Annotated in this window: 90 protein-coding genes and 5 tRNA genes (2 of these 95 only partly in view); 43 read left to right on the forward strand and 52 right to left on the reverse strand. The window is 61.4% G+C overall.

The features are described from left to right. On the forward strand, positions 1-1,694 hold the 3' portion of the coding sequence (locus H618_RS0109440) for an EAL domain-containing protein (RefSeq protein WP_028694842.1). 763 nt of this gene lie to the left of the window's left edge; only the last 1,694 of its 2,457 coding nucleotides appear in the window; its start codon lies off the left edge, out of view; it ends in the stop codon at positions 1,692-1,694. 40 nt (positions 1,695-1,734) lie between these two features. Continuing rightward, positions 1,735-2,523 carry an iron-containing redox enzyme family protein gene (locus H618_RS0109445; RefSeq protein WP_028694843.1) on the forward strand — a complete coding sequence of 263 codons (789 nt, stop codon included), beginning with the start codon at positions 1,735-1,737 and terminating at the stop codon, positions 2,521-2,523. Positions 2,524-2,536: 13 nt separating this feature from the next. On the opposite strand, the gene H618_RS0109450 is transcribed toward H618_RS0109445, so the two are convergent. Beyond that, complete coding sequence (locus H618_RS0109450; protein WP_028694844.1) at positions 2,537-3,394, reverse strand: DUF6279 family lipoprotein; 858 nt, start codon at positions 3,392-3,394, stop codon at positions 2,537-2,539. A 133-nt stretch (positions 3,395-3,527) separates the two neighbouring features. Here H618_RS0109450 and H618_RS0109455 point away from each other — a divergent pair, with 133 nt between their 5' ends. Then, positions 3,528-4,364: a CvfB family protein gene (locus H618_RS0109455; RefSeq protein WP_028694845.1), complete on the forward strand. Its 837-nt coding sequence runs from the start codon at positions 3,528-3,530 to the stop codon at positions 4,362-4,364. On the opposite strand, the gene H618_RS0109460 is transcribed toward H618_RS0109455, so the two are convergent. After that, on the reverse strand, positions 4,365-4,745 hold the full coding sequence (locus tag H618_RS0109460) for a hypothetical protein (RefSeq protein ID WP_028694846.1): 381 nt from the start codon (positions 4,743-4,745) through the stop codon (positions 4,365-4,367). Between the two features lie 195 nt (positions 4,746-4,940). Between H618_RS0109460 and H618_RS22410 the strand changes: the two genes are divergently transcribed. After that, positions 4,941-5,117, forward strand: coding sequence for a CsbD family protein (locus H618_RS22410; RefSeq protein ID WP_081673746.1), 177 nt, complete (start codon positions 4,941-4,943; stop codon positions 5,115-5,117). A gap of 177 nt (positions 5,118-5,294) precedes the next feature. Next, entirely contained in the window at positions 5,295-6,293 is a 999-nt protein-coding gene (locus tag H618_RS21505) for a YihY/virulence factor BrkB family protein (RefSeq protein ID WP_245586764.1), read from the forward strand. 27 nt (positions 6,294-6,320) lie between these two features. Here H618_RS21505 and H618_RS0109475 read toward each other — a convergent pair whose 3' ends face one another. Both H618_RS0109475 and H618_RS0109480 read right to left on the reverse strand, forming a co-directional pair. After that, positions 6,321-6,734: a GNAT family N-acetyltransferase gene (locus H618_RS0109475; RefSeq protein WP_028694847.1), complete on the reverse strand. Its 414-nt coding sequence runs from the start codon at positions 6,732-6,734 to the stop codon at positions 6,321-6,323. Between the two features lie 35 nt (positions 6,735-6,769). Further along, on the reverse strand, positions 6,770-7,081 hold the full coding sequence (locus H618_RS0109480; RefSeq protein WP_028694848.1) for an Mpo1-like protein: 312 nt from the start codon (positions 7,079-7,081) through the stop codon (positions 6,770-6,772). A gap of 126 nt (positions 7,082-7,207) precedes the next feature. Here H618_RS0109480 and H618_RS0109485 point away from each other — a divergent pair, with 126 nt between their 5' ends. Further along, the gene (locus tag H618_RS0109485; protein WP_028694849.1) at positions 7,208-8,248 is read left to right on the forward strand and encodes an AraC family transcriptional regulator; all 1,041 of its coding nucleotides are present in this window, start codon (positions 7,208-7,210) and stop codon (positions 8,246-8,248) included. On the opposite strand, the gene H618_RS0109490 is transcribed toward H618_RS0109485, so the two are convergent. Next, entirely contained in the window at positions 8,205-9,659 is a 1,455-nt protein-coding gene (locus tag H618_RS0109490; RefSeq protein ID WP_028694850.1) for a TrkH family potassium uptake protein, read from the reverse strand. The two genes, H618_RS0109485 and H618_RS0109490, sit on opposite strands and share 44 nt — an antisense overlap. A gap of 132 nt (positions 9,660-9,791) precedes the next feature. Between H618_RS0109490 and H618_RS0109495 the strand changes: the two genes are divergently transcribed. Next, positions 9,792-10,349, forward strand: a complete 558-nt coding sequence (locus tag H618_RS0109495; RefSeq protein ID WP_028694851.1) for a nitroreductase family protein — start codon at positions 9,792-9,794, stop codon at positions 10,347-10,349. Between the two features lie 148 nt (positions 10,350-10,497). Here the strand turns inward: H618_RS0109495 and H618_RS0109500 are convergent, their stop codons facing one another. The 5 genes from H618_RS0109500 to H618_RS0109520 all read right to left on the reverse strand — a co-directional run bounded on the left by H618_RS0109500 (position 10,498) and on the right by H618_RS0109520 (position 14,081). Further along, on the reverse strand, positions 10,498-11,823 hold the full coding sequence (locus H618_RS0109500; protein WP_028694852.1) for a sensor histidine kinase: 1,326 nt from the start codon (positions 11,821-11,823) through the stop codon (positions 10,498-10,500). A gap of 66 nt (positions 11,824-11,889) precedes the next feature. Continuing rightward, entirely contained in the window at positions 11,890-12,306 is a 417-nt protein-coding gene (locus H618_RS0109505) for a Spy/CpxP family protein refolding chaperone (RefSeq protein WP_028694853.1), read from the reverse strand. A gap of 129 nt (positions 12,307-12,435) precedes the next feature. Next, positions 12,436-13,113, reverse strand: a complete 678-nt coding sequence (locus H618_RS0109510) for a response regulator transcription factor (RefSeq protein ID WP_028694854.1) — start codon at positions 13,111-13,113, stop codon at positions 12,436-12,438. 70 nt (positions 13,114-13,183) lie between these two features. Continuing rightward, positions 13,184-13,483 (reverse strand): YciI family protein, encoded by a 300-nt coding sequence (locus H618_RS0109515; RefSeq protein WP_028694855.1) that lies wholly within the window; start codon positions 13,481-13,483, stop codon positions 13,184-13,186. A 1-nt stretch (position 13,484) separates the two neighbouring features. After that, positions 13,485-14,081 carry a septation protein A gene (locus tag H618_RS0109520; RefSeq protein ID WP_028694856.1) on the reverse strand — a complete coding sequence of 199 codons (597 nt, stop codon included), beginning with the start codon at positions 14,079-14,081 and terminating at the stop codon, positions 13,485-13,487. A 67-nt stretch (positions 14,082-14,148) separates the two neighbouring features. Here H618_RS0109520 and H618_RS0109525 point away from each other — a divergent pair, with 67 nt between their 5' ends. From H618_RS0109525 to H618_RS0109550, 6 genes are all read left to right on the forward strand, one after another. Further along, on the forward strand, positions 14,149-15,006 hold the full coding sequence (locus H618_RS0109525) for a PHP domain-containing protein (protein WP_028694857.1): 858 nt from the start codon (positions 14,149-14,151) through the stop codon (positions 15,004-15,006). A gap of 16 nt (positions 15,007-15,022) precedes the next feature. Beyond that, positions 15,023-15,652 carry an L-threonylcarbamoyladenylate synthase gene (locus H618_RS0109530; protein ID WP_033727612.1) on the forward strand — a complete coding sequence of 210 codons (630 nt, stop codon included), beginning with the start codon at positions 15,023-15,025 and terminating at the stop codon, positions 15,650-15,652. A gap of 119 nt (positions 15,653-15,771) precedes the next feature. Further along, positions 15,772-16,506, forward strand: coding sequence for a segregation and condensation protein A (locus H618_RS0109535; protein ID WP_161628446.1), 735 nt, complete (start codon positions 15,772-15,774; stop codon positions 16,504-16,506). Continuing rightward, positions 16,493-17,269 carry an SMC-Scp complex subunit ScpB gene (gene scpB, locus H618_RS0109540; RefSeq protein WP_028694860.1) on the forward strand — a complete coding sequence of 259 codons (777 nt, stop codon included), beginning with the start codon at positions 16,493-16,495 and terminating at the stop codon, positions 17,267-17,269. Before H618_RS0109535 ends, scpB begins: the two co-directional genes overlap by 14 nt. Positions 17,270-18,307: 1,038 nt before the next feature. Beyond that, the gene (rluB, locus tag H618_RS0109545; RefSeq protein ID WP_028694861.1) at positions 18,308-19,366 is read left to right on the forward strand and encodes a 23S rRNA pseudouridine(2605) synthase RluB; all 1,059 of its coding nucleotides are present in this window, start codon (positions 18,308-18,310) and stop codon (positions 19,364-19,366) included. A gap of 445 nt (positions 19,367-19,811) precedes the next feature. Then, positions 19,812-21,230 carry an amino acid permease gene (locus H618_RS0109550; protein WP_028694862.1) on the forward strand — a complete coding sequence of 473 codons (1,419 nt, stop codon included), beginning with the start codon at positions 19,812-19,814 and terminating at the stop codon, positions 21,228-21,230. Between the two features lie 57 nt (positions 21,231-21,287). Here H618_RS0109550 and H618_RS0109555 read toward each other — a convergent pair whose 3' ends face one another. After that, on the reverse strand, positions 21,288-22,172 hold the full coding sequence (locus H618_RS0109555; protein WP_028694863.1) for a LysR substrate-binding domain-containing protein: 885 nt from the start codon (positions 22,170-22,172) through the stop codon (positions 21,288-21,290). 185 nt (positions 22,173-22,357) lie between these two features. On the opposite strand from H618_RS0109555, the gene ydiJ reads away from it, so the two are divergent. Further along, positions 22,358-25,384: a D-2-hydroxyglutarate dehydrogenase YdiJ gene (gene ydiJ / locus H618_RS0109560; protein WP_028694864.1), complete on the forward strand. Its 3,027-nt coding sequence runs from the start codon at positions 22,358-22,360 to the stop codon at positions 25,382-25,384. Positions 25,385-25,428: 44 nt separating this feature from the next. On the opposite strand, the gene H618_RS0109565 is transcribed toward ydiJ, so the two are convergent. The 9 genes from H618_RS0109565 to tkt all read right to left on the reverse strand — a co-directional run bounded on the left by H618_RS0109565 (position 25,429) and on the right by tkt (position 38,132). Further along, entirely contained in the window at positions 25,429-26,472 is a 1,044-nt protein-coding gene (locus H618_RS0109565) for a phytanoyl-CoA dioxygenase family protein (protein WP_028694865.1), read from the reverse strand. A gap of 3 nt (positions 26,473-26,475) precedes the next feature. Further along, positions 26,476-28,584, reverse strand: coding sequence for a capsular polysaccharide biosynthesis protein (locus H618_RS0109570; RefSeq protein WP_028694866.1), 2,109 nt, complete (start codon positions 28,582-28,584; stop codon positions 26,476-26,478). Next, positions 28,581-29,177, reverse strand: a complete 597-nt coding sequence (locus tag H618_RS0109575) for a GNAT family N-acetyltransferase (RefSeq protein WP_028694867.1) — start codon at positions 29,175-29,177, stop codon at positions 28,581-28,583. Before H618_RS0109575 ends, H618_RS0109570 begins: the two co-directional genes overlap by 4 nt. Before the next feature lie 4 nt (positions 29,178-29,181). After that, on the reverse strand, positions 29,182-30,690 hold the full coding sequence (locus H618_RS0109580) for an LTA synthase family protein (protein ID WP_028694868.1): 1,509 nt from the start codon (positions 30,688-30,690) through the stop codon (positions 29,182-29,184). Positions 30,691-30,697: 7 nt separating this feature from the next. After that, entirely contained in the window at positions 30,698-31,474 is a 777-nt protein-coding gene (locus tag H618_RS0109585) for an SDR family NAD(P)-dependent oxidoreductase (RefSeq protein WP_028694869.1), read from the reverse strand. After that, positions 31,471-32,787 (reverse strand): capsule biosynthesis protein, encoded by a 1,317-nt coding sequence (locus H618_RS0109590; RefSeq protein WP_028694870.1) that lies wholly within the window; start codon positions 32,785-32,787, stop codon positions 31,471-31,473. Before H618_RS0109590 ends, H618_RS0109585 begins: the two co-directional genes overlap by 4 nt. Next, positions 32,727-34,748: a capsular polysaccharide biosynthesis protein gene (locus H618_RS0109595; RefSeq protein WP_028694871.1), complete on the reverse strand. Its 2,022-nt coding sequence runs from the start codon at positions 34,746-34,748 to the stop codon at positions 32,727-32,729. Before H618_RS0109595 ends, H618_RS0109590 begins: the two co-directional genes overlap by 61 nt. A gap of 183 nt (positions 34,749-34,931) precedes the next feature. After that, complete coding sequence (locus H618_RS0109600) at positions 34,932-35,972, reverse strand: phosphotransferase family protein (protein WP_028694872.1); 1,041 nt, start codon at positions 35,970-35,972, stop codon at positions 34,932-34,934. 162 nt (positions 35,973-36,134) lie between these two features. After that, positions 36,135-38,132, reverse strand: a complete 1,998-nt coding sequence (gene tkt, locus H618_RS0109605) for a transketolase (RefSeq protein WP_028694873.1) — start codon at positions 38,130-38,132, stop codon at positions 36,135-36,137. Positions 38,133-38,551: 419 nt separating this feature from the next. Here tkt and H618_RS0109610 point away from each other — a divergent pair, with 419 nt between their 5' ends. Next, the gene (locus tag H618_RS0109610; RefSeq protein WP_028694874.1) at positions 38,552-39,484 is read left to right on the forward strand and encodes a KpsF/GutQ family sugar-phosphate isomerase; all 933 of its coding nucleotides are present in this window, start codon (positions 38,552-38,554) and stop codon (positions 39,482-39,484) included. A 119-nt stretch (positions 39,485-39,603) separates the two neighbouring features. On the opposite strand, the gene H618_RS0109615 is transcribed toward H618_RS0109610, so the two are convergent. The 6 genes from H618_RS0109615 to kdsA all read right to left on the reverse strand — a co-directional run bounded on the left by H618_RS0109615 (position 39,604) and on the right by kdsA (position 45,715). Beyond that, positions 39,604-40,323, reverse strand: a complete 720-nt coding sequence (locus tag H618_RS0109615) for a glycosyltransferase family 2 protein (protein ID WP_028694875.1) — start codon at positions 40,321-40,323, stop codon at positions 39,604-39,606. Then, positions 40,320-41,897, reverse strand: coding sequence for an aminoglycoside phosphotransferase family protein (locus tag H618_RS0109620; RefSeq protein ID WP_028694876.1), 1,578 nt, complete (start codon positions 41,895-41,897; stop codon positions 40,320-40,322). Before H618_RS0109620 ends, H618_RS0109615 begins: the two co-directional genes overlap by 4 nt. Continuing rightward, entirely contained in the window at positions 41,897-42,265 is a 369-nt protein-coding gene (locus H618_RS0109625) for an HAD-IIIC family phosphatase (RefSeq protein ID WP_028694877.1), read from the reverse strand. The genes H618_RS0109620 and H618_RS0109625 overlap by 1 nt, the downstream gene beginning before the upstream one ends. Before the next feature lie 31 nt (positions 42,266-42,296). Beyond that, the gene (locus H618_RS0109630) at positions 42,297-43,058 is read right to left on the reverse strand and encodes a hypothetical protein (RefSeq protein ID WP_028694878.1); all 762 of its coding nucleotides are present in this window, start codon (positions 43,056-43,058) and stop codon (positions 42,297-42,299) included. A gap of 502 nt (positions 43,059-43,560) precedes the next feature. Continuing rightward, on the reverse strand, positions 43,561-44,847 hold the full coding sequence (kdsB, locus tag H618_RS22415) for a 3-deoxy-manno-octulosonate cytidylyltransferase (RefSeq protein ID WP_081673747.1): 1,287 nt from the start codon (positions 44,845-44,847) through the stop codon (positions 43,561-43,563). Between the two features lie 25 nt (positions 44,848-44,872). Then, a complete protein-coding gene (kdsA, locus tag H618_RS0109645) occupies positions 44,873-45,715 on the reverse strand; it encodes a 3-deoxy-8-phosphooctulonate synthase (protein WP_028694879.1) in 843 nt (280 codons plus the stop codon). A gap of 184 nt (positions 45,716-45,899) precedes the next feature. Between kdsA and H618_RS21515 the strand changes: the two genes are divergently transcribed. Next, complete coding sequence (locus H618_RS21515; protein WP_050577270.1) at positions 45,900-47,021, forward strand: right-handed parallel beta-helix repeat-containing protein; 1,122 nt, start codon at positions 45,900-45,902, stop codon at positions 47,019-47,021. 190 nt (positions 47,022-47,211) lie between these two features. Here the strand turns inward: H618_RS21515 and H618_RS21520 are convergent, their stop codons facing one another. The 7 genes from H618_RS21520 to H618_RS22420 form a co-directional block, all read right to left on the reverse strand. Then, positions 47,212-47,793, reverse strand: coding sequence for an acyltransferase (locus tag H618_RS21520; protein WP_050577271.1), 582 nt, complete (start codon positions 47,791-47,793; stop codon positions 47,212-47,214). 54 nt (positions 47,794-47,847) lie between these two features. Beyond that, positions 47,848-51,483: a capsular polysaccharide export protein, LipB/KpsS family gene (locus H618_RS22095; RefSeq protein ID WP_161628445.1), complete on the reverse strand. Its 3,636-nt coding sequence runs from the start codon at positions 51,481-51,483 to the stop codon at positions 47,848-47,850. Between the two features lie 89 nt (positions 51,484-51,572). Beyond that, a complete protein-coding gene (locus tag H618_RS0109665; RefSeq protein WP_028694880.1) occupies positions 51,573-52,643 on the reverse strand; it encodes a polysaccharide biosynthesis/export family protein in 1,071 nt (356 codons plus the stop codon). Positions 52,644-52,653: 10 nt separating this feature from the next. Continuing rightward, complete coding sequence (locus H618_RS0109670; RefSeq protein ID WP_028694881.1) at positions 52,654-53,760, reverse strand: KpsE/RkpR family capsule polysaccharide export protein; 1,107 nt, start codon at positions 53,758-53,760, stop codon at positions 52,654-52,656. A gap of 49 nt (positions 53,761-53,809) precedes the next feature. Further along, complete coding sequence (locus tag H618_RS0109675) at positions 53,810-54,463, reverse strand: ABC transporter ATP-binding protein (RefSeq protein ID WP_028694882.1); 654 nt, start codon at positions 54,461-54,463, stop codon at positions 53,810-53,812. A gap of 10 nt (positions 54,464-54,473) precedes the next feature. Then, entirely contained in the window at positions 54,474-55,265 is a 792-nt protein-coding gene (locus H618_RS0109680; protein WP_081673749.1) for an ABC transporter permease, read from the reverse strand. A 629-nt stretch (positions 55,266-55,894) separates the two neighbouring features. Then, positions 55,895-56,707, reverse strand: coding sequence for a CatB-related O-acetyltransferase (locus tag H618_RS22420; protein WP_081673750.1), 813 nt, complete (start codon positions 56,705-56,707; stop codon positions 55,895-55,897). Positions 56,708-57,316: 609 nt separating this feature from the next. Here H618_RS22420 and H618_RS22100 point away from each other — a divergent pair. Next, positions 57,317-60,742, forward strand: a complete 3,426-nt coding sequence (locus tag H618_RS22100) for a capsular polysaccharide export protein, LipB/KpsS family (RefSeq protein WP_050577273.1) — start codon at positions 57,317-57,319, stop codon at positions 60,740-60,742. Between the two features lie 333 nt (positions 60,743-61,075). Here H618_RS22100 and H618_RS0109690 read toward each other — a convergent pair whose 3' ends face one another. Beyond that, complete coding sequence (locus tag H618_RS0109690; RefSeq protein ID WP_028694884.1) at positions 61,076-63,943, reverse strand: tail fiber domain-containing protein; 2,868 nt, start codon at positions 63,941-63,943, stop codon at positions 61,076-61,078. Between the two features lie 958 nt (positions 63,944-64,901). On the opposite strand from H618_RS0109690, the gene H618_RS0109695 reads away from it, so the two are divergent. Further along, the gene (locus tag H618_RS0109695) at positions 64,902-65,288 is read left to right on the forward strand and encodes a ComEA family DNA-binding protein (protein ID WP_028694885.1); all 387 of its coding nucleotides are present in this window, start codon (positions 64,902-64,904) and stop codon (positions 65,286-65,288) included. Positions 65,289-65,356: 68 nt separating this feature from the next. On the opposite strand, the gene H618_RS22425 is transcribed toward H618_RS0109695, so the two are convergent. Further along, positions 65,357-65,524 carry a DUF2897 family protein gene (locus tag H618_RS22425; protein ID WP_081673751.1) on the reverse strand — a complete coding sequence of 56 codons (168 nt, stop codon included), beginning with the start codon at positions 65,522-65,524 and terminating at the stop codon, positions 65,357-65,359. A gap of 168 nt (positions 65,525-65,692) precedes the next feature. On the opposite strand from H618_RS22425, the gene pyrF reads away from it, so the two are divergent. Beyond that, positions 65,693-66,394 carry an orotidine-5'-phosphate decarboxylase gene (gene pyrF / locus H618_RS0109705; protein ID WP_028694886.1) on the forward strand — a complete coding sequence of 234 codons (702 nt, stop codon included), beginning with the start codon at positions 65,693-65,695 and terminating at the stop codon, positions 66,392-66,394. 49 nt (positions 66,395-66,443) lie between these two features. Here pyrF and H618_RS0109710 read toward each other — a convergent pair whose 3' ends face one another. The 3 genes from H618_RS0109710 to H618_RS0109720 all read right to left on the reverse strand — a co-directional run bounded on the left by H618_RS0109710 (position 66,444) and on the right by H618_RS0109720 (position 68,561). After that, positions 66,444-67,445: an NADP-dependent oxidoreductase gene (locus tag H618_RS0109710; protein WP_028694887.1), complete on the reverse strand. Its 1,002-nt coding sequence runs from the start codon at positions 67,443-67,445 to the stop codon at positions 66,444-66,446. Positions 67,446-67,599: 154 nt separating this feature from the next. Further along, on the reverse strand, positions 67,600-67,965 hold the full coding sequence (locus H618_RS0109715; RefSeq protein WP_028694888.1) for a YbaN family protein: 366 nt from the start codon (positions 67,963-67,965) through the stop codon (positions 67,600-67,602). An 8-nt stretch (positions 67,966-67,973) separates the two neighbouring features. Beyond that, positions 67,974-68,561 (reverse strand): UPF0149 family protein, encoded by a 588-nt coding sequence (locus H618_RS0109720; protein WP_028694889.1) that lies wholly within the window; start codon positions 68,559-68,561, stop codon positions 67,974-67,976. 250 nt (positions 68,562-68,811) lie between these two features. Between H618_RS0109720 and recQ the strand changes: the two genes are divergently transcribed. From recQ to H618_RS0109740, 4 genes are all read left to right on the forward strand, one after another. Further along, positions 68,812-70,947 carry a DNA helicase RecQ gene (gene recQ / locus H618_RS0109725; protein ID WP_028694890.1) on the forward strand — a complete coding sequence of 712 codons (2,136 nt, stop codon included), beginning with the start codon at positions 68,812-68,814 and terminating at the stop codon, positions 70,945-70,947. A gap of 109 nt (positions 70,948-71,056) precedes the next feature. Continuing rightward, on the forward strand, positions 71,057-71,494 hold the full coding sequence (locus H618_RS0109730) for a MarR family transcriptional regulator (protein ID WP_028694891.1): 438 nt from the start codon (positions 71,057-71,059) through the stop codon (positions 71,492-71,494). A 47-nt stretch (positions 71,495-71,541) separates the two neighbouring features. Further along, positions 71,542-71,823, forward strand: a complete 282-nt coding sequence (locus H618_RS0109735; RefSeq protein ID WP_028694892.1) for an Rdx family protein — start codon at positions 71,542-71,544, stop codon at positions 71,821-71,823. Positions 71,824-71,930: 107 nt separating this feature from the next. Then, positions 71,931-72,746 (forward strand): UDP-2,3-diacylglucosamine diphosphatase, encoded by an 816-nt coding sequence (locus tag H618_RS0109740; RefSeq protein WP_028694893.1) that lies wholly within the window; start codon positions 71,931-71,933, stop codon positions 72,744-72,746. Positions 72,747-72,748: 2 nt separating this feature from the next. On the opposite strand, the gene H618_RS0109745 is transcribed toward H618_RS0109740, so the two are convergent. From H618_RS0109745 to H618_RS0109755, 3 genes are read right to left on the reverse strand one after another with little or no spacing between them, the layout of a single operon-like run. Then, the gene (locus H618_RS0109745; RefSeq protein ID WP_028694894.1) at positions 72,749-73,936 is read right to left on the reverse strand and encodes an MFS transporter; all 1,188 of its coding nucleotides are present in this window, start codon (positions 73,934-73,936) and stop codon (positions 72,749-72,751) included. A 60-nt stretch (positions 73,937-73,996) separates the two neighbouring features. After that, positions 73,997-74,467 carry a GreA/GreB family elongation factor gene (locus H618_RS0109750; RefSeq protein ID WP_028694895.1) on the reverse strand — a complete coding sequence of 157 codons (471 nt, stop codon included), beginning with the start codon at positions 74,465-74,467 and terminating at the stop codon, positions 73,997-73,999. Positions 74,468-74,469: 2 nt separating this feature from the next. Beyond that, positions 74,470-74,856 (reverse strand): hypothetical protein, encoded by a 387-nt coding sequence (locus H618_RS0109755; protein WP_028694896.1) that lies wholly within the window; start codon positions 74,854-74,856, stop codon positions 74,470-74,472. A 126-nt stretch (positions 74,857-74,982) separates the two neighbouring features. Between H618_RS0109755 and earP the strand changes: the two genes are divergently transcribed. Both earP and efp read left to right on the forward strand, forming a co-directional pair. After that, positions 74,983-76,116, forward strand: a complete 1,134-nt coding sequence (gene earP / locus H618_RS0109760) for an elongation factor P maturation arginine rhamnosyltransferase EarP (protein ID WP_028694897.1) — start codon at positions 74,983-74,985, stop codon at positions 76,114-76,116. A gap of 48 nt (positions 76,117-76,164) precedes the next feature. Continuing rightward, positions 76,165-76,734, forward strand: a complete 570-nt coding sequence (gene efp, locus H618_RS0109765; RefSeq protein ID WP_028694898.1) for an elongation factor P — start codon at positions 76,165-76,167, stop codon at positions 76,732-76,734. Between the two features lie 55 nt (positions 76,735-76,789). Here the strand turns inward: efp and H618_RS0109770 are convergent, their stop codons facing one another. Continuing rightward, positions 76,790-77,245, reverse strand: coding sequence for a MarR family winged helix-turn-helix transcriptional regulator (locus H618_RS0109770; RefSeq protein ID WP_028694899.1), 456 nt, complete (start codon positions 77,243-77,245; stop codon positions 76,790-76,792). Between the two features lie 358 nt (positions 77,246-77,603). Between H618_RS0109770 and H618_RS0109775 the strand changes: the two genes are divergently transcribed. Next, positions 77,604-78,353 carry a sulfite exporter TauE/SafE family protein gene (locus H618_RS0109775; protein ID WP_028694900.1) on the forward strand — a complete coding sequence of 250 codons (750 nt, stop codon included), beginning with the start codon at positions 77,604-77,606 and terminating at the stop codon, positions 78,351-78,353. Positions 78,354-78,394: 41 nt separating this feature from the next. On the opposite strand, the gene H618_RS0109780 is transcribed toward H618_RS0109775, so the two are convergent. After that, positions 78,395-79,741: a class II 3-deoxy-7-phosphoheptulonate synthase gene (locus H618_RS0109780; RefSeq protein WP_028694901.1), complete on the reverse strand. Its 1,347-nt coding sequence runs from the start codon at positions 79,739-79,741 to the stop codon at positions 78,395-78,397. 120 nt (positions 79,742-79,861) lie between these two features. Between H618_RS0109780 and H618_RS0109785 the strand changes: the two genes are divergently transcribed. Both H618_RS0109785 and H618_RS0109790 read left to right on the forward strand, forming a co-directional pair. Further along, complete coding sequence (locus H618_RS0109785) at positions 79,862-80,617, forward strand: spermidine synthase (protein WP_028694902.1); 756 nt, start codon at positions 79,862-79,864, stop codon at positions 80,615-80,617. Positions 80,618-80,938: 321 nt separating this feature from the next. Beyond that, positions 80,939-82,612: a DEAD/DEAH box helicase gene (locus H618_RS0109790; protein WP_028694903.1), complete on the forward strand. Its 1,674-nt coding sequence runs from the start codon at positions 80,939-80,941 to the stop codon at positions 82,610-82,612. A gap of 69 nt (positions 82,613-82,681) precedes the next feature. Here H618_RS0109790 and H618_RS0109795 read toward each other — a convergent pair whose 3' ends face one another. Beyond that, positions 82,682-83,449: a DODA-type extradiol aromatic ring-opening family dioxygenase gene (locus H618_RS0109795; RefSeq protein WP_028694904.1), complete on the reverse strand. Its 768-nt coding sequence runs from the start codon at positions 83,447-83,449 to the stop codon at positions 82,682-82,684. Between the two features lie 102 nt (positions 83,450-83,551). Between H618_RS0109795 and H618_RS0109800 the strand changes: the two genes are divergently transcribed. Then, entirely contained in the window at positions 83,552-84,202 is a 651-nt protein-coding gene (locus H618_RS0109800) for a thiopurine S-methyltransferase (RefSeq protein WP_028694905.1), read from the forward strand. A 57-nt stretch (positions 84,203-84,259) separates the two neighbouring features. Here H618_RS0109800 and htpX read toward each other — a convergent pair whose 3' ends face one another. Next, the gene (gene htpX, locus H618_RS0109805; RefSeq protein ID WP_028694906.1) at positions 84,260-85,147 is read right to left on the reverse strand and encodes a protease HtpX; all 888 of its coding nucleotides are present in this window, start codon (positions 85,145-85,147) and stop codon (positions 84,260-84,262) included. Between the two features lie 244 nt (positions 85,148-85,391). Further along, complete coding sequence (locus H618_RS0109810; protein WP_028694907.1) at positions 85,392-86,603, reverse strand: pyridoxal phosphate-dependent aminotransferase; 1,212 nt, start codon at positions 86,601-86,603, stop codon at positions 85,392-85,394. A 161-nt stretch (positions 86,604-86,764) separates the two neighbouring features. On the opposite strand from H618_RS0109810, the gene msrB reads away from it, so the two are divergent. Beyond that, positions 86,765-87,172 carry a peptide-methionine (R)-S-oxide reductase MsrB gene (gene msrB / locus H618_RS0109815; protein WP_028694908.1) on the forward strand — a complete coding sequence of 136 codons (408 nt, stop codon included), beginning with the start codon at positions 86,765-86,767 and terminating at the stop codon, positions 87,170-87,172. Further along, a complete protein-coding gene (locus H618_RS0109820) occupies positions 87,165-87,653 on the forward strand; it encodes a glutathione peroxidase (RefSeq protein ID WP_028694909.1) in 489 nt (162 codons plus the stop codon). Before msrB ends, H618_RS0109820 begins: the two co-directional genes overlap by 8 nt. Here H618_RS0109820 and H618_RS0109825 read toward each other — a convergent pair. After that, positions 87,643-89,943 carry a hybrid sensor histidine kinase/response regulator gene (locus H618_RS0109825; protein ID WP_050577274.1) on the reverse strand — a complete coding sequence of 767 codons (2,301 nt, stop codon included), beginning with the start codon at positions 89,941-89,943 and terminating at the stop codon, positions 87,643-87,645. The genes H618_RS0109820 and H618_RS0109825 overlap by 11 nt on opposite strands. Before the next feature lie 161 nt (positions 89,944-90,104). Between H618_RS0109825 and H618_RS0109830 the strand changes: the two genes are divergently transcribed. Further along, positions 90,105-90,995 (forward strand): ATP-binding protein, encoded by an 891-nt coding sequence (locus H618_RS0109830; RefSeq protein WP_028694911.1) that lies wholly within the window; start codon positions 90,105-90,107, stop codon positions 90,993-90,995. Next, the gene (locus H618_RS0109835; RefSeq protein WP_028694912.1) at positions 90,992-91,474 is read left to right on the forward strand and encodes a GAF domain-containing protein; all 483 of its coding nucleotides are present in this window, start codon (positions 90,992-90,994) and stop codon (positions 91,472-91,474) included. Before H618_RS0109830 ends, H618_RS0109835 begins: the two co-directional genes overlap by 4 nt. A gap of 40 nt (positions 91,475-91,514) precedes the next feature. Here the strand turns inward: H618_RS0109835 and H618_RS0109840 are convergent, their stop codons facing one another. Further along, positions 91,515-92,282 (reverse strand): hypothetical protein, encoded by a 768-nt coding sequence (locus tag H618_RS0109840; protein WP_028694913.1) that lies wholly within the window; start codon positions 92,280-92,282, stop codon positions 91,515-91,517. A 268-nt stretch (positions 92,283-92,550) separates the two neighbouring features. On the opposite strand from H618_RS0109840, the gene H618_RS0109845 reads away from it, so the two are divergent. The 5 genes from H618_RS0109845 to H618_RS0109865 all read left to right on the forward strand — a co-directional run bounded on the left by H618_RS0109845 (position 92,551) and on the right by H618_RS0109865 (position 93,124). Next, positions 92,551-92,626: transfer RNA gene (locus H618_RS0109845), tRNA-Glu, on the forward strand. 2 nt (positions 92,627-92,628) lie between these two features. Then, positions 92,629-92,704 (forward strand) — tRNA-Gly (locus H618_RS0109850). Positions 92,705-92,809: 105 nt separating this feature from the next. Beyond that, positions 92,810-92,885 (forward strand) — tRNA-Glu (locus H618_RS0109855). A gap of 2 nt (positions 92,886-92,887) precedes the next feature. Continuing rightward, positions 92,888-92,963: transfer RNA gene (locus H618_RS0109860), tRNA-Gly, on the forward strand. An 85-nt stretch (positions 92,964-93,048) separates the two neighbouring features. After that, a tRNA-Gly gene (locus H618_RS0109865) sits at positions 93,049-93,124 on the forward strand. A 111-nt stretch (positions 93,125-93,235) separates the two neighbouring features. On the opposite strand, the gene H618_RS0109870 is transcribed toward H618_RS0109865, so the two are convergent. From H618_RS0109870 to H618_RS0109885, 4 genes are all read right to left on the reverse strand, one after another. Next, positions 93,236-94,279, reverse strand: a complete 1,044-nt coding sequence (locus H618_RS0109870; RefSeq protein WP_169338833.1) for a fimbrial protein — start codon at positions 94,277-94,279, stop codon at positions 93,236-93,238. A gap of 38 nt (positions 94,280-94,317) precedes the next feature. After that, entirely contained in the window at positions 94,318-96,894 is a 2,577-nt protein-coding gene (locus H618_RS21535) for a fimbria/pilus outer membrane usher protein (RefSeq protein ID WP_050577275.1), read from the reverse strand. 264 nt (positions 96,895-97,158) lie between these two features. After that, complete coding sequence (locus H618_RS21540) at positions 97,159-102,321, reverse strand: RHS repeat-associated core domain-containing protein (protein ID WP_081673752.1); 5,163 nt, start codon at positions 102,319-102,321, stop codon at positions 97,159-97,161. Positions 102,322-102,360: 39 nt separating this feature from the next. Continuing rightward, on the reverse strand, positions 102,361-102,774 hold the full coding sequence (locus H618_RS0109885) for a hypothetical protein (RefSeq protein WP_028694915.1): 414 nt from the start codon (positions 102,772-102,774) through the stop codon (positions 102,361-102,363). 352 nt (positions 102,775-103,126) lie between these two features. Between H618_RS0109885 and H618_RS0109890 the strand changes: the two genes are divergently transcribed. From H618_RS0109890 to H618_RS0109910, 5 genes are all read left to right on the forward strand, one after another. Beyond that, complete coding sequence (locus H618_RS0109890) at positions 103,127-104,920, forward strand: hypothetical protein (RefSeq protein ID WP_028694916.1); 1,794 nt, start codon at positions 103,127-103,129, stop codon at positions 104,918-104,920. Between the two features lie 118 nt (positions 104,921-105,038). After that, the gene (locus H618_RS0109895; protein ID WP_028694917.1) at positions 105,039-107,465 is read left to right on the forward strand and encodes a hypothetical protein; all 2,427 of its coding nucleotides are present in this window, start codon (positions 105,039-105,041) and stop codon (positions 107,463-107,465) included. 38 nt (positions 107,466-107,503) lie between these two features. Beyond that, on the forward strand, positions 107,504-110,296 hold the full coding sequence (locus tag H618_RS0109900) for a hypothetical protein (RefSeq protein WP_154660642.1): 2,793 nt from the start codon (positions 107,504-107,506) through the stop codon (positions 110,294-110,296). Between the two features lie 64 nt (positions 110,297-110,360). After that, on the forward strand, positions 110,361-114,134 hold the full coding sequence (locus H618_RS21545; RefSeq protein ID WP_050577278.1) for an RHS repeat domain-containing protein: 3,774 nt from the start codon (positions 110,361-110,363) through the stop codon (positions 114,132-114,134). 205 nt (positions 114,135-114,339) lie between these two features. Then, positions 114,340-115,343: the 5' portion of a hypothetical protein gene (locus H618_RS0109910; protein WP_028694919.1), read on the forward strand. 994 nt of this gene lie beyond the right edge of the window; only the first 1,004 of its 1,998 coding nucleotides appear in the window; its start codon is at positions 114,340-114,342; its stop codon lies beyond the right edge, outside the window.

Here is a 115,343-nt window from a genome sequence, read left to right on the forward strand (position 1 = left end):
GTGATGCGGTGATCACCACCGATGTCGAGGGCGGGATCGCCTACATGAATCCGGCAGCCGAACAGCTCACCCATTGGCAGGCCGAACAGGCCCAGGGCCTGCCCCTGGCCGCGTTGTTCAGCCTGCTCGACGAAAGCGCTGCACACGATGGCCGCAGTCTGGTCGAGCAAGTGCTCAGCGGTAGCCTGCTGGCAGGCGGCGAACATGCACGGCTGGTGCAGCGGCTCGATGGCAGCAGCGTGTCGGTGAACCTGGTCGGCTCGCCGATCATCGCCGACGGGCAGGTCAGCGGTATCGTGCTGGTGCTGCATGACATGACCCAGGAGCGCCAGTACATCGCCAACCTTTCGTGGCAGGCCACCCATGACGCCCTCACCGGGCTGGCCAACCGCCGCGAGTTCGAATACCGCCTGGAGCAGATCCTCAACGCCCAGGCGCGGCTAAGCGGGCGCCACTCGCTGATGTTCCTCGACCTCGATCAGTTCAAGCTGGTCAACGACACCAGTGGCCACGCAGCCGGCGATGAGCTGCTGCGGCATATCTGCGCGGTGCTGCAGGCCGGGCTGCGCGAGGGCGACACTCTGGCCCGGCTGGGCGGCGACGAGTTCGGTGTGTTGCTGGAGAACTGCCCGCCCGAGCAGGCCGAGCGCATCGCCGAACAGCTGCGCCAGGCCGTACAGAGCCTGCAGTTCGTGTGGAAGGGCAGGGCCTTTCAGACCACCATCAGTATTGGCCTGGTGCACATCACGGCGCTGCCCGGCACCCTGGAAGCCTCGCTGCGCGCCGCCGACATGGCGTGCTACATGGCCAAGGAAAAGGGCCGCAACCGCGTGCATGTGTACCACGCCGACGACACCGAGCTGTCGCTGCGTTTCGGCGAGATGGCCTGGATCCAGCGCCTGCACGTGGCGCTGGAAGAAAACCGTTTCACTCTCTACGCCCAGGAAATCGCCCCGCTCAAGGCCGACGATGGGCCGGGCCACATCGAGATCCTTCTGCGCCTGCGCGATGAAAGCGGGCGCATGATCCTGCCCGACAGCTTCATTCCAGCCGCCGAGCGCTACGGGTTGATCACCGCCCTCGACCGCTGGGTGGTGCTCAACGTGTTCAAGGTCATCCAGCAATGCATGCACACCTCCCCCAAACAAGCGCTGGCGATGTGTGCGATCAACCTGTCGGGTTCGAGCATTGGCGATGAGCAGTTCCTCGACTACTTGCAGCAGTTGTTCGCCAAATACCGCGTGCCGCCGCAGATGATCTGCTTCGAGATCACCGAAACCACGGCCATCACCAACCTGGGCAGCGCGATTCGCTTCATCAATGACCTCAAGGGGCTTGGCTGCCGCTTTTCCCTGGACGACTTCTGCGCCGGCATGTCGTCGTTCGCCTACCTCAAGCACTTGCCGGTGGATTTCCTCAAGATCGATGGCAGCTTCGTCAAGGACATGCTTGATGATCCGATCAACCGGGCTATGGTGGAGGTGATCAACCACATCGGCCATGTCATGGGCAAACGCACCATCGCCGAATTCGTCGAAACACCGCTGATCGAGCAGGCCTTGCAGGATATCGGCGTGGATTATGCACAAGGTTATGTGATCGAACGGCCGCAGGCGTTCACCTGCGACACTCTGCAGCGTCAGCGCAAGACCGCCAGCCCGGCGATCCAACGTGCCCCCGGCACTTTGCGTTGAACTGCGTATACCTATGCCTCTGGCAACCAAGGAGCTGAAAGTGATCGACGGATTCGTTCGGGTTGGGCCATTGATGGACCCCACCAGTTATCCAGTCTGGGCCCAGCAGATGCTTGAAGACTGCCGGGAAAGCAAACGCCGGGTGGTCGAGCACGAGTTCTACCGACGCTTGCGCGATGGCAGCCTGCGCGCCAGCACGGTGCGCCAGTTCCTCATCGGCGGCTGGCCGGTGGTCGAGCAGTTCTCCCTGTACATGGCGCACAACCTGGGCAAGACCCGCTACGCTCGCCACCCCGGTGAAGACCTGGCGCGGCGCTGGCTGATGCGCAACATTCGCGTCGAACTCAACCATGCCGACTACTGGGTGAACTGGTGCCAGGCCCACGGGGTACATCTGCACGACTTGCAGGAACAGGACGTGCCGCCGCAGCTGCATGCGCTCAACGACTGGTGCTGGCGAGTCTGCACCACCGAGTCGCTGGCCGTGGCCATGGCCGCCACCAACTACGCCATCGAGGGTGCCACGGGTGAGTGGTCGGCAGTGGTCTGCGCCGAGGGCGTGTATGCCGAAGGCTTCCCGGAAGAGCAACGCAAGCGCGCCATGAAGTGGCTGAAGATGCACGCCCAGTACGACGATGCGCACCCGTGGGAAGCGCTGGAAATCATCTGCACCCTGGTTGGCGAGCAACCCTCGCAGGCGCTGCGCACGGAACTGCGCAAGGCCATCTGCAAAAGCTACGACTGCATGTTCCAGTTCCTTGAATGCTGCATGCAGCTTGAACAGCAGCACTCGGGGCGGGCACGGCCGGCGGCGCTGGCCGCCGGTTGAGGCGCCGCGGCGCTCAGGACTTCAGGCATTTGAGTTGGCTGAAGTCCTGGCGCACCTGGCCCAGTTTGTTCTGCAGCTGCTGACGCTGGGCCGGGGTGCTTTGCTGCACCAGGTCGACGATCAGGCTGCGCGCCTCGCGTTCGGTGTTCTCGAAGGCGGCCTGGTACTGCGGTGTCCACAGGCTTTCCTTGTGTTGCAGCAGCTGCGCGACGCGCGCCGGGAAATCAGCCTGCTGGCGGTCCTGCACGGCCCGTAGCAGTTGCTGCTGCCAGTGTTCACGGTTGGCGATCCATTGGCTGTTCTGGTCACCCAGGGCCTGCGACCATTGCGTCACCCGCGCCCGCTGCGCCGGGCTGAGCGGCCCCAGCCACGGTTTCAGGCGCTTTTGCATGCGTTGTGCGCGGCTGCTCACCTGTTCGGCCAGCGGCGTATCGACGTATTCGGCCTGGCGTTCGCGGATGTCATTGGCAAACGCCACCCGCATCTCTTCGACCTGGCTGTCGCTCATGCCTGTCAGCAGCTCGACCGCCGAGGGCGTCACCGCTTCGCTGAGGCGAGCGATAGCCTCACGCGCTTCGTCGCTGCGCTGACGCAGGTTCGATTCGGTGACTTGATCGTCGGCGACCATTTGCTGCAGTTGGTCGAGCCACTGCAGATACCCCGGCAGTTGCGTCTGGCAGTGCCAGGCCAGGTGCTGCTTGAGCCGTTCGTCGAACCAGCGCTTCTGCTCGCGGTTCATGTTCAGGTAGCTGTCGAGCGACCACGGCACCAGCACGTCGAGGTTGCGGTAGGCCAGGTCAATGCGCGTGCAGGCGCTGCACAGCAGCAACAGCAGCAGCGATACCAGCAGCGTGCGCAGGCGTTCAGGCATGGGGGCGATCCTTGCAATGGCTGACAGGGTGGTAGAGGCGTCGCTCGCTCGCAGGTTCCGTGCAAGGGCCGATTGGCAGCAGCCACGGGTTGCGGTGCTAGAATGAGCGCCTTGTCTCGAGGATCAGCGAAAAATGGCTCTGCTTGGCCGCTTCAACAGCTTGCAAATCGTTAAACATACTGACTTTGGCCTGTACCTGGATGGCGGCGCGGACGGCGAGATCCTCCTGCCCCGGCGCTACATTCCCAAGGACACCCCCACGGAGGAGGAAGACTGGCTCAACGTTTTCCTCTACCTGGACAGCGAAGACAAGCTGATCGCCACCACCGAAAGACCCAAGGTGCAGGTGGGCGAGTTCGCCAGCCTCAAGGTCAAGGACATCAACGGCGCAGGGATCTTCCTCGACTGGGGCCTGCCCAAGGACCTGCTCATGCCGTATTCGGAAGAGTCGCGGCCGCTGAAAATCGGCGAGTATTGCGTGGTGCATGCCTACCTCGACAAGCGCACCCGGCGCATCACCGCCACCGCCCGCCTGGACCGCTACCTCGATCTCACCCCGGCCAATTACCAGGTCGGCCAGGCCGTCGAGCTGCTGGTGGCCGGGGAAACCCCGATGGGTTTCAAAGCCATCATCAACAATCGTCATTGGGGCCTGATCCACAAGAACGAGGTGTTCAAGTTCCTCCGCTCGGGCATGCGCGAGCAGGGCTATATCAAGGAACTGCGCGGTGACGGCAAGATCGCCCTGAGCCTGCAACCGGTCGGTCAGGCGCTGGCCGACGGTTTGCAGGCGCAGATCATGGCGCGCCTCGAGGCCGCAGGCGGCATGCTCGAGGTCTGCGACAAGAGCGACCCGCAGGTGATCAGCCAGCTGTTCAACGTCAGCAAGGGCAATTTCAAGAAAGCCATCGGCGCGTTGTTCAAGCAGGGCCTGATCGTCATCCATGACGATCGCATCGAGAAGGCCTGATCAGTCCTGCACGAAACCGCTGAAGTCCAGTTGCTCGCCACCCGGACGGGTGTCGCGCAACCGTGAATCGCGGTCGGCGCTCAGCGCCAGGCTGATGGTCGAGCGCCGCTTGCCCGGTTTGCGCACTTCCAGTTGCTCGAGGTGCGCACGCAGGTAGTTGATCGGCACCTTGATGTGCTGCAGCGTGTCGTCTTCGGGGGAGTGCAGCAGCAGGTTGACCCAGTCAGGCTGGCCTTTGCGCAACAGCGCCACCGGCACTTCGAACCACCAGAGGTTGCGTTTGCCGTCGAGAATGGCGAACAGGGTGTTGTCGCGGGTCAGCACCGGGCGGGTCAGCTCGGCATTGCGGCGTTCGATGGCAGCGGGTTTATCGAGTTTCATGCATGTTCCTGCGGGTTGACGCTTCAAAGAGCCGGCATTGTGCGGGGCTGGCTCTGGCCCGGCAAGCGCCGCTGCAACGGCCTGAAACAACCGCTCGCGCAGTGGGGCAAAAAAACATGAAACCTTTGCAAACGCGGCCAAGTCCACTGATTGTCGACACGGTGAGCGTGTCTTTTAATGTTCAGGAGATCTGCCATGAGCGGTACTGGTGACAAAATCAAAGGCACGGCGAATGAAGTTGCGGGCAAAGTCAAACAAGGCGTCGGCAAGGCTGTCGACAGCGACAAGATGCAAGTCGAAGGCGCTGCCCAGGAAACCAAGGGCAAGGCGCAGAAAGTCGTCGGCGACGTCAAGGACGCCGTGAAGAAGTAAGCGTCGTAGTCTTCACTGAACAAGGGCCGCATTGCGGCCCTTGTTCGTATCTGGCATAAGCCGGCGTCGCATTGAGCTGAGCACTTATAGCCTGCGCGCTGTCTATTGCCCTGTTACCTATTATCAGGCCATCCGGTGGGTCTGCCCCATGATGATCAAGCGACGAAAGGAGACGCTATGATTTTCCCCGTCCTGCAAGGCCTGCCCCTGCACCGCGTGCTGATCCGCACGGTCAATGAATTTCTTGACGACGAAATGCCAACCTACGCCTCGGCGTTGGCGTACCAGATGTTGTTCTCGCTGTTCCCGTTCCTGCTGTTCCTGATCGCCCTGATCGGTTTCCTGCACCTGCCGGACTTCTTCTCCTGGCTGCGCCTGCAAACCGAACTGGTGCTGCCGCCGCAGGCGCTGGAGTCGATCAATCCGGTCATCGACCAGTTGCAGCAATCGAAAGGTGGGCTGGTGTCGGTGGGTATCGTCATTGCCCTGTGGACGGCGTCTGCCGGCGTGCGGCTGATGATGAGCGCGATGAACGCCGCCTACGATGTGCCCGAAGGCCGGCCGATCTGGAAGCGTATTCCGCTGTCGATCCTCTACACCATAGGGATTGCCGGCATGCTTCTGGCCGCAGCGGCGCTGATGGTGCTGGGCCCGCAGGTGATGGAGTGGATCGCCGCGCAGATCGGCATTCAGGAGTTCATCGTGGTGCTGTGGACGATCCTGCGCTGGCCAGTGATCATCCTGCTGATGATGGTCGCGGTGGCGTTGATGTACTACGTCATGCCCGATGTGAAACAGAAGTTTCGCTTCATCACCCCAGGCTCGGTGCTGGCCGTAGTGGTGTGGATCATCGCCTCGCTGGGCTTTGCCTACTACGTCAAGACCTTCGCCGACTACAACGCCATGTACGGCAGCATCGGTGCGATCATCGTGTTGTTGCTGTACTTCTACATCTCCTCTGCCGTGCTGCTGCTGGGCGCGGAAATGAACGCGGTGATCGAGCACATGTCGGCCGAGGGCAAAGACCCGGGCGAGAAGGAGTTCGACGAAGGCAAGGATGCCGAGCACGTCACCGTGCTGGGCCATACGCGCAAGGTCGATGACGAGGTCGACGCCCAGGACAAGGTCGAAGCGCAGGCCCCTGCGCAAGCCCAACCGCCCCGTCCTGCGCATTGAGCTGAGCCAGGGGAGTGACCGCGCCGCTCACGCCCCTGGGTGATGCAGCGCTACCAGTGCCTTGCTGCGCTGGTAGCGCTGCAGACGGCTGTTCAGCGCTTCGGGCAGCGTGCCGGCCATGGCGAAACCCAGCCCTTCATAGAATCCCTGCAAATCTGGATCACAGAACAGCCAGGTTGGCCCCTGGCTGTGCGCCTGTGCAGCGCCGATCAGCGCCCGCGCGATGCCTTGGCCGCGCCGGGCCGGGTCGACGAACAGCCCGGTCAGCCAGTGGCCCTCGGCCAGCGCTGCCAAGCTGAGCCCGGCAATGATCTGCGGACCCCGTGCGACCCATAACTGCGCCTCACCCGACGGGCGCATGGCCGAGCCGTGGGCGCGATAGAACTGCTGCAGCAGACGCCGATGCGCTTGCGCGAGCGGCTCATAGCGGTAGTGGGCCATTGCGGGAGAAGCGGAGAAACTCATTAAACCGATGACTACAGGCTGACTTTGCCGCGCAGGATATCGCGAAACATCGCAAAGTCCGCTATCAGGCTATAGAAGGGATAAGTGAAGGTGGCCGGTCGGTTCTTTTCGAAGAACAAGTGCCCGACCCAGGCGAAGCCATAACCGGCCACGGGTACGGCCAGCAGTACTCGCCAGTTGCCGCTGCCAATGCCATAGGCGAGCAGGGCGATGACCAGCGTGGTGCCGACGAAGTGCAAGCGCCGGCACGTTCTGTCGCGGTGTTCATCGAGGTAATAGGGGTAGAACTCTTTGAAACTCCGAAAACGCGTGGCAGTGCCCATCGGTGCACTCCTGGTCCATGCGGCAAGCGCCGCGAATGCAGTCTAGAGTCATTGTTCAAAGGGGCCAGTGACAATAAGCGCCAATTGAGTATCCTTTGCAATCATCGCAACCGCGGCCAGTCGTTTATGAGTGAAAGAACCACATCGGCCAGTTGGGCCTCGGGTATCGTCAAGGCACTGGAATTGGAAGGGTTGGACTGTCCGGCCATGTTTCGCAGGTTGGGCCTGGATTTCGCCGCCCTCGATGACCCCGATGCGCGTTTTCCGCAGGATGACATGACCCGCTTGTGGCAGTTGGCGGTGGAGTTGTCAGGCAACACCGCCATTGGCCTGAACATGGCCCGGGTGGTGCGCCCGGCCTCGTTTCACGTGGTGGGCTATGCGCTGATGTCCAGCCGCACCCTGGCCGAGGGCTTCGAGCGACTGGTGCGTTACCAGCGCATCATCGCCGAAAGCTCCGACCTCACCTTTACCCTGGGTACACAAGGTTATGCCCTGAGGCTGACTGTGCATGGCGACCACCTGATCCCTACCCGGCACAGTGCCGAAGCCTCGCTGGCCTGTGCCCTGGCCTTGTGTCGCTGGCTCAGCGGGCGGCCGATCGAGCCGCGCCAGGTGCTGGTGCAAGGGCCGCAACCCAAGGACATCGAGCCGTACAAGGCGGCGTTCCACGCGCCGCTGGTCTTCGGCGCCGCACACGATGCGCTGATCTTCGACCCCGTCGACATGGAACTGCCGTTGCCCACGGCCAACGAGGCCATGGCGCTGCTGCACGACCGCTTCGCCGGCGAGTACCTGGCGCGTTTTTCCGGCAGCCGTGTCACTCACCGGGTGCGCCAGGTGCTGTGCCGCATCCTGCCCCAGGGCGAACCGAAACGCGAAACCCTGGCCCAGGCCCTGCATCTGTCTCAGCGCACCTTGCAACGGCGCTTGCAGGAGGAGGGCACCAGTTTCCAGGCGCTGCTCGACGACACCCGCCGCGAGCTGGCCGAGCAGTACCTTGCTCAGCCCGGTACCACCTTGCTGGAAACCGCCTACCTGCTTGGCTTCGCCGACCCGAGCAATTTCTACCGGGCGTTCCGCCGCTGGTTCGACGTCACCCCCAGTGAATACCGCGCGCGGGTCAGTGACGCCAGAACGCCGGCATGCACAACACCAGCACGGTGATGATTTCCAGGCGGCCCAGCAGCATGCCGCCTGCCAGAATCCATTTCGCCGCATCCGGCAGGCTGGCGTAGTTGCCGGCCGGGCCGATCACCTCGCCAAGCCCTGGCCCCACGCCGGACACCGTGCCTGCCGCACCGGTCAGTGCAGTCATCCAGTCGACGCCGAGCAGCGACAGCAGCAGGGCGATGACGCAGATGGTGATGGCGAAGAAGAACGAGAAGGTCAGAATCGAGCGAACGATTTCTTCGTCCAAACGGTGGCCGTTGTACTTCTGCTTGATCACCGCGCGCGGGTGAATCAGCTGGTTGAGGTTGGCCTTGAGCAGAATGTAGGCGACCTGGAAGCGGAAGATCTTGATGCCACCTGCGGTCGAGCCTGAACAGCCGCCGATGAAACCCAGATAGAAGAACAGCATCAGCGAGAAGTTGCCCCACAGGCTGTAGTCGCCCAGGGCAAAGCCGGTGGTGGTGACCACCGAGGTGACGTTCAGCGCCACGTGGCGCAGGGCGTCGAGCCAGTGCAGGTCGGTGGTGGCCCAGTACCAGGTGCCGAGCACCACCCAGGTCGCCACCAGCAGGCCGAGCAAACCCTGCACCTGCTGATCGCGCAGCAGCGCCCCGCGATTGCCGCGCAAGGTCGCCACGTACAGGGTGAAGGGCAGGCTGCCGCAGATCATCACCACCACCGCCACCCAGTGCACCGCGGGGATGTCCCATTTGGCCAGGGACAGGTCGGATGTGGAGAAGCCGCCGGTAGAGATCGCCGACATCGCATGGTTGATGCCATCGAACAGGCTCATGCCGGCCCACCAGAAGGCCAGGCTGCCAAGCACGGTGATGCCGACGTACACCAGCACGATCGACTTGGCGACCATGTGCGAGCGCGGCATGACCTTTTCCGAGCGGTCCGACGATTCGGTCTGGAACAGGCGCATGCCGCCGATACGCAGCAGCGGCAGGATCGCCACGGCCATGGCGATGAAGCCGATGCCGCCCAGCCAGTGCAGCATCGAGCGCCACATAAGGATGCCCGGCGACAGGTGGTCGAGGCCGCTGAGCACCGTGGCGCCAGTGGCGGTGATGCCGGACATGCTTTCGAAGAAGGCGTTGGTGTAGCTGATGTGCTGGGTCAGCAGGAACGGCAGCGCAGCGAAGATGCACACCACCACCCAGCTGCTGACCGTCAGCAGGTACATGTCGCGCGGGCGCAGATGCACGTCTTCGGGCCTGCCCGGAAGCACCAGGGCCAGGCCCGCGCCGAGGGTGATCAGGCTCGACCAGAGGAACGAGGGCAGGTCTTCGGTGCGCTCGAACATCACCAGCGTGGCCATCGGCACGGTCATGCTGACTGCAAGGGTGATGAGGAAAATGCCGATGATGAAACCGAGGATGCGCAGGGTCGGCAACGCCATGTGATGTGCTCTGACTGGACGCGGAAAAGGGCGCCATTCTACCTGCGGGTGGATCGAAGTAAACGGCGCCGCTGCAGGCGGGCGGCGCATGGTGCAGAATGCCCACACCTTTATCAGCCAGGAGGGTAGCCCGTGGAGGCTCTCGACGCTTTGCTCAACCGTGTGTCCGTGGCACGCCTGACCGACCCCGCCCCCAACGACGCCCAGCGCGAAGCGCTGTACCAGGCCGCACTGCGCGCGCCGGACCACGGCCAACTGCGGCCCTGGCGCTTTCTGAGCATCGAGGGCAAGGCCCGCGACGCCCTCGGCGCGTTGTTCGCCGAGGCCTTGCAGGTCAAGGGTGAAGAGCACCCGGCCAAGCTCGAAAAAGCCCGCGCCATGCCGCTGCGCGCGCCGCTGCTGGTGGTGGTGATCGCCACCTTGCACGAGCACCCCAAGGTACCGGCCTCCGAGCAGCGTCTGGCCGCCGGCTGCGCCGCCCACGGCATGCTCATCGCTGCCCACGCCCAGGGTATCGGCGCGGTCTGGCGCACCGGCGAGCTGGCCTTCGACGAACACGTCAATCAGGGCTTGGGCCTGGCCGCCAACGAAGAAGTCATCGGCTACCTGTACCTCGGCACCCCAGTCAACGAACCACGCCAGGCGCCGGTGCTCGATACGGCCGATTTCGTTCAGGTGTGGGGCGAGTGAGGGGGCAGTCGACCGCGCGCTCACTCCTACAACACCTGGACTGCCCCTCAAAACTTGGATAGGTGTCCAATTCTCGTGAGGCAGTCCACATCCCCGTAGGAGCGACGTTAGTCGCGATGGCCGGCAACGCCGGCCCAACCTAGCGCGCCTACACCGGCACCAGCGGCAACTCCAACCGCGCTTCGAAGCCGCCATTGGGGTGGTTGCGCAAATGCAGGTGGCCGCCGTGGCGCTCCACTGCGCGGCGGGCGATGGCCAGGCCCAGGCCATGGCCTGAGGCTTGTTGCCCTGGGGCGCGGAAGAACGGCTCGCCCAGGCGCGGCAAATGCTCTTCGGCCACCCCGGGGCCATGGTCGCGCACGCTGACGATGATCCGCCCTTGCTCGCCGGTGGCGTGCACCTCGACCGGCTGCCCGGGCGGGTTGAAGCGCACCGCGTTGCGCAGCAGGTTGTCCAGCGCCCGCTCGACCAGCACCGGCCAGCCTTGCAGGGTCAGGCCTGGCTCGGCCTGCAGGCGAATGTCCGGCTCATCGCCGCTGAGCAGGGCATCCTTGCGCACACTGCCGAGCAACGCGTTGAGGTCGACCGGCTCGGCGTGGGGCTGTTCGGCATCGACCCGCGCCAGCTCGAGAATTTCGCTGATCAGGTCTTCCAGGCGGTCGCACTCGCGGGCCAGGCGCGGCCACAGCGCCTGGCGCTGTTCGGCGTCGGCCCGCTCGGCCAGCGCCAGGGCGATGCGCAGGCGCGCCAAGGGTGAGCGCAGCTCGTGGGACACGTCACGCAGCAACTGCCGCTGGCTGGCGATCATGCTCTGTAAGCGCGCGCCCATCTTGTTGAAGTCGTTGGCCAGCACGCCGAACTCGTCGCGCCGGCCGGCCAGCCGCGCCAGGCTGGTCTGCTGGTAGCTGGTCTGGCCGAGGTCGTGTACGGCGCCACGCAGGCGGCTCAATGGACGGGTGATCGACAGCGTCACCAGCAGGCTGAACAAGGTCAGCACCACCAGCGCGATACCCAGCGCGCTCAGCGGCCAGAGCAGGCTGTCGCGGTGCCAGGCATCGAGTTCGGGGTGTGGGATGCGGTAGATCAGCAGGTAGGTTTCGTTGCTGGTCGGGCTTGTGTATTCCTGAGTCAGTCGCCGCCACGGCAGGCGCCGGTCGTCGTTGTGCTGACGCGCCTCGAAGTCGGCGGCGCGGCGCGGGAAGGTGCCCGGCACCACGGCTTCGCCGCTGTCATTGAGCACCTGCACGTCGACCTTGTAGCGCTGTTTGCGACGCTCCAGAAAACGCTGCGCGGCGTTGATGCCGTCGCGCTCGTAGCGTTCGGTCCACTCACTGGCCAGCCCGCTCAGGCCTGGATGGCGACTGAGAATCCAGGCGTCCTGGTTGAGCATGTGGCCAAGCAGCAGCGACAGCCCGGCGACCAGGGCGATGGCCAGCCAGAAACTGGCAAGAATGCGCCAGAACAGGGATCGCAAGACGGGCTACCTCCAGTCAACGAAAAAAGCCCGACCCCCTAGAGGGTCGGGCGTGGGGCTGACAGCTTACTGGGCCTTCTTGGCTTTTTCAGCTTTCCAGGTCTGGAACTCTTGCCATTCGGCGGCGCGTGCTGCGCGCTCCTTTTGCATCTCATCGAAGCGCTTTTGCTGCTCAGGCTTGAGCAGGCCGCGGATTTCGCTGTCGGTCTTGTCGTGACGGGCCTTGATCTCGTCGTGCATGGCCTTCTGCTCGGCGGCCGGCAGCTTTTCCAGGTAGCGTTTCTGGATTTCGCGGCCTTCATGCATCTGATCGCGCATCAGTTGGTCGATCTGCTGGCGTTGCTCGCGGGTCAGGTCAAGCTGGGCGAAGGGTGCGCCACCGCGGTGCGGCGGGCCGTCATGGCGCGGACCGCCTTCTGGCATGGCCATGGCGACGGTGGGCAGGGCGGCGGCGAACATCAGGGCGATGAGGGTCTTGCGCATGGTGTCTCTCCTGTCATGGGCCGGCGTTTACCGGATGTGGCCAGTCTAGGGAGGTGGAAGTCAGGCGCAGTCAGGGCAGGGTAAAGGCAGGGTAAAGATCATCCGTTGCCTGCCGCCTGCACCGCTGCGTCACAGGCTGTAGTAGTAGCCGCGACTGCGCAGCGCCACCACCCGCGGGCGGCCATCGGCATGTGGGCCGATCTTGCGCCGCAGGTTGCTGACATGCATGTCCAGGCTGCGGTCGTACAGGGTCAGCTTGCGGCCCAGGGCCAGTTGCGCCAGTTCCTGCTTGTCCAGCGGCTCGCCCGGCTGGCGCAGCAAGGCTTCGAGGATGCGGCTTTCCGAAAGGGTCAGGGTCATTTCCCGCTGGTCGATGCTGGCCACACCGCGTACCGGGCTGAACACCAGATCACCCACTTCGACCTGGGTGGTGGCTGCGGTGGGATGGCTACGGCGCAGCACCGCGCGCAGGCGCGCGGTCAGCTCGCGGGGGTCACAGGGTTTGGCCAGGTAATCGTCGGCGCCCAGTTCAAGACCAAGGATGCGGTCCAGTGGCTCGCCACGGGCCGAGAGCATCAGCACCGGCAGGTCGGTGTGTTCGGTGCGCAGCTGCTTGAGCAGCTCAAGACCACTGCCGTCCGGCAGCATGACATCCAGCACCACCGCCGCCGGCGGCTGCTCGGCCAGGGCCTGACGGGCGCTCTGGCCGTCGTGACAGGCGCGGACCACGAACCCTTCCTGGCTCAGCCAACTGCCGAGCAACTCGCAGAGTTCCTGGTCATCATCAATCAGTAACAGCTCACTCATGGTCTACTCGGCGCGAATCAGGGTTGGGGCAACAGGCTCTGAGCTACAGACAACCCCATCGCGCCAAAGGTCACGGCAAGACCTGTTTGAAGGGTTTGACCTGTACCTGTTGATAGACCCCGGCGGCCACGTAGGGGTCGGCTTCGGCCCAGGCCTGGGCGGCGGCCAGGGAATCGAACTCGGCGACGATCAGGCTGCCGCTGAAGCCGGCAGCACCTGGGTCGTTGCTGTCGATGGCAGGGTGAGGACCGGCCAGCACCACGCGGCCTTCGGCCTGCAACTGCTGCAAGCGCTGGATGTGGGCGGGACGCGCTGCGAGGCGTTTTTCCAGGGAGTTTTCGACGTCGCTGGCGATGATGGCGTAGAGCATGTCAGTCCTTGGGTTTAGGGGTGGAATTGTCGGAATCGCGCAGGTGGCGCGACAGATAAATACCTTGGGCAACCATGAAGATAACGGTCATGGCCAGGCTGCCGAACACCTTGAAGTCGACCCAGAAGCTTTCGAAGGTGAACGCCACGTACAGGTTGGCGGCGCCGCAGAACAGGAAGAACACCACCCAGGCCAGGTTCAGCCGCAGCCAGACCGGCTCGGGCAGGGTCAGGGCGTGGCCCATGAAGCGCTTGACCAGCACCCGGTCGCCGATGAAGTGGCTGCCGGCGAAGGCCAGGGCGAACAGCCAGTTGACCACCGGTGCTTTCCACTTGAGGAAGGTAACGCTGTGGAAGGCCAGGGTCAGCCCGCCGAACAGCAGGCACGCCAGCAGGGTCAGCCACTGGCTCTTTTCCAGCTTGCGCTGGCGAATGAACAGGGCGCCGTAGACCACCACGGAGCTGGCGATGAGGATTTTCGTCGCGCTGTAGATACCGCCCAGTTCGAAGTCGTGGCCGGCGAGGTCGATCATGCGTGGGTCGAGCTTGTAGACGATGAAGAACAGCAACAGCGGGATGAAATCGATGAATTGTTTCACGGTGGCAGCCAGAAGCGGGATGTCGCGGCATAATATCAAACATCGTTTCCCGGGAAAGCGCTGCACCATGAATGTTGATCTGCACTGTCACAGCACGGCCTCCGACGGCGCCCTGACGCCCTCGGCGCTGGTCGCCCGTGCCCACGAGCATGGGGTGCAGACCTTCGCCCTGACCGATCACGATACCCTCGACGGCCTGGCCGAGGCGCGCGCCGGCTGCGCGGCATTGGGCATGCGCTGGATCAGCGGGGTCGAGCTGTCGTGCACCTGGAACGGCGCGACGATCCATGTGCTGGGCTATGATTTCCCCCTCGATGCCGCGCCGTTGCTCGCGGCCATCGAAAAACTGCACCGCGGCCGCTGGCTGCGCGCCGAAGAAATCGATCGGCGCCTGGCGCAAAAAGGCATGCCCGGCACGCTGGAGGGTGCGCGCGCCTTGCAGCAGGCCCAGGGCGCAAGCGACAACGCCCCGGCGCGGCCGCACTTTGCCGAGTACCTGGTACAGGCCGGACACGCCAAGGACCGTGGCGAGGCATTTCGCAAATGGCTGGGCGCCGGCAAGTTGGGCGACGTCAAGCAGCACTGGCCGACCCTTGAGGAAACTGTCGCGACACTGCGCGAGTCCAATGCATGGGTGAGCCTGGCGCATCCCATGCATTACGACCTGACCCGCAGCAAGCGCAGGCGGCTGATCGCCGATTATCTGCAGGCGGGCGGGCAGGCACTGGAGGTGGTCAACGGCATGATGCCTGCCGAGCAGGTGGGCACGATGTCGATTCTCACCCGTGAGTTCGGTCTGCTGGCAAGCGCTGGCAGCGACTTCCACGGCCCCGGCGCCTGGGGCGAGATAGGCGCCTATCGGCCTTTGCCCGAGGACCTGCCACCGTTGTGGCGTCGATTCCGTCATGAACAGCCTATTGCGTGATGCACAGGACGACTACGTGAGCCAATTTTTCCAGATACACGCCGAAAACCCCCAGATGCGGCTGATCAAGCAGGCCGTTGAAATCATTCGCAAGGGCGGGGTGGTGATCTACCCCACCGATTCAGCCTACGCCCTGGGTTGCCAGATCGGCGACAAGTCCGCCATCGAGCGGGTCCGCCGTCTGCGCCAGCTCGACAAACAGCACAACTTCACCCTGCTGTGCTGCGATCTTTCGCAGATGGGCCTGTACGCCAAAATCGACACCGCCAACTTCCGCCTGCTCAAGGCCCACGTTCCCGGGCCGTTCACCTTCATCCTCAACGCCACGCGCGAAGTGCCGCGCCTGCTGATGCACGAAAAGCGCCGCACCATCGGCCTGCGGGTGCCGGCCAACCCGATCGTGCGCGCCTTGCTCGAAGAGCTGGGTGAGCCGCTGATGAGCGTCAGCCTGATTCTGCCGGGCGACGACGAGCCGATGACCGACCCCTACGAAATCCGTCAGCGCCTCGAGCACCATGTCGATCTGGTCATCGACGGCGGTTACGGTGATCTGAAGGCCTCGACCGTGATCGATCTGTCGGGCGACGAACCGCTGCTGATCCGTGAAGGCTGCGGCGATCCCTCGCTGTTCCTGGCCCAGGCGTGAGTCAGCAGGAGGCCGCAGCGGCCGTTGAGCCGCCCTCGCCGTTGCAGTTGCAACTGGCGCTGGTCTACGGCGAAGCGCTGACCGAGCTGCCGGTCGACCTGTACATCCCACCCGATGCGCTGGAGGTGTTTCTCGACGCCTTCGAAGGCCCGCTCGACCTGCTGCTGTACCTGATCCGCAAGCAGAACATCGACATCCTCGATATCCCCGTGGCGGAAATCACCCGTCAGTACATGACCTACGTCGAGCTGATGAAGAACGTGCGTCTGGAGCTTGCCGCCGAATACCTGGTGATGGCCGCCATGCTCGCCGAAATCAAATCGCGCATGCTGCTGCCGCGCTCTGCCGAGGTCGAGGCCGAGGAGGGCGACCCGCGTGCCGAGCTGATTCGCCGCCTGCAACAGTACGAACGCTTCAAGGCCGCAGCCGAGGACCTCGACCAGCTGCCGCGCCAAGGTCGCGATTTCTACCTGCCGCGGCTGGAAGCGCCGCTGGCCAAGGTGCGCAAGCTGCTGCCCGAGGTCAGCCTGCCGGAGCTGCTGATGTCCATGGCCGAGGTCATGCGCCGTAACGATTTGTTCGAGAGCCACCAGATCACCCGCGAGGTACTGTCGACCCGCGAGCGCATGAGCCACGTACTCGAACGCCTGCGCGGCGGCGGCTTCGTGCCGTTCGTCGAGCTGTTCACGGCCGAGGAGGGCAAGCTGGGCGTGGTGGTGACCTTCATGGCGATCCTCGAACTGGTCAAGGAATCGCTGATCGAGCTGGTGCAGAACGAGCCGTTCACCCCCATCCACGTACGCGTGCGCAGTGCCGCCGATTCGGAATTCGCAGAACCCCATGAACCTCAATGACCCGCGTGAGCTGGCCTCACTGATCGAAGCCTTCCTGCTCGCCTCCGGCAAGCCACAGTCGCTCGAGCGCCTGTACGAGCTGTTCGAGCAAGCCGAACGGCCGGCGCCCTCGGTGTTCAGGAAGGCCCTCGAGGCGCTGGGCAAGTCCTGCGCCGGGCGTTCCTTCGAACTCAAGGAAGTGGCCAGCGGCTATCGCCTGCAGATCCGCGAGCAGTACGCGCCGTGGGTCGGCCGGCTGTGGGAAGAGCGCCCGCAGCGTTATTCGCGCGCCTTGCTGGAAACCCTGGCGCTGATCGCCTACCGCCAGCCGATCACCCGCGGTGAAATCGAAGACGTGCGCGGTGTAGCGGTCAACAGCAACATCGTGCGCACCCTGGTCGAGCGCGAATGGATCAAGGTGGTGGGCTACCGTGAGGTGCCGGGGCGTCCGGCGATGTTCGCCACCACCAAGGCGTTCCTCGACCACTTCAACCTCAGCGGCCTTGAGCAATTGCCCGCGCTGGCCGAACTGCGCGACCTGGAACCGGCACCCCTGCTCGACGACCTCGACCCCGACGACGCGCCGGTGCCGGCGCACCTGCAAGCTTTGGCCGACGCCAGCCTGGCCGAGGGTGAGGAGGGTGAAGATGGCGCCGAGCCGAAGGAAGAAACCAGTTTCCGGTCGTTGCTGGTCGAGTTGGATGCGATGGAGGAAGGGTTGAAGATTGATTTCGATGATTTGCGTGAGGTGGGGTCGGGGCCAGAGGAGGAGTCGCGGTCCTGATTCGTGGGGGGGTTAGTCTTTCCAAGACTCGCTGGCTCGGTTCCGTGCGCCTTGATGACATTGTCAGGATTCATTGGCCTGGTTGGCTTCACGGCACCTTTTCGCCTTTACGGCGAGTTACTTTTGTTTGCGGACAAAAGTAACCAAAAACCGCCTGCTCCAAGATCCGACCCTGCACTACGCTTCGCTTCGTTCCGGGTTCCCTGCGTTCCGGTGCTCTACGGGGCGCCGCGGGCAAGGGTTGCTGCGCAACCCTCACACCTCGCGTCCTCGGCTGCGCCTCGGGTGCGCTGACGCGCACGCCCCTTCGAACACCTCCACTCCGGCCGGACCCAGTCGCGCTCTGCGTCGCCTGAACTATCGCGTATGAAGATCAAAAGCGCGCTCTGTACACAAGCGACCACGAGCGAAATAGCCTGGAATTGCTGGCCTGAATGGAGCGAGCTAGATGTGCGAAAAACACACCAACGTGTCGCCCTTTTTGTGCTTATACCGGGTAAACCTGCACAAAGTTTTGCCCTTGCCCTTGCCCTTGCCCTTGCCCTTGCCCTTGCCTTTGCCTTTGTTCTTGATCTTCGTATGCGACAGTTCAGGCGACGCAGAGCGCGACTGGGTCCGGCCGGAGTGGAGGTGTTCGTAGGGGCGTGCGCGCAGCGCACCCGAGGCGTAGCCGAGGACGCGAGGTGTGAGGGTTGCGCAACAACCCTTGCCCGCGGCGCCCCGTAGAGCACCGGAGCGCAGGGGACCCGGAGCGCAGCGTAGGGCCGGATCTTGGAGCAGGCGGTTTTTGGTTACTTTTGTCCGCAAACAAAAGTAACTCGCCGTAAGGGCGAAAAGCTGCCGTGAAGCCAGCCAAGCCAATCAATCCCGACAACGCCCTCAACGCGCACGCTACAGAACAAGGCTCCAGCCGCCCCGCCGCCAAACCGCCCCAGAAAAGCCCCCGTGCGTTCCCCCACCAATCCGCGTATAGTGCGCGACCCCTTTGGCGCATCCGCCGCCAATTCGATTGTCATGACTACACCGGGAGGTGCCTGAATGAGCGACAACGACCTGCAACAACCCCAACCCGTCCCGCCATCCGGCGAAAAACTGCAAAAGGTGCTCGCACGCATCGGTGTCGGTTCGCGCCGTGACGTCGAAGCCTGGATCAGCGAAGGCCGGATCAAGGTCAATGGCGTAGCCGCCACCCTTGGCCAGCGCGTCGACCTGCACGATGCCATCGCCGTGGACGGCAAGCTGATCAAGCGTGAGGAAGCCGCCGAGGCGACCCGCCGGGTCATCATGTACAACAAGCCCGATGGCGAAATCTGCACCCGTGACGACCCCGAAGGCCGTCCGACCGTGTTCGATCGCCTGCCCAAGCCCCGTGAAGGGCGCTGGATCAACATCGGTCGCCTGGACATCAACACCACCGGCCTGCTGCTGTTCACCACCGACGGCGAACTGGCCAACCGGCTGATGCACCCCTCCTACGAGATGGACCGTGAGTACGCGGTACGTGTGCGTGGCGAGGTCGACGACGACATGCTCGACCGCCTCAAGGCCGGCGTGACCCTCGAAGATGGCCCGGCGAAGTTCACCGACATCCAGAAAGCCCCCGGTGGTGAAGGCTTCAACCACTGGTTCCACTGCGTGGTGATGGAAGGTCGCAACCGCGAAGTGCGTCGCCTGTGGGAATCCCAGGGCGTGGTGGTCAGCCGTCTGAAGCGCGTGCGTTTCGGCCCGGTGTTCCTCAACTCCGACCTGCCGATGGGTCGCTGGCGGGAAATGAGCCAGGGCGAAATCGACATCCTCGCCGCTGAAGTGGGCTTGAAGCCCGTCGCCTTGCCGACGCTCAACCTCAAGGCCAAGGAAAAGCTCGAGCGCCTGCAGCGCAAGTCGAGCCGCCCGATGGGCCGCAACGAGCGCGTGCGCAGCCTGCGTCCGGCCCAGGAAGGTGCAGCCGAGCGCCCGCAGCGTCCGGCCAAGGACGACGCCCCACGCAAGGGCCGCAGCAGCACCGTCGCCGAGCGCCCGAGCGACATGCGCAAGCGCGGCACCAAGCCTGAAGGTGACAAGCCGGCAGGCCGTGGCCGCGGCAAGCCGCGCGGCTGATCGCAGGGCTGGCCTTTCGCGTGTGAACCCACGGTACGTCCGTAGGAGTGGGTTCACCCGCGAATGGCCCTGCTGGAAAACACAGTACGCATCCGCCCTGTAAAGATTTTCTTACGAAATCAATCGTCGTTTCCCGCCGAATTCAGGCCTCCTTCCCGATTCTGTAAAGAATTCCTGCCAAACCAGACATCCCTCTCGCAGCTCTGCGCGTTTTTCCACCCGGAACTGACCCGCCGCGTTGACGCCTGCGCGCTTGCAAGGGTATACAGGGCGCCGCGTTTTACCTGTGACCCATCGCGCTCCGCGCACCCGTGCTGACATTCGGTCGATCGCCTCGCGTCGCCGCCTCCCGGCATCAAGGTAACCACCTTGCCCATTCCATCGCGCCACAAGCGTGATGGGTCCGATTCCGTCACAGATAAAAACAGTGCAGGTGACTTCGTTCATGAGTGAACACAACTCGCAGTCAGGCGAACTCAAGCGTGGCCTGAAAAACCGCCATATCCAGCTGATCGCCTTGGGCGGCGCCATCGGCACCGGCCTGTTCCTCGGCTCGGCCGGGGTGATGAAAATGGCCGGCCCGTCGATGATCCTCGGTTATGCCATCTGCGGCTTCATCGCCTTCTTGATCATGCGCCAGCTCGGCGAAATGATCGTCGAAGAGCCGGTGGCCGGCTCGTTCAGCCACTTCGCCCACACCTACTGGGGCGGCTTCGCAGGCTTTCTGTCGGGCTGGAACTGCTGGGTGCTGTACGTTTTGGTCGGCATGTCGGAACTGTCGGCAGTGGGCAAGTACGTGCACTACTGGTGGCCGGAAATCCCCACGTGGGTGTCTGCCGCCGGCTTCTTCGTGCTGATCAACGCGATCAACCTGATGAACGTCAAGGTGTTCGGCGAGGCCGAATTCTGGTTCGGCATCATCAAGGTCGCCGCCGTGGTCTGCATGATCGCCCTCGGTGCCTGGCTGCTGACCAGCGGCAACGGTGGCCCGGATGCCTCGGTCAGCAACCTCTGGGAGCATGGCGGCTTCTTCCCCAATGGCGTCAGCGGCCTGGTCATGGCCCTGGCGATCATCATGTTCTCGTTCGGTGGCCTTGAGATGCTCGGTTTTACCGCAGCCGAGGCCGACCAGCCGCGCAAGGTGATCCCCAAGGCGATCAACCAGGTCATCTACCGCATCCTGATCTTCTACATCGGCGCCCTGGTAGTGCTGCTCTCGCTGACGCCGTGGAACACCCTGGTGGCGAGCATCGACGCCTCGGGCGGCAGCTATGGCAGCAGCCCGTTCGTGCAAGTGTTCTCGCTGCTGGGCAGTGACGTGGCTGCGCACCTGCTCAACTTCGTGGTGCTGACCGCCGCACTGTCGGTGTACAACAGCGGCACCTACTGCAACGCCCGCATGCTCTATGGCATGGCCGAGCAGGGTGATGCGCCTGCCGCGCTGGCGAAGATCGATCGCCGTGGCGTGCCGGTACGGGCGCTGCTGGCCTCGGCAGCCTTCACCCTGATCGCCGTGCTGCTCAATTACCTGATGCCTGCGCAAGCACTGGAATTGCTGATGTCGCTGGTGGTGGCAACCTTGGTGATCAACTGGGCGATGATCAGCTACTCGCACCTCAGATTCCGCCAGCACCTCAACGCCACCGGGCAGACGCCGCGCTTCAAGGCGTTGTTCTACCCCTACGGCAACTACCTGTGCCTGGCCTTCGTGGTGCTGATTCTGGGCATCATGCTGATGATTCCGGGCATCCAGAAGTCGGTATTCGCCATCCCGCTGTGGCTGCTGGTGATGTTCGTCTTCTATCGCGCGAAGTTGAAAAAACAGGTGGCCTCTGCCGCAACGGTGTCGCCGCCGCGCAGCTAAGCACGTGCAACGCTGCACCACTCCACCCACAAGGGGCCGCACTGCGGCCCCTTGTCGTTACAGCTGGGCCAGCAACCAGCTGCGAAACGCGCGCAGCGAGGGCAGGTTCTCGTTGCGCGGCGGGTAGATCAGGTAGTAGCTGCGCTGGCTGGCGAACGGCTCGCCAGCGCTGCACAGCTCGCCGTTCTGCAGTTCATCTTCGACCAGCACCCGCGGCACCAGGCCAATGCCGATACCGGCGCGCACCGCCTGGATCAGGTGGGAGGTGAGTTCGAAGCTCGGCCCCAGGCGCATGGTGCGGTGGGGCAGGGCGTGGTGGGAAAACCACTCGCCCCACGCATGCGGGTTGTTGGCGACGTTGAGCAGCAGTTGCTGGCTGATGCGCACCGGCGTCCACGGTTGCGCATCCTCGCCCGCATTGGCGGGAAGAATCACCAGCAGTTGCTCGGCGTGCAGGCGATGGCAGATCAGCCCCGGCAGGTCATGACTGGCCACGCCGATGGCGGCATCGATTTCGCTGGTGTCGAAGTTGATCGCTTCGATACGTGAATGAATGTGCACCAGCATGCCGGGATGCGCCGCGTAGAAGGTGTTGAGCCGCGGCAGCAGCCATTTCGAACCGAAGGTCGGCAGCGTCGCCAGGCGCAGCGTGCCGACACCAGACTGATGCGCCAAGGCCTGCAAGGTCGCGCTGCGGATGCGCCCCAACGCCTCACTCAGCTCACGCTGGTACAGGCGGCCGACGTCGGTCAGTTGCACTTGGCGGCCCTCGCGGCGAAACAGCGTCAGCCCCAACTGCTGCTCCAGAGCCTGCACCTGGCGGCTGATGGCGCTCTGGGTCAGCGACAGCTCCACCGCAGCGCGGGTGTAGCTTTCGTGGCGCGCGGCGGCCTCGAAGGCCAGCAGCAGTGACATCGAGGGGGTGAGGTGGCGGTAATTCATTCATAAAACTCATGCATAGCCAACGGAATATCCGTTTGCCCTGGCCTGGAAACTACAGGAACATTGGCGGCCTCGTCATCCGCACCCGCATTACTCATGCGCAAATGACAATTGATCGTAATTCCGGGTCGTTGCCTGACGCCCCGTAGACCGTGACCACGCCATTCTTACGAGGCCATCCCCCGATGATCGCCCAGCTGCCCGCCAAGGCTCCCGCCGCCCACTACAGCGTTTTCCTCGATGCCCTGCGCGGCAGCGGATTTCGTGGCCAGATCAGCGCCGACTACGGCACCCGCACGGTGCTTGCCACCGACAACTCGATCTACCAGCGCCTGCCCCAGGCTGCGGTGTTTCCGCTCGATGCCGAAGATGTAGCACGCATCGCCACGCTGATGAGCCATGAGCGCTTCCGCGAGATTCGCCTGACCCCCCGCGGCGGCGGCACCGGCACCAACGGCCAGTCGTTGACCGACGGCATCGTCGTCGACCTGTCGCGGCACATGAACCAGATTCTCGAAATCAACGTCGAGCAGCGCTGGGTACGGGTGCAGGCCGGGGTGGTCAAGGATCAGCTCAATGCCGCGCTCAAGCCCCACGGGCTGTTCTTCGCCCCGGAGCTGTCGACCTCCAACCGCGCCACCCTCGGCGGCATGATCAACACCGACGCCAGCGGCCAGGGCAGCTGCACCTACGGCAAGACCCGCGATCACGTGCTGGAACTCGATACGGTGCTGCTCGGCGGCGAGCGTCTGCACAGCCAGCCGCTCGACGCCGCCGCCCTGCAACAGGCCTGCGCCCAGCCCGGGCGGGTCGGCGAGGTGTACCGCATGGCCGCGGACATCGCCGAGCATCAGCGCGAGCTGATCGAGCGCACCTTCCCCAAACTCAACCGTTGCCTGACCGGCTACGACCTGGCGCACCTGCGCGACGAGCAGGGCCGCTTCAACCTCAACAGCGTGCTGTGCGGCGCGGAAGGCTCGCTGGGCTACGTGGTCGAGGCCAAGCTCAATGTGCTGCCGATTCCCAAGTACGCGGTGCTGGTCAATGTGCGCTACTCAAGCTTCATGGACGCCCTGCGTGATGCCAATGCGCTGATGGCGCACAAGCCGCTGTCGATCGAAACGGTGGATTCCAAGGTATTGCTGCTGGCGATGAAGGACATCGTCTGGCACAGCGTCGCCGAGTATTTCCCCGAAGAGGCGGCACGCCCGACCCTGGGCATCAACCTGGTGGAGTTCTGCGGCGACGACCCGGCCGAGGTCAACGCGCGGGTCGCAGCGTTTGTCGATCACCTGCAGAGCGACACCAGCGTCGAGCGCCTGGGTCACACCTTGGCCGAGGGCGCCGAGGCGGTGACCCGGGTGTATGTGATGCGCAAGCGTTCGGTGGGGCTGCTGGGCAACGTCGCCGGCGAGGTGCGCCCGCAGCCGTTCGTCGAAGACACCGCCGTGCCGCCCGAGCGCCTGGCCGACTACATCGCCGAGTTCCGTGCCCTGCTCGACAGCCATGGCCTGGCCTACGGCATGTTTGGCCATGTCGATGCCGGGGTCCTGCACGTGCGCCCGGCGCTGGACATGAAGGACCCGGCCCAAGCGGCGTTGGTCAAGCCGATTTCCGATGCGGTGGCGGCGCTGGCCAAGCGCTACGGTGGGCTGCTCTGGGGTGAACACGGCAAGGGTCTGCGTTCGGAGTACGTACCGGAGTACTTCGGTGAGCTGTACCCGGCGCTGCAACGCCTCAAGGGCGCCTTCGACCCTTACAACCAGCTCAACCCGGGCAAGATCTGCACGCCACCGGACAGCGCCGAAGGCCTGACCAAAGTCGACGGCGTGACCCTGCGCGGTGACCTTGACCGCAGCATCGACGAGCGGGTCTGGCAAAGCTTTAGCAGTGCGGTGCACTGCAACGGCAATGGCGCTTGCTACAACTACGACCCCTACGACGCCATGTGCCCGTCGTGGAAGGCCACCCGTCAGCGCCAGCACTCGCCCAAGGGCCGCGCTTCGCTGATTCGTGAATGGCTGCGCCTGCAAGGGGCGGCGAACATCGATGTGCTGGCGGTCAGCCGCGGCCGGCTCGACTGGCTCAAGGGCCTGCCCCAGCGCCTGCGCAACCGCTGGTCGCAGCGCCAGGGCCAGGCCGATTTCTCCCATGAAGTGTACGAAGCCATGGCCGGCTGCCTGGCGTGCAAGTCGTGCGCCGGGCAATGCCCGATCAAGGTCAACGTGCCGGATTTCCGCTCACGCTTCCTTGAGCTGTACCACACCCGCTACCAGCGGCCGCTGCGTGACTACCTGATCGGCTCGCTGGAGTTCAGCATTCCCTACCTGGCCCACGCGCCGGCGGCGTACAACGCGGTGATGGGCTCGAAATGGATGAGCCGCCTGCTGGCAAATGGCGTAGGCATGGTCGACAGCCCGCTGCTCAGCCGCTTCAACTTCCAGGCCACCCTGAGCCGCTGCCAGGTGGGCGTGGCCAATGTGCCGACCCTGCGCGAGCTGAGCCCGCAGCAACGCGCGCGCAGCATCGTGCTGGTGCAGGATGCCTTCACCCGCTACTTCGAGACCTCGTTGCTGGCAGCCTTCATCGACCTTGCCAATCGCCTGGGTTACCGGGTGTTCCTGGCGCCCTACAGCGCCAACGGCAAGCCGCTGCACGTGCAAGGCTTCCTCGGCGCCTTCGCCAAGGCGGCAGTGCGCAATGCCCGCCAGCTCAAGGCCCTGGCTGATTGCGGTGTACCACTGGTGGGGCTGGACCCGGCGATGACCCTGGTCTACCGCCAGGAATACACCCACGTGGCCGGTGCCGAGCAGTGCCCGCAGGTGCTGCTGCCGCAAGAGTGGCTAATCGACGCGCTGCCCGAACAGACGGTGACCCATGCCGGCGATTTCCGCCTGCTGGCGCACTGCACGGAAAAGACCAACGTGCCGGCCAGCAGCGGCCAATGGCAGAAGGTCTTCGCCCGTCTGGGCCTGCGCCTTGCCACCGAGGCCACCGGTTGCTGTGGGATGTCCGGCACCTATGGGCACGAGGCGCGTAACCACGACACCTCGAAAACCATCTTCGCCCAGTCCTGGGCCGGCAAGCTGGAGCAAGCCGGCGAACCGCTGGCGACCGGCTATTCGTGCCGCAGCCAGGTCAAGCGCCTGGCCGACCGACAGCTGCGCCATCCGCTGGAAGTGGTGTTGCAGTATGCCGAGCGGCGCGTTTAAGCAGGCGGAACCGGGCCGGCTCTGCCGGCCCAGTCCAGGCACCTTCAGATATGCACCGGCTCATACGCATTGAGCTGGTCGATGAAGCGCCAGTGGCTCTTCTTGTCGAAGCCCATCATGCGCTTGAGGCGCACATCCCAGCGCATGTGGTGGTTGGCGATCCAGGGCAGGGCGAACAGGTGCGCGCCGCGCCAGGGCAGGAACGGGTTGCGTCGCAGGCTTGCGTAGATTTCCACGCGGTGGCTGGCGTGGCGGCTGGCGCAACGGGCGTGGAAGCCTGAGGTGTCGGCCACCACCAGGGTGTTGGCCGGCACGGCGAAGCGCCGCGGTTGCGGCAGGCCGAGTTCGGCCAGCTGCGCTTCATCGATACGGAACGAACCCTCGCGGTGCATCTGCTCGCTGGAGCGCGCAGCGCCCAGGCTCTGGCGGTATTCCCAGGCCAGGCGCTCCGGGGTCAGGCGGTGGGAGCCGGGAACATAGCTGAACGGCCCCTGGTCGTCGGCAACGTCATCGAGGAACAGCCAGGCCTTGGCCGTGGGGTGGAAGGTATCGGCGTGCAGACGGGTCTGCGGGTCGTGATCGGCGTTGGCCGCGTCGATGATGATCGACTGCAACTGATAGGTGATACCGCCGCTGTTGGACGAGGCGTAGGCGATCAGGTCGCGCACCCCGCGGTCGGCGACGAACGCCGCGCTGGCCGGATTGTGCGCCAGTACATCCTGGTCGAGGCTGACCCGACGCGTCACCGCGCGGCCCTGGCGCATCTCCCAGCCGGTGCTGCGCAGTGCGCCCAGCTCGGCGCGCAAGGCGGCGAACTGTTCGGCCGGCAGAGCGTTTTCGCGGATGAAGAAGCCGTTCTGCTCGAAGTGCTCACGCTCGCCTGGGTCCAGGCGCTTGCCCAGCGCCTGGCGGCGACAGCCGGCCATGGCCATGGCCAACTGGCGGCGCTGCACGTGCAGACCGAGGGCATTGAGCCGGGCGCTGCCCAGCACCGGGTTGTTCTCGAACGATTTTGCGTGGGTGGCGAGCTGCAGGAAATGCCAGGGGAGCGCGGCGCAGCGGCCGATGTCCTTGATCGATACAGGCATGGTCTAGTCCTTTGCGGGGGCCAGCGGCCGGCTACGGCCGAGCATGGTCCAGGTGTAGTTGAGCAACGGCGCCACTCGCCCATGCTCGCGCAGCCGCGCACGGCGCGGGCTGGCCAGACAAGCGAGGGCGTGCCAGGCATCGCAGGGCAGCGCGTGCTGGACGTCGGCATAGCGCGCATAGCGCAACAGTGCGCCGGCCACCAACTGATCCAGGGTCAAGCGGCGGCTGCGCCGGGGCAGCGGTTGGTGGTCCTTGGTGAGGCCCCAGCCGGCATAGAACGGCGTGCCGTAGGTCACCACCGGCACGCCGCGCAGCAGCGCTTCGAAGCCTGCGGTGGAACTCAAGGTGTGCAGCGCGTCGACCTGGCCGTACAGGGCGACGATATCCACCCCGTGCAGCACCTGATCGGCCAGCCCCGCCAGTTCAGCGGCGGTGATGCGTCCGCGGCGCTTGCCGGCTTCGACATCCGGGTGCGGCTTGTAGACGATCCACGCCTCTGGCAACGCCGCGCGCACCGCACGCAACAGCTGCAGGTTGCTGCGGATCTCGCCAGCGCTGCGCAGCACCGAGGCATCGTCTTCGACCTGCCCGGGCACCAGCACGCGCAGTTGCCCCGGGGCTGCCTTGACCTGCCCAAGTGGCCCCTGACGCAGGTTGAACTTGCTTGCCCCAAGCGCCACGGTGGTCTCGCGCAGCCGCGCCGCTTCGGCCAGCTCGGCGGGGCTGAACGGGCTGTGCTGAAGAATCTGTTCGAGGTCGCTGGGCCGGCTGGCGTCGTAGTGAATGCCACTGCGGTCGAGCACCAGTGAACGTGCCGGGCGGTTGTTCACGCCCAGGCCGCTCGAGCGCAGAAAGCCATCTTCGATGCGCCACACCGCCACTCCGGCGCTGTCAGCGCGGCGTTGCAGGTCGGCCGGCTCGCGCGCGGCCCAGACCAGTACGCGGCCCTGTTCGGCGGCCACCTGGCTGAGCAACTGCGGCGAATCCTCGGCGAAGCGCAGTTGCCCCCAGCGGCTGCTGAAGAAGCGGCGAATGTTGTGCTGCTTGTGGCGCTTGACGCCGATCACCGTGGTGATGCCGGCGAACTCGCTGTCGCAGGCTTTCTTGAGTGCGAGCAGATCGGCCACGGTCAGGGCGTCGCTGAGCTGGCCGGTCAGGGGGTCGACGTAGCGGCAGTAGCGCAGGTAGGCGGCGGCCACCAACTGGCGCAGGTCGGGCCGCGCCTGACGCCTGGCAATCGCCATGCGGTCGTCGGTCAGGCCCCAGCCGGCATAGAACGGCAAGCCGAAGCAGGTCACCGGCACGCCCTGGATCAGCGCTTCGAGCCCGGCCTGGCTGGTGCCGATGTAGACCCGCTTCGCGCGCCGCGCCAGCGACGCCCACGACACCTCGCGCGCCTCCAGCGCTACGCCCCGTTCCAGCGCTGCGGCCAGCAGGCAGCTGGGCTTGTGCCCACCGACGCAATCGGGGTGAATTCGCACGCGCACGTCGGCGTCGGGGTTCTCGGCCAGGGCAACATCGAGCATGCGCACGAAATCGGCCTCGCACAGGCCGCCACCTGGGATGGAGAAGTCCCCGGCGGTCTGGTCGACCACCAGCACCAGCGGCCGCTCGCGACCGAGCGGATCATCCTCGGGCAGGTCGCGGGCGTTGTTGTACTTGCCGATCCCGCTGCGGCGCATCAGCGCGATCAGCGCGTCGGCGCTGGCGAGTTCAGCGGCGTTTAGCTGCTCGGGCGCTTGCAGAATGTTTTCCAGCAGGGACGGGCGATCGGCCAAGTAGTGGATGCCCACCGGATCGATCACCAGCGACATCGGCGTATCGCCTTCCACCCCCAGCGACGACGAGCGCAGGAAGCCATCTTCCAGGGCGATATAGGGCAGGTTCCAGCGCTGGCACAGCACCCGCGCCCGCGCAGACGAAGTCTTGTAGCCGATACCGGCGATGGCCTTGAGGCCCTTCGGTGGCCGCTTGCCACGGTGCCATAGCCAGCACGGCGAGCCTTCGGGGCCGAGAAACTGCGGCAGGTGGAAAATCTTGAAGGCCACCCACTGCGACATGATGCCGATCCAGCCCGGTCCCTCGACCAGGGGCGCCAATGGCCCACTCATGGTGTCGCGCTCTGCGATGGCCGAGTACCGCTGCCCAGCGCCCGACGCATGCCCAGCAGCGGTGCCAGCCAGCGACGCCGGCGGGGCACGAAGCCGTGCTTGCGGTACAGCTGCTGCGCACGGGTGTTGCCCAGCGGCACTTCAAGGTCAATGGCGCCCACGCCGTGCTTGAGCGCCTCGGCGCAACAGGCCTGCACCAGCGCCGAGCCGACCCCATGATTGCGCGCCGCCTTGACCACGCGCAGGCCGTAGAGCAGGAACGGGTAGTGCCACTCGCGCCACTCGCTCAGGCAGAACCCCGCGAAACGCCAACTGCCGCCGAGCACGCCGAACTCGCGACGAAACGGTGGCCAGTTGAGTGCGAAGGGCCCGCGACGGGCGTAGCGGAACGAGGCGAAGCCCAGTGCGCGCTCGCCGTCGAAGGCGATCAGCACACGGTCCCAGTGCAGGTCTTTGCCCAGCAGGCGGTAGCGGCAGGCGCCATCGCCCAACAGCACGGCCAACGAGCCGCGGCCCTGGGTGATCAGGCGCTGGAGGCCCGGGTCGGCGGTCTGCGCCGCAGTCAGGGTCGAGCCCAGGACGATGCGCAGCATGGCCTCAGACCACACCGGTCACGTGGGTCTGGCTGGCCGCACCGTGCGCAGCGCTGGCCTGGTCGAGCAGGGTGCTGGCCAGCGCTTCGACGCGCAACGCTTGTGCCTGGCTGCCCGGTTGGCGGCGGTTCGACCAGATCAGGTAGTCGGTATCGCCGGCCGGCGCCCCGACTGCCTGATACACCTGCGGCAGAATCGGTACATGGTCGCCGAAGAAGCACAGCAAAGCCTCGGACGTTTGCGCCTGCAAGGTCTCGCGCAGCATGCCGAGCATGCGGTCGGCGTTGACGATGTGTCGCAGGTACGGGGCCAGGTCTTGCATGCCTGGCTGCAGCGGGCGGTCGAACCAGGCTGGCAGCTCACTGTCATTGACGCTCTCAAGGTGCAGCGGGCCGTGGTTCTCCATGGTGATGGCATGGATGAACAGCGGCTGTTGCCGGCCCTGGGCGTTGAGCAGGCCACGAATCTTCTCGGCCACGGCGCAATCGCCAATGAACGGGCCGGCTTTCTGCGCTTCGAAGAAGCTGCTGACATCGATGAACTCATCGAAACCCAAGGCCGGCAGCACTTTGTCGCGGCCGTAGAAGCTGCCGGCATACGGGTGGATGCACACGGTGCGATAACCCTGCGCCTTGAGCCGGGCGGCGATGCTCGGCAGGCCCTGACGGGCCAGCACGCGGTAGGGGTTGAAGCGGTGCACGCCCAGGCGCTCGGCATCGATGCCGGTGAGGTAGGCGAACTCAGTGCGCACGGTGTTGGCGCCCCAGGCGGCGACTTGCAGCTTGCCGTGGGCCAGTGATTGCCCCAGCAACTGGTCGTACTCGCCGAGTACCTCGCTGCGTACGCCCGGCCACAGGCTGCGCACATCGAAGAACGATTCGCTCTGGATCGAGACGATATCGGGCAGCGCCGCAGCTGCGGCGGGCACAGGTGCGGCGAAGGGCGAACCCAGCGCTGCGCGGTCGACCGGCTTGCGTGCGGCCCAGAAATAGCGCCACAGGCTGGCCGCCAGGCCCCAGCGGCGCACGTCGGCCTCGGCATCGAAGCTTGGCACTTCGCGGCGATGGCCCAGGCGCAGCAGGGCCAGCCCGAGCAGCGCCGGCAGCAAGGCCGCCCAGCGTGAACCCGGCACTTCGAAACTCAGCCCGGCCCACAGGTAGATCACGAACGCCAGCGCCAGGCCGGCCGCCTTGCCGTAGCCGAAGAAGGGCAGGTAAAGCCTGGGAAACTTCACCGCATCGCTGAAGTATTCGAAGTCGGCGCAGACGAAAGGCTCGCGCAGCGAGTGGTACTTGGAGTTGCTCACCAGCACGATCAGCAGCCACACCAGCAGCACGTTGACGCCGCTGAACAGCGCCCGCCCGGTGAGTGCATAGAGCAGCCCCAGGCCCACGCACCACAGGCCCGCATGCAGCGCCCAGCAGCTCAGCGGACGACGCAGCGCCGGGCGCGGCAGCAGAAAACGTTCGACCAGCACGGTCAGCGCCAGGCCTGCCAGCGCAACGGTCAGCAAAGACACTTCAATCACTGTACTTGAGCCCACGCAGAATCATCGAAGAGAGCCGCTGCGGGATCACGCCCAGCAGCCAGGTGCCCAGGTTGAGCGGAAACGGAAAACTGATACGCGCCTGATCGGCCGCAAGGCCGCGGCGGATACGCCGCGCAGCCTTGTCGGCGGTCCACAGAAAGGGCTTGGGGCCAGGCATCTCGAAGCACATCTTCGATTCCACGTAGCCCGGCAGGATGACGTTGATCTTCACCCCTTCGGCGGCCAGCCAGTCGCGAATCGCCTCGCCATACACGCGAATCGCCGCCTTGCTGGCGCTGTAGGTCGGCGTTACCGGCAGGCCGCGCCAGCCGGCCAGGGAACTGAACAGCGCGATCTGCCCGGCACCGCGGGCGCGCATGGCCGGCAGGGCGGCTTCGACGGTGGCGATGGCGGCCAGCACGTTGACTTCCAGCAGCGCGCGGCTGTCGTCCCACTGTTCGGCCGAACCGTCGCTGCCCACCGCAGTGTTGAGCCCGGCGCCGACCAGAATCAGGTCGGGTCGCTCGGCCTCGCTGACCCGTCGCACCATGCTGCGCAGGGCGTCGAGGTCACGCACGTCGAGGGCTTCGAGCAACACCCGTGCGCCCAGGGCGCGGCACTGTTCGGCCAACTGGTGCAGGCGATCTTCGCGGCGGCCCTGAAGAATCAAGGTGACGCCGGGCGCGGCATACTCCGGTGCCAGGGCACCGCCGATACCGCCTGTGGCGCCAGTGATGAGTATGCAGCGAGGGGAGGTCAGGGTGCTCATAGGTACTGCTCGATTCGACTGGTTGGGGCCAGCAGCACGTCCACGCAGTTGGCCACTGCCAGGTCTATGCCGCTGCGGGTGTAGAAGCCGCCATTGACTTGAGTGGTATGGATGACGGTGTTGCGAAAGCGCTTGAACAAAGTCATGTCCGGCGCCTGCGGCTCGACCCAGAACTCATCCAGGCTGCTCTGCTGGGTCAGCCCCGGCAGGGCGTAGATCGGCTCGGCCAAGGCGATGGTCGGACGACCATGGAACAGTGCCGAAGCCCCGGCGGTGCTGTTGACGGTGATCAGCCCCTGAATGTGCGAGAGCAGCGTCGGCATGTAGCCGCTCTCCATGAATTCGACGCGCTCGGCTACGTCGTGCTCGCGGGCCAGTTGCGCGGTGATCGCGCGGTAGTTGAGCAGCCCCGGGGTGAGCGGGTGGTTCTTGACCAACAGACGCGCATCGCTCGGCGCATGGGCGGCGAACGAGGCGATGACATGGGCGATCACCTCGCTCATGTTGGCAAAGCGCGAGTGGTCGCGAATCTGCGCGTCGCTGTCGAGCTGCAAGGGCAGCAGGAAGGTCGGCTGACGCTCTTGCGCGACCTGCGCCACCAGGGCGTTGTCGCGCTGACGCGCGCGCAGCAGGCGCACGCCCTGGCGAATGAAACCGGCGTACTCGGCGGCCGCGCTGAACGGGGCGTGGGTGCGGTAGTTGGGGTAGCACACAGGGTTCAGCGCGCCGCCGACGTGGTACATCACGTCGTGGCTGGCGCGGGCCATGAACGACAGCCTGAACCCTTCGCCGTTGTCGTAGCGCGGCACGTGCTTGCCGACTTCGCGGTACCACTGCGGGTCACGCGGCAGCAGCGAATTGCTGTTGACCCCATCGCGCTCCAGGGTGATCCAGTAAGGGCGGAAGTAACCCTCTTCGAATACATGCACGCCCAGGCCCAGGCGCCGGGCCAGAACGATGGCCGGGCGATGCACTGGGCGGCAATCGCCGAACAGCACGATATCGGTGACCTGCAATTGCGCGAAGCGCTCGGCGTAGTAGCCCTCCAGCTCATCCAGCGGGCAGCGGCAGCTGTGCTGCGAGCCGGCGCCGTAGAGCAGGTCGCCGACGTTGTAACGGATGCTGTGAACCACCTGCCCGGCACCGCGCAATGCCTTGGCCAGGGTCATGAAGAATGGCGAACTGACGCCCTGCAAGAGCAGGAACGTCTTGCGCGGTCGACCCAGCAGAGGACGACCCGCCTGGCTTGTCATCAACGGGCTGGGCGCTTCATGCCCAACCAGTTGCACAAGCGTCGAATCAAGTCCTGCCATCGAGAGGTCGCTCCTGGCTGCGAGAACGCATGCCAATTCTGTAGTTCGTGAAGAGTCTGTTCCGCGCTGGTGAAACGGTCGGTGATGCGGCTGACGTAGGTGGGATAGAGCAGCAAGGTGCCGGCCACCAATTGCGCCAGGCTCAGGCGGCGCTGGCGCCGGGCTTGCACCTGGGCAGACAGATGCAGGTCGCAGGTCAGGCCCCAGCCGGCATAGAACGGCTGCCCGTAGGTGGTCACCGGCACGCCGCGCAGCAGCGCTTCGAAGCCCGACTGCGAGGTCAGCACGTGCACCTCATCCACGGCCTCGAGCAGCTGTTGCAGCGGCGTGTCGCCGATCACTTGGTCGCACCATTCCACGGTGTGTGCTTCATCGTCGCCGCGGGCACGGGTGCCGGCCGTCACTTCCGGGTGCGGCTTGTACAGCACCCAGGCGTCAGGGTTGGCGGCGCGCACCGCCTGCAGCAGTTGCAGGTTGCTGCGGATGTCTGTGCTGCCATATCGAATCGAGGCATCGTCTTCGACCTGGCCTGTGACCAGAATCACCCGGTTGGCCTCGCTCGGGCGCTGCCAGCTCGGGCCGGGCAGGTTGTACTTGGTCAGGCCCGCGCGGCAGATGGCCTCGCGCAGAGCGTCGGCGCGGCTCAACAGCTCGTCATCGAAGGTGCTGTCTGCCAGCAGACGCTCCAGCCGCGAGGGGCGGGTGGCGTCGTAGTAGATCCCCAAGTCATCCACCACCCACGACAGCGGCCGCGCCTTGCCGGCGCCCAGGCCAACGGAGCGCAGAAAGCCGTCTTCGATGCGAAACACCGGCTGCGGATGGTCACGCAATTGTTCGTCGTGCTTGCAGCCCCAAGTCACCACCGGCAGATCGCTGCTCAGCGGTTGCTCGGGCTTGACCAGTTGCACCTGGGCGCCGTTGCAGAACAGCTCGACCAGCGGCTCCTTCCAGCGGCTGAAACCCAGCGCCTGCACCTGTTCGGGCAGCACGCTACGGTGCTTGCGCTGCAGGCCCAGCCAGCGAATCAGGGTTTCTGCCGAACACGGCTGCTGGCTTTCCGGGCACAGGTAGCGTGGGTAGTCCACAAGGCTTGCGTGGATCAACTGCGCCAGGCTCGCCGCGCCGCGCCGCTCGGGTGCCGGCAGACGATCGGTGGTCAGGCCCCAGCCGGCATAGAACGGCATGCCCCAGGTGTGCACCGGCACGTTCCACATCAGCGCATCGAAGCCCAACTGCGAGGTCATGACGAACACCGCGCGCAGGCGTGGCAGCAGGTCGGCGGGATGAATGTCCTGGGCCAGAATCGCCACCCGCGGGTGGGTCGCCAGGACCGACACATCGAAATGGCCGGCCTTGCGTCCGGCCACCACATCGGGATGCACCTTGAGCAGCACGGTGCTGGTCGGGTAGCGCTGCAGGGCCGCCTCGAGCATCTCGGCAAAATCGCTGGCCTGGGCGCCTTGCAACGACGCGTCGCCGCTGGTCTGGTCAGCCACCAGCACGCAGTCATCGGGCAGCACCGGCTGCTGAATGCGCGCGGCGTTGTATTTCGACACCTTGTGCTGCTGCCACAGCTGTTGCAGCGCCATGGCACGCTGCTGCTGCTCGGCAGTGAGCGGCTGGGCAATCAGGCGTTCGAGGCGCGATGGCTGGCTGGCGTCGTAGTACACGCCGACGTCGTCGGCGATCAGCGACAGTGGCGGCTCGTCAGCGCCAAGGCCGACCGAGCGCAGAAAACCATCCTCCACGGTCAGCACCGGTTTGCCGGCAGCCTGGGCGGCCGCCATGGCTTTCGCTGCGCTGGGCTTGCGCCCCCAGGCCAGCAGGCAATCGACGCCACCGGCGTCGCTGGCCACGCCATTGCGCAGGGCGTAGTCGGGCAGGAGAGCGGGAAGGGTAGGAATTTGCTGGGCGCCTTTCGACATCACCAGCAAGCGTGGGCGAGGCAAAGCTTCATCCATAAACGTACTGCGACTATCCGTTCGAGGAAGTGGCCAAAGGACGACGCCCTAAGGTTTCTGTGGAATGTTTCAGACCGCGAATATTAATACAAATTCAGAAAGGTCCTACACCAAACTCAAAAAATCCCCACCGTATGGTGTGATTCTTCCTACAAAACAAGGCAATTTGTTACAGGATGTTCATCAATCCAGGCACGTCAGCAGATATTCGTACTTTTGCAGAAGCAGCGGCATGCGCTCGCGCTCGCGGTACTCGGCCAGGGTTTCCGGGCGCAGACAGTGGTACAGCGCGGTCAGCAGGAAGATGTAGCGCAGGTTGTGCAGCGCTTGTTCGGAATCAAATTCAGGCGGCAGGGCGGCGCGGTAGGCGTCGATGAATTCGCTTTGTGCAGTGAGGAACATCTTCATGTCCTTGCGGCGAAAAAGGCTGCCCAGGTAGGCCCCGCCGTCGAAGCCGATGCGTCCGACCTTGACCTCGCTCCAGTCGATCACATGCAACTGCTGCTTGATCAGGAACAGGTTCTTGCGCAGGTAATCCATGTGGCAAATGCAGCGTGGGCTGCGTCGGGCCTGGCGGGCCATGTCGCGCAGCTTGGGCACGAAGGCCTTGAAGCGGGTGGCGAGTCCGGCGAAGCGAGGATCGTCCTGCCCCAGGCGCTGCAGCTCGCTGAGGTAGCGGGCGAAGTTGAAGCGTGGGCGCAAGAGGAACCAGGGCCGGTAGAAATCCATGCTCCACAACAGCGGCGCGCGGGATTTGGACTGGGCTTGCAAGTAGCGGTGGCTGAGCAGTTCCTGCTCGGCGATGCCCAGCGCCAGCGGCTTGGCGATGGCCTGCATGCGTGGCGGCTTGCCGCGCAGGTAGGTGGTGAAGATCAGGCTCTCCCAGGGCGTGTCGATGACCCCCAGGCAAGCCGGGTGACGGAAGTGTGTGCTGCCTTCCAGCAGGCCTGTGGCGCGGTGAAAGCGCGCTTCCTGGCTGCCGATGAACAACACTTTGCGAATCGACTTTTCCACCAGTTCCAGTGGCTCACCGGTCAGCGGATCGATGACCTTGTGGTGGCGCACGTAGTCGACGAACGAGGCATTGGAGTCGAGGTCCTCGCTGCTGATGCTCAGCGGCAGATCACCCCAGTGGGGCATCAATGCGCGCAGGCGGTCTTCGAGCGAGGGTCTTTGCCAGCGGAACAGGGTCTTGCGACCCGGCGACAGGGTAAGGGCAGTCATGGCGTCCAGTCCGGCAGAGCCGATTCGGTCCTTTTCTGTGGCGATCAGGAGGGGCAGCAGGCTGCGTCTTAGGGAGGCCGCTGGAGGTGGAAAGTTCAACGGTCAGGCTGAGCATTCGGGCCCGTTCGCGGTTTTAGCCGTAAACGAGCCCAGCACTCAGGCTCAGTCCTCCAGCAACTCCTCAGCCACCGCCAGCACGTTGTCCAGGGTGAAGCCGAACTCCTCGAACAGTGCACTGGCCGGGGCCGACTCACCGTAGGTGGTCATGCCGATGATGCGACCGTCCAGGCCGACGTACTTGTACCAGTAGTCGGCATGCGCCGCTTCGATGGCGATGCGTGCGCCGACTTGCACCGGCAGCACCGACTGCTTGTAGGCGGCGTCCTGGGCGTCGAACACGCTGGTGCATGGCATCGACACCACGCGAACCTTGCGGCCCTGGGCGCTGAGGGCGTCGAACGCCTGCACGGCCAGGCCGACTTCCGAGCCGGTGGCGATGAGGATCAGCTCCGGCTCGCCGGCGCAGTCACGCAGCACGTAGCCGCCCTGGCTGATCTGCGCGATCTGCTCGGCGCTGCGCGCCTGATGCTGCAGGTTCTGCCGCGAGAAGATCAGCGCCGACGGGCCGTCGTTGCGCAGCAGCGCCTGCTGCCAGCACACCGCCGACTCCACGGCATCGGCCGGGCGCCAGGTGTCGAGGTTGGGGGTGGTGCGCAGGCTGGTCAGTTGCTCGATCGGCTGGTGGGTCGGGCCGTCTTCGCCCAAGCCGATGGAGTCGTGGGTGTAGACGTGAATCACCCGCTGCTTCATCAGCGCCGACATGCGCACCGCGTTGCGTGCGTATTCCATGAACATCAGGAAGGTCGCGCCGTATGGCACCAGGCCGCCGTGCAGGGCCAGGCCGTTCATGATCGCGGTCATGCCGAATTCACGCACGCCGTAGAACAGGTAGTTGCCGCTGGCATCAAGGGCTTCGACGCCCTTGCAACCTTTCCACAGGGTCAGGTTGGAGGCGGCCAGGTCCGCCGAGCCGCCGAGCAGTTCAGGCAGCAGCGGGCCGAAGGCGTTCAAGGTGTTCTGGCTGGCCTTGCGGCTGGCGATGGTTTCGCCCTTGGCGGCGACTTCCTGCACGTAGGCGGCGGCTTTCTCGGCGAAGTCGGCCGGCAGCTCGCCCGAGCTGCGGCGCTTGAACTCGGCAGCCAGCTCAGGATGGGCCTGGGCATAGGCGTCGAAGCGCTGGTTCCACTCGGCTTCGGCCTTGGCACCGGCCTCTTTGGCATCCCACTCGGCGTAGATCTCGGCGGGAATCTGGAAAGCCTCGTGGCTCCAGCTCAGGCCGGCGCGGGTCAGCACGATCTCGTCGGCACCCAGGGCGGCGCCGTGGGACTCTTCCTTGCCCTGCTTGTTCGGCGAGCCGAAACCGATGATGGTCTTGCAGCAGATCAGGGTCGGACGGTCGCTCTTGCGCGCGGTATCGATGGCGGTCTTGATCTCGTCGGCATCATGGCCGTTGACGTTGCGGATCACCTGCCAGTTGTAGGCTTCGAAGCGTTTCGGGGTGTCGTCGGTGAACCAGCCGTGCACTTCGCCATCGATGGAGATGCCGTTGTCGTCGTAGAAGGCGATCAGCTTGTTCAGGCCCAGGGTGCCGGCCAGCGAGGCGACTTCATGGGAAACCCCTTCCATCATGCAGCCATCACCGAGGAACACGTAGGTGTGGTGGTCGACGATGTCGTGGCCTTGGCGGTTGAACTGGCCAGCCATGACCTTCTCGGCGATGGCGAAGCCGACCGCGTTGGCCAGGCCCTGGCCGAGCGGGCCGGTGGTGGTCTCGACGCCTGCGGTGTAGCCGAATTCCGGGTGGCCCGGGGTGCAGCTGTGCAGTTGGCGGAAGCCCTTGAGGTCATCGATGGACAGGTCGTAGCCGGTCAGGTGCAGCAGCGAGTAGATCAGCATCGAGCCGTGGCCGTTGGACAGCACGAAGCGGTCGCGGTCGGCGAAGTGCGGGTTGCTCGGGTTGTGCTTGAGGTAGTCGCGCCACAGCACTTCGGCGATATCCGCCATGCCCATCGGGGCCCCGGGGTGGCCGCTGTTGGCCTTTTGCACGGCATCCATGCTGAGGGCGCGGATGGCATTGGCACGTTCACGACGGCTGGGCATCGCTGGTCTCCTGACGATTGGACGGGGTTGGAAAAAGGCCGGCATTCTGGCGCAGCGCCCCAATTACGGCAATCACCAATGAACAATGAGCGGAAGAATTCCGATATGTGAAGTGATCGACGAAAAAAAATGAACCTAATTCGAACAGCGCCGTCACAGCAACACTCCGGCGTAATACGCCAGGCGTAAAGGTAATCCGTTCAGACGTTTTCCTATCTCGCGCTACATTCCGCTGCGCTGCAGGTAACAGCACTCACTGTATATACAGTGAGGTCGCGTATGCGTGGGTGTGCGTTGACTAACTGAGGGCCTGCAGCGTGATCCACCAGTCAGAATTGAACGCTTGTGCTTTGCTCGGTGAAACAAAAACCTTAACATCCGCGGCTTCGCTAAATCCTAGACAGTCTTCAGGGACGAACATGAATCACCTTAACATCGCTAAAGAAGCCCTTATTGCCCAGGCGCAAGCCGTGAATCTGCTGGCTGATCGCCTCAATGGCGAATTCCAGAGTGCGGTCGAGTTGTTGCTGGGTTGTCAGGGCCGAGCGGTTGTCTGCGGCATGGGCAAATCCGGTTTGATCGGCAAGAAAATGGTCGCCACCTTCGCCTCGACCGGTACACCGAGTTTCTTCCTGCACCCGGCTGAAGCCTTCCACGGCGATCTGGGTATGCTCAAACCGATCGATGTACTTATTCTGATCAGTTATAGCGGTGAAACTGACGAACTGATCAAACTTATTCCAAGTTTGAAATCATTCGGTAACAAGATCATTGCCATGACCGGTAATGGTCAATCGACCCTGGCCAAGCATGCCGATATCTGGCTGGATATTTCGGTCGAGCGCGAAGTGTGTCCGAACAACCTGGCACCGACCACCTCCACCCTGGCCACCATGGCCATGGGTGATGCGCTGGCCGTCGCCTTGATCGAAGCGATCCAGTTCAAGCCGATGGACTTCGCCCGTTACCACCCCGGTGGCAGCCTGGGCCGCAAACTGCTGACCCGTGTGCGTGATGTCATGCACTCGCCAGCCCCTGTGGTCACGCCTGACACCACCTTCCACGATTGCCTGCTGGTCATGACTCGCAGCCGTCTGGGCCTGACCGTGGTGATGGATGAAGACAAACTGGTCGGTATCGTCACCGATGGCGACTTGCGCCGTGCCCTGCTGGAAGATGAAACCATCATCAATTCCCTGGTCGCACAGTTCATGACCATCGACCCGCATACCATCAATGAGGCTGCGCAACTGTCCGAAGCCGAAAGCTACATGCGCGAAAACAAGATCCGTGCACTGGCCGTGTCGGATGACGAGAAGAATGTTGTCGGTGTGGTCGAGATCTTCGACTGACACTGGAGCGTCATGAAAAAGGGCTGTTACCGAGGGATCGGTAACAGCCCTTTTTATTGGCCGGTTGCAACCTGCGTCAGTGACGCCGACCCGCTACAGCCTGGTCGGCGCCTGCATACTCACTGTACGCGAGGGTCATCCAGCAACTGCGCGTACTCGTCAGGCGTACCGCAGAAAATCACATCTTCGATGGGCACCAGCTCGTATTTGATGACTTGGCCCTGTTGAATCAGGTTGTTGTACAAAGGCGCAATGTAGTATTCGCCCTGCGCCGTGTCCTGGGTCTCGAAGGCTTGCCGGAAAATCCGATCGAAATCGAGCTTGTTCTTGAAGTAATACAAGCCATCGGAGCAGAGGTCGGAGATACGCACTTTTTCGGTAGTGCGCAGCACGGCGTTATCTTCGCCAGGCTCGACGAACGACCAGTGACTGCCGCCATGGCGGAACACTTCAAGATAACCGTCGCACTGCTCGACCCACTCGGGCTTGCGGAAATCAGGACGGAAGGTGTCGATATTGAAGATGTACAGCGGGCTCGGACTGTCGATGTCCTTGAGCCCCTGATACACGGTATCGGCCTGGCCCAGGGTGTCGGCTTCGAACACGACGATGGAATAATCGCTGATGCCCAGTGCCTTGACTGCCGCCTCGACGAATTGCGGCGCCTCGTAATCGTTGCGTACCAGGAAGCGGAAGTGATCGGTCTTGAAATAGTGTTCGAATGACCTGACCGCGCGTGAGAACACCGTCTCGCCATTGACCAGTAGTTCGTACTTGGGGCGGGTAAAGCCTGCCTTGAAGAACCGGCTACTTTTTCCAACCATGGGGATGATGATCATGCAGAAATCTCTTCGTGACAGTAGCTCAGGAAAATTCGATAGGCGTTGGCGCGCATGGCCAATTGACGATCGGGACGATCGGCGTGCAGCGGGATCATCGAGATGAACAGCAGCACCACGCAAGGCATGATCTGCTTCACCGAGACCGAAGCTGCGAATTGCGTGCCCATGAACGAGCGCTGAATCTGTTGCAGGCGAGCGTCGATGTGGAAGTCCAGTGTGACGCTTCCAGACGCGTCTTCGAGCAGCTCGTAACGTCCGGCAATGATCAGGTCGTACAAGCCGATGACCGAATGAGCCAGTTTGGCCAGGTCGTACTTCTGGTCGCCAAAGATCGAGAAGTCACCCGCTTCGGTCATGCCGCGTGGGTCGAGAATCTTGATCGTTTCATTGCGCGAGTCGTACAGCACGTTGCTGAAGCAGACATCACCGTGCAGCACCGAATCGATGATCGGCAGGCCGGACACCTTGTCGATGCACGTTTCGGCAAGCTCGGCCAGCGATGGCATGGGCTTGCCGGCGTAGGTGAAGGGGGCCTGTGGGTCGATCAGACCTTGTGCAGCCGTTTCCTCCAGGCGCCGACGCGTTTTCGCCCCATACAGCGCCTCGGCGTCGTTGGCCAGCGCTTGACGATCGAGGTCGGCAGGCAGCGCATGACGCATACGGGCAAAGAGGTCCTGGAAAATATCGAAGACTTTCTTCCAGAAGAACGCCGGGTTGCGGCCGTGTACGAACACTTCATTGAGCGGCGATAACGACAGGTATTCCAGGCAGTAAAAGGTGCCGCCCTGATCGTCGAAGGTGTAGTCGATCAGTTGCGGGGTATAGCGTTTCAGCGCAGGGGGGAGCGCCTTGAACCAGCGTGCCTCGGCCTGGATCTTGCGGTTGGGCTGACCTTTCTTGGTCACCAGGCCGTCGGCGATCACCAGCGAGTTGAAGGCACGCTGGGTAGTGATCGAAGCCCTGGACTTGAAATAGGTGTTGACGTGGCCCAAGTCGTTCCAGGCACCCACCAACTTGCCCTGCAAAGGTGTTTTCTGGCCGTAGCGGCGGATCGCTTCGACGAAGTTGCCCCGCGCCAGGCTCAGCGATTGCGTCAGCAGGCGTGGCGATGAAAACGAGAAGAAGCCACACCAGATCAGCTTGTCATCGGCGTCGGACGCCTCGTACTCCCAGCCATAGTCATCGGAGGTGGTGCTCACGCCGATGACATCGGCATCTGCCGGAATACCCTTGATGAAGGTATCGCCGTGCATCAGGCGCACAACGTGTTCGATCTGGTAGTCGTCCTGGGTGTTCAGCACATACAGCACCGACTCGGCCAGGGTGAAACCATCGGGCACGCGCACGACTTTGACGCCCGCGGTTTCGATCAGCAGATTGTCGCCGAGGCTGAGCTCGTAACTTTCCGGAAGCGAGACGACGATGTTGATATCGTCGAGTGTTTCGCGAATGGCGACAATCTGATGCTCCAGCAGCCGTTTGTTCCCCAGTGGCAACATGCACGGAGGAATCTTGCCGTATTCAGCCTGCAGCTCGGGAATGACGTAGGCACCGGAGTTGATGATGATCATTATTTGATGCCTACCAGTGATTTGATCTCGTCGTAGGACAGCCGCTCGAACTCATCGGGGCGGATGGCCTTGTCGTCGACATAGAACCCCTCGTTACCGCACCAGGGCTTGCCGACATAGATTTCATCGTAGGGAATCTCGTGCTTGGCCAGCCACGCCAGAATGATCGGCAGGGTGTTGGCGGTGATCTTGCCAACGTTGCCTTCATAGGTGCGCATGTTGCGGCTGGTGGAGATGACGATGTCGAAGCCCATCTGTTTGTAGGACTGCAGCTTCTCGCGGATATTGGGACGCAATGCGGCATCGGCGTAGCTACCGGCTCCTTTGGAGCAGATGGTTTCGTCGAGGTCCATGATGATTCGTTTCATAAAAGGGCTCTAGATTGAGAGTCGACAGAAGCTAGCCACGCTTCCCATTGATGTAGACCAGGGAGCGGTTGTTTCCAAAGTTCAGGTCCCACGGAGCCGGACGCACGACGTGGTCGACGTTGCGTGGGCCATGCCACGCCTTGCCTTCGAATTCAGGAAAATGCTTGGCGATGTAATCTCGGGTGCGTTGCTCGCGTGCTGCACTTGCAGAGGTTCTGTCCTGGCGCGCCACATTGACCTTGAGATCCACACGGTTGGTGGGAATGCCTTGGTCCAGAAAAAACGCCCTGATCAGTGGGCTGGCGAAGAAACCGTGACTGTTGCCGAATTTGCGCGAGAAGTTCAACAGCCAGTCTTCCAGCGTCAGGAAGTGCGCCATGGTGTCCGGGCTGCCGAAGATAAACTGATCGCTGCCGCCACTCAATGCCTTCACGTAGTTCATCGCATCTTGCTGAGTAGCGTTGTGGAGCTCTTCGAGGGTGAAGCTGCAGTCAAGATCGAATCGGCAGCGCACCACCAAGTCGTAGTGCTTCTGCAGCGCCACAGAGCAGTCCTGCATCAGCTGAATGGCACGTTTGACACCGTACCATTGGTTGAGGATGAAGAAGTCCGGGAAGCTATCGGTGAAATCTGTGAGGATGTTTCGCTCGTTTTCCAGCTGCTCAGGCTCAGAAATGAACTCGTAGCCCACAAGATTGAAGCCATGCTCTTCGAAGGTGGCGAGCAGGGTGTCGTTGTAGTCGCTGTGCCAAGTCGAAAAGTAGAAGTCAGCGTCACCCAGTGCCTGTTTCATTTTTGATGCGACGCGCGCAAACGTCCTTGGGTGACCACTCAAGCACACAGCTATTTTTGTCATTGCATATCCCTAAAAACTTTGATTGCCAGTTGCTCCGAGCTCGCGAAGTCCATGTGCTCGCGATCGGGCTGAGATGACGGTCCGGATCGGGTCGAGAATCCCGCCAACGAGGCTGCCTGGGCGGTCCAGCGATCCCGAGGTACAGCGCTCGTCATTGTATTGGTCCTCGTCTCGCCACTCGAGTCACTGCCAGTAGCATGGTCGATAAAGCCCGTTGGAGTCTCCCCAGGTCGTACTCTTGGAGAGAAAGCGGACGCATGAGGTTAGTTCACTGCTTCTCTCATGACCAGTAGTGCTGGAGGTGGCCACTTCGACCCAATGCCGACTGTGCGTAACCGCTTATGAGCCAGAGCTGTAGACACTTCGCTGGCCCAGTAACAGCGGTTGAGCTGTTCTTGAGGCCAGCACTGTGTCGGCAATGCCCCTGTGTCCCAGACTGCTATTGAGCCATCTTTGCCATGACCTTGGCATATCCCGAGGCCGTGCTCAGCACCGAAGCCTTGCCTTGAGCGGTGAGAATCGCGTCAGCAAGTTCTCGGAATGCCCCATGCCCCCCGGCGGTGGCCAGTACGTTGGTACTGGCGGCCTTCACGTAGGATGGCGCATCGGCGACCGCATAGGACATTCCACAAGCGGCGAAAGCGGGAAGGTCGATCGAGTCGTCCCCAATACAAACGGTTTGCGCCGCCGTGACCCCGGCCTGAGCAATGAGTGACTCGCAAGCGGCAAGTTTGTCTTTGACACCAAACTGGCATAGTTCAATACCCAGGTCAGCCACTCGCTTGCGCAGTGTCGCCGAGTCTCGGCCGGACAGCACCGCAACGCGGACGCCGTTCTCCTCGAGCATGCGCATTCCCATGCCATCGCGGACGTGGAAACGCTTCAGGCATTCACCGCTGCCGTCGTAGAAAATGCCACCATCGGTGAGCACGCCGTCGACATCCGTTATGACCAGGCGTATATCCGCCAGGGAAGGCTTGGCGGGCCTGCCAAGGCCCGAAATGATCGCTCTGACTTCCTCCAGACACTCAGGCGTATCGACGCCAGGACCGGTGGGCTCCACTTGGTATGCGCGAATACGATAGCCGGCATACATCAGACGCAGTTGCTCCAGCTTTTCGGCGCCTTCCATCATCGGCTGCTCAAGGCTCGAGTATTCGGCCAGCACCTGTCGCCGATAGGCGTAGACACCGACATGTTTGAGAAACTGAGCGAATTGCGCATCGCGCGGGTAGGGGATGGGGGATCGGCTGAAGTACAGCGCGTTACCGTTGGCAGCAAGCACCACCTTCACGGTATTTGGGTTGTTGGCCTCTTGGCCATCGATCGCATGGCACAGCGTGCCAATCTGCACGCTCACATCACTGGCCATGCCTGCTGCGAGTGTTTCGATGTCGCCGGGGCGCACTAGGGGTTCATCACCCTGAAGGTTGATATACACATCTGCATCGACATGCTGCATGACTTCAGCGAGGCGGTCGGTACCTGAAGGGTGATCGGCTGAGGTCATGACGAACTTCCCACCGAACTGCGTCACGGCGTCAGCTACCCGCTGGTCGTCCGTTGCTACGACGACTGTCGAAACGCCTGCAACTTCAAGCGCGCGCTCGTAGACATGCTGGATCATCGGTTTACCGGCAATGTCCGCAAGCGGCTTGCCAGGCAGCCGTGTAGACCCATAGCGTGCGGGAATTACGATGGCAATACGTGGTTGTTCACTAGCCATGCTCACAATCCTTTCCGTGCAGAAATCAAGCGATGTTCAGAGGGGCGAACGACTTGATGAGGTCATCCAAGGCCTTGATTTGTGCGAGGAATGGTTCGAGCTGAGCCAGTGGAAGCGCACTCGGGCCATCGCACTTGGCCTGCTCAGGGTTCGGGTGTGCCTCCAGGAACAGGCCGGCCAGACCCACGGCCATACCGGCGCGTGCCAGATCCACGACCTGTTCACGACGGCCGCCCGAGGCTGCCCCAGACGGATCGCGTTGCTGCAATGCGTGGGTCACGTCGAAGATGATCGGCAGATCGTCACAGGTGCGTTTCATTACGCCAAAGCCGAGCATGTCGACAACGAGGTTGTCATAGCCCATGCAGGTGCCGCGGTCACAGAGAATGAGCTGGTCGTTACCGGCTTCCTTGAATTTGTGAACGATGTTCTGCATTTGCGAGGGGCTGAGAAACTGAGGTTTCTTGATATTGACCGGCTTGCCGGTTTTGGCCAGAGCAGTGACGAGGTCGGTCTGGCGTGCAAGGAAGGCAGGCAGCTGCAGAACGTCGGCCACTTCGGCAACCGGCGCGCACTGATAAATTTCATGTACGTCGGTGATGACAGGGACGCCGAATTCGGCTTTAACCTTCTCGAACATGCGCAGCCCTTCCTCCATGCCTGGACCACGGTAGGAATGGATCGAAGACCGGTTGGCCTTGTCAAAGCTGGCCTTGAAGACGTAAGGAATGCCGAGCTTCTCGGTGACCCGTACGTATTCAGCACAGGCGGTGAGTGCCAGATCGAGCGATTCGAGAACATTGATCCCGCCGAACAGAACGAAGGGCGCGGAATTGGAGCACTGGATAGTCGGCGAAATTTTGATCATAGGGACACTGTATGTTGAGTAAGTGGATTGAAAAAATCGACTGATTGGAGGGTGACAAACGCAAAAGGTTCGAACCAGACCGGGAGAATATCACCCTGGGCGATAGTCCTACAATTCGGGCTCAGGTGTGGCAGTTGGCCTCGCTGAACTCGCACAAGTAATGAGCTGATTGGAGAAATTGGAAATGCGCAAGATGTCTACCGCTTTAGCTCTTTCTGCAGGTGTGCTGGCGTTGTCGGGCCTCTCCGCGCCCGCCGTCGCCAACGACGCGTGCGACCTCAGCACGATTTCAGTCAAGGGTGAAGTCAAGCTCAATGGCCAATGTACTTATCACGGTGGGCTGCAAATCAGACAGAGCAACACTTCTCTGGATTGCAACGGAGCAACGCTCGTCGGTGACAAGGGGGATAAATTTGGCATCATGATCAAAGGGACGGGAATCAACAACATCAAGGTCTCGAATTGCAGGCTGTTGGGTTATGACACCACGCCGATCATGATCATGAGCGGCGAAAAAAGCGATGTCCTGTCAGACATGCGTGAAGAGGGGTTTCTGCGGGCTCCGTACAATGTCGTGCTGGACAAGATAACTATCGAAGGCACCCGAGGTAATGCGGTGCATTTTAATGGCTACGTCAACAACTCTGTTTTAAAAAACTCGAAGATCATCGGATCGCGTGGAGTGGCGGTTTACCTCGGTGGCAGCACTCGGGGCATCACGTTGGAGAACAACGTATTCTCGATGAACGGTGGCGTGAATGAAGCCAAGCAGCGCGAGGCCGTTGCGGTGGACTCATCGGCACGTAACATCATCAGGGATAACAAGTTTGTGGGTAACGCCGCAGGTGGGATATTTCTCTACAAAAACTGCGGCGAATACAGTCGCCGTCCTGGGGCAAAGCTCAAGCTAAGATGGCAGCCAGCTGATGACAATCTGATCACCAGAAATACGTTCTCTCATGAAAAGATAGGGGTGTGGGTCGCGTCCAGGCAGAGCAAGGATTTAAGTCGCCTTAAGTGCGGAGATCCCTCGGTCGATGGCGCAGGAAAGTTCTATCGGGATTATGCAGACAATAATGTAATTACCGACAATTTCTTCTGCAGTGTGAAAACGGCGGTGCGCATTGAGGGGGATAATAACCGCTTGGCCGGCAACATGTATGACATTGCCACCAAGCGAACGGTACTGATTCCGTTTGCCGAACGTCCCAAGCCCGACGGTTCCGTATCCAAGGGAAATGTCTTGGATGACAGCAGCAACCGACCCGGGGGGATCGAGAAGTGTGACGGCATTCAATTTAGATAAAATTGTTGGCGCATGACAGGCTGATGGCTAGTTCACCAGCCCAGTCAAGCGCCGGGATATCGATGCTTTGACACACTCCGCATGCCTTTGCGATACGCAAAGGCATGCGGACATTAGCGTCTGTTAGCGCAAAAATAGCCTCGATCGTCACTCGATGGGACACGATCGTTCCAAGCGTGCTTGGGAATGGTTACAGACGTTTTTCATTCCACGACACGTTCGACTTCAGCACTTTTGCTGGTATGCCTGCTGCCAACGAGTTTTCAGGGACGCTGCGGGTGACAATGGAGCCTGCCCCTACGATAGAGCCATCTCCAATCGATACTCCCTTGTAGATGTAGACGTTTTCTGCAAGCCATACACGATTGCCGACCTCGATTCCGGCATCGGGGTTGATCCGGCTATTGGTCGTGAGGTCGACGATCGAGTGCATGTCAGACGTTCGGATTCGGACGTTAGCGAACAGGCATCTCTCGCCGATGGTAACCGAGGTGCCGTCCGAAGCGAGAATCCAGCAAGGTTTGTTGAACTTCGTCCGAGCGCCGATCTTAAGCGTAGACTTGCCTATAACCCTGAGGTCTCCGGTCAGTTTGCAACCGTCCCCCAGAATCACGGTGCCACCAGATTCTGAGAAGATCAGTTTGAAATTGGCAAGTCTGACATTTTCGCCAATCACGACCTTGGCGCCTGTACCCTTGAACTGAATTACACACTTATCATTAGTGATGGGGGTGCCGATAATTTCGTTGCCCTCAAGATTGATAACTTTCATCGCGTTCCCTGTGCTTTAAAAAAGGGCGCCTTTGAGGGCGCCCGTACGACAATTCTACTTCTTTTTCATTGCAGCGATGTAGCGAACCACGTCTTCGACTTCTGCTGCAGCGTTGGTCTCAGGATTGAAGTACCGGCTGCTCTCGATGTACGCGAAATGGAACAACTCCTCGACCGTGCGGCGACGCGTTCGAGAGGTGAGTGACTGTTGGTCGGCCGTTGCCCCCCATCCAGCATAGAAGGGCATACCATAGCAATGAACAATTTTTCCGGCCATCAGCGCTTCGAAGCCCATGCCGGAGGTCATTACATACACTTCATCAACCACATCAAACAGCGCGAATGGGTTGATGTCATAGAGAATCGGGTAGACATTGCTCATATGCTGCGTGAACGCGAGCTTCTCATTGCTGAAGTAGCTCGATTTGCCGCCTTTGATCGCATCAGGGTGCTGTTTGACAAGGATGTCGCAGTCGCTACGCTCACGGCAGACTTCATGGATCATGCGATTGAATGCTTCTTCCGAGCCTAGTCCGGAGGCTACCGATTGGTCGCCAAAGCGCTGATCTACCAACAGTAGTTTTTTTCGCCCAGGCGTGCCTGCGAGCATCGGGATGTCGGGTGCGTGGTTGTACTTCGAGATCCGCTCTTTGACAATCAAATCGATGGCATTACGACTGCGCTCCAATTGGGCCGGTGTCAACTCAGGACCGTTTTCCAATAGTCGACTGAGCCTGGAGATCTTGTTCGCATCATAGTAGGCGGTGGTGTCGTCAAGGATCACCGACAGGCCTGGCTCCTGAGCCAAGCCGATGTCGCGAGAACGGATGAAGCCGTCCTCAAGATAGACAGTAGGCCGAGCCAAAGTATGCGCCATCGCGCGCTGCTTGCTTTTCCCGACGTTTTCGGTGATCCCCCACTGGAAGAAGATCTCGGTAGACGCCAGGTTTTGAATGGTGACGTCTTTACTTGTAGTGCTGATCAGTGTTCTCGCGCGGAGCATTGATTGAACATGCAGCTGGGTGGTCCGCAGCGTGGCCGCACTCGAAGGGATAGCAACCACATCCAGTGGTGCCTTGGCGAACAGCCGGTCAAGCGCATCGGGTTTTCGTTGTACCAGTCCGTGTTCAGCAACGCGCTCCAGTTCACTGATGATCCGGCTCGTGGCCTGGCCGTCAAACGTTCCGATGCCGAACATGTTCGACGCCCATTGCATGCCTTCATCCGTAAAGGTGAACGTGCCGTCATTGAACTGAATGATGTAGCTTTCGAGGGCAGCGACGTCTTTTGCCGCAGGAATGCCCGCTTTCTCCCAGATCTGATCGAAATCGATATATTTGATTGACAGCGCAGGTCGGCCCATCAGCCGCCCTTCAAACAGCATGGTGCTGTTGATCGAAGTAATGATGTCTGAATGGTAGAGCGTTTCCTCTGGAGAGGTGAGGTAGCAGTGACCCTCGTCGATCGCCACGTGCTCAGCATCTGAAAGCACTTTTCGTGTTGCGCCGCCCAAGATGTCTTCCTTGTTAGGAGGTAGGCGCACCAGCAGTTGCATACCGAGTTTACGGGTAACTGCCTCAAGATCAATGATGGCCTTGCGTTGCGAAAGAAGTGCGATCTTTTTATCCAGTTGCGAATCGAGAGGCTGTGTCGCGAAAAGAATGGTGCGCTTATCACTCTTCAAGCCGTACAGGCGACAGAATTGTGCACGTGACAATGCCGGTTGATAGCTCGTGTAGATATCAAACTTCGGTGCACCAACACTTTTGAACAGCTGATCAGGATAGCCGCGCTCGGTGAAGATTTCACGCTGCATGCCGCCCCAGCCCAAAATTAGATCAGCAGAGGGGACAGAGGCTTTGGAGGTAATGTCCCAGTAATACTTTTCGCGATCAACAAACACGGATTCGTGAGGAATCAGGATTCTTGGGATATCGAGTTCTGAACATACGTCGGCGATGATCCGCATGGCTGCGGACCAATCGAACGTGAAGACCACGGCCTTGATTTTGCCGCGAAGAGGTACCAGGCGGTTGATCAACATGCGCCGATACAGCGCTGGGTCTTCTCGGGTCATGCGCAGTACAGACTGCCGAACACCTTGTTCATCAATGCCCCGGATGAAGTCCAGGGGGGCAAACTGATAATGCTCACTGTTCGTCACTTTTTGAATCAGCGCATCGCCATGCCCTTTGATCCACGGTACATACAGGAAGATGGGCTTACTATCACTCAGTGCGGCTTTCAGTTCAGCGCCTGGATAGGAGTTGAACCAGTCTGGCACCAAGGCTTTTGCAGCAGCCGGCGCGGCGGGCTTCACAGGTGGTTTGGCGGGAGCCGTTTCTGCCACTTTCGCAACAGGCTTGGCAGGTGCTTTCACTGGGGCTTTGGCAGGTGCTTTGGCAGGTGCTTTTACTGGGCCTTTAGCAGGTGCTTTAGCGGCAGGCTTGGCAGCTGGTTTGGCAGGGGCCTTAGCCGGAGTTGCAGCTTTGGCTTTGGCTGCGGGTTTGTCATTCGCTGGTTTAGTCGCCGCTCCAGTCGGAGCCTTGGCAATTGCGCGAGCGGCGGCGGCAGACGACTTCGCCTTGGCTTCTGATAGAGCGAGTTTTTCAGCATCTCGCGCTTGCGCCATTTTCACCAGGGCGTCTTCAATCTTCAGAGGTGTGCCGTCTTCGGCATCGTAGTACTTGCTGTAGAGAATATACGCAGCTGCAAACACTTCCAGCGCCGTGAGTTTTCGCGTTCTACGTGGGTTGGCCTGGCGATCATCGGTCAACCCCCAGCCGGAATAGAACGCACAGCCCAAGGTTGTGACTGTAATGCCTCGCAGCAGAGCTTCGAATCCGCCCAGCGAGGTAACGGTATAGACATGGTCTACGTCCAGAAATGCTGGTGGAAGGGGCGTGTCTGCTTTGAGGACTGTGGAGATTTTCTCAACTTCCGCCTCATCGGAGGGCTGAAGCTTGTACCTCGCCGAGTCTGGGTGAGGCTTATAGATAATCTGGGCGTCCGGGTTTTCCTGGTGGGCCAGGCGGATGAGGTCCATATTCGAGATCGCTGAGGTGCAGCCAAGCCGCACATTGGCATCATCTTCGACTTGCCCCAGTACCAAGATGCGCTTTCTGATCTTGGCGCCGTAGAGTGCAGTGATCTCGTGCTCACCCACGCCATTGTATTTGCTGATACCCAACTCGAGCATTGAGTCAAGCGCATTGGTCGCGCTTTGCATCAGTGCAGTATCCGCCTGAAAATCATGGCTGCTCAGTACCTGTTCGAGCTCAGAGGCGGTCTGTGCATCGTAATAGGGGCTGTGGCGGTCGAACGTCAGCGAAAGCGAAGGGGTTTTTTTTGCGCCAATGTCCACTGAGCGTATGAAGCCTTCATCAACGTAGGCGATGGCTTTGCCTGATTTGCGCGCTTCTTCAACGATGAAGGCGGGCGCATTGCTGCTCCACACCAGGAGATCGGCATTGGGGTTGTCGAAAACCTTTCTTTTCCAATTGGCGTCGAAATCCTGTTTGGAAATCGTCGCGTCGATAAAGGAGAGATTACGGTCAGGTAGATACTTGCGCAGGTATTTCTTCCATGTGCCAAAGCCCACTACGTAAGTAGTGGGAGATTGTTCTTTTTTTGACTTGAGGCTTTTGAAGAATGAACCTGGCGAAGAGAGAAGCGTATTCAGTGAGCTCATGCTGATGCCTTTTTGTAGCGTCCAGGGCCGAGGGGTCGCTCGGCCCATATCCATGTGAGGTCTGCGGCTTAAATCGGCTCGAAAGGCCCTTAAAGCGCGTTGACGGTACGTCCAAGCACCAGAGTTTGTACGATAGGGGCGATGATTTTTTGCCATTCGTACACTGCAGCGTTGGTGACGTAGATAGTGTCATCCGGTTTTATGGCAATCTGACGTGCATAGAAAATGGCGGCCGGATCGCGCATGTTCAGGCGAAGCACAAGCGGCTTTGCATTAGGGCGCTTATCCATGCGGAAGATAAACACACCCTCAGGATTGGCATTGGACTCCTTCAAGCCACCCACGGTCCCGAGCGCGTCGAGCAGACTCGTGTTCTGGCTAGGTAGGTCTTTGAGTCCAGGCTCCCCAACCGCGCCCATTGCAACGAAGCGCTGCTGAGCGCGGTCGAGCACTACCTCTGAGTTAGGCGGCAGAAGCATGTTGTTGCCCGCCAGGACTTGCTCGTAGTTGTACTGTTTGACCTCGCGACCGTTACGCACTGTCACGTTTACTAGGTGCGGTTCGATCAGCGGGCCGCCGGCCTGGTTGATTGCATCGAGCAGGGTCAAAGGGCCCTGCAGCGTACTGAAGCGCCCAGGTGTCTTGACGGCGCCTGCCACCAGAACAGAACCAGACAAGTCGCCAACCAGTTCGATGTGTGCTTGTACGTCTGTGGTAACGCCTTTTAACTTGCGGCGCACCATGTCTTCGACCTGATTCAGTGTCATGCCGGCGACAAATTCACGACCTACATAGGGCAGTGACATCATCCCTTGAGAGTCGATTCGTGCCTTGAGCTGAGTTCCCCCGGACGCCAATGGTGCGAATAAAGCCGCACCCTCCGGGGCCGTATCAGCGATCAGTACGTTAAGGGTGTCACCTGGCATCAGGCGTGTTTCAGGTGACAGCGGCTTCGCGACACTGGCGATGGCAGGCGCAGCTGCAGCCTGCATATAAGGAGCGATCGTCGAGGCATTGATATCGATCAATGAGTAGGTCGGGTTCTTGTCCTCGATCGTGCCCTTTGTCGGCCCTGCGCCGGAGAGCGTGCCGCCGCAGCCGGTCAGGGCTAGCGTGAGGAGGGAAAACGCCGCCCACTTACGATTGAGCTTTCCAAACATATTGAGGGAGTTAGTCACGATGATCCTCGATCGAAGCCAGAATGAAGCGGGTGATGCCATAGAGCATCAAGAGGCCCAGCAAAATAGTCGCCAAGTTGTACCAACGCTCGGGGTAGATCGCCAGTTGAGGTGTGTTGGGGCTGACGACCGTAACAAGCGTACGAATTTTTTTGCTCGCCTCGATGCGAGCATTGTCCAGCGCTGCGACCGCAGTCTTGTAGCTTTCCTCAGCCATGCCTGTGTCGAGCATCAGTTGTTCATAGCGTGAGGCGACGACGTTGAGCTGAGCACCGTCAGGAGATGAGACGAGTGTTCGCTTTTCCTTGGCCAATTGATTAGTCAGTGAATTGACCTTGGCTTGCTGCTGACGGACCTGAGGCGCATCCTTGTTCAGCTTATAGGACATTTGTGTCAGGATCGCTTGTTCCTTGGTGTACTGACTCTCCAGTTCAGCGATGATCGTTGCTCGGCTGGTTGCAGTGGTTGCCCCGTCAAGTACTTTGTTGTCATTTTGGAAGTCAAGCAGTGCCGTCTTGCGTTCGGAATACAGCTTGCGCGCAGTGCCCAGCTCGATTTGGGCGAATCTCATCTGCTCACGAGCGATTCTGTGGCTGACCTCGTTGACAAACTGCTCGCTCGCTTCAAGGATGACCTTGAGCATCTGCTCAGACAGTTCGGGCCTGAATGCCTGCACTTCCACGCGAAGCAAGCCAGTCAGCTCGTCGAAGTGCGGAATCACCATACGCTGGTAGTAGTTGAGCAGCTCTTCCCGCGGCGTATCCTTTTCCAGCCAGAAGAACATGTCGCCGTGCTGCTCTGAGTACTGCTCCACCCAGTGAATGCGGTTCTCCAGAAGCATCATCATTTCTGTAGATGCGATAAATTCTCGCAGGTACAGCGTCTCTTCTCTGGAAACCGGATTGGTCCCGGAAAGCAGCATCGCCAATCCCGGCGCTTGCGCGGCTGCGTTATTTGAGTCCTGGCGGACGACTACCTGCGCATAGCTGACATACCGATCGGCAGCGAATACGAAGTAGTAGATCGCCGCCAAGATCATCGGGATGCCGACCATGATGATCGCTAAACGCCAGCCCTTGAAATTACCCACTTTGCTCATGCCTGCAAGATCCTATGGATGAAACGATGAAGCTGATGAAAGGCGCAGATCATTTCTTGTACGCCTTGATGCCTTCTGCGACGTCTTCGTAGATATCGATCTTTCCGTTATTGACGAAAAGTACGATGTCGCAGAGCTTCTTGATCTCCGACATCGAATGAGTTACTACGATGATGTTCGAGCGTTGGAGCTTTTCCTTGAATACTTCCTCGCAGCGGCTTTTGAACTGGGCATCACCGACTGACATCACCTCGTCGATGAGGTAGTAGTCGAAGTCGAAGGCCATGCTCAGGCCAAATGCTACCCGCGAGCGCATACCCGAAGAATAAGTTTTGATGGGTTCGTCTATCCAATTGCCGATGTCCGCAAAGTCTTGTACGAAGCGAACCTTCTCCCGCATTGCCTCACCTGTCGCTCCGTAGACGCGACAAACAAACTTGATGTTTTCTCTGCCGGTCATGCTGCCTTGGAATCCCCCCGACAGCCCGACGGGCCAGGAGATGCTGCGGTCCGTGACGATCGTGCCCGAATCAGGGATGTCTGCTCCACCCAGCAGGCGCATCAAGGTTGACTTGCCGGCGCCATTACGACCTATGAGACCAATATTTTTGCCTGGCGGCAGAGCGAGGCTGAGGTCGCGGAAGACGTACCGGCGTCCTTTGGGTGTCAGATAGGACTTTGTGACGTTTCTTAGTTCGAACACAGGTAGGTTCTCACCCGTTTTTAGTAGAAATGAGGTGCAAGCGTCGAGCGCGGTACCCGCCGAGCGATACGAATACCAAAATGGTTGCCCATTCGATGACATACCTTGCAGAGATGCCGTCTACCGTCTGATAGTAAGGCACCACTTCAAAGCGGATCAGCTCAGTCAGATGTAGAAACGGGTTATAGATCAGATACGGCATCAACCATTGTGGAAGGTAAGACGCCGGGATCATCACGCCTGAGATGAAGAACAGAGGCAGAAATGCCAGTCTGATAACGGATTTGAGGCTGGGCATCGCGTGGGTGATCAGCGCGAGCAGCATGCCGAGCCCGAAAGAAAAGACCAGTCCGAGTGTCAACACGGCCACCCACTCCAGCGGGTTGCTGACCCTCATGTCGTAGCCAAACCAGGCGAACAGGAATACCAGGATTGCGTAGACCGTAATGCTGAGACAGGTCTCGACGATCATTCGGGCAACGTAGGTGTCGAGCGGTTTGATTTGCTTATAGCCGAAGAGCGAGCGGTTTTCTCGCAGACTGTCCATCAGTCGCAGAGCGATGTTGCGATACAGTAGAAACGGGGACAGGGCAATCAGCACGAAGACGGGATACTCCACATCGGCAACCGTACGGTTGCGAATCTGTGACCAGAGCAGAGTGAAAACCAGCAGGTGGCAAATGGGCTCGGCTAGTGTCCATGCCGCACCCATGCGGCGAGCGCCGAAGCGCGCACGCGTCTCTCTAAGGACGAGTGCGAACAGGACGGAAAATTGTATTTGCAGAGGGGAGCGAGGCTTCAAGATGCGTACCGCGATGCAAGGTAGCGCGCCTTAAGCACGCCAGGATTCATCTTCAGATAACCCCCTGTTTCACTGGCGCCAACCAGGTATTACAGGACGTTTCCGTGTGCTAAGGCCCGTGAGGTTAAGCCTCTGACATTGGGATCGTCAAGAAGTGCCGCGGTTCTGCCGAGCCTTCGCTGCGCTTTTATCGGAGAGGGGTAGCGCCCGGCGAGCGCTATGTGGCAGACCTGCGCTCGCCAACCTGCATGTGCTTGCTCGGAACGTCGAGTCCGAGCATCAGTAAGTCCAAATACAACCCGTTGTCTGCGTGTGGTCTATGGGGTCTGAATTTAGGCCTTGTCTGGAGAGTTCCCGTCCCGCAAAGGCTGCGTTAAAAAAAGCTTGGAATAACCATGCGCCCAATGAACTCAACATTTTCGCCAGCTTTAGTCCTGCCTCACCGGCGCCTCAAGAGTTCTCGTACAGTGCCTTGAAATGCTCTGTGAGACATTTCAGTTCTTGGCATCTGCTTAAAGGCAACATGACTTGGCCGAGCACATGGAGTAGTCGATCTCTAGCTGTCAGTTGCTTGGCGCGGAGCGCAAACAAATCATGTTGGTGTGTCTTGTCAATTCTGTCGTTGTCTTTTATTGAGAGCCAGTATAGTCCCATAGCCTCAGTCGCGAGGGTTGAAACACCGGTAATTCATTTTTCGAGTCACAGATGGAGGCGGCAAATTTTTCAGGTTTACTCATGTCGAACTGATGAATGATGTCAGGTGCATGCTCCCACCATTTCGATTCCTCCATGAGAATCCTGACTTCTTCAGGGAATCTGAATTTAATATGCTTTGCAGGATTGCCGCCAACTATTTCGTAGGGTGCTACGTTTTTAACAACCACGGAGTTCCCAGCCACTACAGCGCCATTGCCGATCTTGATGCCTGGGGAGAGTACAACATTTGATCCGATCCAAGCATCATGTCCAACCTCAATGGGATCAATTTTTTGAGGTACAGGCACCGGATTGAAGCCCGGAGTTTCACCCTTGAGGCCCAGTTCCTTAACAGAGTGCGCTCGCATGATTTCACGTTTCCAGCGGAACGAGGCGCACGACATCACCGCTGCCTCGATCGGGTGACGAAAACCCATAGTTGTGAGGCCGCCCGCAACCGAACAATAGCGCCCGATTTTAGCGTCTAGAGGAAACGCTGACACGACGTCGCAAAACGAACCCGCAGCATATAGAATATTTCCTGCGCCATTGACACTGAACGGCTCTATTTCGGTATTTTTTTTGCTCATTACCGCGCCGCCGATTTTCCAGCGCCTGTTAAATTTGTCCTGCCTGTCGCTAGAGTCTCGGCTTTGGAATATGGAGAAGCTTTCGAGCAGTTCCAGGAGCTCACTATTTATCGTATACCTGACAATGTCTTTTTTAATTGCGGCAACTTCAAGCATCGTGATCCCTTCGACTTAACTGGTTTCGATAAAATGTGAGGACTCTACACGAAGCCGTCGTCTTCGCCAAGCCGCACTGCTGCAGTGCCAACCTGATGTCTCTATCTGCAGATTATGGTGGATCAGGTCTCGATCGTTCTATTTGCCAACATGGCGGGTAGGGTATGTGATGGTGGCAGTTTCTGGTGTGTTCGAATCCTTCAGGGTTTGTGCTTTTTACCAGCCGAGGCGGCTTGGCCTGAGTCGAGAGAACGATTCCAGCAAAAGAGCCAAATGGGGCTTGCTCGTTGTGGCAGGCATCTGTTGGGGCTTGGTTCGGAAACGCGACCGATGGTGCGCTGGCATGTCTGGTCAACCCGCCCGATACCATGCTGGGTCAGAACGTTTTTGTGTCTTCGTTGTCTTGGGTCACGGTACGTTGTCCGCCGCTTTTGCAGAGCGATATGGCGTTGCTTTAAGCCCGGACCGCCATTCGGTCGCGGGTGCTCCAAGCAGTATGTCCTGGTTTTCGCGCTTCACGTGCGCTAGACCATGTCACAACGCAGCCTTTAAGATGGCTGATTAGGCGCGTTAATCACAGTAGCGCATCAGAGAAAAGGGATGCTTCAAATGGGCATTGGCTCGACGTTATACACTGCACCGAAAAGACTGATTCTCAACGCACTGCGTAGCGCGCGTCAGGGTTCTGGCATTACCCATACCTACGTGGTGGGTTTCAGTAACTGGAAGCAGTATCTGAGGTCTTATTTTCCTGACCGAGAGTTTCATTTCCTGCCCAAGGAAATCACCGCGCAAGGCTTTAGCGAGCAGTGGTCGAAAAAAATCCTCAAGCGCGCCAACGCCGAGTTCTTTGTCTGGGGATATAAAGCCCCGCAGTTTATTTCCGATTTTGCCGCCGCGCATGGCAAGCCGGTGACCTACGTCGAAGACGGTTTCATTCGTTCAGTAAAACTCGGGGCGTCGTTGGCGCCGGCGCGTTCGCTGACCTTGGACAAACGCACCCCATATTTCAATGCCCAAGCGCCTTCGGAACTGGAAGAGCTACTGCAGAATTATGACTTTAGCGCTGACCCGGCCCTGCTCGAGCGGGCCAAGAAAGCCATCGTCGAAATGCTCCGGCTCGGCATCAGCAAGTACAACAGCGCGCCCTCGGTCGATATGCACAAGCTCTACGGGGCCAAGCAGGGCAAGCGCGTGCTGGTTCTGGGGCAGGTCGAAGACGATGCGTCGATCCTGCTGGGGTGCGAGCGCAAGATCACCAACAACGATCTGGTCCGGCTCGCCCACAGCGAAAACCCTGGCGCGCAGATCATCTACAAGCCGCACCCGGATGTGCTGTCGGGCAAGCGAGCGATGCAGTCTGACCCAGCGGACGTCAAGAACATCGCCTTGATCGTCAAGAAGGACGTGCCGATGCCGTTGTCGTTCCATGAGGTCGACCACGTCTACACCATTACCTCGCTGGGCGGGTTCGAGGCTCTGCTCAGAGGCATCAAGGTCACCGCGTTTGGTTGCCCTTTCTATGCGGGCTGGGGCGTGACCGACGATCGTCAGCCCAACTCGCGGCGCACCCGCAAGCTCACCGTCGCAGAGATCTTCGCCATCGCCTATTTGCGTTACGCGCAGTATTACGACCTGACCACCGGTCAGCAGGTACAGCACGAAGATGTGGTGCAGGCCATCGCCAAGGAAATGGGTGGCATTCCACGCTCGATTTCCAGCGGTGATTCGACCGCCGCAGCACCTGCTACCCAGGCGGCGGCGAAGAAGAAACCATCGTCTGCCATTGCGCACTCCGACAGCGTCACGCCGTGGTTCAACCCTCGTCCGGGCCCGCAGTTGCGCGCCGCGCTGGAACAGGACAAGCCGCTGTTCCTGTACATGCCCTGGATCGCTGGCCACGGCGATGCGCTGCTGGAAAAACTGCGCAATCCAGAAGCCTATGTCATGGCCGGCCTGGATATCGTGCCCAACGTCGATGCACCGGGCGTGCGAGTGGATGTCATGCGCTTTGCCAACAAGCATCCGGCGGTGTTTCGCAAGATGCTGATCAACCGCCTGGTGCCGATCCGTAACAGAATCACCTGCATGCTGTTCACCTTCGATTGGCTGCCTGCCATGCGCATGCTCTCGTCGGTGTGTGAAGAGCTGCAGATTCCGCGCATCCTGATTCCCCACGAGTCGGTGTTCGTCGACCGCTCCAAGTACTACTGGGACAGCGCCACTCACGCCAGCACGCCGCTGGCCGATCAGGTGCTGGGCTGGGGTGGTTTGCAGAAGGAGATCTTCTGTGAGCGTGGCTACCCTGAAGATCGCTTCCTGACCGTCGGAGCACCGAAATTCGACGGTCACGCGACCTACTCGCCAGTGCTCAGTCGCGCGCAGTTCTGCCAGATCTTTGGCCTGGACCCTGATCGCAAGATCATCCTGTTCGCGTCGCAACCGCTCGACTCACAAGTCGAAATGCGCGCCGGGCAGCAACTGCAGCGTAACGCCATCGGTGATCTGCTCAGCGTTGCCGATGAGCTGGGTGCGCAGGTACTGCTGCGCATGCCGCCGAACAAGATGGACATTCTCGATGACGAGTTGCGTCAGCAGTTCTCGAGGCTTGGCGGCGCAATAGACGACGGTGCCTACTACTCGGTGCCGCCTGAGGAGGCGCTCTACCACAGTGCGCTGGTGTCCTCGATCAACAGCACGATGCTATTCGAAGCGCTGCTGATGAACCGTCCCGCGCTGTCGTTGAAGTATTTCGAGTTCGAGCAGATCTGGGCGGACGCGGGCATTCCTGCGGTGGTCGATATTGCAGGTCTGCGCGAAAGCGTTGGGCAGCTGTTGAACGGCGACTGGCAGCGCACCGAAGAAGGCATGCAGTGGGCCGCACACATGTTCGGGGTGGGAGCATTCGACGGTGGGGCTGCCGGGCGAATCAAAGCCCACTTGAGCGCGCTGGCGCGCGACCCGCATTCGTTGCAACTACGCAGCTCGGCGGTCGAGCGCCTGTTCCGCCGCGAACCCATCGACGTGGTCGCCATTCCCAGTCACAACGGTGTCATCACCGGTATCCAGAAGTACGTGCAGCCCATGCTTGGTGCTCGCACACTGCTCAGCACCCGTGCCGACGAGGCAACGGTCGACAAGTTCTCAGGTGTGGATATTTTCTTCCAGTGGGGCATTACCGAGTCGACGCGCAAGAGTCGCCAGCGCGACTGGGCGAAAAGCCTCGGCAAACCTATCGTCTACATCGAAGACGGCTTCATCCGCTCGCTGGACATCGGTCTGTCGCAGGAACCGGGCATGTCGATCATCATGGACGACAAGACCTCCTACTACGACGCCACCAAGCCTTCGCGCCTAGAACAACTGTATGAATTCGGTCCGCAGCTCAGTGCAGGGCAGGTCAGCCGAGCCCGCAGTGCGATCGATCTGATCGTCAGCAGCCGTGTGTCGAAGTACAACCATGCGCCTGATGTGCCATTCAATCTCGGTGAAAAGGGGCGCAAGAAAGTCTTGTTGGTCGACCAGCGCTTCGGTGACCAGTCGGTGGCTTCGGGTCTGGGTGACGAAAAAAGCTTCGAGTACATGCTTCAGGACGTGCTAACCCACCGCTCGGACTGCGACATTCTCATCAAGCAGCACCCGGATGCCATCAAGGGCGGCAAGTCGAGTTATTTCAGCAACGAGCGGCTGGCCATTACCCAGTACATGGACAACGTCTACCCGATCCTCTTCGATATCAACCCGTTCGCGCTGTTCGACATCGTCGATGAGGTCTACGTGGTGACCTCCGGCATGGGCTTCGAGGCGCTGATGGCGGGCAAGACCGTGCACTGCTACGGTGTGCCCTTCTATTCCGGATGGGGCTTGACGGTCGACCAGAAGAAGCTGGAGCGACGGACCCGCGAGCGTAGCCTGGAGGACTTGTTCCACTTCGCTTATATCGAGTGCAGCCGCTATTTCCACCCTGGCCTCGATCGCGTCGCCGAAGTCGAAGAAGTGGTGCAGTACATCAAGGAGAAAAAGGCCGAGCGATGATTGCTTAGCTTCTTGCTCCTTGCTTTCTGAACTTGGCTTTGCGAAATCCGATACCAGATTCCTGGTATCGGATTTTCGTCCTGCACGATAGCAATGACTCAGCTTCGGTGATCTGTCGAGCGTTACCTACGCTTGAACTTTCACTCGGTATGCGGCGCCGGAAAGACTGCCTGTACACTGGACCTTCCAATTTAAGCTCACGCAGCATGGCGTTGCTGTCGAAGATCAGATCCAGCGCTCAGGCGTGTCAAGTGCGCTTCCTCCTTACCGATCCACTGAGTTGGAAAACTGCTCGGGTTTTTAAGAACGTCATGTTCAGAAGAGAGCGGTTCTTTAAAACTTTTTCTCAATGGCAGCGAGGCGTGATTCCAGCAAGTCGAGACGATGAGCGTCCATGTCGCGTTCGTGAGCTAAGGCTCTAATTAAAAGCATGTGCAACGGACCCTCCCTGAAACCGAACAGGCTTCCAGCCGCCCGTACCAACACCCGTGCGCCAGGCACGACGTGCATGAGGGGGTTGCCTTCCTCGTCTAGCTGACCCGAGGGCTGTTCCGTGTCAGGCTCCTGATCCCACTCATCCAGCCATTCGTCATGGCAGTAGAAGCCGTATGCGGCAGGATCCAAACCTTCCTCAACCATGATCTGGCCAGCCCTCTGGACGGTCATTCCATGGTGCAACCTCGCTTTTTCGGCGCCTTTTTCCTCGATGCTCGCCAGCCATTGGAATACGCCAGGCTCTCTGGCCAGCCGAGATCCTACACGGAGCTCCTGTTCGTTTAGCGGGCGTACGGCTGTCTTGCGGCTGGCATCAGACGTTACAGTCCACGCGTTTTTAATGTAACCGTTTTCCCAAGGGACACTCGCAGTGCCAAGATTCTTACCTGTCGTCGTGGCGCGGAAGTTAGAGTAGATGATGAATTCGTCCGCTGTATGTCGCATCATCGATTGCGAGCCAAGCCGCCACCTGATCCAAGATCCATTCGTTGAAGAGGGGTCCAGGTTACCAGACTGAACAAGCTCGTACCGTGAGTTAACCTCTAGAACCCCAGTCGCGGCACCATATCGAATGGACGCAAGGGTCAGCGCCGCGCCGCCAGATCGGTAACGTTGAACGATGTACCCATTGGTCCCACAGTTGGCAACGATTTCACTTGTACCCGTCGTTGAGTAGTAGCTGTTCATCAGTAAGTTGCCAGCACGTTCGATCTGTACGCTGCCAGTGGCGATTAGGCCTCCATTGCGATCCAGCGCGCTGCCGTCGCCTGATTCCCACGTGAAATAGTCTGCCCAGGGAATACTGTCCATGCTGTAGAGCCTGGTGCGCTGAGTGATCCCAGGAATCTTGGTGGTAGGGCCGTACTTGAAGTTGCGTGCGCTCTGACCAACATTCGTACCATCCGGATTTTTATAGCCGGTGGTTGCCGTGCCGTCCCAGTGATTGCCGAAAAATTCGTCTCGATGAGTGCGTCCTAGCCTGAGGTTGAATGGGTCATATTTCCCATCGAATCTGTTGTTGAAAAACCGATGTCCCTGCAGCTTCCGAGAGGAGTTGCCCGCCAAGCCATCAATATAGACAGATCCAGCGCTGAGCCCTTCAAGTATCCAGTTCTTGTCAGATCGAATCGTCACTCGAGCGGTTGCCGTGGGGTGGTTGCTACCGAAAAATTGATTATTCAGTGCGGCGAAATCAGAAAACCCATAGCTGCCACGCGTGTCGGGTACGGTGGTGCCCAACTCTTCGTCATAATACGGTGCTGGATCGGCCGTGACATTGGGCGTGTTGCCCGACAGCACAATTCTGGCTGACGAAGATGCAGAAGCGCTGAATGTATTTTGGAAACTGTTCGTGCCCGCTTCACGCTCTAGGGCAAGAATTTCATTGGCATTAGCCAAGAACAACGCGGTACGGAATTTAGGCACTGGCAATTGCGAATCGCTAACAATCGTCGCCGCCTCTACGAGTCGCTGTGCGGTCTCTGTAGTGGTTGCACCTATTTGCACCTGGCCAAGGGCAGGCGGCTCATTGACAAAGGTAAAGACCTGGTCACCATAGGTTAATGTGTCACCGTTAAGAGGCTGCGAGACAAGGGTAGTTGTCAGCCTGACCGTATAATCCCTGCCATAGCTGATCAATCCCTCTTTTGGCGAGGCTCCGAGGATGACAAGTCCCCAGCGCCCACCCCAAGTGACCACGTCCTCAATCGTGGCCCCATCACCGCCAAATTGATTGTCCACAGGATGACGAATACCGTCCCAACCTTTCAACTCAGGTAGCCCCTTTCCGCGCGTAACATCGTAATAAATGTTCGCCACTCGTGCGCATCCAGTTGCTGCTGAATCCTTGATCTTGAAATGCAGTCGGCAGCCTACGAAGATCGCCGTATCCCAGTCATCACCAAGGTAGTTTGGCTCAGAATAGATTCGGGTCTCGTCGTAACTGATATGCACATTCAAGTGGCCGATGTTGAAATTCTGATGCTGAATATTCAGTACTGCCGAGATCGGATCATCCTGGGGGTCAGAGGCACTGCCGCGATACTTACGACGTGTCTTGACTGTTTTGTAAAGCGTACCATCACCCAATGTGCGCAACTGCGTGTTAGGGATATTGCGCTTGTCGAACGGGTACATGACCATACCCCGGCCGCCGCCCTCCAATCGGGTCGCGTAGCGTGCAATGATCTCCTGGCTGGTGGCAAAAACGCACCCTGGTTGAACGATCAACTTGCCATGTTTGGCAAAGTCCAGCGCCATCTGGAAGCGGGGCCCTGTATCCACAGAGGCCCGCCGCATGAATGCATCTTCCCGCTGTTCCGCTGTCAGGAAGTCGAACACGCTCAGAGTGTCGCGTAGCTTGCTCAAAACGGGACGAACGATAGCTTCCGGCACGGTGTCGTATTGGCGGAACATCACCAGACTTGAGCCAGTCGGCATCGCCAGTTGCTGACGAAGCGCTCGATCTCCGATGGGTGAGAAAAGCGCTTCTTCTGTTGACCAGTTACCGGACGTTATGTAGGGCAAATCAACGACCGCCGTCGGAATATAGAACTCTCCGTCTTTTCGAATGATCTGATTGCGCGCGGTAAGAGTGAGATTTGCGGCATAGTCGCCCGCGTCAATGTAACCAGATGATAATAAAAAATTCTGAAACTGCTGATCGTAATCGTCGATCGCGTTGGATTCGCTGGTACTCTCTGACATGTTTTCTCCAGTCTTTGAAGGCCCCAATACTAGGGCGTGGGGGATTTATCAGCTTGCATCGCTCAGGCGTTTGGGGGCATAAATTTGAACATATTCCAAGCGCTGGCTTGATTGCACTTCATGCTCGCAGAACAGGTTGGCCAATAGGACGTGATCGTGCATTGCCTGTGTGTACTGAACTCACCCAAATATTTCGGAGCTTCAAGCAGCTCAGTGTTTCATCGCTTGAAACATGTTATCAACACGTTCAGATCTATTTTTTGTGCGCAGCCGCTGTCGCACAAGTTGGTTGTGAATATGGGTATTTATAAATCGGCAAAGTTGTGCCAATCCTGCTTCTGCGAATTGATAGGTCGAAAGGCAGGACACCGGAGCTTTCAGCGGCGTTTATGATTCGTATTTAATTCATGATGCATGCGGTGCTTTCACTCCTTGAAACGCGTGCTTTGGGTAGGGATGTTTGGTGCGTTGACGTGTGCCGAGACCTGGGGAATAGCACGAAATTACTGTATGTATAAACAGTGAAATGCACAAGTGGCTGGGCAGAAAATATTTGGTTCCACTGGACGAGGTGCTGGTAGAGACGCTTGCTTACCCATTTCAGCCGGTTGTGCGGCTGTGAGCGCTCTGATGCCGCAGGTTACGAAGTGCTCCGGGGCCTGATCGACTTGATACGTGAAAAGTCGCTGATGACAAGGGTATGAAGTGAAGCGGAGCGGCCCAACCCATGCCGTCGCTCCGGTCCAACCCGCTTTCACCCCATTCACAAGCCTGAAAGCAACTTAGCAATCGGCGAATTCATTTCTCGGGTGGGGTTTATCCGACCTGCTCGGCGGGACGTCCGATCTGGTAATCATTCCCTCGCAAAAGCCGTTGAATGCCTGTGCCGGACGCCGCTAGGTTGAGGGGGCAGCTTTTTTGAAACGGCTGCTTATTCGATCTCACAAGGAGTGATCCCATGCGTAAATCCGTCTTCGCAACCCTCATGCCTGTGCTCGCCGGCCTGCTGTTTTCCGTAGGGGCCAGCGCTGCTACCCCAGCGGCGCAGCCGACCTCGATGAGTGGGGAGGTGGCCATGCAGGCCGAGATCAACCCCGTGCAAGACCTGCAAACCACGAAAGTGGCTGGCCGCGAGGGGGTGTCCATGGCACGCGTGGATCTGAACAGCGCCGATGCGCTGACCCTGCAGAAGGAGTTGGCCGGTATCGGCAAGGCCAAAGCCGAGGCCATCGTCGCCTACCGTGACGCCCACGGGCCGTTCACTTCGGTGGATGAGCTGCTGGAAATCAAGGGCATCGGCAGCGCGTTGCTGGAGCGCAACCGCGACAGGTTGGGCGTGCAGTAGGCGGGCCCGGTACTTGCCGGTGTAAACGAAACGGGCCGCATTCAGCGGCCCGTTTTCATCGAAGGTGTTCAGCGGTCACGGGCGTCCTGGGCGTCAGCCTGGGCGTTGCGTTCATGAACCTTCTTCAGTTGTTCTTCTGTCAGCGGCACCTTCTTGGCGGTGTCGCGCAGCATCATCAGTCCGCCAACGATCGAGCCAATGGCGACGATCAGGATCAACCAGGCATACCAGGGCATTGTCGTTCTCCATCAGACGGGTGGGCCTTGCCATGCCATGTGGAGCGGCGGCGGCGGGCAATGGTTCCATTATAGGCGGCTGCGCGCGATTGCAGACTCGCGGCGCCCCATGCCCAGGCCAGTTCGTTTACAATGCGCGCCGTTTTCGACTTGCCAAGAGACCTGACCATGTCCGCCTGCCAGACGCCCCTGATCGTCGCCCTGGATTTCCCTACCCGTGATGCTGCCCTGAAGCTGGCTGACCAGCTCGATCCCGCACTGTGCCGGGTCAAGGTCGGCAAGGAGCTGTTCACCAGCAGCGCTGCGGGCATCGTCGAGACCCTCTGCGACAAGGGCTTCGAAGTGTTCCTCGACCTCAAGTTCCACGACATCCCCAACACCACGGCGATGGCGGTTCAGGCCGCGGCCGAGATGGGTGTGTGGATGGTCAACGTGCATTGCTCGGGGGGCTTGCGCATGATGTCGGCGTGCCGCGAAGTGTTGGCCAAGCGCAGCGGCCCGCAGCCACTGCTGATCGGTGTGACCGTGCTGACCAGCATGGAGCGTGATGACCTGGCTGGCATCGGCCTGGATGTCGAGCCTCAGGAACAGGTGTTGCGCCTGGCCGCACTGGCCGAGCAGGCGGGTATGGACGGTCTGGTGTGCTCGGCGCTCGAGGCTGCGGCGCTGAAGGCTGCGCATCCTTCGTTGCAACTGGTGACACCGGGCATTCGTCCTGCCGGCAGTGCCCAGGACGACCAGCGGCGTATCCTCACTCCGCGTCAGGCGCTTCAAGCCGGTTCCGACTACTTGGTGATCGGTCGTCCGATCAGCCAGGCAGCCGATCCGGCCCAGGCCCTGGCAGCGGTAGTCGCCGAGATTCGCGGCTAATACCAGGCATGCAGAGCGGGGCGCGCACTCTGGCGCCCCGGCTGTTTCCTCAGACTTTCAGCACCAGCTTGCCGAAGTTCTCGCCGCTGAACAGCTTGAGCAGGGTGTCGGGGAAGGTTTCCAGACCCTCGACCACATCTTCCTTACTCTTCACCTCGCCGCTGGCCAGCCAGCCGGCCATTTCCTTGGCGGCCTTGGGGTAGTTATGGATGTGGTCGAAGACGATGAAGCCTTCCATGCGCGCGCGATTGACCAGCAACGCCAGGTAGTTGGCCGGGCCTTTGACCGCTTCCTTGTTGTTGTACTGGCTGATGGCGCCGCAGATGACGATGCGCGCCCTGAGGTTGATACGTGACAGCACGGCATCGAGGATGTCGCCGCCGACGTTGTCGAAATACACATCGACGCCTTTCGGGCATTCGCGCTTGAGGCCTTCCAGCACGTCTTCGGCCTTGTAGTCGATGACGCCATCGAAGCCGAGCTCATCTTTCAGGTACTGGCACTTCTGCGCGCCACCGGCGATGCCGACCACGCGGCAGCCCTTGAGCTTGGCGATCTGTCCGGCGATGCTGCCGACCGCGCCGGCAGCGCCGGAAATCACCACGGTATCGCCGGCCTTGGGCTGGCCCACTTCAAGCAGGGCGAAGTAGGCAGTCATGCCGGTCATGCCCAGGGCAGACAAGTAGCGCGGCAGCGGCGCCAGCGACGGGTCGATCTTCTGCAGGCCGCTGGGCTCGCCTGTGAAGAAATCCTGCACGCCGAGCGTGCCGCCGACATGGTCGCCGACGGCGAAGTCCGGGTGGCGCGAGGCGACCACTTCGCCAACGCCCAGTGCGCGCATGACCTCGCCCAGGCCTACGGGTGGAATGTACGACTTGCCTTCGTTCATCCAGCCGCGCATGGCCGGATCGAGGGACAGGTACAGATTCTTCACCTGCACCTGACCCTCGGCAGGCGCCTGGATATCGGCCTTTTCGAAGCTGAAGTCATCACGGCGCACGGCGCCGGATGGGCGCTTGGCGAGCAGGAAACGGCGGTTGCTATGGGACATGGTGGGGTCCTTGTGCGGAGGAGGAGGTGGGCAGCATCGAAGTGCCGTGGGCAACTCTGATGGACAGACTGGCTTTGATAGCGTGCGAGTGGTGTCGGTTCAAGTCTGAGGGGGTGGGAAATACCCAGGGATTTGCCGAACTGATCGGCGCAACTCAATCAGCGCGCTGCAGGGTCTTCTGCTTGAGGATGTACAGCGAAACCAGCACGGCGCTGGTGAGCATGAAGGCGCGGGCCCAGAACAGCGGTACCAGGTAGCAGGAAAGGGCGATGCTCGTCCACATCAAAGCGATGGCATAGACCTTGGCCTTGCGCGGAATGCCTTGCCCACCGAGGTAATCGGCAATCCACGGGCCGAGCCGCGGATGACCGACCAGCCAGCGATGGAAGCGCGGTGAGCTGCGCGCAAAGCAGGCTGCGGCCAGCAGCAGGAACGGGGTGGTGGGCAACACCGGCAGGAAAATGCCTACCACCCCCAGCGCGACACTCAGCCAGCCGATGGCCAGCAGCAGGTAGCGCACGGCTGCGATCAGTGATGGCGGGGCTTGAGCAGCGCCGGCTTCTCATCAGGTGCGTGCAGCAGCAGGAACAGGGCAGTCAACGCTTCGGGAATCTGCACGATCATGTCGTCCTGCAGGTTGGCGTTGTTGGCGATGTCGGCGAACTCGGGCTGTTCGTCGAACAGGCCCGAACCGACCATGATCGGCAAGAGCATCTCGCTGACTTCTTCTTCGGCGTTTTCGAACCAGATTTCCTCGCGCAGGAACACCCCTTCCATGAAGCCGATGCACCAGCCGCGCAGTTCGGAGTCGTCCGGCTCGTCGGTCAGGTCGAGCTCGCACGGCAGTTCGAAATCTTCCTCGCTGGCCAGTTGGCGAGCGATGTGTGCCTTGAGGGCGACCAGGGTGGCCTCGACTTCGATGTGCTGGGCTTCGCTGGCGTAGTGCGGCTCTTCGGCGAACAGCGCGTCGATCCATTCGCGCTCCGGCACGTCTTCGGCGCTGATCGACAGCGCGGTCAGGTAGCCATGGGCGGCGACGTAGTCCAGTGCTTCTTCGTGCAGCTCATCGGCATCGAGGAAGGCTTGCAGGCGGGTGAGTTGCTCGGCGAAGGACATTGGAAAGGCTACCTTGGGGGAATAAACGATGACGGAATTCTAGCACCATGCGCGCCGTTGCAGGCAAAGCAAGACGTCTGTCACCAGCTGTCCTGCCCAGTGCAGCGCTGGGGTATAATCTGCCGTTTTTCATGCCTGCGTGCCGATTGTCGGCGCCAGGCAAAAGCTGCTTACGCATTCGCAGGTGTAAGTGGCGGGTTTATCGTTCAGCCTGTGGGCCGGATGGTACAGCGATCTATTGGAGTGGCAAATGCTCGAACAGGCTCAGCGCGTCCTCAAGGACGTCTTCGGTTACGACAGCTTCCGAGGTCGCCAGGCCGCGATCATCGAGTGCGTGGCCAATGGCGGCGATGCCTTGGTGCTGATGCCCACCGGCGGCGGCAAATCGCTGTGCTTCCAGGTGCCAGGCCTGCTGCGCCCGGGGCTGACGGTGGTGGTGTCACCGTTGATCGCGTTGATGGACGACCAGGTCGCCACCCTCGACGAACTTGGCGTGCCTGCGGCTGCGCTCAACTCCACCCTCAGCACCGAGCAGCAGCGTGAGCTGGCCGGGCGCCTGCGCCGCGGTGAGCTGAAGATGCTCTACCTGGCCCCCGAGCGCCTGGTGCAGCCGCGCATGCTGGATTTTTTGCGTGGCCTCGACGTTTCCCTGTTCGCCATCGATGAAGCCCACTGCGTGTCGCAGTGGGGGCATGACTTCCGTCCCGAGTACCTGCAGCTCGGTCAACTGGCCGAGCTGTTCCCCAGCACGCCACGCATCGCCCTGACCGCTACGGCCGACATGCGCACCCGCGAAGAGATCGTCCAGCGCCTGCACCTGCAAGGCGCCGAACGCTTTCTGTCGAGCTTCGACCGGCCCAATATCTTCTATCGCATCGTGCCCAAGGAGTCGCCGCGCAAGCAGCTCATGGCGTTTCTCGGCGAGCGCCGCGGCAACGCCGGCATCGTCTATTGCCTGTCGCGCAAGAAGGTCGACGAAACCGCGGCCTACCTGTGTGAGCAGGGCTTCCCGGCGCTGGCCTATCATGCCGGGCTGCCCGCCGAGACCCGCGCCGCCAACCAGAAGCGCTTTCTCAACGAGGAAGGGCTGATCATGGTTGCCACCATCGCCTTCGGCATGGGCATCGACAAGCCCAACGTGCGCTTCGTCGCCCACCTCGACCTGCCCAAGTCGCTCGAGGCCTATTACCAGGAAACTGGCCGTGCCGGGCGTGACGGCCTGCCCGCCGACGCCTGGATGGCCTACGGCCTGCAAGACATGGTGATGCTCAAGCAGATGCTGCAGAACTCCGAAGGCGACGAGCGCCACAAGCGTGTCGAGCAGCACAAGCTCGACGCCATGCTGGCGCTGTGCGAGGAAACCCGCTGTCGGCGTCAGGCGCTGCTGGCCTATTTCGACGAGATCCTCGAGCAACCTTGCGGCCACTGCGACAACTGCGTCGACAATGTGCAGACCTGGGATGCCACCGAGCCTGCGCGCCAGGCGCTGTCGGCGGTGTACCGCACCGGCCAGCGCTATGGCGTCGGCCATCTGGTCGACGTGCTGCTGGGCAAGGACAACGAAAAGGTCCGCAGTTTCGGCCACGAGCGCCTGGCGGTGTTCGGTGTCGGCAAAGGCACCGATGAAGCCCAGTGGCGCTCGCTGTTCCGCCAGTTGGTGGCGCGTGGGCTGGTGGACATCGACCTGGAAGGCTATGGCGGGCTGCGCCTGTCCGACACCTGTCGGCCGTTGCTGCGCGGTGAGGTGACCCTGCAATTGCGCCGCGACTTGAAGCCGCAAACCGTCGCCAAGACCTCCGGCGGCAGCCCGGCAAGCCAGTTGGTGCGCGCCGAAGAGCGCGAGCTGTGGGAGGCCTTGCGCGTGCTGCGGCGCAAGCTGGCAGAAGAACACAGCGTGCCGCCGTACGTCATCTTCCCCGATTCGACGCTGCTGGAAATGCTCCGCAGCCAGCCCACCAGCCTCAGCGAAATGGGCCAGGTCAGCGGCGTCGGTGCGCGCAAGCTGGAACGCTATGGCCAGGCTTTCCTCGAGGTACTCAACGCCGGCGAGGCCAGCACCGCGCCCGTGCCTGTGACCGATCTGCGCCACGAACTCATCAGCCTGGCCCGGGCCGGGATGACCCCGGCGCAGATCGCAGGTCAGCTCGACTGCAGCGAGAAGAACGTCTACAGCCTGCTCGCCGAAGCCCTGGGCCGCCAGGAGCTGAGCCTTGAGCAGGCGCTCGATCTGCCGGAAGATCTGCTGATGGAAATCCAGGATGCCTTCCTCGACGGCGAAGGCGAATTACCGCCGGTGACAACCATCTCGCCGCTGTTCGCCTCGCGGGTTCCGGAAGGCGTGCTGTATTGCGTACGCGCCGCGCTGGCGGCCGAATTCGAGCTGTGAAGCTGATCGCTTGCGGGCGATCAGCGCCCGGCATCTTTGGGCGAGTATTGCCTGGCACCGCCTGGCGTGCTCTTCTGCCTGACAAATCGTTCTATGGACCTTCTTGCTTATGCCTTTGACCGACAACCAACACCGCTTCGGCATGCAACTGGCGCAGATGTCGCGCGGCTGGCGTGCCGAGCTGGATCGGCGTCTGGCGGGGCTCAACCTGTCCCAGGCCCGCTGGTTGGTGCTGCTGCACCTGGCCCGCTTCGAAGCGCCGCCCACCCAGCGTGAGCTGGCGCAGAGCGTGGGCGTCGAAGGCCCGACCCTGGCGCGGCTGCTCGACAGCCTCGAAGCCCAGGGGTTGGTCAGCCGGCAGGCGGTGATGGAAGATCGGCGAGCCAAGAAGATCCTGCTCTGCCCACCGGCCAAGCCGCTGATCGAGCAGATCGAAACCATCGCCAATGCACTGCGCGCCGAGCTGTTCGAGGGGGTGGATGAGGCCGAGCTGGAAGTATCCATGCGCGTTCATGCGAAGATTCTCGGCAACCTTGAACGTCCTTGAACACAGTGCTGGCTACATCATCTGAGCCTGGCTGAAGGGAGGGGCCCATGTCCTCGAACAAACCAGAAATCGTCATCACCTACTGCACCCAGTGCCAATGGCTGCTGCGCGCCGCCTGGCTGGCCCAGGAACTGCTCAGTACCTTCGCCGATTCGCTGGGCAAGGTCGCGCTGGAGCCGGGCACCGGCGGCGTGTTCGTGATTCGCTGCGACGGCGTGCAACTGTGGGAACGCAAGGCCGACGGCGGGTTTCCGGAAGCCAAGGTGCTCAAGCAGCGGGTGCGTGATGTGATCGAGCCAGAGCGCGACCTGGGCCATAACGATCGCTGAGGGCTTGCGCCAGCGTCACCAGCCTGCTGGCAATCGGGTGGTCACAGCGCTGTCACGGCTGAGTCATGTCAACCTGCCAGTCTCCTGCAAAATCGCCGGAGCCTGCCATGAACCAAGCCCAATTCTGCCGTCCCTCGAACAAACAGCGGGTGCGCACGTTGTGGATCTCCGACGTGCACTTGGGCACCCGCGACTGTCAGGCCGAGCATCTGTCGCGCTTTCTCAAGGCCTATCATGCCGACCGCATCTACCTGGTCGGCGACATCATCGACGGTTGGAAGCTGCGCAGCGGCATCTACTGGCCGCAAGCGCATACCAATGTCATCCGCCGTCTGCTGACCATGAGCAAGCGTGGTACCGAGGTGATCTACGTCACCGGCAACCACGATGAATTCCTGCGGCGTTATTCCAAGCTGATGCTGGGCAACATCCATCTGGTAGACGAAGCCGAGCACCTCACCGCCGACGGTCGTCGCTTGCTGGTGGTGCATGGCGACCAGTTCGATGTGATCACCCGCTGCCACCGCTGGCTGGCGTTTCTTGGCGACCGCGCCTACGAGATCAGCCTGGTGCTCAACCGCTGGCTCAACCATTGGCGGGCCCGCTATGGCTATGGCTATTGGTCGCTGTCGGCGTACCTCAAGCACAAGGTCAAGGGTGCGGTGAACTTCATCAGCGACTTCGAACACGCCATCGCCCACGAATGCACGCGTCGCGGCTTCCACGGTGTGGTCTGCGGGCATATCCACCATGCTGAAATCCGCCAGGTCGGTGAGGTCGAGTACCTCAACTGCGGTGACTGGGTGGAATCGTGCACAGCCTTGATCGAGCACTGGGACGGGCAGATCGAGCTGTACCGTCTGGCCGATGCGCAAGGCGCAGCGCGCCCGGCGCAAGCCAGCGCCAGTGTCAGCCCGTCCTGAACTCAGAGCGCCGGACGTGCCGCCCTGGCGCGGCCCACCGCCAGCCACCACACCCCCAGCGCCAGCGCGCCCAGCAGCAGGCCGGCGAAGACGATGGCTTCCCAGCCGCGCCACTGGAACAGCTGCGAGCCCAGCCAGGAGCCTGCAGCACCGCCGATGAAATAGCAGGTGATGTAGCCGGCATTGAGCCGGGTGCGAGCCTCGGGGCGCAAGGCCAGCACGGCATTCTGGTTGCCGACGTGGACCAGCTGCACCGCAAGATCGAGCAGCAGCACGCCGACGATCAACGCAACCAGTGAGGTGTGGGCAAAGCCCAGAGGAATCCAAGACAGCAACAGCACCACCAGCCCCACGGTGGTGCCCAGCCCGCCCTTGCCGCGGTCAGCCAGGCGCCCGGCCCAAGTGGCCGACAGCGCCCCGGCGGCGCCCGCCAGGCCGAACAGGCCGATCACCGCGTCGGAATACTGGTAGGGCTCGCGCGCCAGGAGGAAGGCCAATGGGGTCCAGAACAACGCGAATAGGCAGAACGCCAGCATGCCCAGCAGCGAGCGCAGGCGCAGTACCGGTTCTTCGATGAACAGCCGAAACACCGAGCCGATCAGCGCCGGATAACTCAGCCCGGCAGGGCTGTGGTGGCGCGGCAGGCAACGCTGCAAGGTCACCGCGATGATCATCATCAACCCCGCAGCGATCACGTAGATGGTGCGCCAGCCACCCAGTTCCGCGGCAAGGCCCGCTGCGGTGCGCGCCAGCAAAATGCCCAGCAACAGGCCGCTCATCAGCGTGCCCACCGTGCGTCCGCGCTGGGCCGGGTCGCTCAAGGCCGCCGCCATCGGCACCAATACCTGCGCCACGACCGAGAACAGCCCGGTGAGTGCGGTGCCGACGATCAGCCACGCAAGGCTGGGCGCGCAGGCGCTGATTACCAGGCCCAGGGTGGCAATGCCGATCATGCTCACCACCAGCCGGCGCTGCTCGAACAGATCGCCCAGTGGCGCCAGCAGTAACAGCCCGGCGCCATAGCTCAGCTGCGCGGTAATGACGATGCTGCCGGCGCTGACCGTGGTCAGGCCGAACTGTTCGGCGATGCTGTGCAGCAAAGGCTGGGCGTAATAGTTGCTCGCCACCGACAGACCGACGGCAATGGCCATCAGCAGAATCAGCGCGCGGCTAGGCGGAGTAGAGGTCATGGCAGGGCTCTTGGGCAGAAAAAGGGAAAACCGTAAGCGGGTGCGCGCGGTTGGTCGCGCTCATTGGGCGCTGATTACCAGCAGGTCCTGACCTGCGACCGACACCTCGTCATCGACGCGTTTGCCAAGCAACTGTTGGCCCAAGGGCGAGAGCGGGGTGATCACCGTGATCAACTGACGGCCCTCGATGATTTTCAGCCCTGCCGCGTGTGGGCCAAGAAACAGCGTGCGCTGCTGGCCTCGCTGATCTTCCAGCACCACCAGATTGCTCAGTTGAATGCCTGCCCCCGGGTCGTAGTCGCGCAGCTGCAGCTGCTGGTAGGTCAGCAGTGACTGACGAATCTCTGCGGTCCGCCGCGCCTGGCCGGTGGCCAGGTACGACGCTTCCAGGCCGAGGGTGTCGTACTTGTTCTCGGCGATGTTCTCTTCGGCGGTGGCCGTTTCGTAGGCGCTTTGCGCAGCGCGACGCAGGGTTTCTGCATCTTCGGCGAGGGCGCCGATGATGCGGGCCAGCAAGGTGGACTTGTCCATGATCAGTAACAGAACTCTCGTACTAGGGCCTGGCTTTTTTCAGTGGCGGCAGTGCGCTGCTGTGCCAGCCAGAACTGGCATTTGGGGTCGTTGAGTTTGCCCATCGTGGGCGCCGAGGGCTGGCCGGTATCAGCAGCGGGCGGCGCTTGCAGGCGCTGCTGGTAACGCTCGAACATCGCTTGCTGGGCGTCAGCCGGCATGGCCGGCGCTGGCTGAGTGCCGGTAGTTGTCGTTAGCGCCGTGCTGGGCAGCAGTGCCTGTGGCCAGAGATGCACGGCCAGGCCCAGGGTGCAGGCCAGGGCGATGCCGCCCAGCCAGATGCCCAAGGCCACGCACAGGGTCAGGCGAGCCGGGGAGAGGGGGGCGTTCGACGTGCGCTCGTGGGCCATGCTGGCCTCCTGGCCTGACGGGAAAGTGGTCGGCATTGTCGCATGCAGTGGCAGGAAATTTCAGCGTCGCGCTTTCGTCACTGGCGCTTTGCCCGCAAAATCAGCGGTTTTTCACCGGGAGCCATCGTGAAACCCACTTGGGACATCTTCTGCACCGTGGTCGACAACTATGGCGACATCGGCGTGACCTGGCGGCTGGCCCGGCAGCTGGCCGCCGAACATGGCCTGGAGGTGCGGCTGTGGGTTGACGATCTGTCTGCATTCGAGCGTCTGTGTCCGCAGGCCGATTGTCGGGCCGAGCGCCAGACGTTGCAGGGCGTGCAGGTGCGCCGCTGGGCCGCGCCCTGGCTGCCCGAGGCACCCGGCGAGGTAGTGATCGGCGCGTTTGGCTGCGCGTTGCCCGCGGCGTTGGTCGACGCCTTGGCCCAGCAGCCGCACCCGGTGCTGTGGCTGAACCTTGAGTACCTCAGCGCGGAAGAGTGGGTCGAAGGTTGTCACGGCCTGCCGTCGCCGCAGGCCAATGGGCTGCGCAGGTGGTTCTTCTTCCCCGGTTTTACCGAAGGCACCGGCGGCTTGCTGCGCGAAGGTGACCTGCTGGCGCGACGCAGCGCTTTTCAGGCCGACCCACGAACGCGCGAGGCATTTCTCGCCCAGTTGGGGGTGCAGGTGCGGCCCGATGCACGGCTGCTTTCCCTGTTCGCCTACGAGAACACTCAGCTCGGCGCCTGGCTGAGCGCCATGGCTGAAGGTGATCAAGCCTGGCAGGTTCTGGTGCCCGAGGGGCGTATCGTCGCCGGGTTGTGCGCTTGGCTGGGTGAAACGGCGCTGGCGCCAGGCGAGGTTCGCCAACGCGGTGCGCTGAGCGTGCAGGTGCTGCCGTTCGTCAGCCAGGAGGACTACGACCGGCTGCTGTGGAGCTGTGATTTCAACGCGGTTCGCGGCGAGGATTCGTTCGTTCGCGGGCAGTGGGCCGCAGCGCCGTTGCTGTGGCACATCTACGTGCAGGAAGAGAACGCGCACTGGGACAAGCTCGAAGCGTTCCTGGGGCTCTACTGTCAGGGCCTGTCGGCCGATTCCGAGGCGGCGCTGCGGGGGTTGTGGCGGGCGTGGAACATGGATCGCGACATGGCTGCGGCCTGGCTGCGGCTGCAAGGCCATTGGGCTGAGTTGCAGGCGCATGCCGCGCAATGGAGTGCGCAGCAGGCGGCGCGCCCGGACCTTGCCACGGCGCTGGTGCAGTTTTACCGAAATTGGATATGATACGCGGCCTCGATTTTTACAAATCCCCCCAGATTCGGAAATTGCGTAATGAAAACTGGTAAAGAACTGAAACCCGGCACCGTTCTGCGGATCGACAACGACCCGTGGCTGGTGCAGAAAGCCGAGTTCACCAAGTCGGGTCGCAACAGCGCGATCATGAAGACCAAGCTCAAGAACCTGCTGACCGGCTACAAGACTGAAACCGTCTACGGTGCCGACGACAAGCTGGACGATGTGATCCTCGATCGCAAGGAAGCCACCCTGTCGTTCATCAGCGGTGACTCCTACACCTTCATGGACACCACTGACTACACCATGTACGAGCTGAACGCCGAGGATATCGAAGCCGTTCTGCCGTACATCGAAGAAGGCATGGAAGACATCTGCGAAGCCGTGTTCTTCGAGGAGCGTCTGGTATCGGTAGAGCTGCCGACCACCATCAGCCGTAAAGTCGCCTACACCGAGAACTCGGCGCGCGGCGATACCTCTGGCAAAGTGATGAAGCCTGCCAAACTGGCAAACGGCACTGAGGTTCAGGTTGCCGACTTCATCGAGATCGACGAAATGATCGACATCGACACTCGTGATGGCAGCTTCAAAGGCCGTTCCAAGAAGTAAATCTTCTTGCAACCGCAAAAACCCGGCTCAGGCCGGGTTTTTTCATGTCCGTGGTTTATAGATTTTTTTGCAGGCTGGCGCGAATCTCCACCAGCTCGGCCTGCAACGCCTGAAGCCGTTCGGCGGTGCGCCCGCTGGCCTCGGTGATCGACTGCGGCATGTGCTGGGCCTTGTCGCGCAGCGTGCGGCCGCGGGTAGTCAGCTCGACGATGACCACCCGTTCATCGTCACGACTGCGCGTGCGCTTGAGCAGCCCTTCGCTTTCCAGACGCTTGAGCAACGGGGTCAGCGAGCCGGGGTCGGTCAGCAGGCGATGGCTGATTTCCCCGACGGTGAGCCCATCCTGTTCCCACAGCACGAGCATGGCCAGGTACTGCGGATAGGTCAGCCCGAGCTTCTGCAACAGTGGCTTGTAGACCTTGGTCATCATCAGCGAGGTCGAGTGCAGGGCGAAGCACACCTGGTTATCCAGCAGCAATTCATCTCGGGGGGCTTTGATATCGGCGTTCATGCAGGTCCTTGAAATCGAGATGTCGGAAATACCCAGCAGGCTCGAGGCGGCTGGTGGCCATCGCAGCTCGTCACGCAGGGCCAGATACACGCCGGCACCGGTCTAGAACGGCTCTAGCAATTTCGAGCAGCGAAGGTGCGCGAGAGTTCGTTTCAAATTCATGTCGACCTGTGGGGGGTCTGTGCCATGGCGGACTTGCACGACGGTGTCAGCGCAGTCGAACTCTGATGCGGGCTAATCACGTGCGTGATCAAATCGGCGTCTATCCACGTCTGGCACTCCAGTATTTGTTGCCAAACGTTTCCTCGGGATGCCGGGCTGGTAGCATGCGCGCTCATCCGAAGAAGCAGGTCGTGTGATGTTCGAGTGGCTGATGTACGTGATATTGGGCGCGGGGCTGGGCACCGTAGGTGGATTGTTCGGTATTGGCGGCGGCTTGATCGCCATCCCGGCGCTGGGGGTGTTGTTCGGGCTCGATCAGCAGATGGCCCAAGGCACGGCGCTGGTCATGGTGGTGCCGAACGTGCTGTTGGCCCTGTGGCGCTACCACCAGCGCAACCGCATCGAGCTGCGCCACGCCCTGCCGCTGGCCGTGTGCAGCTTCGTTTTCGCCTGGCTTGGCTCGATCTGGGCGGTGGGTCTGGACGCCCAGTCCATGCGCCTGGGCTTCATCGGTTTTCTGCTGGTGCTGGCGGTGTGGAATGTCTTGCGCCTGTTCATGCGCAGCGCTACCCCGAGCCCGCAACTGCGTTATGGCTGGCCCTGGCTGGCGGCGCTGGGCAGTTTTTCCGGCGCCATGGGCGGCCTGTTCGGGGTCGGTGGGGCGGTGGTCGCCACGCCCATCCTCACCAGCGTGTTCGGCACCACGCAGGTGGTGGCCCAGGGTCTGTCGCTGTCGCTGGCGGCGCCCAGCACCTTCGTTACCCTGGTGACCTATGCGCTGCATGGCAACGTGATCTGGTCAGTCGCCATTCCCATGGCCATTGGCGGGCTGTTGAGCATCAGTTGGGGGGTGAAGCTGGCCCACGCCATGCCGGAAAAACTCCTGCGCGGGCTGTTCTGCGGCTTTCTGCTGGTGTGCGCGGTGATGCTCGCGCTGGAGGTCTGAGGGCCGCTGCCGCGTGGCGCGGCAGCGGCGGGTACGCCAGGCTAGCGGCGTACGTCCTTGAGGGTCTGGGCGATGAGGAAGGCCAGTTCCAGCGACTGGTCGGCATTGAGCCGCGGGTCGCAGTGGGTGTGGTAGCGGTCAGACAGCCCATCTTCGGTGATGGGCCGTGCGCCGCCGATGCACTCGGTGACGTTCTGCCCGGTCATCTCGATATGGATGCCGCCTGCATAGCTGCCTTCGGCCTGGTGCACCTGGAAGAACTGCTTCACTTCGTCGAGGATCTGCGCGAAGTCACGGGTCTTGTAGCCGCTGCTGGCCTTGATGGTGTTGCCGTGCATCGGGTCGCAACTCCACAGCACCTTGCGCCCCTCCTGCTCGACGCTGCGGATCAACCGCGGCAGGTGCTCGCCGACCTTGCCCGCGCCCATGCGCACGATCAGGTTGAGTCGCCCAGGGTCGTTGCTCGGGTTGAGCGTGTCGATCAGGCGGATCAGCTCGTCGCTGCGCATGCTTGGGCCGACCTTGACCCCAATCGGATTGTGCACCCCGCGCAGAAACTCCACATGGGCGCCATCGAGCTGGCGAGTGCGGTCGCCGATCCACAGCATGTGCGCCGAACAATCGTAGTGATCACCGGTGAGGCTGTCCTGGCGCACGAAGGCCTGCTCGTAGTTGAGCAAGAGCGCTTCATGGGCGGTGAAGAAGCTGGTTTCGCGTAACTGCGGGGCGCTGTCCAGGCCGCAGGCGCGCATGAACGCCAAGGTCTCGTCGATGCGGTCGGCCAGCTGGTGATACTTGTTGGCCAACGCCGAGTTGGCGATGAAGTCGAGGTTCCATTTGTGCACCTGGTGCAGGTCGGCGAAGCCGCCCTGGGCGAACGCGCGCAGCAGGTTGAGGCTGGCGGTGGACTGGTGATAGGCCTGCAGCAGGCGCTCGGGATCAGGCACCCGGCTGACCGGGTCGAAGCCGATGCCGTTGACGATATCGCCGCGGTAGGCGGGCAGGGTGACCTGGCCGAGGGTTTCGTCATTGCTCGAGCGCGGCTTGGCGAACTGCCCGGCCATGCGCCCGACTTTCACCACCGGGCAACCGGCGGCGAAGGTCATGACGATGGCCATCTGCAACAGCACCTTGAAGGTGTCGCGAATCTTCGCGGCGCTGAATTCGGCGAAGCTCTCGGCGCAATCGCCGCCCTGCAGCAGGAACGCGCGGCCTTCGGTGACCTCGGCGAACTGCCTGCGCAGCTCCCGTGCTTCGCCTGCGAACACCAGCGGCGGGTAACTCGCCAGGCTCTGCTCGACGCGCGCCAGATGGGCGGCATCGGGGTAGATCGGTTGCTGCTGGATCGGCAGGGCGCGCCAGCTATCGGGGCTCCAGGGTTGGCTCATGTACAGGCTCGGTCGGGTGGCTGAAGATCAGGCTGCCATCCTATCAGCTGCCTGCGCGCTTGTTGCACTGCCGGCATTGGCGGACAATGCCGGCTTTTGCCGGGGCGAACAGGAGCGAGCATGACCACCGAGCGTGAGGAGCGGCTGCTGGCCCGGGTCGAGGATGCCTTTGGCGTCATCAGTGTGTACGAAGTCGATGACTACCGGTTTCTCGAATTCGGCGATGCCATCGAGCAGAGCTGTACCTTCACCGCCGACCCCGCCTGGCTGGAATACGACTACACCCGCGCCATGCTGGTCGGCGCGTTGTGCCATGCGCAGCCGGAAACCGCGCTGTTTCTCGGTCTGGGCGCCGGCACCCTGACCCAGGCCTGCCTGAAGTTCCTGCCGCTGGAGGACGTCGAGGTCATCGAGCTGCGCCCTGATGTGCCGCGCCTGGCCATGGAGTACCTGGGGCTGGACGATGATCCGCGCCTTTACGTGCGCATTGGCGATGCCATGCAGTTGTTGCCCAGCGCCGAGAAGACCGACCTGCTGTTCGTCGACCTGTACACCGATCATGGTCCGGGCGTCGCGCACCTGGCCTGGCGTTTTCTGGAAGACTGCCAGAAGCAGCTCAACCCCGATGGCTGGCTGGTCATCAATCAGTGGGCGGGGGATGACGGCAAGCCACTGGGGGCGGCATTGCTGCGCGGTCTGTACCACCGACACTACTGGGAGCTGCCGGTCAACGAAGGCAATGTCATCGTGCTGGTACCGGCCGATATCCAGCAAACCCTCGATCTGCCAGCGCTGCAGGCCCGCGCCGAGGCCCTGGCACCGCGCCTGGGCTACAGCCTGGAAGCGCTGCTGCGGGCAATTCGCCCGGCCTCCTGAGCGCAAAGACGCGACCCGGGAGGAAACGATTCAGCTCGTTTGCCTGCCGGGCTTGCCGGGTGAAAATTTTCCTCACGTCATCGCGCCAATTCGTATATAGTACGCGCCGGTCTTTTAGCGGACCGCAAAATCAGGCGGTGCAAATCCTCCGAGTCCAGCTTCGGCTGTACGTCCGCTAGGCGGACCCTTCTCACACGTTCCTTTTTCAATCGTCTTCGCAAATCCCCGCCGCCAAAGCTGCCTGGGTGACCTTCTGGTCTTTCAAGGCAATGTGCAGCTTTGGAGCATGGGTCTTTGCGGATGCACTCTAGAGGCAGACCCATGACCCAGGAAACCGGCGGATTCGCCGCTCTCGATCTCAATCCGAATATCGTTGCTGCCGTAGTCGCCACCGGCTACGAAGAGCCTTCGGCCATTCAGCAACAATCGATCCCGATCATCCTCGCCGGTCACGACATGATCGGCCAGGCGCAGACTGGCACCGGCAAGACCGCTGCCTTCGCCCTGCCGGTGCTCAACGGCATCGATGTGAGCAAGCGCGAACCGCAAGCCCTGATCCTTGCGCCAACCCGTGAGTTGGCGCTGCAAGTAGCCACGGCCTTCGAAACCTACGCCAAGCAGATGCCGGGCGTGAACGTGGTAGCCGTCTATGGTGGCGCCCCGATGGGCCCACAGCTCAAAGCCATCCGTAATGGCGCACAGATCGTCGTCGCTACCCCGGGTCGCCTGTGCGATCACCTGCGCCGCGATGAAAAAGTCCTGTCCACGGTCAAGTACCTGGTGCTGGACGAAGCCGACGAGATGCTCAAGCTCGGCTTCATGGATGACCTGGAAGTCATCTTCGACGCCATTCCCGAAACCCGTCAGACCGTGCTGTTCTCGGCCACCTTGCCGTCGTCGATCCGTTCGATCGCCGAGCGTCACCTGCGTGACCCCAAGCACGTCAAGATCCAGAGCAAGACCCAGACCGTCACCGCCATCGACCAGGCTCACCTGATGGTCCACGCCGACCAGAAGATCCCGGCCGTGCTGCGTCTGCTGGAAGTCGAAGAGTTCGATGCGCTGATCGCCTTCGTGCGTACCAAGCAAGCCACTCTGGACCTGGCCGCCGCCCTGGAAGCCAAAGGCTACAAGGCTGCTGCGCTGAACGGCGACATCGCCCAGAACCAGCGTGAGCGGGTCATCGAGTCGCTCAAGGATGGCCGTCTGGACATCGTCGTCGCCACCGACGTCGCGGCTCGTGGTCTGGACGTGCCGCGTATCACCCACGTGTTCAACGTCGACATGCCGTACGACCCTGAGTCCTACGTGCACCGTATCGGCCGTACCGGCCGTGCCGGTCGCGAAGGTCGCGCACTGCTGCTGGTGACCCCGCGCGAGCGGCGCATGCTGCAACTGATCGAGCGTGTCACCGGGCAGAAGGTCGCTGAAGCCCGTCTGCCTGGCGCACAAGCCGTGCTCGATGCGCGTATCAAGAAGCTCACCACCAGCCTGGCGCCGCTGGTTGCCGAGTCGGAGGCAAGCCACGGCGAACTGCTCGACCGCCTCACCGCCGACCTCGGCTGCTCGCCACGTGCGCTGGCTTCGGCCCTGCTGCGCAAGGCCACCAACGGTCAGGCCCTGAGCCTGGCGTCGGTCGAGCGTGAGCAACCGCTGGTTCCGAACGGTGCCCCGCGTGAGCGCACCGAGCGTACCGAGCGCAGCGGTGAGCGTAGTGGTGATCGTGAGCGTCGTGCACCGATGCCGCTGGGCGAAGGTCGCGTACGTTGCCGTACCGCGCTGGGCGCGCGTGACGGCATCGCGGCCAAGAACCTGTTGGGTGCGATCCTCAACGAAGGTGGCCTGGCCCGTGACGCCATCGGCCGTATCCAGGTACGCGACAGCTTCAGCCTGGTCGAGTTGCCTGAGGATGGTCTGGAGCGTCTGCTGACCAAGCTCAAGGACACCCGCGTCGCCGGCAAACAGCTCAAGCTGCGCCGTTATCGCGAAGATTGATCCTGGTGCGCTGAAGAAAATCCCCGGTTGATGCCGGGGATTTTTTTTGCCTGGCGTTTACCACTGCGCTCAGCCGAAACGGTAGATGTCCATGCCCAGCGCGCCGAGAGTGAAGCCGTGGTGCACCTGGGCAAACTCGCCGCCCGCCGCCAGGGCGAAGAACAACGGCAGCAGATGCTCGTCGCTTGGGTGGTTGCGCACGGCGTAGGGCGCACGCTGACGGTAGTCGAGCAGGGCCTGCTGATCGCCTTGCTGCAGGCGCTCTACCATCCAGTCGCGAAAGGCTTTGGCCCATGGCTCGATGACCTCGGGCCCGGCCTGCCAATTCAACTCGCCGAGGTTGTGGGTGATGCTGCCCGAGCCGATCAGCAGTACGCCCTCTGCACGCAGTTCGGCGAGTGCCGCGCCGATGCGCAGCTGCTGGGTCGGGCCCAGGTGGCTTGGCAGCGACAGCTGTAGCAACGGGATATCTGCCTGCGGATACATCAGCGACAGCGGCACCCAGGCACCATGGTCGAAGGGGCGTTGCTCATCGAGCTCCGCTGGCAGCCCGGCCGCGCGCAGGCGCCGGGCAATTTGCAGGGCCAGAGCGGGGTCGCCCGGGGCAGGGTACTCGACCCGGTACAGCGCCGGCGGGAAGCCGGAAAAATCATGCCAGGTGCGCGGTTGCGGGCCGCTGGTCAGCAACAGCTTGCGGCTTTCCCAGTGCGCGGAAACCAGCACGATCGCGCGCGGGCGCGGCAACGATCCGGCCAGTGCGGCCAGTGCCGGTCCGCTTGCACCGGGTTGCAGGGCGAGCATGGGTGAGCCATGGGAGATGAACAGGCTGGGCAGCATGAAGGCGGCTCCTGGAGTTAACATGGTGGCCATGTTCGATCAGGTAACGATCGTAATCCAATATAAGTTTTGCGCCTGAATCATCGAAAAACTGGAGGGATCATGGAGCCGGCATTCTGGCATCAGCGTTGGGCCGCGCAACAGATTGGCTTTCATCAGCCGCAGGTCAACGAGTACCTGCAACGGCACTGGCCGGGCCTTGGGCTGCCGGCACAGGCGCGGGTGCTGGTGCCGCTGTGTGGCAAGAGCCTGGATCTGCTCTGGCTGCTGCAGCAAGGGTATCGCGTGTTGGGCATCGAGCTGTCGCGCAAGGCCGTGGCGGCGCTGTTCAGCGAGCATGGACTGACCCCGCAGATCACCCGGGAAGGTGAGTTCGAGGTCTGGCAGGACGACGCCCTGCAGGTGTGGTGTGGCGACTTCTTCGCCCTGACCCCTTCGCAGGTACAGGACTGCTCGGCGCTGTATGACCGTGCTGCACTCATCGCCTTGCCGACGGCCATGCGTGAGCGTTACCTGGCTCACCTGAGTGAGCTGCTGCCGTCGCCGTGCCAAGGCCTGTTGGTCACTTTGGAATACGATCAGGCATTGATCGACGGGCCGCCCTTCAGCGTTGGCGCAGAAGAAGTGCAGCGTGGGCTGAAGCAGTGGCAGGTCAGCGAAATCGAGCGCTGCGACATTCGCCAGGACAGCCCGCGTTTCGTCGCGGCGGGGGTCAGCAGCCTGCGCGAGCGGGTGTATCGGCTGAGCCGGTAAGGGGGCTTGAATGCAACAGGGCGACCGAAGTCGCCCTGTCGTGTGTCTGCTGCTCGATCAACCGCGGCGGCGCAGGGCGTCGATACGGTCTTCCAGCGGCGGATGGCTCATCAGCAGGCCGGCCAGGCCGTCTTTCAGGCCACCATTGATGGCGAACGCCTTGAGGGTATCGGGCATGTGCACCGGCATGCCTTGCTCCGAGCGCAGGCGCTGCAGGGCGTTGATCATGGCGCCAGTGCCGGCCAACTGCGCGCCGGCCTCGTCGGCACGGTACTCGCGGCGACGCGAGAACCACATGACGATCATGCTGGCGAGAATGCCCAGCACCAGCTCGGCGACGATGGTCGCCACGTAATAGGCGATACCGCGGCCTTCTTCGTTCTTGAAGATCACCCGGTCGACGAAGTTGCCGATGATGCGGGCGAAGAACATCACGAAGGTGTTCACCACGCCCTGGACCAGCGCCAGGGTGACCATGTCGCCGTTGGCGACGTGGCCGATCTCGTGGGCCAGCACCGCCTTGACTTCATCGGGCGAGAAGCGCTCGAGCAAGCCTTGCGACACCGCGACCAGAGCGTCGTTGCGGTTCCAGCCGGTGGCGAATGCGTTGGCCTCATAGGCCGGGAAGATACCGACCTCAGGCATTTTGATGCCGGCTTCACGGGACAGTTCTTCGACGGTCTGCAGCAGCCATTGCTCATGACGAGTGCGTGGCTGGGTGATGATCTGGGTGCCGGTGCTCATCTTCGCCATCCATTTGGAGATGAACAGCGATACGAGGGAGCCGGCAAACCCGAACACAGCGCAGAAAATCAGCAGGCTGCCCAGGTCGAGATCGACCCCGTTGGCGGCCATGAACCCGTTGAAGCCGAACAGGCTAAGGGTAATGCTTGCAACCAGCACCACCGCGAGGTTGGTGGCTACAAACAGCAAGATGCGCATCATGGTTGTGACGTTCTCCTGACGGATGAAAGAGTGGCGTTCTGCGGGGGTATATAAGGGGGAGGGCGGCGGGATTCAACCGACGGACTATTTCAAACTGTGTAGGCGGAGTATGCCAGAGGAAATCGGCCGGCTCGTGGGATAGAGCGTTGCAGGATGTAAGAAGTGTTACCGGAGGGGGTAGGATCGTCGAACCGGCGTTCCTACAAGCAGGCCAACTGCCGTAGGAACGCGTTCTGAACCCGGCTTACTGCGAATAGCCGCGCAGGAAGTTGCCGATGCGCCCGATCGCCTGTTCCAGGTCGTCCACCCGCGGCAGGGTCACCACGCGGAAGTGGTCGGGCCATGGCCAGTTGAAGGCGGTGCCCTGAACGATCAGCAGTTTTTCCGACAGCAGCAGGTCGAGGGCGAAGCGCTCGTCGTTGTAGATCGGGCAGACTTTCGGGTCGATGCGCGGGAAGGCGTACAGCGCGCCCATTGGTTTGACGCAGCTGACGCCGGGGATGTCGTTGAGCAGCTCATAGGCGCGATTGCGCTGCTCGAGCAGGCGGCCCGGGGGCAGGATCAGGTCGTTGATGCTCTGGTAGCCGCCCAGCGCCGTCTGAATCGCATGTTGCGCCGGCACGTTGGCACACAGGCGCATGTTGGCGAGCATGTCGATGCCCTCGATGTAGCTCTGCGCGTTGTGCTTGGGGCCTGAGATGATCAGCCAGCCGGAACGGAACCCGGCGATGCGGTACGACTTCGACAGGCCGTTGAAGGTCAGGCACAGCAGGTCGGGGGCCAGCGCCGCGGTGCTGATGTGCACGGCTTCGTCGTAGAGGATCTTGTCGTAGATCTCGTCGGAGAACACCACCAGGTTGTGCTGCCGAGCCAGCTCCAGCATGCCCAGCAGCAGCTCGCGGGAATACACCGCTCCGGTGGGGTTGTTGGGGTTGATGATCACCAGTGCCTTGGTGTCGGGGGTGATCTTGGCCTTGATGTCGTCCAGGTCAGGGAACCAATCGGCCTGCTCGTCGCACAAATAGTGCACGGGTTTGCCGCCAGCCAGGCTCACCGCAGCGGTCCACAGCGGGTAGTCGGGTGCCGGAATCAGCACTTCATCGCCGTTGTTGAGCAGCGCCTGCATGGACATGACGATCAGCTCGGACACGCCGTTGCCCAGATAGATGTCTTCGATGCCGACACCGTCGATCTGTTTCTGCTGGCAGTACTGCATGACTGCCTTGCGTGCGCTGAACAGGCCTTTGGAGTCACTGTAGCCTTGGGCGGTGGGCAGGTTGCGGATGACATCCTGAAGGATTTCGTCCGGCGCCTCGAAGCCAAACGGCGCCGGGTTGCCGATGTTCAGCTTGAGGATGCGATGGCCTTCCTCTTCCAGGCGCTTGGCGTGCTTGAGCACTGGGCCGCGAATGTCGTAGCAGACATTGGCGAGCTTGTTCGATTTGCTGAACTGCATGATGTGATCCCGGTTGAGAAGTCGCTGCGCGCCACGCTCGAGGATTGGAGAAGGACGGGGCGCATGCCAGACTGGCTGGCAAGATAAGCCCACTAATATACGTGTCACCGGCGCCAGAAAGAAAGCCGGCGCACGGTGAAATTAGCCTGCCGAGGTTACCTATGGAAAAGTTTGAAAAATCCCTGGAAGAGTGGCGTGAGATGCTCGATCCGGCGCAGTACCAGGTGTGTCGACTCAAGGGCACCGAACGGCCATTCACCGGCAAGTACAACGGTGAAACCCGCCCCGGTGTCTATCACTGCATCTGCTGCGACCTGCCGCTGTTCGATGCCGCCACAAAGTTCGACGCCGGCTGTGGCTGGCCGAGCTTCAGCGCGCCGATCGATGAGGCGGCGATGATCGAAATCCGCGACACCTCCCACGGCATGATCCGTACCGAAGTCACCTGCGCGCGCTGTGATGCGCACCTGGGGCATGTCTTCCCGGATGGCCCGGCGCCCACCGGGTTGCGTTACTGCATCAACTCGGTGTGCCTGAACTTCGAACCTGCGCAGGCCAGCCATGACTGACCCGCTGCTGGAGATTTCCTGCCTGACCTTGGGCGGCGAGCACAAGCGCCTGGCGGATTTTGCCGGCAAGGCGCTGCTGGTGGTCAACACCGCCAGCCAATGCGGCTTTACCCCGCAATACAAGGGCCTGGAGCAACTGTGGCAGCAGTACCGTGGCCAAGGTCTGGTAGTGCTTGGCTTCCCGTGCAATCAGTTCGGCAAGCAGGAGCCGGGCGATACGCTTGAAATCGCGCAGTTCTGCGAGCGCAATTTCGGGGTCAGTTTCCCGCTGTTTCGCAAGGTCGAGGTCAACGGTGAGCTGACCCACGCGTTGTTCCGCGAGCTGAAAAAACGCGCGCCGGGGCTGCTGGGCAGCGAGCGCATCAAGTGGAACTTCACCAAGTTCCTGGTCGATCCGCAGAGCGGCCAGGTCACCCGCTACGCGCCGGCGACCAAGCCGCAGGCACTGCAAGCGGACATCGAAAGGTTGCTCAATCGCTGATTGGCAACCAGCGTTCCAACAGCGCCAGCAACTGCTCGCGGCGAAACGGCTTGGCCAAGTAATCGTCCATGCCTGCGGCGCGGCAGCGCTCGCGTTCTTCGGGCATGGCGTTGGCGGTCAGGGCAATGATCGGCAAGTCAGGCCAGTTGCCGCGCTGACGGATGGTTCGCGCCGCCTGGTAGCCATCCATCACCGGCATGTTGCAGTCCATCAGCACCAGGTCGAAGGGGCATCTTTGCAACATCTCCAGCGCTTCCAGACCATTGCCCGCCACCTCCACCGGGTAGCCGAGCTTGCCCAGCATGCCGCGAGCCACCAGCTGATTGACCGGGTTGTCCTCCACCAGCAGGATTCGCCCACGTTGCGATGGCAGCGCTTCCCCGGGCAGCACCGACCCAGGCTCGGTGCGCGCGCCCTGCAACGCACGCTGCAGGGTTTCATGCAGCTTGTGCCTGGACAGCGGACGCGCCAACTGCTGCAGCGGCGCCAGGGCGGTGGACTGCTCGATGGATACGAAGCGGCCGTACGCCGTTACCAGCACGATGACCGCCGAGCACAGCGGGCGCAGCGTCTCGACGGTGGGCAGGTCGTCGGTGATCAGCACATGCAGCGCGCTGACATCGAGCTGCTCGACGCTGTCGTGGCGCTGATAGGCCAGCCCCCAGGCCGGCAGTAGCGTCTGCAACAACTCGCTCAGGCCGCTGCCGGCCCGGCTGATGGCATCGACCCGCCCCGGCAGTGCGGGCATCGCCAGCGCGGGCCCGTGCGCAAGCAGCGGCAGGTCGGCGCTGAACTGGCTGCCGAAGCCTACCTGAGACCGTACGCGCAGTTGCCCTTGCATGGCTGTACACAGGTTGCGCGTCAGCGCCAGGCCCAGGCCGGTGCCGCCATATTGCCGGGTGATGCCGGCCCCGGCCTGGGTGAAAGGCTGGAAAATCCGCGTCTGGGCGTCCTCGGCGATTCCGATACCGGTGTCACGCACCACCAGACGCACGCCACCGACGATGGGTACAACACTCACATCGACCCGACCAAAGCGGGTGAACTTCAGGGCATTGGACAGCAGATTGCTGACGATCTGCCGCACCCGGGTCGGATCACCCAGCACCAGCGCTGGCAGGTCAGGAGCGATCAGGCAGGTCAGCTCGACACTCGCCGCGGCATTCTGCGACAGCAAGCTGGCGGTGTCCTCTACCAGACCACCCAGGTCGAAGGCGATCCGTTCCAGTTGCAACTGCCCGGCATCGAACTTGGACAGGTCAAGAATATCGTTGAGCAGCGCCACCAGGACTTTGCCCGAGTCGTGGGCAATCGACAGCTGCTGACGCTGCTCGGTCGCCATGGGGGTGTCCAGAGTCAGGGCGATCATGCCCAGCAGGCCATTGAGCGGGGTGCGGATTTCGTGGCTCATGTTGGCCAGGAACGCCGAGCGTGCCTGAGCCATGTCCAGCGCCTGGGCGCGAGCGATCTGTAGCTCGTGGTTGGATTGGCTGAGGCGATCGTTGCTCGCCTTGAGCGCCTCGGTGCGCGCCGAAACCATGTCTTCAAGCTCGTTGAGGTACTGGGTCAGGCGGTTTTCGGCATGCCGACGTTGCTGGATTTCGGTGGCCATGCTGACGAATTGCTGATTGGCCACCTTCACCAGCACGCCGATTTCGTCGCGCTCGTGACCGGGCGGGCAGTCCACGCGGTTCTGCCGGCCGCTGCTCAGTGCGCTGATGACGGTCACCAGCGGTTTGGTCAGCATCAGGTAGAACAGCGTCAGGAGAATGCCGGTCAGCACCAGGGTACGAGCGAAGCCACTGAGCAGGGTCAGCCCGGCACGTTCGAGAAAACGGCTGGTGAAGGCATAGGTGTCGACGTCCAGGTACAACGTGCCCAGGTAGTCATCGGGCATCTGCGCGAGGAACAGGCGATCCTGGAACTGGCGCTGCTCACCGAACAGAAAGTCCGACAGCGGCCGGTAATCACTCTCCATGGGCGTACGTTGGCTGTCGGCGAGCACCGTGCCATTGTTATCGACCAGCCGCGCGCGGATTATCGCCGGGGCACGCAGCAGGCCGCCGGTCAGCTCCTCGCCCAGCTCGGCGTCGATGTTGTAGGCGATGCGCGAGGCGGTGTCATGGCTGATTTGCAGCAGCGTTTGCAGTTCACGGTTGATGGCCGCGTCTTCGCTGGCATAATCGACGCCGATCTGCACCAGGCTGAGCAGGGTGCCCAGCACGAAGCCCACCAGCACGGTGAGCCGGGCTTGTTTGTAGGAGAGGCGGTTGGTGAACTTGATATCCATAGGCCCCGAGCAAGTGGATGGGGTTGCGCCTGTGACTGCGATGGTAGTCGCAATGCGGCTCGCGTGGGTCAACCAACGCTACGCTATGCGCGCCCAGCCGCACTGTGCCACGAACGTCCGCCGCGCGGGCCGTTGCGTCGTCTAACACCTTAGGAGCCATCATGGACCCCCGCCTGACCGCCTTTCTCGAACGTGCCGATTCGCTGCTGACCCGCCTCGAACCGTTGCTGCCAGCCCTGCGCCCCACGCTCGACTGGCACACCACGCTGGCCGCACGCTGGCAGCGCGACGGTCGCAGCGGCTATCTGCAGCCGTTGCAGGTGAGCCTGGACATGCGCCTGTCCGATTTGATCGGCGTCGACAAGCAGTGCCAGCAACTGGGTCGCAACACCGAACAGTTCATCGCCGGCCTGCCGGCCAACCATGCGCTGCTGTGGGGCTCGCGCGGCACTGGCAAGTCGTCGCTGGTACGCGCCTTGCTCGCCGAGCACGCCGCCGCGGGCCTGCGCCTGATCGAAATCGAGCGCGATCACCTGGCCGATCTGCCAAGGGTGGTCGAGCTGCTGCACACCTTGCCGCAGCGTTTCGTGCTGTTTTGCGACGACCTTTCGTTCGAGGCCGGCGAGGGCGACTACCGGGTGCTGAAAAGTGTGCTCGATGGCTCGCTGGAGCAGGCGCCAGACAACGTACTGCTGTATGCCACCTCCAACCGTCGCCATCTGGTGCCCGAGCAACAGAGCGACAATGAAAACTGGAAGCGGGTCGACGGTGAGCTGCACCCCAGCGAGGCGGTGGAAGACAAGATCGCGCTGTCCGACCGCTTTGGCCTGTGGCTGTCGTTCTACCCGTTCACCCAGGAGCATTACCTGGAGGTGGTCGAGCACTGGATCAGCCAACTGGCGATCCAGGCTGGCCTTTCCTGGCAGCGCGATGACGCGCTGGATATTCTCGCCGTGCGCTGGGCCACCGGGCGCGGCAACCGTAATGGCCGATGTGCCTACCAGTTCGCCCGCTACTGGGTCGGGCTGCAATTGTTGGAGCAGAATCAATGATCGACTTGAATGCCAGTGGTGCCGGCCTCGATGGCTACGACTTGCTGGCCGCGCAGGTGCAGGCGCTGTTTGCCGATGAACGTGACTTCATCGCCAATGCCGCGCAGTTTTCCGCGTTTCTCTTTCACCAGCTCGATGACCTCAACTGGGCCGGCTTCTACTTGAACCGCAACGAAGAGCTGGTACTCGGTCCGTTCCAGGGCCAGGTGGCGTGTGTGCGTATTCCCTTCGACCGCGGTGTCTGTGGCGCTGCGGCAGCCACCCGGCAAACCCAGCGGGTCGAGGATGTGCATGCGTTCCCTGGGCATATCGCCTGTGACAGTGCATCTAACAGTGAGCTGGTGATCCCGCTGCTCAAGGACGGTCGGCTGATAGGGGTGCTGGACCTGGACAGCCCGCGCATCGGCCGCTTCAGCGAGGCTGACCAAGCTGGGCTGGAGCGTCTGGCCAGCATCTTCCTGAGCTTGACCGACTGCTGAAACAACAAGGCCCGGTCATTGTCGGCCGGGCCTCGATGAATCAGTCGTACATGGCTTTTTTCTTCCAGGTTTCTTCGTCGTCGGTCTTCAGGCCTTCGGTCAGCTGGTTTTCCTCGTCGGCTGCCGGCTCCATCTGGTCCAACACTTGCGCATCGGCGCGTGCCAGCAGTTTTTCCAGGTATACGCGCTGTTCTTCATAGAGTTTCGGCTCGGCCTGCTTGCGCAGGTACTGCACGCCGCGCTCGAACGCCAGGCGTGCCTGGCCGGGCTGCTGCTGTTGCAGGGCGCGCTGGCCGAGGTTGTTGAAGAACTCGATGTGCAGCAGCACCAGGATGTGGCGAATTTCCTTGGCCCAGTGCTTGCCCTCGGTGTTCTGCAAAAAGCCTTCGGCGGTGGCGCGCACCACCTGGTTGTGCAGCACTTCCAGCACAAAGCGCACGTCCTTGGCCTTGGTCTCGGTGAGGATCGGGGCAGGGGGGTTGTTGATCGGAATGTCATCGCCCATGTCGATCAGTGCCTGCAACGCCTTGATACGCGCCTGCCACTGCGCGTTGTTGCGCTCCACGGCGAGCAGCCGCTGGTTGAGGTTCAGTTCCAGTCGGGTCAGCAGGAGTTTGAGCGGCGTGCTCATCAGTTGCCCGGGGAAGGTCTCGTTGATGTCCTCGCAGCGGCGCAGACGGTCGCCCAGCTCGACCTTGGCGCGGGTGCGCTCGACCTTGGTGTTCTCGACCACATTGTTGAGGTAGCCAATGACGATCAGCAGTGCGATTCCGGCGACGATGAGCAGGGTGATCAGAAGTGGGGTCACCGCGAATGCCTCTATATAGGAGAAGATCTATTGGCCAGGTATGGCGCAATGGCATGAGCTTGCCGAGCCGTCGTCAGAAAAGCAACGCCAGTGTTTCGACTGCCGCTCGATCCGCCTGACGGTAAGCGGGAAGTCATTGATTTAAATAAATTTCTACAAAGGTGTTGACGACTTCCATGGGCGTCCCTAGAATGCGCGCCACTTGCAGCGTAAAGCACACAGCGAAACGCTTCGGGTAGTGAAAGCGGCATGAAAATGCTTGCAGCGTGTCCCCTTCGTCTAGTGGCCTAGGACACCGCCCTTTCACGGCGGTAACAGGGGTTCGAGTCCCCTAGGGGACGCCATTGCGGGAATAGCTCAGTTGGTAGAGCACGACCTTGCCAAGGTCGGGGTCGCGAGTTCGAGTCTCGTTTCCCGCTCCAGTTTCTCCGGCAACGCTTCGCGGCGCGGCAGGAAAAGAAAATCCAGGGTGAATCGCGAGGTTCAGGTCTGGTGCGCTGAAGGTCTTGTACTGAACAGTGTAGTGTGTCCCCTTCGTCTAGTGGCCTAGGACACCGCCCTTTCACGGCGGTAACAGGGGTTCGAGTCCCCTAGGGGACGCCATTGCGGGAATAGCTCAGTTGGTAGAGCACGACCTTGCCAAGGTCGGGGTCGCGAGTTCGAGTCTCGTTTCCCGCTCCAGTTTTCAAACTGTGGCGTCTATGCGGTACAGCGGTGGTGAAGGTCGTCAAGACGCTTCACACCAACAGTGGTAAAGCTTCACATTGCGGGAATAGCTCAGTTGGTAGAGCACGACCTTGCCAAGGTCGGGGTCGCGAGTTCGAGTCTCGTTTCCCGCTCCAAATCGCAGCACGTAAAAGGGACCTCCGGGTCCCTTTTTGCGTTGTGGGCATTTCTACTTTCGAGCACCTGGCGCGAGCCGCCCGGCACCTAGGGCCGGGCAGACGTTGCCTTCAGCGGTAAGTGACAGTGAACTTCAAAGCGCCTTCAGCCACGCCAGGGGTGACTTTTGCATCGGTTTGATAGTAGCGGGCACGAAAATCCAGGCGCGTCGTGCCTAAGTCAATGGACGTTACCCGCTCATGGGAAAGCAGCGGAATCGGCGTGCCATCACTGCGCAATATCTGGATGCCCAGACCGCTGGCAGTAGAACTGCTGCTGAGGCTGAACAGGCCTTGACTGGCGTCGATAGGGGTCGAGCCGTTCACGCCCCCTTCAAGGTAGACATGTACGTTCGCTCGAGTGGCACCCGGGGTGCTGTCGTCTGCGCAATCGCTCAGGGTGATATGGAAGGGCACGTCGGCTGTCGTTGCACCGACATGGGTAAACTCGTCGGTCTTGTGATCGCCAAGTTGTACCGGGTCGGCGCTCACGGGATTACCCAGCACGGAGCACTGGGCGCGATTGATCGTCGCCGAGATCGAGTAATCCATGGCCTTGCCCACGGTGTGGTAGATACCGTGGAACATTTCCCCCTGGACGCGCTGGGGGCCGGCAGCGATCTCGCCGATCTTGACGAACGATAACTCGCCGAACATATGCTCCAACGGCATACCGATGGCGGTGTTTTGCGTCATCACGCCCGTATAAGGAATGGCCGTGCCGTCGTCCGGTGTGAAGTTGTTGGTCGCAGTGCCTTCATAGGGGTAGCCCAGGTTTATGTACACACCTACCCCTGGCACATTGGTCTGCAGTATCCGGCCATCGACCGGCTTGCCATCGATCGGGGGGATGTAGCCGGCGAATATCGGGGCGCTGTTGGGCAGCCGTGCGGTGACTGGATCGGTGGCGCTGTAAAAGCAGGTCAGTTGCGAGCCTTCCACGTTCGCGGAGTACAGCGGGGCTTTGCCGAAAACCGTACCTACCGGGGCGTTACGCGCTACCCAGAACGAGCCCATGTCGCGCTGGAAGGTCATGTAGGTGGGTTTGCCGGGCCACCACCTGCATTCGGCCTGTACCACAGTCGAGGCCAAGAGCAGCATCAGCAGAGAAATCAAGGTAGCAGTGGGTCGTACACGGCGGCGACACAAGCGGGTCATGGGCGGGAGCCTTCAGAATCAGTGGTAGAAGTTGACAGGTCATCGTGCGCGCCTCCTGGCGAGCATTCGAATGTCTGAATGCGATACCCGCTGTCTTCAGGCATCACGCTGGGGTCGAGGGTGACGTGGCAGGTCTGCGAGCCAGCTACCCCCCATCGCACCTGCAGCCGCTGAAGACCTGGTTGGCTGCTGGCCAGCAGGGTTTGCCCAGCCTGGCCGACCACGCCCAGAATCTGCTCGTGTTCATCGCTGACTTGCGCGCCGAAGGGCAATGGCCGGCCATCGGGTTGAAGCAGGGTCAGGACCATGCGCAACACATGCCGTGTATCGAAGCGGCTCATCACCACGGCGCCTCGGCGTGGCACCAACTGCAGGCTGGTATTGTCGATGATGATCTCGGGCGACAGGTCGTCGGTGTCGAGTGCCACTGGATTGATCCGATAAGGACGCAGGTGTGGAATCAGCAGGAAACCTTCAGCGTCGCTGCGCGACGAAGTCGCATTCTGTAACCCGATACCCTCGACATCGGGAACGTGCAGCAGCGCCATGGTTTCCCCCAGATAACTGCCGAACGTGACGCCTTGGGCATGCAGCACCATTGCACCGCTGGTATTGAGCGACAGGCTCCGGTAGCCGCTGCCTGCGCTATAGCCAACGCCATAGTTGGCCTGGCCACTCTGGAAGGCCAGCGATACCGCGGCGGATTTGCGTTGGCTGGCGTCGTTGGCCAGTGAGGTCTGATAGCTCAGGCGATTGTCCAGAGCCGCACCTTGCACGCTGGCACGTTCGCTGTACTGGCCGTTGGTACGCTGTATATCGAAGGCGGCTCGGTGTGGGCGGCCGAACTCCAGCGGAAAGCTCAGACTCAAGCCAAGCAGGCGGTTGTCGGTGTAGCGGCTGCTCAGGGCCTGAGAGGCGAACAGGTTGACGCCCACCTCGCCGATTCGGGTGCTGTATTGCAACTGGTACTGACGGCGCTGGTAGCCGCTGGTCCAGTAGTCTTCCTGGGACAGGGTCAGGCTCAGCGAACTGCTCTGGGCGAACGTCTGGTATGCCGACACTTCCAGCCGACTGCGGCGGTTGCCCGGATAGCGCGTATCGAAATTGCGTTGCTGAATGGCTTCCTGGAAATCCCGATAGCCTTGCGTGGAGTAGCGGTAGCCGGCGAAACGCAGGTTGGTACCGCTCTGGAAACTTTTGCCGTAGCGCACGGCGTAGCTATGCCCCTGGACCTGTCCGAGCGCACCACCCAGATCACTGCTAGCGCGGGTCACGTCGATCGATAGTGCGCCGAATTCACCGAAGTCACGGGCGACTCCCGCCACACCCGCGCGATAGTAGTCACTCGACAGCACACCGCCATACAGCGTGCTGTTCCAGACGCCACCTCGGGCCAGCGTCCCTTGCCAGAATGCCGGGCTGTCGAGCTCCTCGGCACCGTTGTAGCGGCCAGCGGTCGCGCTGTAGCGCCACACGCCGTCGCGCAGCAGGCTGCCCAGTGAGGAGTAGGGTTGCGTGAAGCGGCTGACCTGGCCGTCGCTTTCAGTGATGACGACTTCGAGTTCGCCATGCCCAGAGCCGACACTGAGGTCATCCAGGGCATAGGGGCCGGGTGCTACATAGGTGGAGTAGATCGGATAACCATTGCGTAGCACTTCGATCTTGGCGCGGGTCTGAGCCACGCCGCGGATCACCGGAGCGTACTGTTGCTGGGCATCGGAAAGCATGTCCTGATCCGAGGCCAGACGCACGCCGGAAAAAGCGAAGCCACGAAACATCTCGCTGCCGGTGAAGGTTTCACCCACGGTCAGGTTGGCGCGCAGTCCGGGCAGATCACGCTGGGCGTAGGTGTCGTTGCGGGTCCATTGGCGCTCGCCGAGCGGATTCTCGCGATAAGTCTGATTGCTACGCAAACGCCAACCCCCGAGGTTCAGCCCGGTATTGAGGTAAAGGTCCTGGCTGCGTTCGCTGCGGCCATCGCTTCTGCGACTGTGCTGGGTCGAGGCCTGGTAGTTGACGAACGCGGCATTGATGCCTGAGTCCCAACGGTGCTCGGGCACGCTGCCACGGCGATCCTGGCTCAGGGCGATCTGCGGTATCGACAGCGAGAGACGCAGTTGCGCAGAGTCGAAGTCGACGTGCGCCTGTGGAACCAGCTCAGCCAGGTCGACGCAGCTTTCATCATTGGGCAGTGGCGCTTCCAGGGCTTGCTCACGTAGATCGAGGCTACGCAGCAGTTCGCCGGTCAGGCAGGCCTGCAGGGCATCACCGCCGGGGGCCAGGTGAAACAGGATGGATTGCTCTTCGATGGGCGTGTGGTTGACCCATACCGCGACCCGGTAGCGCCCCGGTTGCAATGGCGTGTGGGGCGCCAGCGCCTGTAGTGCCAGGACACCGGCATCCGCTGCCTGACCAGGGGGCTGACGCATGAAACCGGCTTCGAACTGCGGTTTCGCGGTTTCGGCCAGCGCCGGACTGGAGATGGTCAAGAGCAAATAACCGCTGAGCAACGGCGGCAGGAGAGCGAAGCGCGCACACAACGGCGGGGGCCTGAGAGGGTCGAGCTGGAGCATTGGCAGTGTCCTGAGCTGCACTGTCGATCGACCGCGCGGGCAGGATCGGCAACGCATGGCTGGAGCCTGATGGGCATTGACGCACGCGGCGGCGAGAACCACCGGAAACGTCGGATTCAAGGCCGCTAGGGTAGGGGCCTGAGGGGACGGGGAATGTAGGAAGAGTCTGTAGTGCGGGGTGTCGGAATCGACAGGGGTGGAGATTGCAAGAAAGCCCGCTGCTGGGCAGCGGGCGGTGATAGGTCGGTGTCTGAGACGGGTTGCCTAGAGGCGCTTGAATCTGCCTGTGAGTTTATCGAAAGTTGGCGCTCCTCCTTCGCCCAGCAGAGTTAAGTCTATTAGCCCGCTGCCTGGATGCGTAGCACTTCCGGATGCAGTCGTTTGCAAGCTTGGTTGTGGCATGACTTGCGCAGAAGATGATTCTCCCCCCCGCACGGACGCTGACCCGGCTGAAACATCCGACATGGAACCGCTCAAGCTCGGAGGGGCACTGGGAGTCGAGGCTTCAAGCTTACTGCCGATCTGAGAGCCGCGTGGGCTGGATCCTGCGGAAACTGACGGTAACCTGGACAATGCCGGAGAGGCTGGGGGAGTCGCGGCGATAGAAGCGCGGGGGGCGCTGACGACCGATGCCGCTCGACTGACCGCCGGGGTCCGTGGACGGCGAACACTCATTGTGGCTCCCATCAAATTCTGAATGCCGGTGGCGAGCTGGGCAACGGAGCGCCCGCTCGAGCTCGCTGCCTGCGCCGTTGTGACAGCCCTCTTGACCGCCGCAGCACCCGAGTACGCCAGAAAACCGCCGGCGAACGACAGGGCGTAGCTGATGCCGCTCATGGTGTTGGAAAGCTCGATGTTGTCCTGTCCAACCATGACCGCTATCGCGCCAGTGACGGCCGAAGCGCCCAGGGCGACCACGCCTACCACACCCTTGATATAGCTCACCGTCAAGCCGATGGTGGCCGGTGCCGACCATGGCATCGTCACTGCCGCGGCCACGAACATCGCGACGCCTATGCCCACGCTTATCCAGGCACTCCAAGGTGTCTTGGGCTTTTCGGGCTGATCGATCAGCTCCGGCGGGTCGCGGTCGTAGATGCCTTCCGCTCGGTGGCCGGTCGGGTCATGCCAGTTGACAGGGTTGCCCAGGGCATAGGCATAAGGGTTGATGCCCGCGTCTTCAGGGTTCATCGAATCGGGGCTATGGAAGCGCATCAGCGCGGGGTTGTAGGCGCGGTAACCGCTGCCCAGCAGGTACCAGCCGATGGCCTCTTCTCGCGCTTCGCCGTTGAACGCCAGCAGGCCATGCAGTCCATTGTCCTCGGCGCGCTCGCCGTAGGCGCTGTACTGGGCATCGCGAACGCCCTGGCGGTCGCATTCGCCGATCACGCTGCCGGATGGGTCCGTCAGCAGCAGTTGCGTGGCGGCGGCATCGCCCGCTCGCTGGATGCCAAGTGGTCTGCCAGCCCCGTACAAGTACTGGGTCAGCACATCACCCTCTCGGGTGCAGTCCAGGCGGTGGCCCAAATAGCGTCGGTGCACCTGGCGGCTCCCCGCATACACAGCACCCACCAGTTGATCATGACCGTCGTACCGATACTCGGCGAGCGCTGCGCCGTTGGCTGCGGTGACACGTTGCAAGCGTCCGAAGCTGTCGTACTCCAGCGCCCGACCCTGGTCATCGGTGAGCAGGTTGCCGTAGTCGTCGTAGTTGAACGTCTGTTCGGCAGGGTAATCCTCGAGTAGGCGATGAGTCACCTTCAACAGTTGGAAACTGCCATCGGTAGCGTAGGTAAAGTCGGCCCTGTCGGAGTTGCCGTCGGCAAAGCGGGTCTGGCAGCGTGTGATGTTGTTCTGGTCGTCGAAACGGAACAGTTGGTTGCTGATCGCACGGCCTTTGGCGTTGCAGGGCAGCAACTCGCCCTGACAGTCGTGTTCCACCAGGCGATCGAGTTCATCGTAGGTGAAGGTCTCCATGCGCAACCGCTTGCCGTCACGCTGCAGCGTTCGGGTGTGCAGGGTGTCGTTGTCACGCCAGGTGAAGTCGAGCACTTGTTGGTGCTGGCCGTCGACACTGAGCGTGCGTTGCACTTCACGTCCCAGCGCGTCGTACAGCTGCGTACACAGCGCTTCGCGGCCGCCGTCGCTGTCGGTGGTGCAGGTGGTATGCAACAGGCCGTCATCGTTGTAGGTCAACACACTGCGTAACGCGCCCTGGCTGATGGCCGTGAGTCGTCCAATACTATCGTAGGCGTATTCGCAGGCAATCGGGCTGTCCGAGTACTTGCGGTAGTACATGCGCCCTTGCAGTGAGTGACGGTACTCGGTGCTGTGCTGCTCGGTGCCATCCACCTCCCAGGTTTCGCTGGCCAGATACCCCTGATCGGTATAGCCATAGGCACGCGCACCGTTGCTGTTGCCGGCGCTGACGATGACGCCGGTGTCCGCAGCGAAGTCGAAATTGGACTCCAGGTCTGCACTGACCACCTCGCCGTCGACGAAACTTGCCTTGACCTGGGTCGGTAGTGGGGTGAGTCGAGGTTCGTAGGTATATCTCAGCACACGCTTGCGCGCGGCTTTGCCTGGCTGAGCGGTGTTGCTGGAGGTGCGGGTATCGACCAGCAACGTTCCGCCTTTGTAGCGATATTCGTCTACCCGCGGACCAACTTTGACCTTGAGCAGGCGATCGAGTCCGTCAAAAACGCGCTCGCTCAGCGTTTCGCAGCGCTCGCTGCCGCGGCTGCGCACCTCTAGCCGTGTCGTCAGTTCATTGAGACTGTGCGGCGCGAATGTGCGCAGCACCTCGGTGCCGTCCGGGCGCAGCGTCGCCGTCATCCGGCCCCACAGGTCATAGGTGTAGGTGTTGACCTGCGTCACGGCCTTGCTATTGACCGTTGCGAAGGTAAAGGTACTTTTGATGCAACGGCCCAGACCGTCGTACTCGAAATCCGTGCGACCGACCTGATGCGAGTCATTGCCGGCCTGCTCCATCAAGCGGTACTGATAGGCAGGCTTGTTCAGGGCGTTGAGCTGAGTCACCTGCACGTTCTGGCGAATGTCAGGGGCCTTTGTAGCGGCCTGCTGCTGGCCTGCAACTGCAGGACTGACGGTCCACTGCGTGATCAGATCACCGCCTTCGCCGAAGGGAGACGTTTCGGTCACCGACTTGACCAGGTCCGGCCCGATCACCTCGCAGCGGTTGCCCCAGCCATCGTAGGCATAGCGAGTGACCAGGATCACATCAGTCTGGGGCGCTGGACTGGTTGCGTCAGACTCTGCGCGATAGTCGTAGGCAGTTTCGCTGACCAGGCGTCCAATGCTGTCGTACTGGTATTCTGCGGTCGTCCTCGAGCACCCTGAGCAATCCTGTCGCTCCTCTCGGATCACGCGGTTGAGGCCATCGTATACGACGCGACTGATGACGTTCTTGACGTCGGTGACCTGCTCGCAGGCATAGGTACGGCCGTTTTCCGTGAGCGTCGGGTAGGCATAGACACGGCTGGCCCTGTAGTGTGCATCGTCGGGCGAGCTGGTCTGCTCGAGCAAGCGATTGAGTGCGTCATAGCGACTACGGGTGACCACCCCATTGAGGTCTTCGGTTTGCACCACCTGACCGCTGTGGATCGAGTGGATTTCGACCATTGTGGCTTCGGCGGTACCGCCTGCACCGCTGAATGTCTGCCGGGTTCGCAGCCATGTCGGTGCGCCCTCGGGGTCATCGGTCAAGTCGTAGCGAAAGCGCGTGGTAGACGTCTGGCCGTGGATGCTGACCTGCTGGCAGTCAGGGCGGCCGTGAAGGCGCGGGGTGTCAGGTTTGTCGAGGTAGGCATGCACCGACCTGCGCAGGAGCGTTTCTGCCTCGGCCTCTGATTCGCCTGGCTGCCGCCCGCCCGAAGCAGCGCTGCCTGCAGTCACCTCGCAGGTGTCTTCCTGCTCGATCGCCAGCCAGCCACCGGGCAGCGCCCTGGCAGTGCTCTGCGCCAGCGCGGTCTGTAGCGCATAGCGATACCGCGTGCGTTTGATCGGGGCGCCAGGCAAGTGAGCCGCCGGGTACTCGGTGAGGCTCTTGAGGTTGCGCAGAAAACCTTCGGGGTCTGCAGGGCAGCCATCGCCTCCTTCCTTGGGGTAATACTCGCGTACCAGGCGTATACCGCTTGCCTGAGTTTCCACCAGCAGGTTGCCCGCTGTGTCGTAGGTCATCTGCAAGGTTTCATCGCGACGCTTGCTCGAGTCGCCGGACAGGGTTTTGCTCTTGGTAATTCGTTTAGGTAACTGGAAGTAGCTCGGCTGGTCATCGAAGGCCGTATTCGGCACTTCGTGATACTCGGTGGTGACGGTTTCGATGCAGCCTTGTTGAGTGGTGAGGCTCTCGGTCAACAGATGGAAGCGGTTATAGGTGCACTTGACCGTGCGCAGCACCTGGTCTTGCAGGTAATGGCTGACCGTCGAGTCGTAGTTGTAACTGCTGCCGGTGAACTTGTAGAGATTGTCGCGCCCATCGTCTGTCCATTGGACACCTGTGCCGTAACCCAGAAAGTTGTTCTGGCTGTAGGCATAGGTCGATTTCATGTGGGTGGCGGGGTCCAGCGGGTCGGGCTGACGTAAATGCTCGATGACGTAGGGCAGAGTCCTGGCGACGCCGGGAAAGCGATGGCCGTGTTCGTTGTAAGTCAGCGTCTCGATCCCGCCAATCGGATTGGCCAGGCGTGTGACATAGCGCAGGTTGCCGAACCGGGCGTAACTGAAGTGCCAACTGGGCTTTTCGTCACTTGGGAGCTCGAGCCTGCGCAATTCCTGATTGTCCAGCTCGAAGATGAACCGCTTGGCCACGGTTGTGCCAGGATCGAGGTCCAGCACGACTCGCGCATTACTGCTGTAGTCGATGTTCAGCAGGGTGCGGTGGGTGTCGTCGATGATCGTGGACAGGCGTGCCTGACTATCGACTGTGGTGTACTCCAAGTTGATGCCGTGACCTGAGGGCGCCATTACCCTCACTGGCATGGCCACTTCGCGCTGTGGGCCCTGGGGTTCGAGAATCTCGATCAGGCCGGCTTTATGCGCAACCCGCCAGCGTGGTCTGTCAGCCTCGCCGATGTTGCTGAACTGGAAGCTTTCCAGTTTGCGTTCGGCAATCGCGGCCGCCTGTCCCGGACCATTGTCCGCTACCCGAAATCGTTCACCCGTGTGCAGGGAAAGCATGCCGCTGGAGAGCGAAAAGTGGCTAAGTTGCAATGCCCAGCCAATACCGAAACCGCTGTTGCTCTCATCCATGGGATTGAACGTCAGCTGTAAGGGTAGTTCTGGGCCGCAGAGCATATTGGCTGTCATCTGAGGCAGTTCAATGCCAACGGAAAACTGCCCTGTACGTTGATCGACGCTACCGCTGATGAAACCCAGGAAGTTAAGAGCGTTGGAATGCAGAGACATGATGATGTTCCTCGGACGTTCGATTGAAATGAGAAGGCTTCAGCGGGTACCGCCACGGGGAGAAACGTTGACCGTGACCACGTCGAGTGAATCCGCCTGCGCCGATCCCTGTTTATCGATCACCTCCAGGCCCAACCCCTCTTTAATAAAATCTTCCTTGGCATAACTGTTGACGAAATAATGAACGTCGTAATTATTTAACTTCGCCGGTTGATGGGTAGTCTTTAGCGTCATTGACCAGCCGCCTTTGCCGGTCAATACGACCGTTGCCGCTGAGGGCAGATCGTCCATTTGAATCTTTCGCGGCTTGTCGAGTTTGTTCCCGCCGCTGCCGACGGTGAGCGTGTACGTCCTGCCCCAGCCGTCGGTTGGAATATTGAGCGACGCGAACTTACCGTCGGGATTGCTAATGATGATGCTGCCTGATTGCTGTGGCGTTGCTGAATGAGTCATTGAGTTGGCCTCGCGCAGTGCGCTCGTGAAACGCGTGAAGTGCAGGCATGTCAGGACATCGACGTGCCTGTCGACTTGCCGTTGACTGACAGATGTGCAGTGTCACCGAGGCTAGGGCAAGCGGTGTTGTGGCGCACCTGGCAGATATATCAGGTAGGCCGCTGGCCGCGATTTGCCTCGTGGTCGTACGCGCAAGGGCAGCGACCTGACAATTCTGCCAGTTGTCTGCGGTTCCACCAGCCGCCTATAACTTGAAGTCATGACACAGCGGGTGCGTCGTTGTGAATGCGCCATGGTCCTGCAACTTGCGCAGGAGCGTAGGCAGCGTGTGTCGAACTTCGAGGATGCAAGAATGAACGAACTAGCAAAGGTCGATTATGAGAAACCCCTCATTCCCGACCTGAATGATGCGGCGGAAGTCGATCTGGAAAAGTTGGGAAGCTCGCCATTAACCGCAGTTATCAAGTTCACAGGCATGCAACCGGGGAACCTGGTCCGGCCACGTTGGATCGGCGCGTCGCCTGAAGGCGTGGTGTTCGATGATATTGGTGCCGAGGTACCGATCGTGCCGGCCGATCTGGCCGATGGCAAACGCATCGAAATTACCAATACTGCCGTTCACAGCGCGGCCGGTGGTTGGGCATTCTTTTCCTACACCGTGGACGGTCGAGTCGAATCACTGCGCAGGTTTTGCTTCATCGGTGTTCGTCCGCGGACGCCGAGTGAGGCATTGTCGGTGATTCATGCGTTACCCTCGCACGACTTGGTTCTGCGGCGCAGTGACTTCCCTGATGTCGGGGTGACGCTGGTCGTTGCGCCCTATCAAGCCATGCAAATCGGCGACACCATCACCGTCAAACTGGTGGGTTACGATGAGGACGGGGTCGAGGATGACGACCGAATCGACGTGATCGTGGTGAGCAAAGCTCACATGCAAGGGCAGTCGCTGTCGGTCGATGTACCCAAGTATTGGTTCAGCTACCTGGAGGGGGGCTATGTCCGCGCCGGCTACCGTATCAAGTTCGCGGACGGGATGGAGCTCGACGCGCCAGAGCAGCGTTTCGAGGTCGACTCCAGCGCAGCGCTTCCCCCGTATCTGCCCAAGCCGACGATCGTGGGTCATGCCGAAGGAACCCCGCTCGATCCCGCCAAGTTCCGCGACGGCCTGACGATTCAGGTACCGACTTACCCGGACATGACAGTGTCCGATCGCATCCTGGTGCGTTGGCGCAGCGCTGCCAGCGACACGTTCCTGCCGCTTCGCGTCGATCCCAGCACCCTGGTGGCGGGGCCGGTGTTGTTCCGGCTGCCCGCCGAGGTGCTCACGCTGAGCGGCGGCACCAGCGCTCGGCTGTCTTACCTGTATGGACGCGAGAACGCCAGCTTGAGTGCCGAAGCGCTGCAGGTCGATGTGGTCATGCCACGTACTTTGCGTGTGCCGGATGTCGGCGGCGCGCAGCCGGATTCGACGCCCGCTTGGGGCACTCTGACGGCATTGAACGCAGTCGATGGGGTCTACATCAATGTGCCTGCCGATACGCTGGCGCCTGGCGAGGGCCTCGAGGTGCATTGGGCGGGCAAGCCGCCACACGGTCATTACATCGCCAGAACACCGGTCAGACCGGAGAACCCGCTGCGTTTCTTCATACCCGCACAGTACGTGGCGGCCAATCTTGGCCGTGGTGAGCGGGATGAAAGCAAGCGCTTCGATGTGTTCTATCGATTGACTGCGCGTGGCGACCATGTCGATTCGCCGTCCTACAGGCTGCGCATCAAACCTTTCGCCAGCAGCGCGTATCCGCAGATCACCTGTTTGCAGGCGAGCGGTTCTGTCCTGTCCCTCGCCAGAGTGCCAGCCACAGGCGCCGATCTGACACTGGGTACCTGGTACCTGGCAGCACCGGGTCAATTGTTGACGGTGTCTCTGTCCGGCGTGAGTGCCGGGGGCACTCTGGAGGCCGTTATCTGCGACCGTGTAGCGGTGACCGCAGAACAAGCCAGTACTGGGGTGAAGGCCACATTATCGAAACAAGTGCTCGAGCAATTGAGCATTGGCACTTCTTTCACCCTGCGCGCCAGTGTGAGTTATGACGGCGGTGATTACTTCACACCGATGCGCAGCAGCACGTTGACGCTGTCTCGCTGAAAAGACGCGTATCTAAACAGCTTTCGTCGGACCGTCCATGAGCGTGCCACGCAGTGGCCTGCGTGCACGGTGGTCAATGACGGCGAAGCCAATGCAATAATTACCGGAGTGTTTGTCCATGGCCAGACCAACGTTAACGCAATACCTGACGTACATGAAACAGCAACCGCGAACTTATGAATGGGGTGCTTTGTTAGTGTACGACCGCTATAAAACCAACCGGCTGTTGGCGCAGGAATACATCGCACGTTTCCAGGGGGGCGACTGGATCAAACCTGTCAATGTGCGCAAGGAAACTGAAACCGGCAGTTGGACCGATGTGTCCGATCTCACCAGCGGTTCACCGCTCTTGTCGTTCATCAACTCCAATATTGGCGGGTCGGCGGCCAAATTGAGCATTCCCATGCTTGGCGGCAAGATCAAGACCTTGCGTCAGCGGCCTGGTAGTTCTCAGATCGAGTTGACCGGCCTGTCGACCCTGGACCCGCTGACCGCGCCGCGTCTGGACATGAATATCAAGCTGGACACCGAAAGCAGTGGCTCGATCAGCGGAGAGGGGCGGGTGGTCCTGGATTTGAGCAATGGTTCGGGATACAGCTTCGTCGTGTCTCCCTGGAAGGACTTGAACGACAAGGTCGGCGCTGCCATCCGCAGCGAATTCGAGAAACGCCCTCTCGCAGAACGTGTCTGGGTGATCAACACGCTCAAACCTGTGGAAGGTGAGCTCAAGCCCACTTCGTTCACCGTGCGCACCCACTCCCTGGCCCGGGCAGGAGTGACCTTGGCCAGCGAGGATCCAGCGGAACTGGAAGAGGGTGCGGTGCTGGTAGGCATTGCCTTCAACGACGAAACCGGCGGCACATTCCCGACCGCCGACAAAGATTTGCCCTATTTGCTTCCTGAAACCGCGTCGAGCAGCCCCGAGGCATACTCGGCAAACATCATCATCAAGCATGAACACTGGGTCAAGAACCTGCTGGTCAAGATGATCAAGTCCATTCCGGAGTTCGCCGGGCTCACCCCGGAGTACGAACAACAAGGCAGGTTCGTGGTCCAGGCGAACTTTGGTCATCTGGCGCAAACCTTCGACGAAGTACATCGCACGGGCGAGGGTTATTTCCACTGGGGGAAATTGCTTGGCACCAGCCTGATAGCGGACCCGGCGCTGAGTCGGGCGCATTTCAGATTTGCCGACGACACCATAGCGTTCGAGTGGCGGTGCACGGTGCCGGCCACTGTCGAGTGTGAATTCGAGTGGAGTGGAATGGTCATCAAAGGCACGCGCAGTTATCGCAGCGGTTTCGTGTTGAAGAAAGCGTACACGCTGGCCGTGGGGGCGACGGGCAGTGTAGTGCTGCAGGCGGGCGCCAGCCAGCTGGAGCACTCCTTGAGCAATGACGACACAACGGACGTTCGGCACATCTTCCAGAATTTCTACACCGATCAGGTGTTGCCGGTCCTCGAAACCAAGATACAGGGCAAATTCGACAGTTTCACCGGAGCCATCGAAAAGGCCGGACCTTCCATCGATGTGCTGCGCCTCAATGGTTTGCTGTTCCGCAGCGATAACGCCGTGACTCCTGAAAGTGTGCGCGCACCTGGCGATCTGTCGCTGTTGGGCACCTTGGCACCAAAGCTGACCGCTTTCGCCATTGAACCGCTCAATCCGACGATTGCCGCTTCCACCCGTCAGGCGTTCGAGCTCAAGCCTGCGCCCGCGGGCACGCCGACCTGGGCCGTCGAACATCTGCCCGGGGGGCAGGGTGAGAAGGGGAGTATCGAGGATGGCCTCTACACTCCACCGACCAGCGCGCAAATATCAGGCACTTCACTACGCGTCCTGATCAGTGCAAAGGTGGGCGACAAGGTCGCCTACAGCCTGGTCACAGTCGTGCCCAAGAGTATCGCGGTGTTCCCATTCCTGCAAACAGTGAATTTCGCCACTGTTCCGAGCAATCCGCCCCGGCACGTGCTGGTAGGCGGCGCGTTGGATGCGGCGCTGCAATGGCGCACCACTGACGGCTTCAAGGGCAAGATCCGCCCAGCCGAGCCTTATGGCCGGGATGCGGATCTCAGTATTCCTCAGGGCATGGACGTGCGTGTCTATGAAGCGCCGGTGCATTCCCCAGGCGCTCCAGGTACTGCAGGCATGATGATCCAGAGAGATCGCGTGGAAGTGACCGGCCATGGCGCCACTGCCGGGATCGACCTGCTGGTGCCTTGGCAAAGTCCCACCGCGACGATCAAGGTGGTGAAGCAGGGTGCAGGACTCAAGCTCAGCCTGTGGGTAGCCTCCTGGACCGGCGGAGAAGTCGAGGTGCCTGTGGCCAATACAATGTGGTTCACGATCGTCGGCAGTAAAGCCGTGGATCCTGCCACTGGCGTTTACCCCCCAGGCGACACCGGCGACTACACCGTCCTGGCGGCTGCCGATAAAACGTCCAACGTTCTGACCTGGGGCTATATCAGCCTGCCGCTGCCCTACGACCTGAACTACGAACAGTTGCTGAAGTATGTGCAACTTCGTTCCACAGTGAGGTACTGAGCATGGTCACCCATTCCAAACAAGACCTTATCAACCAGTTGGCCAAAGGCGACGCCCTGCACGGCTGGGGTGCGATCATCGCGCTGGGGCGTGACGCGCTCAATCGACGCCTGCTCACGCGCTATGTCGAAGGGTTCGCCGCACAGACGTTCATTCCACCCATCAGTGGTGAAGGGTTCCTGGATGCCAACCTGAGCGAAAAGTTTGTATTCGATCAGTTGCTGCTCGGCCCATTGCAGTTGTCGTTCAAGCACGCCTCAGGCAGTACCAGGGAGCTGACCGTCACTCTGGAGCTGATCGCAGGCCGTTGCAGCTCCATTGCGCAGTGGCCAGGCGAGCCAAAGCGGCTCAGGAGAAGCCATAGCCTGCATCAGGGTATGGGCTATCGATTGGAAGTGACACTGCCCCTCACGCTGCAAACGATGTCGTTCGCCAACCAGACTCAAGTTGTGCTTGATCTGCAGCAGGCGTCCGCTGCCTGCTGCACCTTGGGCAGCACCGAAGTGGCGCAACGGAAAATGGGCGAATTCCTGCTGGATCAGGTGCGAACGCAGTGGGGGCGTGATCCTTTGGTGCCATTGCTGAGCTGTTCGCACGAAGGTTCCGATCCGTTGTCGATCGCGCAGTACTCGATACAGGTGCAAAAGGCCCCGACCGATATCGGCAATGGTGGCGCTCGCGAAGACGACGGTGCCCTGTTGATTCTCGCGCAACTGCGCGGCTCGCCTACTGCCGGCGTGGCGCCCCATGCTTTGCCTTACCTGCTGCCTGACAAAGACGATGGCAGTGGCCATCACGACGCAGCATTGCTGCTTGGCAGAAGGCGTTCGAGCTTGGTCGAAGGGCTCGACGCCGGGATCCTGGAGCACGTGATTCTGCCTGGGGCCTATCAGATTGCGCCTACCGAGCGGCACAGTCCTCACGACCTGATTCTGTTCGCCGACGTGGTCCCCAGCGAGGCCACCGCTGAGCTGCAGCCGGCGTTGAAGGGGCTCAGTGCGGGGCAGTCACTGAACTTGCAGAGTACCCTGCACGCGGTCGGGCAGTGGTCGGCACGCAATGTGACCTACCCACTCGCCCACGGCCAGATGGACCAAGGGCGCTACACCGCCTCGGCACTGCAGGACTTTACCGGCGACCAGCAGGTGGTGGTGATCAGCGCGGAGTCGACCGAGGGCGGCACGCGCAAGGTCCGCTCGGCCGTGGTAGTGGAGGCGGTCGAAGGCGTGTCGATATCGCCGAAGGTCCTTCTGTGGAACAGAGGCGAGGCGCCGGTGCGTCTTACTGCCTCGTCGGCCGAGGGAGTGGCTTGGTCGTTGCAAGGCACCCGCTTTGGCGAACTGCAACGAGATCCCGATGATCCGCAGTCAGCGCTGTTCACACCCAGTGTCAGGGATGCGGCTGCGCCGTTCGAGCTTCAGCGTATCAAGGTCAGCAAAGGTTCCGAGAGTGGCTATGCGACAGTGGTTATCCTCAACTACAGCTCACCGTTGTCAGTCGAGCCGTTTCATGTGCCGCGCATCGGTGCGTCGGGCACCCAGACCTTCAGCCTCTCTGAGTACCCCGGCCAGGCAACCTGGCAACTGGTCGGTACAGGTCACATCGACGCCAACACGGGTGTCTATACCGCGCCGAGTAGCGATCCCGGTGATGTCACCGTGGTCATTGGCGTATACGACCGCTTTGCGGGGATTGCCGTCATCGAGCATCAAAACAACCCACCCGCTCAAATCGCTGCTGCGCAAGAGCGCTGGAAAGAGCTGAACCTGTTCGACGTCAAGCGCAACAATGCCAATCGCAACCGGGTTCTGGCCAACGGCTTGCAACAGGTGGGGATTGATATCGTCCTGGAAACCAAAGAATTCGAAGGCGCGGAGGGTTCCGTGTGGGACCCGGTCAGCGACCTTGAGCTTTCTACGCTGGTGTTGCTGTACGAAGACGGTACGCCAGTACCAGTGCTGCCGGTGGGCGTAGAGGGTCTGGACCCGGACTTGCCTGCCAACCGTGACAGTTGGGCAGTCAGCAAGCAACGCAATCGCTATGACTACCTGCCCACCGGTTCTGGCGCTCCGCCGTTCGAGTCCAGTGTGGCACCTGCCGACGCCAGGCGTACGGTGACCTTCTATGTCTGCTCGACCGAGGCGGAGGTCAGGCGCTTCAAGGCCAAGTTTCAGGACCAGCGAAACGGTTGGCATTACTCGGACATAAAGGACCAGGGGCGCGGGGTGCTCGAGCTCGAAGGCGTGCCAACGCCGGCGGTCGATCTGGGCAACTACGCGTTGCAGGCAAAACGAGTCGAGAGCCTTAAAGGTTTCGATCATACCAATGGGGATACCTTCAACTATTGGCACTCGACCACGGATTACTGGACCCTGTACGGAAGGCAGATCGTGTTTGCCGGAATCGAGTGGGACAACTCGGCGATGATTCGCTGGGAAAGCGAAAACAAGAACGAGACCTACTGTAGCTATACCGGCTATGCCTTCAAGCCGCGCCGCCATCCCGATGCAGCACCCGCCTCGCGCGAGATGCAGTATGGCGCTTCGCTGGAATTGCTGTTGCTCGAAGATCGCGTCAAATCGAATGGGCTGGATCGGCGTTTCAAGGGGCAGGAGAGTGTCGCCGAAGGCACCGTGCTACTGAGTCTTGAACGCACCTCGAACCTGAGCCATTGGCAATACCAGGATGGCGATGGCGATAACTATCGACTGGAACTCGATAAAGCCTTGTCGTTCACCCTGATCGATACGTATGGCTCCCGACACCGGCTCAAGGTCACCTTCGGCAATGTCCCCGACAGTCGAAATTCGCTGACCCTCAATCTCCAGTAAATCCTCCGGCGCTCGCCCCATACGCACCGGAGCGCAGCGCTGCCTGACAAGCGTGAGTGATACCATGGCAACCACTTCCTACTTGCATTCCAACGCCTTCAACTTTCTCAGCTTCGTCGCCGGCGGGGTCGACCCGCGAACCGGGCAGTACACCCTGGCCATCGAGTTGCCAGAGTTGCCCGCCAACCAGTTGAATGGTCCTGACCTGCCGCTGCGCCTGGGCTTCAATCCCTTGAACATACAAGATTCGGGATTCGGCATCGGCTGGAGCCTGAACCTGACCCAGTTCGTGCCGTCCAGTGGCATGCTCGCTCTGCACACAGGTGAACAGTTCAGGGTCTCCGACAATGGCCCCGGCCATGCGGCTGTCATTCCTGAGCGCAAGATCGAAAGTTTCAAGTTCGAAAACGTCAGCGACGAGCAAACCCTGTGTTATCGCATCGCGCACAAGTCCGGCCTGGTCGAACTGCTTCAGCCTCAGGCCCCGGACTACAAGGTGGCGCTGCCCGTTCGGGTATTGGCCCCCTCGGGGCATGGCATTCGCCTGACCTACGAGGTCGTCAAGGGCGTTGCGTGCCTGGCCACCATGGTTGAGGAAAGTGCGCCGGCGCGCACCTTGCTGCATATCGACTACAGCAGCAACGCCAGAGCGCTGATACACCTGAATCCGAACTCGGCAGCGTCCGCTAGCTACTCCTTGGAGCGCGATGGCGATGCTCTTTCGGCAGTCATTCTGCCCAGCCAGGATCGGGCACGCTGGACTTTCACCTACCGCCCCATCGGTGCGCTGCGTTGCCTGCAAACCGTCGAGACGCCGGTGGGCGCGGTCGAGCGCATCGAGTACGAGGAGCAAGGTCATAAACTGCCGGGCAGCCAGGGCAGGTCGGTGCCTTACGTCAAGCGTCATCGACTCGAGCCTGGCCAAGGCATGCCAGTGCAAGACACCCGCTATAGCTTCAGCTCGAACAATTTCCTCGGTTACGGAACGGGCATCAGCTGGCAGGACAATGGCCTGGACAACCTCTATGCATTCACCGGCACAAGCTATGTCTACAGCTCGACCGAAACCCAGTATCGCGACGAACAGCCGGCACGGACCATCGAGCGCAGCTTCAACCGCTTCCACCTGACCACCTCCGAGGTCACCCGCGAAGACGGTTGCATCCTTAGCAACACGACGACCTACCACGAGGTCCCCAACCTTGCGTTCAAAGATCAGCCTGAGCATTTCCAGCTACCGCAGCTGGCCAACACCGCCTGGACCCAATCGGGCACTGGCCTGCGCCGCGACGAGCAAGTCAGCACCGACTACGACCGCCACGGCAACCTCTTGGTGCAGGTAGAGCCAAGCGGTGTCAAGGAGGTGTTGAGCTACTATCCAAAAGAGTCCAGCGAGGGATGTCCGGCCGATCCCGAGGGGTTCGTTCGTCAGCTGAAGTCTCGCAGTCTGGTGCCGTCGAGCGAGGGCGAGGGGGGCACTGAAGCACTACGCACCGACTATACCTACGAGGCGCTGCCTGGTCTGGATGGCGGGCGTGGCACGCTGCTGCTTAGCAGCCAATCGCTGATCCGGGTCAGCGACGACCTGTGCTTGACGCACATCCAGACCCAGTACGCGAATGAGGTGAGCGATCCGCTGCGCTATGGCCGTAGCCTGTCCGAAGCGCGCACCATTGGCGGCTTGCGCACCCTCAGCGAATATGCGTATGACCTTGTCCAGGTCGAGGGGCGTACCGCGGTCGAGACACGCATGACGGTCTCTGGGTTCGACCACGATACCGCCCAGGCTGACGGCACTCAGCGTCATGCGCAGAAGACCACTACCCTGCAAGCGTGCGTACTGACAGGCCTGCCACTGCTCAACCATGACGATAATGAAGTGCAGATCGCCTATGCCTACGACGAGCTGCGACGGGTCATCCGCGAAACGGTTTCCCCTAACGATGAGCGCTACACGGCTACGCGTCACTACAGCTATCATCTGTCCACTGATGGCAGCCAGGCCGTGCAGGTCGAACAAGACGTCAAGGGCGTCACCAGCTGGACCTACGTCGATGGGCTCAATCGCGTGGTCCGTCGCACCCGTCAGGACCCTGACTACGGCTTGACGGCGCAGGCCCGACAGGCACAACGCCTTGTCTATACCGCAGCGTACGACGCCCTGGGTCGACTGACCGAAGAAACCGAACATGACTGGCTGGCGCTGAGTGAATTGCCATTGCGCCGCGCCTTCGAGTACGACGGTTGGGGGCAGCAGTATTGCGAGATCGGCGCCGATGGCGTTCGTAGCTATACGCAGAACGATCCGATCGGCACCGTCGACTCCAACGGCCCCATCCTTACCCAATGGCGTAGTTCGGCAGATGGTCAACTGCGAACCGGGAAAACCGTCACCTGGCTCAACCGTTTCGACAAGCCCAGCCAGGTCGAGCGCTTCAGCTGGGACGACAACGTCCCACGTATCAGCTTGCACCAGTACTTTTACGATGGTTTCGGCCGTACGGCGCGGGAAGTCGACGGGCGCGGGGCGCAAACCTCGTTCACCTACGACGAATTCGACCGATTGAGCGATCACACGCTCGCCGATGCCGCCGTCGTTCACCGCGACTATGCCCCCCATAGCCCGGATGATCTTCCTGTATTGATCAAGGTGGTCGACAAAGGCGTCCATAGCGTCCTGGGCGAGCAGGGATTCGATGGCCTGGACCGTATGGTCACGTCGATCACAGGGGGGCGTGAGCGTACCTACCTCTATGCTCAAGGTCAGCGCCAACCGCAGCAGGTCATCACCCCGCGCGGCAACACGATCAAGTACGTCTATCTCCCGCAATTGGGCGAAGAGCCGCTGCAGCGTGCACTGATCGATTCAGGTGTAGAGGCCGAGTATGAATACGATCCGCAAAACGCTCGACTGCTTCGCTGTGTCGAGCAGGATGAGGTTCTGGAGCGGGAATACTTCAGTACTGGCCAGCTTCGCAAAGAAATGCGTGGGCAAGGCGACACCGACTACACCATGCATTACCTGCACAGCTTGCAAGGGCGTTTGCTGAGTTATACCGATGTGTTAGGCAGCACTCAGTCTTACCACTACAACCCCTTGGGACAACTGGTGCAAACCGCGCTGGGTACTGTGGCGAGCACCTTCGAGTACGATGAGCTGGGCCGCACCCGGCGCATCTTCACCGAGACCTGTGATGGTGACGGCAGCCGCCGCAGCCTGGAAACGACCTTGGAATATGACGAGTTCGAGCGCGAAACGCTTCGTCGTTTCGACTTCACAGATTGCGTCCAGACATTGAGCCAGACCTACGACGCGGTCGATGCGATGGAGACCAAGACGCTCTGCGAAGGTGATCGGCTGCTGCGCAAGGAGACTTACAGCTACGACAAACGCGGTCGACTGGTCGACTACCGCTGCGAAGGCGAAGACGATTACCGGCCCGTCGATCCGTTCGGCAAGTCAATACAGGGCCAGCGTTTCACCTTGGATGCTCTGGACAACATCACTCGCGTGCGCACGCTATTCGATGGCGGCACGGTCGACGCCCGTTATCAGTTCGAGAATGCCGATGATCCGGCCCAACTCACCAGCATCATCATCAACGGCCTGGAGGCACAACCGCGCGTGGTGGCACTCGAGTATGACGCCGACGGCAACATGACCTGTGACGATCAGGCGCGGGTGCTCGAATACGATGCCCTTGGCCGTCTGGTTCGTGTCGATGATAGCTCCGAGGCGCGGGGCGCGACCTATGGCTACGACCCCCTGGACCGTCTGGCCACGCAAGTGGGCCTCGATCTGTCATCGGACATGCACAGCAGATCCGTCAACCCCTGAAGTTCCGCTCGCTATTCGGACGTGAAGGCCTGTGCGTGCGCAGGCCTTCCGGGCCCTGCATTGCGAAGCGATGATCGCGCTGTCGACCTGATAAAAATGCCAGTTGTGACGATCGTCTGCCAACGATTCAATGCGTCAAGCCCCGACTTCGCCCCGCAATGAATAGCGTTCCCCCTGGACGTAACCATTACGCAAGGATCAGGACATGAACAAGAGTATGCAAGCGACCGTCAGCGCCGAACAGGCGCGGCGCAATCAGCGGCAGGCCCGTGCGCAGCGCAGCGCAGGTAGGGCTGTCGATGCTCCGAGCATCGATAGCGATTTACTCGCTGACCAATCGGACAACACCGTCAAGAGTGCGGTATTGCGTGACGACGACAAGGCGCTGATCATTCATATTCCGGGCTGGTCGTTCGCGCCACCGGGCATGACGGATGAGCTGACGATCTTTCATACGCCCGCCAGTGGCGTTCAAGAAGTGCTGTTCACCAATACTTACGATCGAAGCGATGCAGGTTCGTTTCCGCTGGCCTATACCGTTGATAAAGACAGCATAAAGTCTTGGGGTGAGGGCGCACATGCGTTTCACTACACCGTGGTGACCTACAACGGCTCCGAGAACGATTCACAACACCTGAGACTCATATTCGACCGCATAGCGCCCTACGGCGCCAACTCGCCACCGCGTAACTTTCCGGTCAAGTTTCCAGACGTGGGTGATGTGACCGATGCGAACAAGAATGCGGTCACGGTGGTTTTGCCGGATTACCCTGACAAGGCTGCGGGCGATCAGGTTGCCTGGTATTGGCTCGAAAGCCTTCCGGAAGACTTGACCGGCCTGACCCCGGCAGGGGTTGCCGCAGTAGGGACATTGCCGCAGAACCTGACGGTGCCGGCGAGTGTCATCGACAGTGGCGGTGACGGTGGACTGATGGCGTTTTATGTCCTGATCGATAAGGCAGGCAACAGCAGCCTTCCCTCGCTGCCTACGGCGGTCGGCGTTGCACTTGGAGCGCTGCCGGACAACCTGCAAGACCCGCAAGTACCCCTGGCCAGCGATGGTCTGATCGATCAGGCGGATGCCTGGGCGGGTGTGACGGTCGAGATTCCGGCTTTCGATCATTGGAAGTCCACCGACCAGATCCAGGTGACGTGGGGCTCACACGTGCTGGATTGGCGCGAGATCGGAAGCAACGCCAAGTTTCCCCT

Source organism: Pseudomonas cremoricolorata DSM 17059 = NBRC 16634 (assembly GCF_000425745.1).
Classification (GTDB): domain Bacteria; phylum Pseudomonadota; class Gammaproteobacteria; order Pseudomonadales; family Pseudomonadaceae; genus Aquipseudomonas; species Aquipseudomonas cremoricolorata.

Bases quoted from the DNA above. Each gene is read 5' to 3' on its own strand.
- H618_RS0109745 (WP_028694894.1), bottom strand. From the start codon at position 73,936: ATGACCTCTACTCCGCCTAGCCGCGCGCTGATTCTGCTGATGGCCATT.
- H618_RS0109480 (WP_028694848.1), bottom strand. From the start codon at position 7,081: ATGGGCACTGCCACGCGTTTTCGGAGTTTCAAAGAGTTCTACCCCTAT.
- H618_RS0109755 (WP_028694896.1), bottom strand. From the start codon at position 74,856: ATGGCCCACGAGCGCACGTCGAACGCCCCCCTCTCCCCGGCTCGCCTG.
- H618_RS0109670 (WP_028694881.1), bottom strand. From the start codon at position 53,760: ATGAGCAAAGTGGGTAATTTCAAGGGCTGGCGTTTAGCGATCATCATG.
- H618_RS0109790 (WP_028694903.1), top strand. From the start codon at position 80,939: ATGACCCAGGAAACCGGCGGATTCGCCGCTCTCGATCTCAATCCGAAT.
- H618_RS0109565 (WP_028694865.1), bottom strand. From the start codon at position 26,472: ATGCCTGTATCGATCAAGGACATCGGCCGCTGCGCCGCGCTCCCCTGG.
- H618_RS0109710 (WP_028694887.1), bottom strand. From the start codon at position 67,445: ATGTCCCATAGCAACCGCCGTTTCCTGCTCGCCAAGCGCCCATCCGGC.
- H618_RS0109720 (WP_028694889.1), bottom strand. From the start codon at position 68,561: ATGTCCTTCGCCGAGCAACTCACCCGCCTGCAAGCCTTCCTCGATGCC.
- H618_RS0109735 (WP_028694892.1), top strand. From the start codon at position 71,542: ATGTCCTCGAACAAACCAGAAATCGTCATCACCTACTGCACCCAGTGC.
- efp (WP_028694898.1), top strand. From the start codon at position 76,165: ATGAAAACTGGTAAAGAACTGAAACCCGGCACCGTTCTGCGGATCGAC.
- H618_RS0109695 (WP_028694885.1), top strand. From the start codon at position 64,902: ATGCGTAAATCCGTCTTCGCAACCCTCATGCCTGTGCTCGCCGGCCTG.
- H618_RS0109690 (WP_028694884.1), bottom strand. From the start codon at position 63,943: ATGTCAGAGAGTACCAGCGAATCCAACGCGATCGACGATTACGATCAG.
- H618_RS0109455 (WP_028694845.1), top strand. From the start codon at position 3,528: ATGGCTCTGCTTGGCCGCTTCAACAGCTTGCAAATCGTTAAACATACT.
- H618_RS0109730 (WP_028694891.1), top strand. From the start codon at position 71,057: ATGCCTTTGACCGACAACCAACACCGCTTCGGCATGCAACTGGCGCAG.
- H618_RS0109820 (WP_028694909.1), top strand. From the start codon at position 87,165: ATGACTGACCCGCTGCTGGAGATTTCCTGCCTGACCTTGGGCGGCGAG.
- H618_RS0109490 (WP_028694850.1), bottom strand. From the start codon at position 9,659: ATGGCGTTGCCGACCCTGCGCATCCTCGGTTTCATCATCGGCATTTTC.
- H618_RS0109665 (WP_028694880.1), bottom strand. From the start codon at position 52,643: ATGTTTGGAAAGCTCAATCGTAAGTGGGCGGCGTTTTCCCTCCTCACG.
- rluB (WP_028694861.1), top strand. From the start codon at position 18,308: ATGAGCGACAACGACCTGCAACAACCCCAACCCGTCCCGCCATCCGGC.
- H618_RS22425 (WP_081673751.1), bottom strand. From the start codon at position 65,524: ATGCCCTGGTATGCCTGGTTGATCCTGATCGTCGCCATTGGCTCGATC.
- H618_RS0109505 (WP_028694853.1), bottom strand. From the start codon at position 12,306: ATGCGCAAGACCCTCATCGCCCTGATGTTCGCCGCCGCCCTGCCCACC.
- H618_RS0109630 (WP_028694878.1), bottom strand. From the start codon at position 43,058: ATGAAACAGGCACTGGGTGACGCTGACTTCTACTTTTCGACTTGGCAC.
- H618_RS0109890 (WP_028694916.1), top strand. From the start codon at position 103,127: ATGAACGAACTAGCAAAGGTCGATTATGAGAAACCCCTCATTCCCGAC.
- H618_RS21545 (WP_050577278.1), top strand. From the start codon at position 110,361: ATGGCAACCACTTCCTACTTGCATTCCAACGCCTTCAACTTTCTCAGC.
- H618_RS0109575 (WP_028694867.1), bottom strand. From the start codon at position 29,177: ATGCTGCGCATCGTCCTGGGCTCGACCCTGACTGCGGCGCAGACCGCC.
- H618_RS0109775 (WP_028694900.1), top strand. From the start codon at position 77,604: ATGTTCGAGTGGCTGATGTACGTGATATTGGGCGCGGGGCTGGGCACC.
- H618_RS0109885 (WP_028694915.1), bottom strand. From the start codon at position 102,774: ATGACTCATTCAGCAACGCCACAGCAATCAGGCAGCATCATCATTAGC.
- H618_RS0109555 (WP_028694863.1), bottom strand. From the start codon at position 22,172: ATGAATTACCGCCACCTCACCCCCTCGATGTCACTGCTGCTGGCCTTC.
- H618_RS0109795 (WP_028694904.1), bottom strand. From the start codon at position 83,449: ATGCTGCCCAGCCTGTTCATCTCCCATGGCTCACCCATGCTCGCCCTG.
- H618_RS0109460 (WP_028694846.1), bottom strand. From the start codon at position 4,745: ATGAAACTCGATAAACCCGCTGCCATCGAACGCCGCAATGCCGAGCTG.
- H618_RS0109525 (WP_028694857.1), top strand. From the start codon at position 14,149: ATGAATGTTGATCTGCACTGTCACAGCACGGCCTCCGACGGCGCCCTG.
- kdsB (WP_081673747.1), bottom strand. From the start codon at position 44,847: ATGGCTAGTGAACAACCACGTATTGCCATCGTAATTCCCGCACGCTAT.
- ydiJ (WP_028694864.1), top strand. From the start codon at position 22,358: ATGATCGCCCAGCTGCCCGCCAAGGCTCCCGCCGCCCACTACAGCGTT.
- H618_RS0109590 (WP_028694870.1), bottom strand. From the start codon at position 32,787: ATGGCAGGACTTGATTCGACGCTTGTGCAACTGGTTGGGCATGAAGCG.
- H618_RS0109485 (WP_028694849.1), top strand. From the start codon at position 7,208: ATGAGTGAAAGAACCACATCGGCCAGTTGGGCCTCGGGTATCGTCAAG.
- tkt (WP_028694873.1), bottom strand. From the start codon at position 38,132: ATGCCCAGCCGTCGTGAACGTGCCAATGCCATCCGCGCCCTCAGCATG.
- H618_RS22095 (WP_161628445.1), bottom strand. From the start codon at position 51,483: ATGAGCTCACTGAATACGCTTCTCTCTTCGCCAGGTTCATTCTTCAAA.
- H618_RS0109785 (WP_028694902.1), top strand. From the start codon at position 79,862: ATGACCACCGAGCGTGAGGAGCGGCTGCTGGCCCGGGTCGAGGATGCC.
- H618_RS21535 (WP_050577275.1), bottom strand. From the start codon at position 96,894: ATGCTCCAGCTCGACCCTCTCAGGCCCCCGCCGTTGTGTGCGCGCTTC.
- H618_RS0109825 (WP_050577274.1), bottom strand. From the start codon at position 89,943: ATGGATATCAAGTTCACCAACCGCCTCTCCTACAAACAAGCCCGGCTC.
- pyrF (WP_028694886.1), top strand. From the start codon at position 65,693: ATGTCCGCCTGCCAGACGCCCCTGATCGTCGCCCTGGATTTCCCTACC.
- H618_RS0109595 (WP_028694871.1), bottom strand. From the start codon at position 34,748: ATGGATGAAGCTTTGCCTCGCCCACGCTTGCTGGTGATGTCGAAAGGC.
- H618_RS21505 (WP_245586764.1), top strand. From the start codon at position 5,295: ATGATTTTCCCCGTCCTGCAAGGCCTGCCCCTGCACCGCGTGCTGATC.
- H618_RS21520 (WP_050577271.1), bottom strand. From the start codon at position 47,793: ATGAAAGTTATCAATCTTGAGGGCAACGAAATTATCGGCACCCCCATC.
- H618_RS0109585 (WP_028694869.1), bottom strand. From the start codon at position 31,474: ATGAGCACCCTGACCTCCCCTCGCTGCATACTCATCACTGGCGCCACA.
- H618_RS22100 (WP_050577273.1), top strand. From the start codon at position 57,317: ATGGGCATTGGCTCGACGTTATACACTGCACCGAAAAGACTGATTCTC.
- msrB (WP_028694908.1), top strand. From the start codon at position 86,765: ATGGAAAAGTTTGAAAAATCCCTGGAAGAGTGGCGTGAGATGCTCGAT.
- H618_RS0109830 (WP_028694911.1), top strand. From the start codon at position 90,105: ATGGACCCCCGCCTGACCGCCTTTCTCGAACGTGCCGATTCGCTGCTG.
- H618_RS0109600 (WP_028694872.1), bottom strand. From the start codon at position 35,972: ATGACTGCCCTTACCCTGTCGCCGGGTCGCAAGACCCTGTTCCGCTGG.
- H618_RS21515 (WP_050577270.1), top strand. From the start codon at position 45,900: ATGCGCAAGATGTCTACCGCTTTAGCTCTTTCTGCAGGTGTGCTGGCG.
- H618_RS0109550 (WP_028694862.1), top strand. From the start codon at position 19,812: ATGAGTGAACACAACTCGCAGTCAGGCGAACTCAAGCGTGGCCTGAAA.
- H618_RS0109625 (WP_028694877.1), bottom strand. From the start codon at position 42,265: ATGAAACGAATCATCATGGACCTCGACGAAACCATCTGCTCCAAAGGA.
- H618_RS0109515 (WP_028694855.1), bottom strand. From the start codon at position 13,483: ATGCTCTACGCCATCATCGCCAGCGACGTCGAAAACTCCCTGGAAAAA.
- H618_RS0109895 (WP_028694917.1), top strand. From the start codon at position 105,039: ATGGCCAGACCAACGTTAACGCAATACCTGACGTACATGAAACAGCAA.
- H618_RS0109800 (WP_028694905.1), top strand. From the start codon at position 83,552: ATGGAGCCGGCATTCTGGCATCAGCGTTGGGCCGCGCAACAGATTGGC.
- H618_RS0109780 (WP_028694901.1), bottom strand. From the start codon at position 79,741: ATGAGCCAACCCTGGAGCCCCGATAGCTGGCGCGCCCTGCCGATCCAG.
- H618_RS22420 (WP_081673750.1), bottom strand. From the start codon at position 56,707: ATGCTTGAAGTTGCCGCAATTAAAAAAGACATTGTCAGGTATACGATA.
- H618_RS0109450 (WP_028694844.1), bottom strand. From the start codon at position 3,394: ATGCCTGAACGCCTGCGCACGCTGCTGGTATCGCTGCTGCTGTTGCTG.
- H618_RS0109475 (WP_028694847.1), bottom strand. From the start codon at position 6,734: ATGGCCCACTACCGCTATGAGCCGCTCGCGCAAGCGCATCGGCGTCTG.
- H618_RS0109610 (WP_028694874.1), top strand. From the start codon at position 38,552: ATGAATCACCTTAACATCGCTAAAGAAGCCCTTATTGCCCAGGCGCAA.
- scpB (WP_028694860.1), top strand. From the start codon at position 16,493: ATGAACCTCAATGACCCGCGTGAGCTGGCCTCACTGATCGAAGCCTTC.
- H618_RS0109510 (WP_028694854.1), bottom strand. From the start codon at position 13,113: ATGAGTGAGCTGTTACTGATTGATGATGACCAGGAACTCTGCGAGTTG.
- H618_RS21540 (WP_081673752.1), bottom strand. From the start codon at position 102,321: ATGTCTCTGCATTCCAACGCTCTTAACTTCCTGGGTTTCATCAGCGGT.
- H618_RS0109615 (WP_028694875.1), bottom strand. From the start codon at position 40,323: ATGATCATCATCCCCATGGTTGGAAAAAGTAGCCGGTTCTTCAAGGCA.
- htpX (WP_028694906.1), bottom strand. From the start codon at position 85,147: ATGATGCGCATCTTGCTGTTTGTAGCCACCAACCTCGCGGTGGTGCTG.
- H618_RS0109770 (WP_028694899.1), bottom strand. From the start codon at position 77,245: ATGAACGCCGATATCAAAGCCCCCCGAGATGAATTGCTGCTGGATAAC.
- H618_RS0109620 (WP_028694876.1), bottom strand. From the start codon at position 41,897: ATGATCATCATCAACTCCGGTGCCTACGTCATTCCCGAGCTGCAGGCT.
- H618_RS0109740 (WP_028694893.1), top strand. From the start codon at position 71,931: ATGAACCAAGCCCAATTCTGCCGTCCCTCGAACAAACAGCGGGTGCGC.
- H618_RS0109570 (WP_028694866.1), bottom strand. From the start codon at position 28,584: ATGAGTGGGCCATTGGCGCCCCTGGTCGAGGGACCGGGCTGGATCGGC.
- recQ (WP_028694890.1), top strand. From the start codon at position 68,812: ATGCTCGAACAGGCTCAGCGCGTCCTCAAGGACGTCTTCGGTTACGAC.
- H618_RS22410 (WP_081673746.1), top strand. From the start codon at position 4,941: ATGAGCGGTACTGGTGACAAAATCAAAGGCACGGCGAATGAAGTTGCG.
- H618_RS0109810 (WP_028694907.1), bottom strand. From the start codon at position 86,603: ATGCAGTTCAGCAAATCGAACAAGCTCGCCAATGTCTGCTACGACATT.
- H618_RS0109835 (WP_028694912.1), top strand. From the start codon at position 90,992: ATGATCGACTTGAATGCCAGTGGTGCCGGCCTCGATGGCTACGACTTG.
- kdsA (WP_028694879.1), bottom strand. From the start codon at position 45,715: ATGATCAAAATTTCGCCGACTATCCAGTGCTCCAATTCCGCGCCCTTC.
- H618_RS0109750 (WP_028694895.1), bottom strand. From the start codon at position 74,467: ATGGACAAGTCCACCTTGCTGGCCCGCATCATCGGCGCCCTCGCCGAA.